Here is a 113,745-nt window from a genome sequence, read left to right as displayed (position 1 = left end):
CCACGTCCAGCCGCGCCAGCGCATCCGCCGTCGCCGCGATCGGCTCGGCGCGGGCGAGCGCCGCAGCGATCAGGTCCTCGAGATGCGACGCCTCCGCCGCCACCGCATGCGCGCCCGCCTGCGTCACCCGGCTCGCCACCTCGTGCAGCTCGGGCGCGTTGAAGCGCACCGCCCCTGCCATCGTCTGGCGATGCGTGAAGCCGCTGTCGGGCTTCATCAGCGCCTCGGCATTCTTCGCCGGCACCTCGACATGATAGCCAAGCACGTTGTTGTGCCGGATCTTCAGGCCGTTGATCCCGGTCTCGGTGCGATAGCGCGCCTCCAGCGCCGCAATCGCCTTGCGCCCGCCTGATCCTGCATCGCGCAGATCGTCGAGCGCGGCGTCATAGCCCTCCGCGATGAAGCCGCCGTTCGCCGCGTCGATCGGCGGCATCGGCACCAGCGCGCGCTTGAGGAGGTCGATCAGCTCACCATGCCCGCGCAACCGCGGTGTCAGCTGCGCCAGCAGGTCGCCGCCTGCCCCGTCCACCAGCTGCGCCTCGATCGATTGCAGCGTCTCCGCCAGCAACCATGCGCCGTCGAGCCCATCGCGCAGCTGCCCCAGGTCGCGCGGGCTGCCTCGCCCGGCCACCAGCCGCCCGATCGCACGGCCGATATCGGGCAGCGCGCGCAACCGCTCGCGCAGCCGGGCGCGCAGGTCGCCGTCCTCGTGGAACAGCGTGACCAACGCCAGCCGCGCCTCGATCGCAGTCCTGTCCATCAACGGCGCGCCGATATCCGCCGCCAGCAGTCGCGCCCCCGCCCCCGTTACCGTACGGTCCACCGCATCGAGCAAACTGCCCTTACGCGTGCCGCCGGCGGTGCAGGTCAGCTCCAGGCTCTCGCGCGTCGCCGCATCGATCGCCATCGTCTCGGCGCTGCGGCGGATCACCGGCGCACGTAGGAACGGCAGCGTCCCCTTCCCATTATGGTCGAGGTACGCGATCAGCCCGCCCGCCGCGGCGAGCATCGCGCGATCGAACTGGCCGAAGCCGTCGAGTGTCGCCACGCCGTGCAGGCGCTTCAGCCGCTCCTCGCCGCGCGCGCTGTCGAATTCGCCGCGCGGACGCCACACCGTCGCCGGCGCATCGCTCCCCTCGGCCGCCACCACTTCCGCCGCCGCCAGCCGCGCAAGCTCCGCGCCCAATGCCTGCGGCGAACAGGCGATCACCTCGAACCGGCCGGTCGATACGTCCGCCGCCGCGATCCCGACGCCGCCCGCCGCTTCGCCCACCGCGACGCACCAGTTCGCGGCGCGCGCATCCAGCAGCGCTTCCTCGGTCAACGTCCCCGCGGTGACGAAGCGGATGATCGCGCGGTTCACCAGCGCCTTCGATCCGCGTGCCTTGCGCGCCTCTTCCGGACTCTCTGTCTGCTCCGCGATGGCCACGCGGCGCCCGGCCTTGATCAGCCGCTGGAGATACGCCGTCGCCGCATGCACCGGCACGCCGCACATTGGAATCTTCTCGCCCGCATGTTCGCCGCGCGCCGTCAGCGCGATATCAAGCACCCCGCTCGCGATCCGCGCATCCTCGAAGAACAATTCGAAGAAGTCGCCCATGCGATAGAACAGCAGGCAATCGCCCGCTTCTTCCTTCAGCGCCAGATATTGCGCCATCATCGGCGTCGGAGCGGTGGGTTCGGCCATGATTTTCCGGGTGTCGAAACGGATGAGGTGCGGATGCGGGCAGACGGACGTAGCGCTGCCCGGCGGATCGCGCCTGTCTAGCCAGACATGCCGCCGCTGACGAGTGGCGCTTTGGCCGCAAGCATCGGGACGCGCGCTCGTTCGGCCGCTATTAAGGGCAAGCCGAAGGAGCCGCGCCATGACCTTTGCGACCGCCACCATCCCCTCGCCGACCGGCGATCTGACGCTGATCGCCAGCGACATCGGTCTCGCCGCGATCCTGTGGGATGACGATGCAGCGATGCAGGCGCGCTATTCGCCCCGCCGCGCGGATCCGGACCATCCCGTGATCGCCGCCGCCATCCGCCAGCTGGACGAATATTTCGCCGGCACGCGCACCACCTTCGATCTGCCGCTCGATCCGGTCGGCACCGGGTTCCAGCGCGACGTGTGGCGCGCGCTCCTCACCATCCCTTATGGCGAGACGCGCAGCTACGCCGACATCGCCCGCGCGATCGGCCGCCCCAGCGCCAGCCGCGCGGTCGGCGCCGCGAACGGCCGCAATCCGATCCCCATCGTCACGCCGTGCCACCGCGTGATCGGCAGCAACGGCGCGCTCACCGGCTTCGGCGGCGGGCTGCCGAACAAGCAATTGCTGCTCGCGCTCGAACGCGGGGAAACTGCGCTGCTCTGAGCCATCTCTTTCGACTGGCGCCGCTTTGACTCGCGCTTGGCCGCCCGGTCGGCCATCATCGCATCATGTCGGTCCTCGCGAAGGAAGTGATGCCAGCATGATGCGCCCTCTGCCTCACCCAGCACGCCTCTTGAGGTGCGACGCATGAGCGACGACACCGATCAGCCGATCCGCTGCAGCTGGGCGCAAGGCAATCCGCTGATGCGCGCCTATCACGACACCGAATGGGGCGTGCCGCAGCATGATCCGCGCATGCTGTGGGAAATGCTGATGCTCGAAGGCTTCCAGGCGGGCCTCTCGTGGCAGATCGTGCTCAACAAGCGCGAAGGGTTCCGCGCCGCCTTCGCCGGTTTCGATCCAACCGGGGTCGCCCGGTTCGATGCCGCCGATGTCGATCGCCTGATGGCCGATCCCGGCATCGTACGCGCCCGCGCCAAGATCGATGCGACGATCCGCGGCGCGCAGCTTTACGAGGCGATGGGCCCCGCCGCCTTCCACGATTTCTGCTGGGGCTTCACCGATGGCCAGCCGATCCTCGGCAGCGGCACGCAATGGCTCGCCACCACGCCTTTGTCGGAACGGATTTCGAAGGAGCTGAAGGCCCTTGGCTTCAAGTTCGTCGGCCCGACGATCGTCTATGCCTGGATGCAGGCGGTCGGCATCGTCAACGATCACCAGTCCGATTGCTTCCGCCGCTACGGCATGCCCGTAGTTGCATCGTAACGGTCTCTGCCTAAAGGTCCCCCGCGCCATTCCCCCCCGGAGCCCCAATGACCGACGAGACCAAGACCAACGTAGAATTTTCCGAGCGCGAGGCGCTGCTGTTCCATTCGGAAGGCCGCCCCGGCAAGATCGAGATCATCGCCTCCAAGCCGATGGCGACCCAGCGCGATCTCGCCCTGGCCTATTCCCCCGGCGTCGCGGTGCCGGTGAAGGCGATCGCCGACGATCCGGCCACTGCGTACGATTATACTGCGAAGGGCAATCTGGTCGCCGTCATCTCCAACGGCACCGCCATCCTCGGCATGGGCAATCTCGGCGCGCTCGCCTCGAAGCCCGTGATGGAAGGCAAGGCGGTGCTGTTCAAGCGCTTCGCCGACGTCGACTCGATCGATCTCGAGGTGAATACCGAGGACGTCGACGCCTTCATCAACTGCGTCGCGCTGCTCGAGCCGTCGTTCGGCGGCATCAACCTTGAGGACATCAAGGCGCCGGAATGCTTCATCATCGAGCAGACCCTTCGCGAACGCATGAACATCCCAGTGTTCCATGATGACCAGCACGGCACCGCGATCATCACCGCGGCCGGCCTCATCAACGCCTGCCTCGTCACTGGCCGCGCGCTCGGTGACATCAAGGTGGTGGTGAACGGCGCCGGCGCCGCCGCGATCGCCTGTACCGAACTGATCAAGGCGATGGGCGTCCGGCACGAGAACGTGCTGATCTGCGATCGCAAGGGCGTGATCTACCAGGGCCGCGACAATGTGAACCAGTGGCAGTCGGCGCATGCCGTGCCCAGTGAGGCGCGCACGCTGACGGAAGCGCTGGTCGGCGCGGACGTGTTCCTCGGCCTTTCCGCCGCCGGCGCGCTGAAGCCGGAAATGGTGAAGGACATGGCCAAGGCGCCGATCATCTTCGCCATGGCCAATCCGGAGCCCGAGATCCGCCCCGAACTGGCGCGCAGCGTCCGTCCAGATGCCATCATCGCCACCGGCCGCTCGGATTATCCGAACCAGGTCAACAACGTCCTCGGCTTCCCCTTCATCTTCCGCGGCGCGCTCGACGTGCGCGCCTCGGCGATCAACGATCAGATGAAGATCGCCGCGGCGCAGGCGATCGCCGAACTCGCGCGCGAGCGGGTGCCGGAGGAAGTCGCCGCGGCCTATGGCGTGCAGCATGTCTTCGGCCCGGATTACATCATTCCGGCGCCGTTCGACCCGCGCCTGATGGAGATCGTCCCCGCCGCCGTCGCCAAGGCGGCGATGGATTCGGGCGTCGCACGCCGCCCGATCCTCGACATGGAGGGCTATCGCCAGAGCCTGCGCGCGCGGCTCAATCCCACCACCTCGGTGCTCAGCCTCGCGTACGAGGGCGCCCGCGCACACCCGAAGCGCGTGCTATTCGCGGAGGGCGAGGAGGAAGTGGTGCTTCGCGCCGCCATCGCCTTCAAGGAGGGCGGCTATGGCATTCCGGTGCTGGTCGGCCGCGACGACGTGCCCGATCGCCTGCGCGCGCTCGGCATCGCCAATCCCGAGGAATATGAGCTGCACAACAGCCGCATCTCGCCGCTGGTGCCGCAGATGGTCGACTTCCTCTACGCCCGCCTCCAGCGGCGCGGTTACCTGCGCCGCGATTGCGAGCGGATGATCAACCAGGATCGCAACATCTTCGGCGCGGTGCTGCTGCAGCTCGGCCAGGCCGACGCGATGATCACCGGCATCACCCGCCCGTTCGCGCAGTCGATGCGCGAGGTGCGCCGCGTCGTCGATCCGGCGCCCGGCCGCACGCCGTTCGGCATCCACCTGATGGTCGGCCAGAGCCACACCGTGTTCATCGCCGACACGACGGTGAACGAACGGCCCAGCCCCGAACAGCTCGCCGACATCGCCGAGCAGACCGCCGCCGTCGCCCGCCGCATGGGCCACGAGCCGCGCGTCGCGTTCCTCAGCTACTCCACCTTCGGCAATCCCAAGGGCTCGTTCCTCGACAATGTGCGCGAGGCCATCACCGTGCTCGACGGGCGCAAGGTCGGTTTCGAATATGAAGGCGAGATGACGCCGGACGTCGCGCTCAATCCGAAGCAGCTGGCGAACTATCCTTTCGCGCGCCTTTCCGGCCCGGCGAACGTGCTGATCATGCCCGGCCTCCAGTCCGCGCATATCTCCGCGAAGCTGCTGCGCGAGCTTGGCGGCGACAGCGTGATCGGCCCGATGCTGGTCGGCATGGAAAAGCCGGTGCAGATCGCACCGATGACGTCGTCTGCCAGCGATCTGATGACGCTGGCTGTGCTCGCCGCCGGCGGTGTCGCGCGCTAAGCTGAAGTAAAGGCGGGCGCGGGAGCGATCCTGCGCCCGCCCTTATCGTGCGCGCGATCGTTACACCCCACGCAACCATTATCGCCGCCCAGCCATTACCCCCTTCGTCCAGAACAGCGAAGGAGGAAGCGATGCGGAGTGTTGCGTTGGCCGCAATTGGCGCAGCCGTGATGGTAACGGGCTGCACGGGAGACAATTACGGCCCACGTCGTGGTTACGGCGGCAGTTACGCCAATTACGACTATAACCGCCCCGATCCCAGCTACGGCGGCTATGAAGCGGATCGCTATTACCGCGACGACCGGCGTTATCGTGAGCGTCGCTTGTCGCCCAACGAGCGCATCTATGCCGGCCGCGACGGTCGTTACTATTGCCGCCGCGATGACGGCACGACCGGCCTGATCGTCGGCGGCATTGCCGGCGGCGTGCTCGGCACGGCCCTGAAGCCCGGCGGCTCGGGCATCCTCGGCGCGCTCCTTGGCGGCGCAGCCGGTTCGGCGCTCGGCCAGTCGGTCGACCGCAACAGCAACCGCAACGAGGTCGTCTGCCGGTGAGGTCTGCGGGTGCCGGGCAATCCGGCACCCCGGCTTCGCGCGCCATTTAACGCGATCGACTTAAAACCCCCTTCCCTCCGCGCGCGGGACGGGGCATCGTGCTTCGTGTGCGGCAAAGACCGCAAGCGGAGAGACGGATGACGAAGCGGATCGCAGTAATCGGTGCAGGCATGGGCGGGCTGTGCGCCGCCATCAAGGGGCGGGAGGCCGGCCACGCCGTCACCGTCTTCGAACATGCCGATTCGGTCGGCGGCACCTGGCGCGCCAATCGCTACCCCGGCGTTGCCTGCGATGTGCCAGCCATCCTCTACCAGTTCAGCTTCGCGCCCAATCCGAACTGGAGCCACCATTACGCGCGCGGCGCGGAGATCCACGATTACACCAAGGGCTTGGTCCATCAGTTCGGCCTCGCCGAGACGCTGCGCCTCAACGAGGGCGTGACGAAGGCCGTCTGGAACGAAGGCGACGGCACCTGGACGATCGAGACGGAGAAAGGCGCCAGCGAGACGTTCGACGCGATCGTCCCGGCGCTCGGCCAGCTCAGCCGCCCCTGCTTTCCCGACATCCCCGGCGTGCACGATTTCGCCGGCGCGAAATGGCACGCGGCGGAATGGGACGACAGCGTTGACCTGAAGGGCAAGCGCGTCGGCGTGATCGGCTCGGCGGCCAGCGCGGTGCAGCTCATCCCCGAAGTCGCCAAGGAGGCCGGCCACCTCGTCGTCTTCCAGCGCACCCCCAATTGGGTGGTGCCGCGCAACGATCATCACGTCACGCCAGAGGTGAAGGCGCTGATGGCCACCAACCTCGACATGGCGATGAAGCTCGGCGCGCAACAACGCGCGGCGATCTTCGACACGGCCGACAGCTATTTCTGGCAGGCGTTCAAGTGGACGCCCGAAGGCCGCGCCGCCTACACCCGCACCGCACTCGACCATCTCGAGGCGCAGGTGCCCGATCCCGAGCTGCGCGCAAAGCTCACCCCCGATTATCCGATCGGCTGCAAGCGCATCCTCATCACCGACGATTTCTACCCCGCGCTGAGGCGCGACAACGTCACGCTCGAAACCTCCGGGATCGAGGCGATCGAGGCCAATGGCGTGCGCACCAAGGACGGGTTCCACGAACTCGACGTGCTGATCTTCGCCACCGGCTTCGAGACGACGCAATGGGACTGGTCGATGGAGGTCGTCGGCGAGGAGGGCCGCACGCTCAAGGAGACGTGGAAGGACGGACCCGAGGCCTATCTCGGCATCATGGTCGCCGGCTTCCCCAACATGTTCATCCTCTACGGCCCGAACACGAACTTGGGCCACAATTCGATCAGCTTCATGATCGAGCAGCAGGTCGGCTACATGCTGCAGACTCTCGCCGCGCTGGAAGCCGAGCAGGCCAGGGCCGCCGGCGTCACCCCCGACGGCCAGCGCCGCTTCAACGAGCGCATCACGCAGCTATTGTCGAACACCGTCTGGGCCGATCCGCACTGTCGCAGCTGGTACAAGGCCGCCAACGGCCGCGTGTACCAGAACTGGGCCGGAGACTGCGCCAGCTACGCCGAGGAAACCGCCGTGATCGACCGCGAAGCCGTCGCGCTGCGCTGACCGGAAAAGCCCCTCCCCTCCGGGGGAGGGGTCGAAGCGGGGCATGCCAAACAACAGCTCCCCGCTAACCCGCCGTCATCCCGGACTTGATCCGGGATCCCGCTTACTTTTCCCGCCGGCGCGCGCGGCCGCGATGGCTAAGGCGCGGCCCAGCTCACCCGTCGCTGACGCGCTCGATATCCGCCCCCACTGCCGACAGCTTTTCCTCCAGCCGCTCGTAACCGCGGTCCAGGTGATAGACGCGGTTGACCGAGGTCTCGCCCTCTGCGGCCAGACCGGCCAGGATCAGGCTCATCGATGCGCGCAAATCCGTCGCCATCACCGGCGCGCCGACCAGCCTGTCGACGCCGCGCACCACCGCGGTCCGCCCGCTCACCGTGATGTCCGCGCCCATCCGCGCCAGCTCGGGCACGTGCATGTAGCGGTTCTCGAAGATCGTCTCGGTCAGCACGCTCGCGCCATCGGCCTTGCACAGCATCGCCATGAATTGCGCCTGCATGTCGGTGGCAAAGCCCGGAAAGGGGGCGGTGGTCAGTGTCAGCGGCTGGAGCGGCCCCTGCGCCGTCACGCGCACCGCGTTCTTCTTCAGCTCCACCACCACGCCCGCGTCGGCCAGCGCGGAAAGCGTCGCGCCCATGCTCTCGGGGTCGACGTTCACCAGTTCCAGGCTGCCGCCGGTGATCGCTGCCGCGCAGGCATAGCTGCCCGCCTCGATCCGGTCCGGCATCACGGCATAGGTGGCGCCGTGCAGGCGATCGACGCCCTCGATCTCCAGCGTCTCGGTGCCGATCCCCTCGATCTGCGCGCCCATCGCGACGAGGCACCGGCACAGGTCGACGATCTCGGGCTCGCGCGCGGCATTCTCGATCCGTGAGCTGCCCTTCGCGGTCACCGCCGCCATCACGACATTCTCGGTCGCGCCGACCGAGACGACCGGGAAGCGATAGCGCCCGCCCGAAAGGCGCCCGACGCCGTTCACCTTGGGTGCCCGCGCGGTGACATAGCCAGCGCTCATCTCCAGCTCGGCACCGATCGCCTCCAGCGCCTTCAGGTGAAGGTCGATCGGGCGATTGCCGATCGCGCAGCCGCCGGGCAGCGACACGCGCGCCTCGCCGGCCCGCGCCAGGATGGGCCCGAGCACCAGGATCGATGCGCGCATCTTGCGCACGATGTCATACGGCGCCTCGGTCGAGGTCAGCTGCCCCGCCCGGATCGTCATCACGCGGCCGAATTCGTCCGGCCGGGTGCCCTCGATCGCGGTCGACGCGCCCAGCTGGTTCAGCAGATGGCCGAACCCGTCAACATCGGCCAGCCGCGGCAGGTTGCGCAGCGTCAGCGGCTCGTCGGTCAGCAGCGCACACGGCATCAGGGTGAGCGCTGCATTCTTCGCGCCCGAAATCGGCAGCTTGCCCGACAGACGGTTGCCACCACGGATGAGGATACGGTCCATCGTGTGCCTCTAGCCGTGCGCTTCGCCCGCGCCAAGCGACGGCAGCGTAACGATGTTGATCGACTTTAATGCAGCCGCGCGCAATCGGTGACTAGCGTCCGCGCCTCAACCGGGGGGCCACCAACGCGTGCCAAGTAGCTGTTTCGCCGACCGTCTCGGCGAGTATATGTCTTTGTCAGAAGCGGAGCGGACGGCCCTTCAGGGGCTGGAGGATCGTGAGCGCGTGCTGCGGCGGGGCGCCACGCTGATCCGAGAGAATGACGTCTCGACCGATCTGTTCATCGTCAAGCAGGGCATGATGATGAGCTGCGTCATCCTGGATGACGGCAGCCGGCAGATCCTGCGCTTCCTGTTCCCCGGAGACATGATCGCGCTGTCGGCGCTGGCCTATGCCCGTGCGCCGGAAACGGTTACGGCGCTGGCCGAAAGCATCGTCTGCCCGTTCGAGCGGCCGGTGATGGCGCGGCTGGCGGCGCAGCAGCCGCGCTTGTTCGCGGCGATCGTCGCGATCAACCAGATGGAGCGGGTGGCGCTGACGGATCGCCTCGCCGGGCTCGGCCGCACCTCCGCCAAGGCGCGGGTCGCCTCGGTGCTGCTCGACGTGCGCAATCGCCTGCGCCGGATCGATCCGACGCTGGGCGACAGTTTCCCGCTCGGGCTGACCCAGGAGGAGATCGGTGACGCCACCGGGCTCACCGCCGTCCACGTCAACCGCATGCTGCGCCAGCTGGAGGATGAACAGCTGATCGCGCGCGGCTCCGGCCGGGTCACCTTCCTCGATGAGCGGCGGCTCGCGCGGGCGGCCAATTACGTCGATCGACGCGGCAACATCGATCTCACGTGGCTGCCGCCGCGCGCGCCTAGCGGTGCCCCGACGCGGAGCTAGCGCAGCCGCTCGACGAACTTGATGACATATTCGTAGGCGGCGCGATCCTCGGCCGCCAGCCGGGCATTCAGCGCCACGCCGTCACCCGTCACGGCGCGCGATTTCCACAGCGCAACCTGGTACGCCTTGCGCTCCGCGGCGCAGGATTGATCGGTCTGCAGCGCGATCGTCGCCGGCGTGCCGCTGCTCGCCAGCGCGACCTGCGCGTAATCCTCAAGGCAGGTGTACCAGGCCGCCCGCTCCGCTGCCGCCGGCACCTCCGCTTCTGGGCCGGCGAGCAGCAACATCGGCAACAGCAGCATCGCCGGCGCGGCGGTCAGGCGCTTACGCCTTTTCCAGCGTGCATTGCAGCGGGTGCTGGTTGGCGCGGGCGAAATCCATCACCTGCCCCACCTTGGTCTCCGCCACTTCGTAACTGAACACGCCGCACACCCCGACGCCCTTCTGGTGGACGTGAAGCATCACGCGCGTCGCTTCCTCGGCATTCATGCGGAAGAAGCGCTGCAGGCAAAGGACGACGAATTCCATCGGCGTGTAATCGTCGTTGAGCATCAACACGCGATAGGGGGTCGGCTGCTTGGTCTTCGCACGGGTGCGAGTCGCCACGCCGATACCGGTGCCCTCACCGCCATCTTCACGTCGTTCGGCCATGCTGATCGGGTAGGTCATTGTCACGCGCCAAAATATGGCAAGCTCACCGGCAAGGGCAAGGCCGCGGTTTGCGCTCGGGCCAAGAAAAAAGGGCGGCCGCCGTGCAGCAACCGCCCTTTCATCGCCTGTAATCAGGTGCGCGCGGTTACGCGGCGACCTTCATCTTCTCGGTCGCCAGCGCGACGCGGTTCGAGATCGGCTGCGCGATCTCACCCGCCAACTTCAGCGCCGCTTCGGTCGAGCGCGAGGTTTCCGCGACGAACGCATCGAAGGACGCGCGCGCGAAGTCGCTCTGCAGCTTGAACAGATCGGTCGGCGAGGTGACGCTCGCCATCGAGCGGAACGCGGCAGTCGCCTGCTCGTACGAGCTCTTGGCATAGGCAGCGGCATTCTGGCCCATCTGCTCGAAGCCCTTGGCGGCGATCTTCGAGGATTCCACCACCGCTTCGATATTGCCCTTGTTGAACGCGCCGATCTCCTGGATCGTCTCCACGCCCTTTTCCATCTGTGCCTTGGCACGCTCGTTCACCTCGGCGAACGCGGCCTTGGTCTTCTCCGTCATTGCTTCGATCGTCTCGACCATCTTGAATTCCTTCGCGCTGCGGGTCGCCGGCTCTGCGGCGTCATCATTGTCGACGGCCGCCGGCGATATGATCTCGTCCGTGTCCGTCCCGATCGGCTTCTTGAAGGCCGACTTCCTCGCCGGCGCCTTCAGCACCGGGGGCACAGGGCTGGGGCCGTTATCGGCCACCGCGGGTACGATTTCGTCGAGGCTGGTCGGCGTCGCAGAAGTGTCGGACATGCACACGGCTCCTTATGCTGCAACGCACAATAAGCCTTTTCGGGCAATGTTTCAATGTTATTTGTGCGGCGCAGCAAAGTATCGCGCGTTACTTCGCCGCTCACCGAGCGCGCACGTAACTTCCCGGCGCGTCCTCGATCGCAGCCAGCCGGCCGCCCCCCGGCACCCGCGCGCCCGTCGCCGGCACCGTTTCTCCGCCATGGCCGCGCAGCCATTTTAGCCAGTGCGGCCACCAGCTGCCCTTGGTCTCGGTTGCGCCCGCGACGAACTCGTCCAGCGACTGCACCGGCGCGCCATTGGTCCAGTACTGATATTTCTGCGCCGCCGGCGGGTTCACGACGCCGGCGATATGGCCCGATCCGGCGAGGAGGAAGGTGACCGGCCCGCGGAAATGCCGGGTGATCTCGAACACGCTTTCCGCCGGCGCGATATGATCCTCGCGCCCCGCCTGCACGAACGACGGCGTCTCCACCCGCGTCAGGTCCAGCGGCACGCCCTGCACGGCGATCGCACCGGGCGAGACGAGCAGATTGTCGCGATACAGGTCGCGCAGATACGCCATGTGCCATTTCACCGGCAGGTTGGTCGTGTCGCCATTCCAGTGCAGCAGGTCGAACGGCGCGTAATCGTTGCCGAGCAGGTAATTGTTGGTGACGTAGTTCCAGATGAGGTCGCGCCCGCGCAGCAGGTTGAACGTCGCCGCCATGTAGCGCCCGTCGAGGAACCCCTCGGGCGCCAGCGTCTCGACCAGCTTCATCTGATCGTCGTCGATGAAGTTCCTGAGGTCCCCGGCGCGTGCGAAATCGACCTGTGCGGTGAAGAAGGTCGCGCTCTTCACCTTGTCCGCCTCGCCCCTTGCGGCGAGCAGCGCCAGCGTCGCGGCCAGCGTCGTCCCCGCCACGCAATAGCCGATGGCGTGGACGGACGGCACGTCGAGCAGCTCGCGGATCACGTCCACCGCCTCCACCTGCGCGCCGACATAATCGTCCCATGTGACGTGGGCCAGCGACGCATCGGCCGATTTCCACGAGACCATGAACACGCTGATCCCCTGGTCCAGGCACCAGCGGATGAAGCTCTTCTCGGGCGTCAGGTCCAGGATGTAGAAACGGTTGATCCACGGCGGAAAGATGACGAGCGGGGTCGCCAGCACGTCCGGCGTGGTCGGCGTGTACTGGATCAGCTCGTACAGCGGCGTGCGGTGGATCACCTTGCCCGGCGTGGTCGCCAGGTTGCGGCCCACCTCGAATGCGTCGCCCGGCGTGTGGGTCAGCTGCCCGCGCGCCAGGTCCGCCAGCATGTGCTGCATGCCCTTCAGCAGGTTCTCGCCCCTGGTCTCGATCGTCTTGGCGATCACCTCGGGGTTGGTCAGCGCGAAGTTGCTCGGGCTCATCGCGTCGATGAAGCCGCGCGCCGCGAAGCGCAGCTGCGCCCGGCGCGCCTCGTCCACATCCTCGATCGCGTCGATCCCGCGCAGCATATGGTCTGCGATCATGAAATAGGATTGCCGGATCCAGTCGAACACCGGGTTCGCGCGCCACGCCTCGCCTCGGAAGCGCTTGTCCGCCGCCTGCGCCGCCGGCTCCTCGGGCCGGGGCGCGGCCGGATCGAGGAAGCGCTGCCACAGCGACAGGCTGTCGGCCCAGAAATCCTGCACCTGCTGCGCGAAGGGATTGGCCGCGGGCGTGGCGGGCGCCGCCTTCGCCATCGCCAGCCCCTGCTCCAGCATCATCTGCTGCGCACGGCCCATCACCCAAGTCCAGTGCTGGAGGTCCGCGAGGCTCGGCATCGCGCCCCCGCCGGCGCCCGCGCCCAGCGTCTCCGCCCATCCGGGCATGTCACGACGCTCTGGCTTCTCTGAACTCGGCGTCGCTGGCTCGTCGGTCATCGATCCCTCTCGCCGCACAGCATAGCGTGGCTATGGGCGAGCGATAGCCTCCCTGCTTTCGCTCCGGCACGGCAAGGTCTATGCCGCATGTCCCAGCAAGAGGGATTCCCATGTCCGAAGAATTCTACCGCATGAAGCGCCTGCCGCCCTACGTCATCGCCGAAGTCAACGCGATGCGGGCCGCGGCGCGCGCGGGCGGCGAGGACATCATCGATCTGGGCATGGGCAATCCCGATCTGCCGCCGCCGGCGCATGTCATCGACAAGCTGGTCGAAGTGGCGAAGAAGCCCGATGCGCACGGCTATTCCGCGTCGAAGGGCATTCCGGGCCTGCGCCGTGCCCAGGCCAATTATTACGGCCGCCGCTTCGGCGTCGATGTCGATCCCGAAACCGAGGTGGTCGTCACCATGGGCTCCAAGGAAGGGCTCGCCAGCCTCGCCACCGCGATCACCGCGCCGGGCGACGTGGTGCTCGCGCCCAACCCCAGCTACCCGATCCACACCTTCGGTTTCATCATCGCCGGCGCCACGATCCGCGCCGTGCCGACGACGCCGGACGAGCATTATTTCGACAGCCTCGAACGCGCGATGAACTTCACCGTGCCGCGCCCCAGCATCCTCGTCGTCAATTACCCGTCGAACCCGACGGCGGAGGCGGTGGATCTCGCCTTCTACGAGCGGCTCGTCGCCTGGGCGCGCGAGAACCAGGTGTGGATCATCTCCGACCTCGCTTATTCCGAGCTCTATTACGACGGCAACCCGACGCCCTCGATCATGCAGGTGAAGGGCGCGAAGGACGTCGCCATCGAGTTCACCTCCTTGTCGAAGACCTATTCGATGGCCGGCTGGCGCATCGGCTTCGCGGTCGGCAACAAGACGCTGATCGCTGCCATGACACGGGTGAAGTCGTATCTCGATTACGGCGCCTTCACGCCGATCCAGGCCGCTGCCTGCGCCGCGCTTAACGGCCCGCAGGATATCGTCGAGCAGAACCGCAAGCTCTATCACAAGCGCCGTGACGTGATGGTGGAAAGCTTCGCCCGCGCCGGGTGGGACATTCCCTCCCCGCGCGCCTCGATGTTCGCCTGGGCGCCGCTGCCGCCCGCGCTCGCGCATCTCGGCAGCCTCGAATTTTCGAAGCAACTGCTCACCCATGCCAAGGTCGCGGTCGCGCCCGGCGTCGGCTACGGCGAGAATGGCGAGGGCTTCGTGCGCATCGCGATGGTCGAGAACGAGCAGCGGCTGCGCCAGGCGGCGCGCAACGTGAAGCGCTACCTCGCCAGCATGGGCGTCAACACCCCGGCACGGAACGCCGTTTGAGCCACCCCGACGCGGCGCAATCCCGTCCGCCCGGCCCTGGTCCGGGTTCGACGCTCCTTCGCCCGATCGTAGCCATCAGGCGGCGGGCGGATGGACGCGTATAATCCGCTCTATTCGCTGGCCGGCGTCCTCGTCGGCCTGCTGGTCGGGCTGACGGGCGTCGGCGGCGGCTCCTTGATGACGCCGCTACTGGTGCTGGCGTTCGGTTTCCACCCGGCGACCGCGGTCGGCACCGATCTTCTCTACGCCTCGGCGACCAAGACGGTCGGCGGCGCGGTGCATGGCCTTCGCGGCACGGTGGACTGGGCGATCGTCCGCCGGCTCGCCATCGGCAGCCTCCCTGCCGCCGCGGTGACGCTGCTGGTGCTGAGCCGCGCCGGCACGCATGATTCCGATACCGGCGCGGCCATCACCGTCGTGCTCGGCATCGCCCTGGTCCTGACTGCGCTTGCCACCTTCTTCCGCGCCCGCATCGTCGCGCGCGTCGCGCCCGCCTTCCGCGGCATGAGCGGGCGGCGCCTCGTTGGTCTCACCATCCTGCTCGGCGCGATCCTCGGCGTGCTCGTCTCGCTCACCTCGGTCGGCGCCGGCGCACTCGGCATGACGGCGCTGCTGATCCTTTATCCCAAGGCGCCAGTGAACCGGCTGGTCGGGTCGGACATCGCCCATGCCGTGCCGCTCACCCTCATCGCCGGCATGGGCCATTGGTGGCTCGGCTCGGTCGATCCCATGCTGCTCGTCTCGCTGCTCGCCGGCTCCATCCCCGGCATCATCCTCGGCAGCATCATCGCCTCGCGCGTCACCGATCGGGTGCTCACCCCCATCCTCGCCACCACCCTCGCGATCGTCGGCCTGAAACTGATCTTCTGACGTCGCTCACGCGGCAGCAAGCTTGTCCCGCCGGGCGCCAGGCGCGATAGCGCGCGCCCACATCATTCAATCGATACGCAGGACCATCAAATGCCCCGCCCCGGCTTCGCCTTCTCCACCGCCTTCAAGGTGCGCTACGCGGAAATCGACGGCCAGCGCGTCGTCTTCAACTCGCGCTACCTCGAATATGCCGATGTCGCGGTCACCGAATACTGGGACTGGACCGGGATCGCCGACGCGCTGGGGGACACATGGCGCGAAATGGAATTCCACGTCCGCCGCGCCAACGTCGATTATCTGAAGCCGCTGATGTACGGCGATACGGTCGATGCCTCGGTGCGGATCGATCGCATCGGCACGTCCAGCATCACCAAGCGCTTCGAACTCGCCAACCAGCATGGTGAGCTCTGCAACGTGATCGAGCTCGTCAGCGTCAACGTCCATCTGCCCACCGGCCGCCCGGTGCCGATCGAGGGCGAGGTGCGCCAGTTCCTCGACGCGCTGATGGTGGCGCAGCCCGATCGCGTGGCGTAAGCTCGCCCCATGCTCGAAATGCGCCCCGATTGCGAACGCTGCGGCACTGATCTTCCGCCCGATGAGGGCGGTGCCTTCATCTGCTCGTTCGAATGCACCTTCTGCGCGGAATGCGCCGACGATCTCGACGAACGCTGCCCGAACTGCGGCGGCGAACTGGTCGATCGCCCAGCCCGCGTCGGCGCCGCGCTGAAGAAGCACCCCGCCTCCACCCAGCGCCACTTCAAGGGCTGAGCGTCGCCGTTCGCCCCGAACATGGTCTAAGGAGGGATCGGGGCCACCTTCGGACCGAAGGCTTGCGCCCGCCCCCCTGTCCTACGTCCCCCGATCGTGATCTAATCGCCCAGATGGCCACCGCCCTTCTTCCTGCCGCCCGGCTGCGCGCATCGCATCCGCAGACATCCGCGAATGTTGAGGGCGTTGGAAAAAAACGCGCCATCGCCTCAACTTCCTCAACATTCGTTTTTTGCAATCGTCGATGACGGCGCGGATTCTCATCGTCGCGGGCTCCGATTCCGGCGGCGGCGCCGGCATCCAGGCGGACATCCGCACCGTCACCATGCTGGGCAGCCATGCGATGACGGCGATCACCGCGATCACCGCGCAGAACACGCTTGGCGTTCAGGGCGTCCACCCGATCCCGGCCGCGATGGTCGCACAGCAGATGCGCGCCTGTATCGATGACATTGGCGTCGATGCGGTGAAGATCGGCATGATCGGCTCGGCGGAAACCGCCCATGCCGTGGCCGATGTGCTCGAGCAGCTGGCCGGCGTGCCGATCGTCTTCGATCCGGTGATGATCGCCACCTCGGGCTCGGTGCTGGCCGACGAAGCCACGATCGCCGCGTTCGACCGCCTGATGCGGCTTGCGACGGTGATTACGCCGAACGCACCCGAACTGGCGGCGCTCACTGGCCTGGCGGTCTCGTCGGAAGGTGATGCGCTGGTCGCGGGTCGGGAACTTGCCGCGACGAGCGGCGCGGCGGTGCTGGCGAAAGGTGGCCACCTCGCGCCGGATGTTACCGGTCAGGTGCTGCTGCCGGCCGGCGAACCGCAGGATCTGGTGGCTGACAATCTGATCCTGCCGGATGGTTTCGACATGGTCTGGACGGGCAGGCGCATCGAAACACGCCACACCCATGGCACCGGCTGCACGCTGGCAAGCGCCATCGCCGAGGGGCTCGCCCGCGGTCTCCCGCTGCCGCACGCGATCGCCCGCGCCCGCACCTTCGTCCGGATCGCGCTTCATGAAGCGCCGGGCGTCGGCACCGGCCACGGCCCGATGGGCCACCACAAGGTCCGCCTCGATTGTGATCTCGGCGGCGCCACGCCCAACCAGGTGACGCTCCCCGCGACCGACCACGCCGCCAGCCTCGCCTTCTACGCGGCGCTCGGGCTCACCCCGATCGTCGACAGCGCCGGGCGCTACGCCCGCTTCGAGAGCGCCGGCGGCACCACGCTCTCGATCGAGGCGACGGGGGAGATCGACGGCAAGCCGCTCGTCTTCCTCGAGGTCGCCGATCTCGACGCCGCCGTCGCTGCGGCGCGCAACGCCGGCATCACGGTTGCGGATCCGGTCGACCAGTCATGGGGCTGGCGCGAGGCGCGCCTCACCGATCCCGCCGGCAACGCGCTTTGTCTCTACACCGCTGGCGAGAACCGCCGCTTCCCGCCATGGCGGCTGGCATCATGCCCGGATTGAAGCACGAACGCCTGTATCTCGCCCCCGTCGTCGGCGTCGACGAGGCCGGCCGCGGTCCGCTCGCCGGCCCGGTCGTCGCCGCGGCGGTAATTCTCCCCGACAAGGGCGTGCCGCGCGGGATCGACGATTCGAAGAAGCTCCCCGCCACCGAACGCGCGCGGCTGTGCGGCCGGCTGAAGGATTGCGCCGTGGTCGGCATCGGGATCGTCGAGGCGGACGAGATCGATTCGCTCAACATCTACTGGGCGACGATGAAGGCGATGACGCTCGCGGTGGATCAGGTCGCCGCCACGCTCGGCTGCGCGCCGGGCCATGTGCTGGTCGACGGCAATCGCCTGCCGCGCTGGGGCTATGCCGCGACGCCGATCGTCGGCGGGGATGCGCTCAGCCGCTCGATCGCCGCCGCCTCGATCGTCGCCAAGCACACCCGCGACACGATCATGCTCGCCCATCACGAATCATATCCGCATTACGATTGGGCCTCGAACAAGGGCTATGGATGCCCCGCCCATCGCCGCGCTTTGGCCGAACACGGGCCCTCGCCGCTGCATCGGCGCAGTTTCGCACCGGTCGCGCAAACTGTTCTGCCACTGTGAGTCTTTCGCGCCACACCCCATAGTTTGAGTCAACCGACGGCGCCGGACTCTACATCTGGGGCGGTCCACCAAATGTTCCGCGTCGTTAACGCGATGGCAGCAAATCGCGTTAACCAATGCTCGCTTGACGCCGAGTCCACGCCGCGGCGACCATCGCGTGCGAAAAGGGGGAATCAATGGGGGTCATGGTTAAAACGCGGGTACGCAGTGCAAAGGCCGAGCCGGCAGCGGCTCCGGTCGCGCCGCTGCCGCTGGACGAGATCCTCATGGGGGATTGCATCGCGCACATGCGCGCGCTGCCGGCGAAGTCGGTCGACATGATCTTCGCCGATCCGCCCTACAATCTGCAGCTGGGAGGCGAGCTGTTCCGCCCCGACGGCAGCCACGTCGATGCCGTGACGGACGAATGGGACAAGTTCGATACCTTCGCCGCCTATGATGCGTTCACCCGCGCCTGGCTGGCCGAGGCGCACCGCATCCTCAAGGACGACGGCACGATCTGGGTGATCGGCAGCTATCACAACATCTTCCGCGTCGGCGTGGCGGTGCAGGATCTGGGCTATTGGATCCTCAACGACATCGTCTGGCGCAAGAACAACCCGATGCCCAATTTCCGCGGCACGCGGTTCACCAACGCGCACGAAACGCTCATCTGGGCGTCGAAGGGCGAGAAGGCGAAATACACCTTCAACTACCGCTCGATGAAGACGCTGAACGACGAAATCCAGATGCGCTCGGACTGGGAATTCCCGATCTGCGGCGGTCAGGAACGGCTGAAGGACGCCGCCGGCCACAAGGTGCACCCGACGCAGAAGCCCGAAGCGCTGCTGTACCGCATCCTCCTCGCCTGCACGAAGCCGGGCGACGTGGTGCTCGATCCGTTCTTCGGCACCGGCACCACCGGCGCGGTGGCCAAGCGCCTCGGCCGCCACTGGATCGGGATCGAGCGCGAGACGGATTACATCGACGCCGCTCGCCAGCGGATCACGGCCGCGCTGCCGCTCGACGAATCGGCGCTCACCACGATGCAGAGCCCGCGCCAGCAGCCCAAGGTCGCGTTCGGCGTGCTGGTGGAGAATGATTATCTCCCCGCCGGCAGCGTGGTGACCGATGCGAAGCGCCGCTTCCGCGCCACCGTCCGCGCCGACGGCAGCCTCGCCAGCGATTGCGGCGCGGCAGGCTCGATCCACAAGCTCGGCGCGACGCTGCAGGGCGCGCCGGCGTGCAACGGCTGGACGTTCTGGCATTACGAGGCGGACGGCGCGCTGAAGCCGATCGACGCGCTCCGCCAGACATACTTGCTGGCGACGCAGATCTAATTGCGTGCGGCGCGGGCCGCGCTGCGCCAAGGGGCCGATATGCACCTGCGCCCGATCCAGTTCGTCGACGCCCCCTTCGCCTATCCCGACGGGGCCGTCGCGCGCCTCGCCGGCGGCATGCAGTGGTTCGCCGCCTATGAGGTGATCGAGCACGGCGCCAGGCGCGTCGTGCCGGTCGCCGAGGTAGCCGCGCTCGGCGAGCGCGCCGCGCTGCTCCACGCCCGCATCACCGCCCCGCGCCCCGCCCTCGCGCTCGGCGAGCGTACCTTGCGCTTCGACCAGCCGCTCGTCGCCGGCATCCTCAACATGACGCCGGACAGCTTCTCCGACGGCGGCGCCACGCGCGACGATCCCGCCGCCGCCGCCACCGCCGGCATGATCATGGCCGAAAACGGCGCCGCGATGATCGACGTCGGCGGCGAATCGACCCGCCCCGGGGCTGCGCTCGTGTGGGAAGAGGATGAGGCGAAGCGCGTCACCCCTGTCATCGAGCGGCTGATCGCCGCCGGCGCGCTCGTCTCGATCGACACGCGCAAGGCGCTGGTCATGGATCGGGCGCTCGCCGCCGGCGCGCAGATCGTGAACGACGTGTCCGCATTGCTGTGGGACGAGCGTGCGGTCCAGGTAGTCGTGCGCGCCGGCTGCCCGGTGATCCTGATGCACTCGCCCGATCCCGCCAAGGGTCCGCACGGCGGCACCGGCTATCGCAACGTCGTCACCGAGGTGTTCGACTGGCTCGAGGCACGCGTCGAGGCGGTGGTCGCGGCCGGGGTCGATCGGTCGCACATCATCGTCGATCCGGGCATCGGGTTCGGCAAGTCGCTGCAGGACAATCTCGCGCTGATCAACGACCTCGCCATCTTCCACGGCCTCGGCTGCCCGATCATGCTCGGCGCCAGTCGCAAGCGCCTGATCGGCGCGCTGTCGAACGAGGCGCCGGTCGGCGAGCGGCTCGGCGGCTCGGTCGCGCTGGCGCTGAAGGGGGCGGAAGCCGGCGTCCAGCTCTTGCGCGTCCATGACGTCAGGGAAACGGTGCAGGCGCTGCGCGTGTGGCGCGGGCTGCGCGACCGGGCGTTCGTGGGATGACCGCCCTTCGCCCGGTGCGCGGCTGATGTGCGTCGTCGCCCTTGCGCTCGCCGCCGATCCGCGCTGGCCGCTGGTGGTGGTGGGCAACCGCGATGAGTTCCACGCCCGCCCCGCCGCCCCGCTGGCGCGATGGGATGACGCGCCGCACATCCTCGCCGGGCGCGATCTCATGTCCGGCGGCGGCTGGATCGGGGTGTCCGAGGAAGGCCGCTTCGCCGTGCTGACCAACGTCGCCGGCCATCCGCGTGGGCCCAATGCGCCCACCCGCGGCGCATTGGTGGCCGATTACCTGGGCGACGGCAGCCTGCCCGCCGACGACAGCCTCGCCGCATTCGGCGGGTTCAGCCTGATCACCAGCGACCGGCATGGCGCCCAGTTCCGCACCAACCAGCCGGCCCCGCTGCACCGCGCGCTCGAGCCCGGGCTGCACGGCATCTCGAACGGCCCGCTCGATCCGCCCTCGCCGCGCACCCGCACGCTCACCGCCGCGCTCGGCGAATGGCTGGACCACGCCCGCCCCGTGGAGGCGCTGCTCGCTCTCCTCGCGGACGAGGCGCCCGCCGTCCCCGGCGAGCGCCCCGTGTTCATCCGTGACAGCGTCTATGGCACCCGCTGCAGCACGGTCGTGGCCGTGGATGCCGCCGGCGCCGGCATCATCATCGAGCGCCGCTTCGGCCCCTCCGGCGTGCCGGAGGGGGAAACCAGCCTCAGCTTCCGCTGGCCGTAGCCTTCCCTTCCAGGCTGTGGCGGCGGCCATAAAGGAAGTAGATCGACAGGCCGACGAGGTTCCAGATCACGAAGCGAACCATCGTCGACGAGGGCAGGCTGAACAGCAGATAGAGGCAGCCGACGATCGCCAGCGTGCCTACCAGATAAGGCTGCGGACAGCGGAACAGGCGCGGCGCATCCGGCGCCCGCTTGCGCAGCACCATCAGGCACGCGCCAACCGCGATGAACGCCAGCAGCGTGCCGGCGTTGGCCAGCTCGGCGATTTCATCGAGCCGGAACAGGCCGGCGACGATCGCGATCGACGCACCCGTCACCAGCGTGATCAGCGTCGGCGCGCCGGTCCGCGGGCTGACGCTCGCCAGCCGACGCGGCAGCAGGCCGTCACGCGCCATGGTGAAGAACACGCGGCTCTGGCCGTACATCATCACAAGGATCACTGACGGCAGCGCGATGACCGCGGCCAGCGCGATCAGATAAGCCGCCATTGGCTTGTCCAGCGCACGCAGCACCAGCGCCAGCGGCTCGGGCGAATTGGCGAGGCTGAGGAACGGCAGCGCGCCGATCGCCGCCACCGCCACCAGCATGTAGATCAGCGTGCAGACCAGCATCGATCCGACGATGCCGATCGTCAGGTCGCGCCCCGGGTTCTTCGCTTCCTCGGCGGACGTCGCCACCGCGTCAAAGCCATAGAAGGCGAAGAACACGATCGCCGCCGCCGCCATCACGCCGCGCTTCTCGCCGCCGGTTTCCACCGAACCGAAGCCATAGGGCATGAACGGCGAGAGGTTGTCGGCGTTGAACGCCGGCAGCGCGAAGGCGATGAACACCGCCAGCGCGGTCAGCTTGATCACCACCAGCACGATGTTGAGCGTGGCGCTTTCCCGCGTACCGGCGATCAGCAGGCCCATGACGCTCAGTGCCACCAGCACCGCGGGCAGGTTCACGATCCCGCCAGCGTGCGGTCCGCTCAGCAAGGCGGCGGGCAAGACAACGCCGGCAGACTGGATCCACCCGACGAGATAGCCCGACCAGCCGACCGCCACGGTCGCGCAGGCCAGCGAATATTCCAGGATCAGGCTCCAGCCGACGATCCACGCCAGCGCCTCGCCAAGCGCGGCATAGCTGAACGTATAGGCGCTTCCCGCCGCCGGGATCATCGTCGCCAGTTCGGCATAGGCAAGCGCGGCGCAGGCGCAGACGGCGCCGGCGATCACGAAGGCCAGGATCACCGCCGGCCCGGCGCGCTCCGCGCCGACGCCGATCAGCGTGTAGATGCCGGTACCCACGATCGCGCCTACCCCCAGCGCGATCAGGTGCGGCCAGGACAAGGTCTTGGCGAGTGTCTGTCCCGCTTGATGCTGTGTGACAGACTCCAACGACTTACGCGGACCGAACATTCATTTCCCCCTTTGACGGCGGCGGACCGTGCCGTGTGATCGCGGATCAGGCAACACTGCTGTAGCATAAGGCCGCTTCCCGATTGCGGCCGATGCCCGCTGCGTGGCATAACAGTCGTTACGCAAGAACCGGGGAAGATCGCCATGTCCACCGCCGTCCTGCCGATGCCGAGTCGATTCTCGATCATCACCATCGCTGCTCCCGGGGTGGAAGCGCCCGCCTGGAACGCGCGGCTGCGCTGGCCCAGCTTCGGCGACGATCATGTCGCGCTCGATCATGAAGGCCGCCGGTCGATCTGGGCCGCGCAGCTCGATGCGGCGGTGATGCGGGCCGATCGCGCCGTGGTGCTGGTGGCGGAAGGGATCGGCTGTCACGCCGCTTCCTGGTGGGCACGCCTCACCCCGCGCAGCTATGTCTCGCGCGTGGCCGGCGCGCTGATGTTCGATCCCCCGGCGGAAGGCGCGCGCGATCGCGAGGCTTTCGCCTCGCCCGCCGTGGCCCTGCCCTTCCCCTCGCTGGTCCTGGCCGGGGAGCGCGCCACGCTGCCCGAAGGCGCGATCGACAGCTGGGGCAGCCGGCTGATCGACGGCCATCGTCAGCGCGAGGGGGATCTTCGCCCGTGGCGCAGCGCGCAGCGCCTGATCGAACGAGTCACCGCGCGGGTGATCGAGCGCGACGTCCAGCGCGTGCTCGCGCTTAACCCGGCCGCGCGGGACTGACATCGCTGGCGTCCGCTCTCTTCTGCGGGAAATGGACGCACGCGAAACGATCGAGACCGCACCTTCCTGTTGCCCTGCCCAGCGCCCCTCGCTAACCGCCGGAAATGGCGCTGGTCGGCATTATCATGGGCTCGACGTCCGATTGGGAAACCATGCGGCATGCAGCGGAGACGCTGGCCGCCCTCGACGTCGCTTACGAAACCCGCGTCGTATCGGCGCATCGCACCCCGCAACGGCTGTATGATTATGCCACCGGCGCGGCGGATCGCGGCCTGAAGGTGATCATCGCCGGCGCCGGCGGCGCCGCGCATCTGCCGGGCATGGCTGCCTCGATGACGCATCTGCCGGTGCTCGGCGTACCGGTCGAATCCAAGGCGCTGCAGGGCATGGATAGCCTGCTCTCGATCGTTCAGATGCCTGGCGGCATCCCGGTCGGCACGCTCGCCATCGGCAAGCCCGGCGCGATCAACGCCGGCCTCTTCGCCGCGTCGATCCTGGCAACCGGCGATGCTGCGCTGGCGGAGCGGCTCGTCGCCTGGCGCAAGGCGCAAACCGACAGCGTGGCGGAGTCGCCCGAATGACGCCGCTGCCCCCCGGCTCGACGATCGGCATCCTCGGTGGCGGCCAGCTGGGCCGGATGATCGCGACTGCCGCCGCCCAGCTCGGCTATCGCACCCATGTGCTGGCGCCGGACCGGGAAAGCGTTGCGGCGCAGACCGCCTCCTCGCTCACCCGCGCCGATTACCACAACCGCATCGTGCTCGCCGATTTCGCCGCGCAATGCGATGTCGTCACCTACGAGTTCGAGAATATCTCGGCCGGGCCGGTCGAATGGCTCGCTGATCGCGTGCCCGTCCATCCCTCTCCCGCCAGCCTGCGCGTGGCGCAGGATCGCCTCGCCGAAAAGCAGTTCGTTGCCGATGTCGGCGGCACGCCGGCGCGGTGGGCGGCGGTCGAATCGCGCGAGGCGCTCGACGCCGCCATTGCTGAAATCGGCACGCCCGCTGTGCTCAAGACGACGCGCATGGGCTATGACGGCAAGGGCCAGGTGCGGCTGCATTCGCCGGCCGATGCCGATGCCGCCTGGAGCGCGATCAACGGGCCCGCCGTGCTCGAGGCGTTCGTCGACTTCACCCATGAATTCTCGATCGTGCTGGTGCGCGATTGCGATGGGCGGATGGTCAGCTATCCGCCGCCGTGGAACGAGCATGAGGACGCGATCCTCGCCCGCTCCACCGTGCCCGCCCCGCCGCAGATCGCTTCGCTGTGGACCGAGGCTGCCGCGCTCACCGGCCGCATCGCCGATGCGCTCGGCCATGTCGGCGTGTTGACCTGCGAATATTTCGCCACGCCGAACGGCCCGATCTTCAACGAAATGGCGCCGCGGGTGCACAATTCCGGCCATTGGACGATCGAAGGTTCCGTTACCTCGCAGTTCGAGAACCATGTACGCGCCATTTGCGGCCTGCCGCTCGGCGATACGGCGCTTACCGGCACCGGCGTGGTGATGGAGAATCTCATCGGCGAACAGGCCGATCGCTGGGCCGACATCCTCGCCGAGCCGGGCGCGCATCTGCACCTCTACGGCAAGCGCGAGGTCCGCCCCGGCCGCAAGATGGGCCACGTCACCCGCATCCAGCGCGGCTAATCCCTGCCCGTAGGCGGTCCCCCGGGCCCAGACCCGGGGTCCCGCTTCTTCTGCGTGACGAGCGCGAACGCTCAGTCGATCATCGGCGCCATCCCCGGCTCGGCCTTCGCCATCGCGCGCTGATATGCCGGCCGCTCGGCAATCCGCTGGAGATACGCCCGCACATTGGGGAGTCCCGTCGGCGCCGCACCGCCAAAGGCGCGGGACGTCGTCAGCGTATAGACCATCATGATGTCCGCCAGGGTCAGGTTGCGGCCACCGAAGAACGGCACCTGCCCCAGCCGCCACTCCATCAGCTCGCGGCTGCGCTCGGCGCGCTGCCCGACGAAGCCCACCTTCGCCGGATCGCCGCCGCCAAGCGCGATCGCGGCCCCCATCATCTTGGTCGTCATGTAGGTCGCGTTCGACCAGTGAAACCAGAACAGGTGATCGGGATAGTCGGGATCATCCGGAGCCGGCGCGAGCCGCCCGTCGCCATAGCGCGTGTTGATGAACTCGCAGATCGCGGCGCTCTCGCCCAGCACCACGCCGTCCGCCTCTATAATCGGCGCGATGCCCATCGGGTGAAGCGCCTTGTAATCGTCCGGCGCCAGCCGGTTGTCGGCACGCCGATCGTATCGCTTCAGCTCGTAATCGAGGCCCAGTTCCTCGCACAGCCAGACGATTCGTTCCGATTGGGACAGGCCAAGGTGGTGAACGACGAGCATGGCCTTCCCTCCCGCGTGCGGCACGGATGGCCGCTGCCCGGCCAGTCATCGCCGAGCAAGCGGCGCTCCGCAAGCACCGCCGGCCGGTTAGTCGCGCCGCGACCCTGCGTTAGGCTGCTCGCCGACCTTCTCGTCGCCCAATTGGCCCGTGCCGTGGTAACCCTGCACGGATTGGCCGCCGGTGAAGTCGCCGGGCTTCTTGCCGGTATGCGGGTTGGGATAGGCGCCGCCCTGCGATTCGCCCTGCTTGTTCGGCGGCTCGGCATCGCTGGCGCTGGTCTTCCCGGCGCCCGCTGCGCCATCGGCCTGCATCGGCTCTTTCTCAGACATGTCGCGCTCCCGTGATTGTTGCACCCATCACCAACCATCGGCGCGCATGTTCGTGCCGTCGGTGCGCATCACCTGCCAATCGTCACCGGTATTCACCCATTTCCGACCGCGATTGACCGTCTTTCGCCGGCTCCTGCGGCCCGCCGTGCACGCGATCGAGGTAAAACCCGGCCAGCGTGTAATGCGCCTTCACCGCCTCCGGGCAGGACGCTTTCTGCGCCATCTCCAGCTCCTGCTCGGCCCGATCGTAATAATAATGCTGGTCGCTCATCACGGCACCGCTCCCGTCAACCGACTCATAAGGCTGACAAAGTTCACAGCAGAAATTCCGCCGCCGCTCACTCAACTGGGTTATGAAGCGCCAAGACACCGCGCATGCGCCGCAGTCATTTTGTCGCCGCTTCGTCGCGCCCCGCTCGCTCGACTCTGCGCGAAAGGTGCAAAAAGGCGGCTCATCACAGGAATTGAGGCCATGCGTGAAAGAGACAATGCCGAACGGCTGATGTGGCTGAACCTCGGGCTGCTCTTCGCAGTGTCGCTGGTCACACTTACCGGCGCCGTAGTGCTTTGAAGCCGGTGCCTGACTGCGACGGCATCCTTTGCGTTGCACTAACTTATTCTTTTTCCAAACGAATGCCGCATTCGCGCCACTAACGTGACCCAGCTTTTTCCATATTGAGCCGATCACGACGTGCAGCCAAACCTGTCTCGAGCAACGAACAAGCCGCGACCCGGGCCTGTAGCTGTACGGGCTACTGCTCGGCGGCCTTCCCCACTAACGCCCGCCGAGCGTTTTCCGGTCACCTGATCGCTCATGAGCGCTCCTTCCCTTGAAGGCCGGAGGGTGGAGATCTGGCGCGCCGGTGTCGCAGCACGCAGCAGCGAGGCCTACGCCAAGCCTTAGCCTCAGAGGTATGGCAGAGGTACAACTGCGTTCTTGATCCGCTTGTCCTGATCGCACTTTCCTCGTGTGGTTGGCGACGGTCGTCTGGCAGATGTTGCGCGGCGGTGATCCCTGCGGTTTCATCCTTGGCCCCTCGCTTTGAGGCACAAGTCTAGCGCGTCAGCCTGATGCGTCGCCGTCTACTCGCCGAGGTGTTGAACCTCGGCGATTTTCCAGCGCTTGCTGGAACCACGGAACCGCCTAACGTCCTGCGCTCCGCGAGCATCGGCCAAACGCTTCCTCCATAACGGACGTGATCCGGCGGCGGCTACGCCAAGATCATCGTAAAGCCACGTCCATCGGCATGATCGTCAGGGCCTGAGCCTGCAGTTCCATGCCTCGAATTCTTGAACGACGCGGGCAGGTGGATGCTACGAATGTTGGATACCGGTGGCGCAAGCACCGTCTGGGTGAGGCTGCCCTGCCCCGGCCCCCGCCGCGCCGCCGCATGAAGCGGCCATTGTGCTGATGATCGTCACTGTCCATCGCAAGCTCGCGCCGTTGGCACCGGCGTTCGGGCTCGGCGTGGGCATGCTTGCGCGGGTATCCGGGCAGGGCGTGGCGTTGATCGTCACTCTGGCGGCGGCGAGCTACCTCTCGCCCGAACAATTCGGCGTCTACGCGCTCGCCGCGGCGATGGTCACCATCATCCGCACGATGCTGTACGGCCCGACCTACCAATATGTGATGCAGACGCCGGAACTGCATCGCTACTCGAGCGAAACCCTCGTGCTGAAGGTGCTGACGGCGGCGGCCTGCTCCCTGGTGCCGATTGCGATCTTGTCTATCTGGCCGGAGCTGTTCGGCAGCCGTGACGTCCTCTGGTTGTTCCTGCTGATGGCGCCGTCGAACGTGTTGGGTGCGTTCGCCGCCTGGTCGGAAGCGCAACTGCTGCGCCGCGGGACGAGTATGGGATATTACACCTCCCTCGCGCTGGTCGAGATGTTCGGCGGCGCGGTAGCAGTCGCGATGTTCGCCGCCAGCTATGGTGTCATCGCGCTCGTCCCTATGGTCTATCTTCGCGCGGTCTTGCTGTTCGTCGCATTCAGCGCGCTCGCTCGTCCTGCCTTGTCCACCGGCTTCAGCGCGCCTCGCCTTGCGGAAGTGACGCGCTGGACGATGCCGCAATATGCGTCGTCCCTTACCGGGCTCTTCTCCAATTATGGCGCGGACTTCATCATCGGCGCCCTGCTCAGCCCAGCCGCCACCGGCATGTACCGCGCGGCCAGCCGCATCACCGCGGCCGTCTCTGATCTCTGCGCCCAGCCAATACGGCTCGTGGCGATCTCAAGTTTCGCGCGGCGGATCGCCGCGGGTCGGCCTGCGTCTGACGTTTGGCCAAAGATCGCTGCACTTTGCCTGTTCGTCGCGGTGCCGGCGCTGGGTGGTCTCGCTGCAGTTTGCGATTTGCTCCTGCCTACGTTGCTCGGGCCATCATGGGCCGGCCTCGCGACGATCGTTGCGATTCTCAGTCTGGGCCGGGTCGTGACCACGCTGTCCGGCGTGGCCACGCCATTCCTTGCGGCGGTCGGCCTGCATCGTCGGCTGCTGCCCGTCCAGCTCTCGGCTTCCGCCTGCCTTCTCGGTGGCTTGCTGGCGAGCGCAGATCACGGGATCGTCGCCGTGGCGGTCGTGGCAAGCGGTACCACGATGATCGCAGCGATCATCTACATTCTGATGGCCTATCGCGCTGCGCAAGGCGCTCGCTACCCTGCCGTCCGGCTTCTTCTGCTCTCCGCCGTGCCTGGCGTCGTTTCCACCGCGACTGCAGTGATTGTCTCGCGCTCCTCGATCGTCAGCGATGCGGCAACCTTGGGCGCCTTGTCGATCGCATCAGCTGTGATCGCCTGGTCTGTTTCGGTTGCGCTTTTGAAGGGGCGCCTCTCCCCGATCATGCACGTTCTGCGGGACGAGCGCGCCACGCCTCCACCGTCTGTCGGCCGTGCAGAGCCGCCCAGCGCCGACAATGCCGATTTCCACCGCGTGAGGCCCACCGCATGACGCTGTTCATCAACGGGAATAACTTGAACAACCCGTTCTGGGGTGTCTCGCGGGTGGCCTTCGAACTGGTTCGCTCGCTTGACCGAATCTTCGCCGAACCGGGCAAGATGAACCCGTTTGATGACGTTGTGTTGCTTGGCCGCACGCCCACCTCTCCGATCCCGTCTCTCAAGGCGATCCGCTACGAGCGTATCCGCGCGCCCAGTCTATATCTGTGGGAGAATGTTGCTCTGGCGCTGCGCACAAAAGGGCACCCGATCGTCGGCTTTCAGAATCGCAATCCGCTGTTCAAGCGCAATTGCGCCACGATGATCCACGGGCTGCAGGTCCTCACCCAGCCCTCCTCCTATTCCCTGCGTGCGCGGTGGGAAGGCCGGTTACTGCTGCCGATCATCGGGCGTCTGCACCGCACGATCCTCACCGTTTCGCGTTTTTCGGCGGACGAGATCGCCGCCCTCGGCGTTGCGAAGCGCGACAAGATCGATGTCGTCTACAATGGCATCGATCATTGCGAGGTTCGTTCAGGCGGTACAGCCAAGGCCGCCATCGATCCGCCGCTGCCGCCACGTGGCTACGTTCTTGCCCAAGCCAGCGTGAAACCGCACAAGAACATCGGCATTCTGCTTCAGGCCTTCGCTGATCCAGCTCTCGCTGATCTGACGCTCGTTTTGTTCGGCGGGGATGATCGCGCAGCCTTTGCGGCGGCAGGCCACTCCATTCCCTCGAACGTCGTGTTTGCCGGGCTAATCGGAGACAGCGCCCTTGCAGACCTTCTCCGCAACGCACTCTGCCTCGCCTTCCCATCTCTGACGGAAGGATTCGGGCTGCCGCCCCTGGAGGCTATGATGGCTGGAACTCCGGCGGTCGTCAGTGACCGCGGCGCCATCCCGGAGATATGCGGCGGAGGTGCCGCGATGATGTGCGACCCGACCGATGCTACCGCTTGGCGGGACGCGATTGCCGAACTTGCCCGCAACGAAGAACTTCGCGCACGCCATGTTGCGCTTGGCAAGGCGCGCGCCGAGACGTTCACTTGGGAGCGGGCCGGCCGCAGCCTGTACGACATCCTTGTCGCTCGTCATGGAGTTTGAGCGGCACAATTCCCCGCTACGGCATTGACCGGGCGCCGCGGCACACCTTCGCCGGCAGCGCTAGGTACTTTCCCCGAAGCACAGCCCCTGCCGCCGTGATAAATCCAGATCGTGGATCGGTCCGCTAAACGGGCTTCTTTAACGTGCGAGGGGTAAAGGTCGATGTTCGACTCGCTTGATGCCGTCATGCTCGCGCGGATCCAGTTTGCCTTCACTGTCAGCTTTCACTTTATCTTCCCTGCCTTCTCCATCGGCCTCGCGAGTTACTTGGCGGTGCTGGAAGGATTGTGGTTGCGGACCAGGCGGGAGGTGTACCTCGATCTGTTCCGCTTCTGGGTGAAGATCTTCGCCATCGCCTTTGCGATGGGTGTCGTCTCCGGCATCGTGATGTCCTATCAGTTCGGCACCAATTGGGCGGTCTTCTCGGACAAGGCCGGCCCCGTCATCGGGCCGCTGATGGCCTATGAGGTGCTTACCGCCTTCTTTCTCGAGGCAGGGTTCCTCGGCGTCATGCTGTTCGGGATGCAGAAGGTCGGCCGCACGCTGCATTTCTTCGCCACGCTGATGGTGGCGCTGGGTACGCTGATCTCCGCGATCTGGATCCTCAGCGTGAACAGCTGGATGCAGACCCCGGTGGGCTACGAGATGAATGCGGTCGGGCAGTTCGTGCCCGGGCCCGACTGGTTCACGATCATCTTCAATCCCAGCTTCCCCTATCGCCTGTTTCACACCACGCTCGCCGCCTATCTCACCACCGCCTTCGTGGTCGGCGGCGTCGGCGCGTGGCAATTGCTCAAGCAACGCGGCGGCCGGCTGATCGCGCTGCATGTGCGCACCGATCCCTCGGAATTGATCGCCGTGTCGCCGCGGTCGGAAGCGGCCGCGCGCAAGATGCTGTCGATGGCGATGTGGATGGCGACGATCGTCGCGCCGATCCAGATCATCGCCGGCGACATGCACGGCCTCAACACACTCCAACACCAGCCCGCCAAGGTGATGGCGATGGAAGGCCACTTCAAAAGCTACCCTGATGGCGCGCCCCTGATCCTCTTCGGCATTCCCAACTCGGCCGAGCAGCGGGTCGACTATGCTGTCGAGATACCCAGGGGCTCGTCGCTGATCCTGAAGCATGATCCCGATGCACCGCTTGCGGGGCTCGATACGGTGCCGCTCGATCGGCAGCCGCCCGTCGGCGTCGTCTTCTGGGCATTCCGCATCATGGTGACGATCGGCGTCGGGATGCTCGGGCTCGGCCTGTGGAGCCTATACGCGCGGTGGCGCCGCCGCCTGTACGACTGGCCATTGCTTCACCGGGCGGCAGTGATCATGGGGCCGTCCGGCTTCGTCGCGGTCATCGCCGGCTGGGTGACGACCGAGGTGGGGCGGCAGCCCTATACCATCTACGGCCTGCTCACGACGGCCCAAAGCGTGTCCCCGCTCGCGGCGCCCGCGGTGGCGTCATCGCTGATCGCCTTCATCATCGTCTATTTCGCGGTGTTCGGTTTCGGCACCTGGTACATCCTGCGCCTGATGAACAAGGGCGTCGAGGTTCACGAGCCCCGGCCCACCGAGGCATCCGGCCCGATCCGCACGGCGGGGATCACCCCGGGTCCGACCCAGCTGGCGGGGGCCTGAGCGATGGGCGTCAACGTCGACCTGACGATCGTCTGGGCGTTCATCATCGCCTTCGCCGTCTTCGCCTATGTGGTGATGGACGGGTTCGATCTGGGCATCGGCATCCTGTTCCCGACCTTCTCCGTGGGCGAGGAACGCGATCAGGCGATGAACGCGATCGCTCCGGTGTGGGACGGCAACGAAACGTGGCTGGTGCTTGGCGGCGGCGGCCTCTTCGCGGCCTTCCCGCTTGCCTATGGCGTGGTGATGACGGCGCTTTACCCGCCGATCATCGCGATGTTGCTGGGGCTCGTCTTCCGCGGCGTCGCGTTCGAGGCACGCTGGCGCGATCCGGCGCATCGCGCGGGGTGGGATTTCGCCTTCACCGCCGGATCGTTCGTGGCGGCCTTCTCGCAGGGCGTGATCCTCGGCGCATTGCTGCAGGGGGTGACGGTGTCGAACCGCGCCTATGCCGGCGAGTGGCTCGACTGGCTCAGCCCGTTCAGTCTCGTCACCGGCATCAGCGTCGTCTGCGGCTATGCGTTGCTCGGCGCCACATGGCTGATCTGGAAGACGGATGGGCGCACCCAGGCGCATGCCTGCCGCCTCGCCGGGCTCGCCTTCGGCGCGACGCTGGTCGCGATCGTCCTCGTCAGCCTGTCGACGCTGGGGCTCGATGCGGATTACCGCGAGAAGTGGCTCGGCACGCCGGCCATTTACGTGACATCGCAGGTGCCGCTGCTGAGCGCGATTGTCGCCTTTGCCTTTCACCGCTCGCTGAAGAAGCGGCGAGAGGTGCGGCCCTTCTTCCTGGCGCTCGCGCTTTTCCTGATGAGCTATATCGGGCTCGGGATCAGCATGTATCCCTATGTGGTGCCGGAAGCGCTCACCATCTGGGACGCCGCGGCGCCGGAGCGCAGCCAGGTCTTCATGCTGATCGGGGCAGGCGTACTGGTGCCGATCATCCTCGCCTACACCGCCTGGGCCTATTGGGTATTCCGCGGCAAGGTGGGGACGGAAGGATATCATTGATGCAGGAGGCGCCGCTCTGGCGGCGGCTCGGCTGGATGGCCCTGATCTGGGCCGCCAGCGTCGCCGCCGTCGGCGCGGTCGCCATGGTGATCCGCCTGTGGCTGAAGCCCTGAAGCTCAAGCCCTTGGCGCATCAGCCCACGCGCCGATCACCCGTCATTCGGTGCCCTGCAGCTCCCGTCGGAACGCATCCACCGACCAGTCGCGGCCGAGGAAATCGCGCGCCAGGACGTTCATCGATGCACTGCCGCCCGGCGCCAGCACACGCTCCCGGTAACGCAGCGCCGTCGCCCGGTCGCGGAGCCCGTTGCGACGGAACTCGCCGAACAGGTCGCTCGCCAGCGCCTTTGACCAGACATAGGTGTAATAGGACGCGCCATAGCCGATGACGTGGCCGAACGACGCATATTCATGCGTCCCCGGCGGGTTGGGCACAGGCCCATAGCGGTCGTAGGCCGTCGTGAAGACCCGCGACAGGTCGCCCCCCTGCTGCCCACCCGAATAGAGCTCCAGCGCCGCATTTGAATAGCCGAGCTGGCGGGTCCAGGTGGCGCCCTCTCCGAAGCGCCGGCCGGCGTTCATGTTCGCGACCAGCGTCGCCGGGATCGGCTCGCCCTTGTCATTGGTGGCGAAGCGGCGAAGCGTCTCGTAATCCCGCACCCATTCCTCGAGCAGGGCGGACGGCGCCTCGACCACGTCGCCTTCAAGCTCGACTGCGTTTTGCGCGGCGAAACGCTGCGCACCGGAAAAGATCCAGTGAATGAGATGACCGAACTCGTGGAGGAAAGTGACGACCTCCTGATGTTCCATCTGTCCCTTGGTGAACGGGGTCATCAGCACCGCGACGGGCAGCTGCCGATCAGCGACGCCGAAGCGGGCAAAGCCCAGCGCCGCGTGAGTGTACTTGCCCGGCCGCGGATGCATGTCGAGGAAGAAGCGGCCGATCACCTTGCCGTCCTGCACCATCTCGAACGCCTCGACGTCGGCATGCCACGTCGCCGTCTTCCAAGGGCGGATGTCGACGCCGAACAGGTCGCTGGTCAGCGCGAAGATGCCGGCCTGCACCTTGTCAAAAGCAAAGTAGGGGCGGATCTCCGCTGGATCGACGGCGTAATCCTCCTGCTTCACCAGCTGGCGCGCGTAGTTGACGCTCGACGCATCGAGCTGCTTGAGGCCGGGGTCGTCACGTTGCAGCCGCGCAAGCATTCGCGCGATCTCGGCCTCGGCGACCGGGCGCGCGACCGCGTCGATGTCCGCCATGAAGCGCTCTACCCGCGCCGGACTCCCCGCCATGCGCGACGACAGGTCAAGTGCGGCAAAGCTTGGATAGCCAAGCAGCGTTGCCAGTTTCGCGCGATTTTCGACCACCCGGCCCAGAACAGCCGCGTTGGCGGGATAAGCGCGGGTCTGGAAGGCCGTCATCACTCGCTTACGCAGTTCGGCGCTGCGCGCGTTGCTCAGCAGCGGGAACACCTCGGGATAGGTCATCCCGATCCGCACCATCCCATCCGCGCCGACGGGGTGCGCCGCAAGCCAAGCCGCGGGAAGGCCGTCGAGTTCCTCCGGCCGGGCGGTCACGGTGCGATTATCCTCCGCGATATTCTTCTCGAAAGTCGCGGAGTCGGCGATGATCCGGTTCTGGAGTTTCGTTACCTCGGCGCGCGTCGCCTCGTCCTTGTCCACCCCGGCGCGGCGATAATTGGCGAGCTGGCGCGCCAGCATCGGCTGCAGTTCTGCGGGCACGCCCCGCTTCTCCACTTGCTGCAGCCGCTCGTAGATCGGGCGAGACATGCTGATGTCCACCATGGCCGCGCCGGATCGCTGGACACAGTCCTGTCCCGCTTGCCGGATGGCGGCATCCGGATGGACGTTCATCAGGATCATCGCATCGGTATTGCCCGCGGTCATGCCGACCAGGTACAGGTCGTCATAGGCGCGCAGTAGCGCGATTGGCTCGCTGTCCAGCGGCATGCCCTCGAGCCGCGCACGCAATGCCGCCATCGCGCTGAGCCGGCGGTCGCACTGCGCCTTAACCTCGGCCGGGCTTGCCGGCGCCAGGAGCAGCGGGCCAATCGCCGCGTCGGCGCTGACGGCGCTTGCGGACGCTACGCTGGCAGCTGGTGCCTGCGCCAGGATCGGCGCGGCGCTGCCGGCGAGCAGCAACGCAAGCGCGCGCAATCGCACGATGGACATGATGGCATTCCCCCCTGATTCTCTTGGACCGGTTGCGCCGTTTGGCCCCCGGCCGAGATGATCCGGGAATGATCGCGGGCGGTTGCTGCCCCCAGCAGCCCCCGGCATCCGCGATCACCCTCCCCCCGGAAGACGCCCCCGTAGCGCCAATCACCGGCCAGTGCGCTGGAAGTTTTTACGTGTAATTTCTTGATGATCGCGCGCGCTCACCGCATGGCGGTCGGCAGAAACTAGATATGTGGTGCAGATGAGCGGCGACGACACGGCTTACGATCAGCAGTTTGGCGTTAAATACAGGCCTGCGGAAGCGATCCTGCGCCATCCGCGCTTTCCGCAGGCTCGCGCTACCTATGTCGACCGCGTCATGACATTGTATGGAGAGGATGCCTTCCTCAACAAGCTGCTGATGGAAGCCGTTCGGATCGTCATCTTCTCGGTCGCGATCTGCCTCGATGCTGCCTATCGCGAAGAAGATCGCGGGACCTGGCCGATCGTCGCCAATCTAAAGAAGGCTTTGGCGATGTTCGGCCTCGCCAGCCCACGCCGGATCGAGCAGGTGACGGCGCGGCTGGTGCAGACCGGATTCCTGGAAAGTCGGGTGTCCCCGATCGATCGACGGGCGCGGTTACTTGTCCCGACCGCCCGAATGATCGATCACGATTGCCAATGGCTGATGGCGCATTATGCGCCGCTCGCCGAGATGTTCGGGCCCGACGATTTCGCATTGCCACTGTCGGGTGACTTGCGCTTCCAGCAGGTACAGCGCCGGGTGGCGACCGATTTCTTCCCGCAGTCCGCCGCGGTGCTCCTGCGCAACCCGGACATGATGCTGTTCCTGGCCCGTGATGCAGGCGTCTTCGTGCTGGTCTCGCTCGTGCAGGACAGTCTCGAGCGCGGGACGACGGAGGTGCCGCTGTCACTCTCCACGCTGGGCACGCGCTTCGGCGTCTCGCGAACCCACGTGCGCCAGCTCCTCGGCACGGCCAGCGAACAAGGCCTCGTCACGGTCGATCCGTCCCGCCGCACGATCGGCCTAAGCCCCCGCCTGCTGGCGAGCCTCGACCGCTTTATCGCCGACAGCATGTCAAACCATGACCTGACCGGCGCGGCGGCACGAAAGGAGCTCGCGCTGGCGTGATGCCCGCGCCGGTCGCACGTGGCGCGTCTCAGCGGCGCTGGCCACCCTTCGTCAGGCGCTCGTGCTCGGCCAGCGCCGCTTCATAGGCCGCGCGTTGCTGGGCGAAGATCTCCTGGTCCCGGCGCGCCTTTGCCAGCGCTTCCTGATGCGCGGCCTGCGCCTGTTCGTACGCCCGCTGATCGGCGGCCTGCTTCTCGCGCATCGCCGCGATCTCGAGCGATTGCTGCGCGGCCGTCGCAAGCTGCGCCGCATTCGCCTGGCTCAGCGCCTCCGCCTCAGGGTCGGTGGCACCCGGCCACAGCGCGTCGGGAATTGCATCTGGGCAGGGGTTGCGCGCCGGATCGGTCGAGATCAGCGCCAGCCGTTCCGCCGCCTCCCGGCCGTAAGCGTCTGCCTCCTCCTTCGCCGCCATGCTCCTCTTGAGCGCGGCGGCGCTGCAGAACGCCCAGGTCTGGGTGTCCTTCTTGTCGCTCAGCGTCAGCGCCTGATAGCGCTCCGCCACCTTCAAATGCGGGCTGACGGCCGGGTTCGCCGGAGCGGCAGGCGCGCCCGCGTCCACCGTATCCGCTTCGCCCCCCAGCGCCACGTTCGGATCGATGGTTGCCATCGGCTTCGCTGCGCCGAGGGGCACGATTGGCGCCGCGCCGCCGCGGCGAACAAGCAGTGTCGGTTCATCGCCGCTGCCCTTCTTGATCGCGGAGACCGATGCGCGATCGCGATAGACCAGCTGATAGGTCGAGCCGGTGATCGGGCTTTGATATTCGTACGTGCCAGACCCCGCCTTCACATATACGCGTTCCTGGCCCGCCTCGTCGACGCGCAGATCATCACCCTGCGGCTGGATCACGATCGAATAGCCCGATTCCGGAATGGAATAGGTACCCGCCGGAATGCTCTGCGCGATCGCTGGCGCGGCGGCGATTACCGCCCCACTCACCGCCAAGATTGTCCGCCACATTGTTGCTGACCTCCCATCGATCCCCGTAGCGAGGGTCCGTCTAGGGGGCTTGTGTCGTGATCGCCAGCATCTGCGGCGATCTCGCGCTATCCGTTCTGGCGTCTCGCGCGATCATCCTGCGATCCGCGGGGCGCTGCGGTCGTCTCGCAGCCAGCCAACCCGTCTTCCGCCTCGTCGCCGCGACGAGTGTCGCGATCGATCACCAGCATCGGGCGTGGCAGCGGCTCCACTCCCGCGCCCGGGCCGCCGCGCTTGCCACTCAGCCCGCGCTGAGATTTTGCGCGCCGCAGATCCAGGTCGGCGACGTCCAGCAGCTCGGTCAGGTCCCGGCCGCCGTCGCGTGAAAGCGCTATCCCGATGCTGCCGCCGACGCGCACCGTCTGCCCCGCGACCGTCAGTTCCCGCGTGATCGCGGCGCGGATCCCCTCCTTCAACGCAGCGGCCAGTTCCGGACTGGCATCCGGCACCACCAGCACGAACTCGTCGCCGCCCAGCCGCGCCGCCTGCGCATCCGCCGGTGCTACGCCGCGCAGGCGCTCGGCGACGCCGATCAGCACGTCATCCCCGGCCCGGTGTCCCAGCGTGTCGTTGATGCTCTTGAACCAGTCGAGATCGACGTAGAACACGGCCAGTCCGGCGCCGCTGCGTCCCGGCTGCTCCTCCGCCCAGCGGGCAAGGCCGGCACGGTTGAGGAGCCCCGTCAGCGGATCATGCCGCGCCTGATGATCGTTCGCCATTTCTGCCCGCATCGTGCGCACCAGCTGCTGGTTGAGGTGGAACGCCGCCGAACTCATGCTGATGAGGTAGAAGGGGATCTGGAACATCACGAGCAGCAGGATCGGCTCGCCCGACAGGCCCGCCGCGACGGCGCACGGTCCCAGGCTCAGCCCGATCATCAGGCCAACTAGCCGCGGCGCCCCGAAATTGCGGAAACAGATCCCGCCTACCATCGCTGCGGCCGACAGGCACGCCAGGGAAGCGGCCACCCAGTCGCCGCTCGCCACGCACATGAAGGTGCCATATCCAACGCTCGCCGCCCACAGCACCGCCAGCAGGATGTAGAGATCGGTCGGCCCGCGCCGCCCTTCCGCGACGGCGCGGCGCCCCAGCAGCAGCACCGGCAGGCGAACCGCACCGAGCAGCAGTTCCAGCGCAAGCCACAGATAAGCCTCGAACGTCTGCATCCGGGCTGCGACCACTGCGGACACCGCGATGGTGTTGAGCACCCCGCCGGCAAAGATCGGCAACGTCGAATACAGGCTGTGCAGCAGCGTGCGGCGCATACCATCGGGGATGTCCTTGCCGGGCTCGACCAGCCAACGTGTCAATGACCACCGGGGCAGTTCACCCCCGGCACCCGATCGTGCTTGCATGTTTCCGTCCGCCGCGCTTGCACCCCCCCGGGGCGCAGTTCCTGCAAGGTTGTTAGGCCGGCGAATCTTAACGGCCGGTTTGTATTAAAACACTGCCTAAATTGGCTCTCCCCACAACTCCGGTGAAGCAACCAGGACGTTATTGCTCTTCTTTAGCGGTTTCAGCGGGTTAACGCCGCCCTCACTCGGGAGCAGCGGGCATCACACGTATACGCGCCGCCTGGCGCCTAGTTGGCCCCTTGACGCTGGTGCGGAATGGACGGGTGGGTCGCGTGATCGAACCCACGCGACATGAAACTGCTATTGGCGACCAGCAGAGGGTCGGCGCCTCACGGGTCACCTCCAGATCGCTCAGTGCGGGCACAAGCAGACGATCAGAGCGCCCCATCTGCCAAACCGCGGCCTATATCGCCCTGATGAAGAATGGGCAGGTCGACGCGGTGCTCGACCTGCCCAAGTGCCCCGGAGGAAACGTCAAAAGTTGAAGCGAACACCTGCCCGATAGATACGACCAAGGGTGTCATACAGCGCCGGGTTGACGTCGAGACCGGTGTTGGTCTGCGGCGAGGGTGTCGGATCGTTGTCGAACACGTTGTCGACCTTTCCGTAGATACTGATCCCCTCCGTGATCTTGAAAGCGGCGCCCAGATCCAGGTAGAATTCGCCCTTCATCTTGTTGAAGTTTACCGTGTTGTTGTTCCCGGTCGAAACGGGGCAGTTCGTCTGACAGACGACGTAGCTGTTGTTGAACACGCCGTCAGAGAACCAACGCTCCTGCACCGTCAGCGTCAGGCGGCCGGTGTCATAAGTCTGCGTGGCAAGCCACTTCCAGTGGGGTATCGCGCCGGTGTTGGCGCCGGCATCGTCTCGCCGCGCGACGCCGGCGATTCCCGCATCGACAATGAATTTGCGCACGTGTGTACCCAGCGCCCGGACGGTGAAGGAGCCCGGCAGGCCGAGCGGCTCCTTCCACTGGTAGCTCGCCTCCAGATTGAAGCCGCTCGTTTTCCAGGACGCCAGGTTGAACGGCTGGACGTTGACGAAATTGGTGCCCTGCGGCCCGTCGAGCTGGAAGCCTCCGCAAAACGCCTGGTTCCCCTCGAAGCAGAAGCGGACGATCTGGTCGGGCGTCAGCGTGGATACGACCCCGCTGAGCTTGATCTGGTAATAGTCCACCGACAGGCTGAGCCCGGGCAACCACGAAGGCCGCGCATAGACGATGCCAAGCTCGGTATCGCGCGCGGTTTCCGGACGCAGGTCGGTATTGCCGACGGTGTTCTGGAACACCTGCACGGCGATGTTGCGGAACGGATCGTTGAAGCTTGGCAGCGTGGTCACCGTTGGGGCGGCGAAAAGTTCCGACAGGTTCGGCGCGCGGACGTCGCGTGACGTGACGGCGCGGAGCGTCAGCCCATCGATCGGCGAGTTCCACGTACCGCCGATCTTCCACGCCCACACTGTGCCGGACGTGCTGTAGTCGGTGACCCGGGCGGCGCCGTTCAGGTTCGCGCGCCCCGCCGCGTCGCTGTCCCATAGCGGCAGGTCGACTTCGAGGAAGCCTTCAATGACGTCATATTTGCCGCGGCCGTTCTTGTAGTTGCCGGCTGCCCAGTTGCTGCCCTGCGCAGAATTCAGCAGCGGATCGGCCGGATAGAGGGCGTTGTTAGGGCTGACGGGGCTGACCCCGGCGCCGTAGGCATCACCCCGCACCCGGTAATACTCCCGGCGGTACTCACCACCGAACGCGACGGACACTGGACCGGCCCAAAGGCTGACTGGCTGGCCGGAAAAGTTGAGGCTCACGACATCCTGCTTCAAAGTCGTGCGCTGCAGGGGCCCGGCCTGCGGCATAATGTAGTCCAACGCCGCCTGGCTGGGGGTGAAGTTGCCGAAAATATTGATCGGCTGGCATCCGAGCGCCCGCGCCGCCGGATCTGCGCAGACGATCGCGCCGTTCAGTACCACTGCGTTGGTGGCGGCCACGTAGCGCGGCTGGAGCACGATGCGATCGACGTCGATTGCAACCTTGGTGGTGCCGTGCTGATAATAAGCGTCGTAATTCCAGTCTGATCCACCGAGGCCGAAACGGCCCCTTGCACCAACTACGAAACGATACTGGTCACGGTCCGTCTGGACGAGCTGGTTCGGAAGCTGGCCGTTGCTCGATCCGAAGTTGAAGGAGGTGATGTTGGCCGCGGCGCAGCGATCGCGGATCAGCTGCGGCAGGAACGGGTTCGCGCATTGAACCGTGAGGTTCGGCCGGTTGTACCCCGGGCTCGGCTGATTGCTGGTCCGGACCTGCGCAATGTTGACCGTGCCGTAGATCTCGTTGTTCGGAGCGAAGTCATAGCCGATCCGGGCATAGCCGTTGATGCGTTCGAGCTTGGACTTGAGCGATGCGCTCGATCCCGGCGCACCCGACAGGTCACCGCCCACGCAGAAGGAATTGCCCGGGAAGCAGTTCGACACGCGACCGTTGCCGAGCGGCTGCCCGCCCGATCCGTAGTTGAAGTTCACGGGCGTGCCGTTCGCATCAAAAGCGATGCCTTGCAGCGGGCCGTTGTTGATGAGGCCGTACTTGGCGTACTGGTACGGCTGAGCGAAGTCGGAATAGACGAACTGCGGCCCGGGTCCGGTGGTGATGCCGGTGTTGAGCAGGGTGGACGCGCGGTGCCAGTCGCGACTGCCGGCAAGGTCGATGCCGTAATTGCCCGGGCCGACCCCGCCCTCATGGTCGTATTCGCCGCTGACGATCAGGTGCAGGCGGTCCTCCAGCAGCGACGTGCCATAGGCCGCCTGGACCAGCGCCGTCTCGTCGTCACCGTAGGTGGTGATGCTGCCAAGCACATTTGCCCTGAAGCCCTCGAACCGCGTGTCGGTGATGAAATTGACCACGCCGCCGACCGCGTCCGAGCCGTAGGAGGCGGATGCACCGCCGTTGACGATATCGACGCGTTTCACGAGCAGCTGCGGGAACATGCTGATGTCCGGCACGCCGGTCACATTGGCGCCGACCACGCGCTGGCCATCGAGCAGGGTAAGCGTGCGGATCGGCTGAAGGCCCCGCAACGAGAAGGAGCTGAGGCCCTGCGTGCCGCTGGACGTGCTGAACGTGCCGGTCGAGGCCCCCGTCGAACCCTGCAGCGAGGGGAGCTGCTGGATGGTGTTGAAGATGTTCGGCTGCGCGTTGTTGGCGATCTGCTCCTCGCCGATAACGGTGGTCGGCGTCGGCGCGTTGAAGCCGTCCGCGATAATGCGGCTGCCAGTGACGATGATGTCGGATGTGTCTTGCGGCCGCTCCCGGGAGGCATCGGGCAGCGCGGCGCTCGGCATTTCCTGCGGCGCAGCGGTGAGGAGATTCGGCGTTGTCTGCGCGGCGGTGGGAGCATTCGCCGGCGTCTCTGCCCCGGTGGGGGCGTTTGGCGTTGTCTGAGCCACGGCGGGCATTGCGACGAGCGCGGCGGTCAACGCGACCAGGCTGGAAGCACCGCACAATCGGCGGCGATCAGGCGTGAAGCAGTGCATCCATCCCTCCCCATGTTCATTTGCTGTTCGGTACCTGACCCACACAGGCCGGACCGCTCAGATCAATGTACCGGATCGGTTTGGAGCAAACATCTACGACCATAGTCGCAGGGCCGGCGCGCTGGTTCACAGACGAGCCAAAGACAAGGCGTGATGGACAGGAATGTAGAGCGTGCGCTGACCTTCCCGCGCGGCCGGCCGGTCGCGGTCCTGCATATCACTCGAGGAGGGTGGAGACTTACTGGCGCTACCGCCTAGGGCATCAGCCGCTTGCGCCCTTGCGACAGGTGCCAGCGCATGGCGAGCGCTGCCCCATCGCCGTCCTGGGCGCGGATCGCGTCGACGATCGCATCATGCTCGTCCATCATCGCCTCGATCACCTGCGGCGGACGCGCGCGCGAGATGTCCACGCCCGCCCGCAGGATGCGCATGACTTCCTCCTGCAGCTGATCGAAGATCGCGACGAACGCGAGATTACCCGTCGCCTCCAGGATCGAGCGGTGGAGCAGCCAGTCCTCGTCATGCGCGGGCGCGCTGGACAGGAGCGCGACCCGCAGTTGCGCCAATCGTTGCTCGATCTGCTCCAGATCCCGCTGCGAGCGGCGATGCGCGGCGAGCCGCGCCCCCTCCGCCTCCACGACGAAGCGCACCTCATAGGTGCCGAGCGTCGCAGCCAGGCCTTCCAGCGGCACGTGCGTGCCGAGGCGCTCCGACGGCCGCCGCTTGACATAGGAACCGGCGCCGCGCCGCGCTTCGGTGATGCCATCAGCGGCCAGCCGTACGAGTGCCTCTCGCACAATGGTGCGCGACATGCCGAACATCTCCGCCAGGCGCGCTTCCGACGGCAGGCGGTCGCCGGGCGTCAGGTTCTCGTTGTTGATGATGCCGACGATCGCCGTGTAGGCGCGGTCCGCCAGTCTACCTTCTTGCACGGACGCTTGCCCTCATCGTTGCCTGTACGCGTCGACACCTCAGACGAGGTAGCTGAGCCCCACCACCATGACGAGTCCGGCGACCGAAATCACCGTCTCCAGCAAGGACCAGGTGCGGAAGGTGTCGGCGGTGCTGCGCCGAAAGCGCCTATGCGCACTGCGACGCGAAAGGCTGCGGCACCTTCGTGCGGGCAAGCAAATACCCGTTTGAGAACGCCATAACGGACGTGACCACTGGGCAGGAGGTGCGCGAGCGCGAGTTTGCGAAGCTGGATGTGCCGCCGGCTACATCGCGGCCCGCGGCTCTGCCCGAAGTGCCGGACACACCGGGCGTGACGAAGCTCGCCGACGGGTTCTACTCAGTCGCGGGGGGTGCGGTCGACGCACAAGGCAAGCTCTACTTCATCGACCGGTTTCATCAGCGGATTCACGGCTGGTCGCCATCGGAAGGGCTCACCACCGTCAGCCAGGCGACGCTCGATCCGGTAAACCTGACGGTGGACCGATCGGGCCGCCTGCTGGTGCTCTCCGCCGCCGGTCGTGATGGCACGGTCTATAGTGTCGACCCGAAGGCGCCCGATGATATTCGCACTATCCCCGCCACCGGTCCACGCCCTGGCAGCGCGATCGCGCTTCCTGTCAACGTCTGGGCGAACGGCGAGTTTGCCGATCGCATCGATCAGACGACCTACGAATACCCGCCCCTCTCCCACTTCTTCACCAGCAAGATGGGCGAGGCAAAGCGCGAGGCCTATGTTTCGCCCGACGGATCGACCGCCATTCCGGCGTTCCGCGTCTGGAACCAGGGGCCGGACGACCATCAGGGCTGGCGCTGGTCAGACACGCTCGACAGTTACGGGCTGGTCACAGCCCGCCCGGGCGAGCGCGTGTACCTGACCAACGCGTCGGAGAACCTGACCTACAGCGGCAAGGTGGCGGCAAGTGGCGCACTCACCGACCTGCGCGTCGTCGCCCCGCGCGGCGGCGAGAGCGTGGCGCGTGATCCCGCCGGCAACCTTTACGTCGCGAACGGGCAGGTTTGGGTCTACGACAAAAATGGTCGCGAAGTGCGCCGCATCGACGTGCCCGAGCGGCCATTACAATTGTTGATCGGCGGCCCCGGGGGGCGCACCCTTTTCATCCTGGCCCACCACGCGCTTTACTCGGTCGCGATCTGAGCCGACCGTGCGTCTCTGTCGAGACGATCCATCGCGTGGACAGATGCTACACGACCGTCACATAGCCAAAAAGGTGAGAAGCGCCGCACCTGCGTGCGGCAGATGGTCTTCGGCACCGGCTCAACGATGAGATTGTTCTCGCCGGCTTGAAGACCAGCCTCGAAGACCTCACCCGCAGAGCGAGGGCTCCGCGCATCGCGCTACGCCTGATCTCGATCGGGGAGTGGTGCCGCTTACAGGACTCGAACCTGTGACCCCCGCATTACGAATGCGATGCTCTACCAGCTGAGCTAAAGCGGCCCGTGCGTGCCCCGGAAGGGCTCGTCGAGGCGCGGCGCCTAGCAGGGGGTTGCGCTCGACGCAAGCCCGCTGTGCCTTTACGTCGCCTTTACCACATAAGGCCCACATTAGGCGTGGGACACAATCGTCCAAGGGGCAGTACGCATGGATATCCGCGGCTTCGATCGAGCGCATGGCGAACGCGAGAGTGATCCGACCGAGGGCGGCGTCGGAGAGGCGACGGTGCCGGTCGGCGCGGACGAGCGGCGCATGCACGTGCGCGCCTATAACCATTGGGTGTCGCTGCTGGGCGGGCGCGCGTTCCCGCCGATCGAGGCGCTCGATCCGGCGCGGATCGCCGATTTCGGCCCGCACAGCGTGCTGCTCGATTTCACCGGCAATGCCGAGGATCCCGCGATCAGCTTCCTTGGCGAGGCACTGCGCGAGGAATGCGCGCTCGACCACGCCATCTCGCATATCTCCGAAGTGCCGGCCCGCTCGCTCCTGTCGCGGCTGACGGATCATTGCCACCAGATCATCGCCAATCGCGCGCCGATCGGCTTCGAGGCGGAATTCGTCGGCACCCGCGGCCACAACACCATGTACCGCGGCATCCTGCTGCCCTTCTCGTCCGACGGTGCGACGATCGACTTCATCTACGGCGTCATCAACTGGAAGGAGATCGTGGGCGAGGCGGAGCAGGCGCAGCTCGCCGAGGAACTTGCCGCCGCCGTGCGCAGCGCGCCGAAGATCGAGCCGCCAGCTGCGGTCTGGGCCGATGGCCCCAGCGCCGCGTTCGGCGGTGAGGACGAAACGTCGTTCGCCACCGACGCGGAGGGCGACGACCGCGCGCCGCTCGCCACCCTGTCGCTCGACGTCGCGGCAGCGCCGGGGGACATCGTGGTGCTCGTCGCCCGGGCCGGCGAGAATGGCCGCTTCGACGTGCTCGGTGCCGTTACCGATGATCCTGCCCTGATCGATCGGGCCGCTGCCCGTATCGGCTGACACACCAGTCGTTACATTCGTTACAAGGCTTGAGCCCGGCGGCGGGGCGGCGCATAGCCTGCCGCCATGTCGAAAGCATCGATGACGGCGCTGACCAAGGCGCTTGCCGACCGGCTCACCAAAGGGGCTCTGCCGGGCGAACTGGACGGCTTCGGCCCTGCGGAGCAGGCTGAAGCCGCTGCCTTCCTGGCCGCGGCGGCGGAGCGGCGTGCTGCCGGCACCGTCGCCATTGCGCTCGATCCGCTGCCGGGTGACGGCCCGTCGCGGCGCATGCGGCTGGCGATCGTCAACGACGACATGCCCTTCCTCGTCGATTCGATCGCAGGGGTGATCGGCGCGCACGACATTGCGATCGATCGGATCATCCATCCCGTGTTGCCCGTCACCCGCGATGCCGATGGCGTGCTGCAAGGTGTCGGCGACGCTGGCGTGCGCGAATCGATGATCTACATCGAAACCGAGCGCGCCGATGCGCGTGACCGGCGCGACCTGCTTGACGATCTCGCCTCGTGCCTCGCCGACGTTCGCGTCGCCGTCGAGGACTGGCGGCGCATGCAGGCGACGCTGGCCGCGGACGCCGGCATGATCGAGGATACCGGCGGGGACCCGGAAGGCGCCTCGCTGATGCGCTGGTTCCTCGACCGGCACTTCACCCTGCTCGGCCACGAACGCTGGATGGCGGATGCCGGCGGCGAGACCGGCCGGATCGTCGGCGAGCAGCTCGGCATCGCCCGCAACGCGCACGAGCCGCCGCTGTTGGCCGACCGCTCACGCCACCTCGCGATCAATTATTTCGCCGCCGGCAAGGCTGCGCCGCTGCTCCTCAAGTCGAGCCTGATCTCGCCGGTCCATCGCCGCGTGCCGATCGATCTCGTCGTGGTGCCGATCCGGCAGGGCAGCACGATCGCCGGCCTGTCGATCCATGCGGGCCTGTGGACCTCCGCCGCGTTGAACGCCCCGCCGCGCAGCGTCCCCGTGCTGCGCCAGCGGCTGGCCGACATGGAGGCCAAGTTCGGCTTCGACCCGGCCGGCCACACCGGCAAGGCGCTGACCCATGCGATGGCCGCGCTGCCGCACGACCTCGTCACCGCGGTCGATGCCGCATCGGTGGAAACGCTCGCGCTCACCGCGATGAGCCTTGCCGATCGCCCGCGGCCCAAGCTCGTCCTGCTGCGCTCGGCGCTCGGGCGGCACCTCTTCGCCTTCGTCTGGCTCCCGCGCGACGATCTCACCACCGCGCGCCGCGTGGCGATCGGCGAGATGCTGGCCGAGGCGGCGAACGGCGGCGTCCTCAACTGGTCGATCGCGCTCGAAGACGGCACCGTCGCGATGATCCGCTTCACGATCGATCTTCGCCAGTCGGGGGTCATGCCCGATACCGCGGCGCTCGACGCGCGGCTGGAAAAGATGGTGCGCGGCTGGGAACGCGACGTAGAGGCGGCACTGGCCGATCGCATCGCGCCGGCCCGCGCCGCCCGCCTCGCGCTGCGCTGGGCCGCGGCCTTCCCGCCCAATTACCGCAACGTCAGCACCGCCGAGGAAGCGGCCGAAGACGTGCTGCGCATCGCCGACCTCTCCGGGCCGGAGGATCGCGCGGTCCACCTCTATCCGCCCGCGGAGGGCGATGATCAGCGGCTCAAGATCTACAAGTCGAACGGCGCGCTTGCGCTGTCCGAAGCGGTGCCGGTGCTGGAGAATTTCGGCTACCGCGTGATCGGCGAACTGCCCACCCGCCTGCGCGAGGACAGTGACGCTTTCGTCCACGATTTCATCGTCCAGCCGCAGGGCGATGTGTCGCAGATCGATCGCCACGTGCTCGAAGGCGCGATCGCCGCCGTGCTGCGCGGCGAGGCGGAGAATGACGCCTTCAACCGGCTGATGATCACCGCCGGCCTCGCGCCGGCCGCCGTGCTCCTCTATCGCGCCTGGTTCCGCTACCTGCGCCAGGCGGGGCTTTCATACGGCCTTGGCACCGTGGTCGATGCGCTGAGCCGCGCACCGATGCTCGCCAAGGCACTGATCGATCGCTTCACCTTTGCGCATGATCCCAAGGCCAGCGGCGATACCGATGCGGTCGATGCCGCCATCGCCGCCGGGCTCGATGCGATCGTCGCAATCGATGACGATCGGATCCTGCGCGCCTTCAAGGCCGTCATCAACGCTACCTTGCGCACCAATGCCTTCGCCCCCGCCGGCCAGGAAGCGCTGGCGTTCAAGCTCGATTCCAGCCGCATCCCCGGCCTTCCCGCCCCGCTGCCATGGCGCGAGGTGTGGGTGTACAGCCCGCGCGTCGAGGGCATCCACCTGCGCGCCGGCCCGGTCGCGCGCGGCGGCCTGCGCTGGTCTGACCGGCGCGACGACTTCCGCACCGAGATCCTCGGCCTGATGAAGGCGCAGCGGGTGAAGAACGCGGTCATCGTGCCGACCGGCGCGAAGGGCGGCTTCTACCCCAAGCAGCTGCCCAATCCCGCCACGGATCGCGAGGCCTGGTTCGCGGAAGGGACGGAAAGCTACCGCATCTTCATCCGCACGCTCTTGTCGATCACCGACAACATCGTTGCCGGCACGGTCGTCCATCCCGAGGGCGTGCGCGTCCACGACGGCGAGGATCCCTATTTCGTCGTCGCTGCGGACAAGGGCACCGCTACGTTCAGTGACGTCGCCAATGCGATCGCGCTCGAACGCGGCTTCTGGCTGGGTGATGCCTTCGCCAGCGGCGGCAGCCAGGGCTATGATCACAAGGCGATGGGCATCACGGCGCGCGGCGCCTGGATCTCGGTGCAGCGCCACTTCGCCGAACGCGGCATCGACGTGCAGCAGGACGTGATCCGCGTCGTCGGTTGCGGCGACATGTCGGGCGACGTGTTCGGCAACGGCATGCTTCTTTCGAAGACGCTGAAGATCGTCGCCGCCTTCGATCACCGGCACATCTTCCTCGATCCCGATCCCGATCCCGCGGCGAGCTGGACGGAGCGCGCACGGCTGTTCAGCCTCCCGCGGTCGAGCTGGGACGATTATGACAAGGCGCTGATCTCGGCCGGCGGCGGCGTCTTCCCGCGCAGCGCCAAGACGATCCGCCTGACGCCCGAGGTAAAGGCCGCGCTCGGCATCACGCTCGACGAGATGGAGCCGACCGCTCTCATTTCCGCGATCCTGAGGGCGCCGGTCGATCTCGTCTGGTTCGGCGGCATCGGCACCTATGTGAAGGCCGCGAGCGAGAACAACGCTGCCGTCGGCGATCCCGCCAACGATCGCCTGCGCGTCAATGGCGAGGACGTGCGCGCCATCGCGATCGGGGAAGGCGCCAACCTCGGCGTCACGCAGGCCGGCCGCATCGCCTTCGCTGCCAAGGGTGGACGCATCAATACGGACTTCATCGACAATTCGGCCGGCGTCGATTGTTCGGACAATGAAGTGAACATCAAGATCGCGCTCAACCGCGAAATGGCCGAAGGCCGGCTGGCGTTCGACGATCGCAATGCGCTGCTCGGCGCGATGACGGACGATGTCGCGCATCTGGTGCTGGAGGATAACCGCCTCCAGACGCTGGCGCTGTCCATCGCGGAGCGAGCCGGCGCCCGCGGCGTGCCGAGCTATGTGCGGGCGATCGAGATCTTCGAGGCGACCGGTCGGCTCGATCGCCAGGTCGAGGGGCTTGCCTCGAACGAGGATTTGCTGCGGCGCGCCGGCGAAGGGCGTGGCCTTACCCGGCCGGAGCTCGCCGTGCTGCTCTCCACCGCGAAGCTCGCGCTGCAGGATGCGATCGAGCAGGCCGGCCTCGGCGCCGATCCGCTGCTTGAGCCCGATCTGCTCGCCGCCTTCCCGCCGGCGATGCGTGAAGGCTACGCCGGTGCGATCGAGCACCATCAGCTGCGTAGCGAGATCGTCGCGACGAAGCTCGCCAACCGCATCGTCAACCGCACCGGCCTGCTCGATCCGTTCGAACTGGCGGAGGAGGAAGGCGCCGCGCTTGGCGACGTCGCGGCGATGTTCGTGGTCGCGGAAAAAATGTTCCGCCTCGACGCCTTGTGGCGCGACATCGAGACCACCGCCATGTCGGAGGAGGGCCGCCTCGCGCTGTTCGAAGGCGTCGCGCGTGCCGTCCGCTCGCAGGTGTCGGATCTGCTGCGCGTCGTTCCCTCCGGCACGATGCCGAGCGCGGTGCTCGAACGGCTCGGCAAGGGGGTCGGCAAGCTCGAGACGCAGGCCAGCGACTTGCTGCTGCAGGAAGCGCGCGATGCCAGCGCCCGGATGGCCACCCGCCTCACCCGCGCCGGCGCGCCCGAATCGTTGGTCGCGCGCGTGGTCCGCCTCCACGAGATCGACGGCGCGATCGGCCTGGTCGATCTCAGCGCCCGGCTGAAGAGCGACGAGACTCATCTCACCCGCGCCTACACCCGGCTCGGCGAAGCGCTCGGGCTCGACTGGGCACAGGCAGCCGCAGCGCGCCTCGCCCCGTCCGATCCGTGGGAGCGGCTGCTGATCGCCGGGCTGGTGCGCGATTTCGAGCAGATGCGGCTCGATTTCCTCGCCCGCGAAGGGGCGCGCGATCCCGATGCGGCCGTGGACGCGTGGCTTGGCGACAATGCCGCGCGCGTGGCGCAGTTCACCGCCGTTGTCGGCCGCGCCCGCCAGTCCGCCGCGCCGACCGCCGCGATGCTGGCCCAGCTTGCCAGCCAGGCGCGGATGCTGCTCGGCCGCTAAGGCCCGGCGTCGGCGATCAAGGGATGCCCCGGCCTCGCGCCGGGGCCCCGTTCGGTTCCGGCTTAGTCGCCGCTTGGCCCCAGCGCCGGGTCGAGATCGCGCGGGCGCACGAAGCGGGTCAGCGTGCCGTGGTTCGGCGCCAGCGACGCCCAGTCGTCGATATCGAAACTCAGTTCGGCGAGGGTGGCGGTGGGGTATTTCTCCTCCGCCGCTGCGATCATGTCGGGCTCGCCGCCCTGCGTCAGCATCAGCACGAAATCCTCGAGCCCCGGATTGTGGCCGATCATCAGCAGCCGCCCGGCATCCGCCGGCGTCTCGCGCGCCACGTCCAGCAGCGTCGCTGCGGAGGCAAGGTAGAGCCGTTTGTCCCAGGCGGGCTCGATCGCCGCGCCATAGCCGGCGGCAAGATCCGCCACCGTCTCCATCACCCGCTGCGCGGGGGAGGCAACGATATGGTCGAACCCCAGCCCCAGGCGCTTGAGGTGACGGCCCATCGCCTGCGCGGCCTTGCGGCCCTTGGCATTCAGCGGGCGATCGAAGTCACGGGCGACAGCGTCGTCCCAGCCCGATTTGGCGTGGCGCAGCAGCGTCACCGTCTTCAAGGAAGCACTCCGTCATGTGGCGGGAGCCGCCTCATGCCTTAACGCAGCGCCGGAAGAAAGCCGGGAAGCGACTCGCGCGATCGCCTCGTCCAGCGGCACGCGCGCGATCGGCACGCCTGCGGGGAAGGCATCCAGCAGCCGCGAGGGCGTGGCGGCGGACAGCAGCACGAAGACGCCGCGATCCTCGGCCGATCGGATCAGGCGCCCGAACGCCTGCGCCATCCGCGCGCGCACGATCCGATCATCATAGGCGCTGCCGCCGCCCGCCAGCCGCCGCGCCGCGTGAAGCACGGTCGGCTTCGGCCAGGGCACGCCCTCCATCACCACCAGCCGCAGCGAATGGCCCGGCACGTCCACCCCGTCGCGCAGCGCATCCGTGCCCAGCAGCGAAGTGTGCGGATCATCGCGGAAGATATCCACCAATGTGCCCGTGTCGATCGGGTCGACATGCTGCGCCATCAGCGGCAGCCCGCCACGCGCCAGCCGGTCCGCGATTCGCGCATGCACCCCGCGCAGCCGCCGGATCGCGGTGAACAGCCCCAGCGTGCCGCCGCCCGCCGCCTCGATCAGCCGCGCATAGGCATTGCTCAGCGCCGGCACGTCGCCGCGCTTCACGTCGGTCACCACCAGCACTTCGGCTCGGCTCGCATAATCAAACGGGCTCTTCGCCTCGAACCGTGCCGGCGCGCGCATCAGATGCGCCGCGCCCACCCGCGTCTCGGCCGTCTCCCAGTCGCCCCCGGCAGTCAGCGTCGCCGAGGTGACGAGCGCGCCATGCGCCGGCTTCAGCACGATCTCGGCGAAAGGCCGTGTCGGGTCCAGCCAGTGGCGATGCAGCCCGATGTCGAACTCGCGCCCCTCCACCCGGTCCACCGCCAGCCAGTCGACGAAGTCCGGGTTCGCCGGCCCGCCGACGCGCGCGATCAGCGACAGCCACGATGCCACCGTTTCCGCGCGCCAGCCGAGCGAAGCGATCGCGCCTTCCACCCGCGCCCGCGCCTGCCCGTCGAGCCAGTCCGGCGCATCGGTCAACACCGCCTCCAGCCTTTTGCCGAGTGCCACCAGCGGCCGGTACAGCGAATCCAGTGCTACCGCCGCCGGCGCGGCGGCCTCGATCAGCTCCGCCGACGGTTCGGCCAGCTCGGTCTCCAGCGCATAGCCGGCATCCTCCGCCCCCTCGGCGCGCGCATAGGTAAGGCCGCGCACGCTCGCCAGCAGCGTCTCGATCGGCCCGAACGGTGCGCCTTCGCCCAGCCGCTGCAGCCATCCGTCCGCCGCCAGCGCCTGCGCCGCCTTCACCGCATCCGCGATCGCCTGCGCGCCGGCCTCGTCATAGCTCGCGACGTCCGACAATCGCGCCGCCAGCCCGCGCCGCCGCCCGCGGCTCCCCGCCTCCGGGCCGATGATCCAGCGGCGGAGCTCGATCGTCTCCTGTCCGGTCAGCGCGGTGGCGAACATCGAATCCGCCGCATCGAACAGGTGATGCCCCTCGTCGAACACGTAGCGGGTCGGCCGGGTCGCGGTTTCGCGCCCACGCGCAGCATTCACCATCACCAGCGCGTGGTTGGCGATCACGATATCCGCCTCCGCCGATGCCCGGGCCGCGCGTTCGATGAAGCATTTCCGGTAATGCGGGCAGCCGGCATAGACGCATTCGCCGCGCCGATCGGTCAGCGCGGTCGATCCGTTGCGCCGGAACAGCGTGGTCAGCCACCCCGGCAGGTCCCCGCCCACCATGTCGCCGTCCGCGCTATAGGCCGCCCAGCGCGCGACGAGCTGCGCCAGCACCGCGGCCCGGCCCGCAAAGCCGCCCTGCAGCGCATCCTCCAGGTTGAGGAGGCACAGGTAGTTCTCCCGCCCCTTGCGGGTGACCACCTTGGCGCGCCGCACCGTTTCGTCGGGATAAACCCGCCGCGTCTCGTGCCCCAGCTGCCGCTGCAGCGCCTTGGTATAGGTCGACACCCACACCGCGCCCCCGGCGGCATGGGACCAGAGGCTCGCGGGCGCCAGATAACCCAGCGTCTTGCCGATCCCGGTTCCCGCCTCGGCCAGCACCACGTTCGGCGTCTCGCGCGTCGTGCGCGGCGCGAAGGCACCCGCCACCGCCGCCGCATAAGCCCGCTGCCCCGGCCGCGTCTCCGCCCCCTCGCCCACCAGCCTTGCGAGCGCCTGCTGCGTCGCATCCGCATCGATCGCCACCGTACGCGGCGCCGGGCGCGGTGCGCCTTCCTCCCATTCCGGCAGGCGCGAGAACAGCCAGCGCTCGTTCGTCGCCGGCTTGCGGATCCGGTCTGCCAGCAGCGGCGCCCACGCCCAGCGCAGCCGGAACAGCGATTGCGCCGCGGTCCATGCCCCTTCCCGCTCCGGCCAGTCGCCTTGCGGGATCGCCAGCAGCCGCTCCGCCGCCTCGATCAGGAAGGGCGCGATGCCCGCATCGTCCGACGGCAGGTCAAGCCCCGTCACCGCCGCCAGCCCCTTTGGCGTCGGCACCATGAAGCGCGCGGGCCGCAGGAACGCGAACAGCTCCAGGAGGTCCAGCCCCGACAGATCGGCATAGCCCAGCCGCTGCCCGACGAGCGGCGCGTTCATCACGATCATCGGCGTATCGGCCGCCGCGCGGATCGCCTCGCCGCGCGACACGGCACGCACCTCGCCGCCTTGCGCGATCCAGATGCCGGTGTGGCTGGCATGAAGGGCCGGATAGGGAAACGCGCTCACCCCGCGACTCGTAGAACATACCAGCAACGCGCGCCACCCGCTTCGCGCCATCGCCATGCCCCTGCGCGCCGCCGCGATCCGCCCCGTCTTCCTCCTCCGCCATGGACAAACCGAACGCGAAGGCTGGATTCCCCCGGCCCCCTGTGCTTAAGGCCGCCGTGACTTCTGTTATGGTGAGGCGCGCCGGTCCATGAACATCCACGAATATCAGGCCAAGGAACTGCTCGCGAAGTTCGGGGTCCCCGTTCCCGCAGGCTATGCGGCGCTCAGCGTCGAAGAAGCGGTGGAGGCTTCCAAGAAGCTTCCCGGGCCGCTCTACGTCGTCAAGGCGCAGATTCACGCCGGCGGCCGCGGCAAGGGCAAGTTCAAGGAACTTCCGCCCGAGGCAAAGGGCGGCGTCCGCCTGGCCAAGACCGAAGACGAGGTCCGCACCGCCGCGACCGAGATGCTCGGCAACACGCTGGTGACGATCCAGACCGGTGAGGCCGGCAAGCAGGTCAACCGCCTGTACGTGACGGACGGCGTCGACATCGCGAAGGAATTCTACCTCGCACTGCTCGTCGATCGCGCCACCGGCCGCGTCGCGTTCGTCGTCTCGACCGAAGGCGGCATGGACATCGAAACCGTCGCGCACGACACGCCCGAGAAGATCCACACCTTCTCGGTCGATCCGGCCACCGGTTTCCAGCCCCATCACGGCCGCGCCGTGGCGCATGCGCTCGGCCTCACGGGCGATCTCGCCAAGCAGGCGCAGAGCCTCGCGGGCAAGGTGTACGACGCCTTCCTCGGCACCGATGCCTCGCAGATCGAGATCAACCCGCTTGCCGTCACGGACGACAACAAGCTGATGGTGCTCGACGCCAAGGTCGGCTTCGACGGCAACGCCATGTTCCGTCACAAGGACCTGATGGAACTGCGCGACGAGACGGAGGAAGATCCCGCCGAGCTCGAAGCGTCGAAGTACGACCTCGCCTACATCAAGCTCGATGGCGACATCGGCTGCATGGTGAACGGCGCCGGCCTCGCCATGGCGACGATGGACATCATCAAGCTGAACGGCATGTTCCCGGCGAACTTCCTCGACGTCGGCGGCGGCGCCTCGAAGGAGAAGGTCACCGCGGCGTTCAAGATCATCCTCGCCGATCCGAACGTGAAGGGCATTCTCGTCAACATCTTCGGCGGGATCATGAAGTGCGACATCATCGCCGAGGGCATCGTTGCCGCGGCGAAGGAAGTGAACCTCTCGGTGCCGCTGGTCGTGCGCCTCGAGGGCACGAACGTCGACAAGGGCAAGGAAATCCTCGCCAATTCCGGCCTCGCCATCGTTCCTGCGAACGACCTCGGCGATGCCGCCAAGAAGATCGTCGCCGAGGTAAAGAAGGCGGCGTAACGAAGTCGAACCCGCGCCTCCATCGTCATGCCGGTTTCGGCCGGCATCTCCCCGACATGGAGCGCGACCTAACCGGGAGACCCCGGCGTCGACCGGGGTGACGATTGGAGAGTGGAATGAAGGTTCTGGTGCCGGTCAAGCGCGTGCTTGACTATAACGTGAAGCCCCGCGTGAAGGCGGACGGGACGGGGGTCGATCTGGCCAACGTCAAGATGAGCATGAACCCGTTCGACGAGATCGCGGTCGAGGAAGCCATCCGCCTGAAGGAAAAGGGCGTGGCGACCGAGATCGTGGTCGTGTCGATCGGTGAGGCGAAGGCGCAGGAAACGCTGCGTACTGCGCTCGCCATGGGTGCGGATCGCGCGATCCTCGTCACCTCGGACGACAAGGTCGAGCCGCTCGCCGTCGCGAAGATCCTGAAGGCGATCGCCGACGAGGAACAGCCGCAGCTCATCATCCTGGGCAAGCAGGCGATCGACGACGACAACAACCAGACCGGCCAGATGCTCGCCGGCCTGCTCGGCTGGGGCCAGGGCACGTTCGCCTCGAAGGTCGAAGTGGCGGGCGAGACCGTCAAGGTCACGCGCGAAGTCGATGGCGGTCTCGAAACCGACAACTTCAAGTTGCCGGCGATCGTCACCACCGATCTTCGCCTGAACGAGCCGCGCTACGCCTCGCTGCCGAACATCATGAAGGCTAAGTCGAAGCCGCTCGCGACCAAGACCGCCGCCGATTACGGCGTCGACACCACGCCGCGCGTCAAGACGCTCAAGGTCGTCGAGCCGGGCAAGCGCCAGGCTGGCGTCAAGGTCGCCGATGTCGACGAGCTGGTGATGAAGCTCAAGGCGATGGGCGTCGCGAAGTAAGCGCACCGCCGGTCACTGATCCCGTCCCGGGCGCCGCGCGGACGCGGCCCCGACGGGGAGAGGAAAGAGGTTCAAGATGAAGACTCTGGTTTGGGTCGAGCACGACGGTTCGACCGTCAAGGATGCCACGCTCGCCGCGGTGACCGCCGCGTCGAAGCTGGGCGAAGTACACCTGCTGGTCGCCGGCAAGGGCGTTGACGGCGTGGCGCAGGAAGCCGCAAAGATCGCCGGCGTCGGCAAGGTCCACGTGGCTGACGACGATGCCTTCGCGCACGCGCTGGCCGAAAACGTCGCGCCGTTGGTCGTCGAGCTGATGGGCCATCACGACGCGTTCGTCGCGCCGGCCACCACCTCGGCGAAGAACATCGCGCCGCGCGTTGCCGCGCTGCTCGACGTGATGCAGATCTCCGAGATCCTGTCGGTCGAGAGCGAGGACACCTTCACCCGTCCGATCTACGCCGGCAACGCGATCGCGACCGTGCAGAGCTCGGATGCGAAGAAGGTGATCACCGTCCGCACCACCGCCTTCGACAAGGCGGCGGCAGAAGGCGGCTCGGCGGCAGTCGAGGCCGTTGCCTCGACCGGGGACAAGGGCCTCTCGACCTACGAAAGCTCGGAAATCGCCAAGAGCGCGCGTCCGGAGCTTGCCAGCGCGAAGATCATCGTCTCGGGCGGCCGCGCGCTGCAGAACGGCGAGAACTTCCGCTCGCTGATCGAGCCGCTGGCCGACAAGCTCGGCGCCGGCGTCGGCGCCAGCCGCGCCGCGGTCGATGCCGGCTTCGTGCCGAACGACTATCAGGTCGGCCAGACCGGCAAGATCGTCGCCCCGGAAGTCTATATCGCGGTCGGCATCTCCGGCGCGATCCAGCATCTTGCGGGCATGAAGGACTCCAAGACCATCATCGCCATCAACAAGGACGAAGACGCCCCGATCTTCCAGGTCGCGGACATCGGCCTCGTCGGCGACCTGTTCAAGGTCGTGCCGGAGCTCACCGAGAAGCTCTGATCCATGCCGCAGCCGTCTGCTGCCATCTCCGAGCGAAGCGAGGGGATGGCGCGGCACGGCGGCGCGCAGGATTTGACGTTCGAATCAGATGGGGCGGCGCTCTACCGGGGCGCCGCCCTTTCTATTCTAAGCCAGCTTTGCCGCTGGGCAGATGAACAAGTTCGCGGCCAAGCGGGACTTCGCCTCAGAGACGATCCGGCTCTCCGCGCCGTCGTCGATGCCGACGGCATCCGGACGGTGGCGGCGCGGCATCTTCCGCCATCGGCCCGCTCCGTCATTCCGGTCCGCGCCATTCTGTTCGACAAGAGCCCCGTGACCAACTGGTCTCTCGGGTGGCACCAGGATCGCACCATCGTTGTCCGTGAGCGGCACGAGATGGCGGGCTTCGGCCCGTGGAGCCGCAAACATGGCTTGCAGCACGTAGAGCCTCCCTTCACCATCATCGAACAGATGGTGACGTTGCGGATCCATTTGGATGACGTGCCTGCCACCAACGCCCCTTTGATTATCGCTCCTGGCTCACACCGGGTCGGAAGGGTGCCGGAAGATCAGATCATAGCGGCCGTTGAAGCTCACGGACGTCGCACGTGCGAAGCCGAAGCCGGCGATATTTGGGTGTACGCCACCCCGATCCTCCACGCCTCTGATGCATCCTCAGGTGCTGGCCGCCGGCGCGTGCTTCAAGTTGATTTCGCCGGCACCGATCTCCCTCTGCCGCTGGAATGGAGGGGCATCTAGTAACGGCGCTGAGGTGCCGCGACTTACCTCACCCCGCTCGAACCGGCCCTGTCGACCCGCGCGCGATCAGCCGCGCCGGCACTTCCACCGGGCCGTCGTCCACATCGCCGTCGCGCGCCGCGATCAGCGCCTCGACTGCCAGTGCCGTAACCTCGGCGATCGGCTGCGCGATCGCGGTCAGCTGCGGCTGATGGAACCGCACCACCGGCGTATCGTCGAAGCTCACCACCGAAACGTCACCCGGCACCTCGAGGCCGCGCCGCCGCACCTCGGCAATGGTCGCCAGCGCCATCTGGTCGCTGCTCGCGACAATCGCAGTTACAGGGTCGGCAAGGTCGAGCAGCCCAGCCGCTGCGGTCCCCCCGGAGGCGTAGCTGAAGTCACCCGTCGCCATCAGCCCGTTGCTGGAGAGGCCCGCCGCCTGCATCGCCCAGCGCCATCCCTCGATGCGCCAGCCGCTCAGCTCATAATCCGCCGGCCCGGCGATGAAGCCGATCCGCCGATGACCAAGCCCGACGAGGTGCATCGTGGCGTCGCGCGCCGCGATCTCGTCGCCCATGGTGAAGCGAAAGCCCGCCCCGTCCTTCAGCGATCCGATCCGCGCAAAGGCGATGCCCGATCGCTCCAGCAGCCCGGTGATCAGCGGATTGTGCGAATGCGGCGGGGTCAGGATCACGCCGTCCGGCTGAAGCGCGGCGATCGCGGCGGAAAGCTCGCGCTCGATATGGTCGCTATGCGTGTCGACCAGCTCGAAGATCAGGCGATAGCCGTGCTCGGCGCATTTCAGCATGCCGCCCAGCAGCATCTGGTCGACCCAGTCGGATCCCTCGCGCTTGCGCCAGTCCGCGATGGTGCGCTCGCGGTCGTTCAGCGCCAGGATCAGATATGATCGCGAGCCGCCCATCCGCTGCGCCGCGATCGACGGTACGTAGCCGAGCTTCGCGATCGACGCCTGCACGCGCTGCATCATCTCGGGCCGGACGTTCGGCTCCTTGTTGATGACGCGGCTCACCGTCTGCAACGAGACGCCCGCATCCGCGGCAACATGCTTGATCGTGACTGCCTGCCGTCGCCGCCCCATCTGTGACGCTCAGGCGGCTTGCTGGCGTGCGCCGGCGCAATAGCGCGCGACATAATCGGCATGCGGCGGCAGCGTCGCCACGGTGCGTGTCACCTGGTCGCGCAATGTCGCGAGCAGCCGGGCGAGTTCCTCGTCGGTCAGCTTGGCGGCGATCGGGTGCCAGCTGCGCGGCATGATCCCCTGCCCCATCATCACCTGCACCCAGCTGTTCTCCGCGAACAGTTCCTCGTTGCGGCGGAAGACGCGGCCCGTATCGCGGAACAGCTCGATCTTCTGCTCCAGGCTGTCGGGGATCGGCATCGCCGCGCATTGCCGCCAGAAGGCGCTGTCGCGGCGATCGGTGGCCTTGTAGTGCAGGATCAGGAAGTCGCGGATCTGCACCATGTCGGTCAGCTGCTGATCGTTGAACTCGGCGATGTCGCGCGGGCTGATCGGCCCCGCGGGCAGCATCCGGATCAGCCGGATCACGGCGCGCTGGATCAGGTGGATGCTGGTCGATTCCAGCGGCTCCATGAACCCGCCCGACAGGCCGATCGCGATGCAGTTGCGATGCCATTGCTTGCGCCGCGCGCCGGTGACGAAGCGCAGGTGATTGGGCTCGCTCAGCACCTCGCCCTCGACATTGCCCAGCAGCCGCTCCAGCGCCGCCTCGCGCGAAAGGTACCGGCTGCACCACACGATGCCGTTGCCCACCCGATGCTGCAGCGGGATGCGCCATTGCCACCCCGCATCATGCGCCATCGCGCGCGTATAGGGCACCGCCGGCGCCACGCTCGCGGTCTGCAGCGCAATTGCGGAATCGCACGGCAACCAGTGTGTCCAGTCGTCGAACCCGGCGTGCAGCGCGCCCTCGATCAGCAGCGCGCGAAAACCGGTGCAGTCGAGGAACAGGTCCCCCGTCACGCGCGTGCCGCCGTCCAATGTCAGCGCTGCGATGTCACCGCTTTCGCCGTCAAGCTCGACCGATGCGATCCGCCCCTCGATCCGCGTCGTGCCATGCTGCTCCGCCATCGTGCGCAGGAAGCGCGCATAGAGGCCGGAATCGAGCTGATAGGCATAGTTGATCCGATCATCGGGCAGATGCGCGAACTTGCCCTGCATCGCCGCGATCAGCTCCAGGCAATAATCGTCGTACGGCTGCTCGTGCCCCTTCTCGCGCCCGTGCAGCCAGAAATGCTGGAAGCCGGCGGACCAGTGATCCTTGCCGGTCAAGCCGAAGGAATGGAAATAGCGGTCCGTCCCGTCGCGCCAGCCGTCGAACAGGATGCCCAGCTTGAAGGTGGCGTTGGTCGCCGCCATGAACTCGGCCTCGTTGATCCCGAGCAGCCGGTTGTAGCCGACGAGCGGCGGGATCGTGCTTTCGCCGACGCCCACCGTGCCGATCGCCTCCGATTCGACCAGGGTGACCTCGGCCGCCCGGCCGAGCGTGCGCGAGATCGCGGCGGCGGCCATCCAGCCGGCGGTGCCGCCACCGGCGATCACGATTCGGCGCGGGGGCATGTCGGTCATCGGCTCAGCTGTCGCAGGAGGAACGCGCGGATCCGCGCCGCGCTGTCGGGGGTCAGGGGATCGAGCACGCTGCGCGCCCCTTCCGGGATATGCGCCCGCGCCGCGTCGGGATCGCCGAACACATAATGATCGAACATGTCGCGCCAGTGCGCGCGCTCGTCTGCCGGCAAGTCGCGGATCGCCATCAGCGCGTGGTTCAGCGCATCCTGCGGCTGCCCCAGCCAGCGCGGCGTGTCGCGCCACCAATAGTTCACCAGCACGTTGAACGGCGCCAGCCCCTCCACATGGTGCCACCACATCGACGGGATGTAGAGCGCGTCGCCCGGCTCCAGCTCAACGACCTGCGCATGGCGCAGCGCCTCGCGGAACCCGGGATAGCGGGCAAAGTCGGGCGCATGGAAGTCGACCATGCTGACGGCGCGCCCCGCTGGCGTATTGTCGATCGGCCCAAGGTACAGGTTGCGGAACTGCTCGCGCGGGAACAGCGTGAAGCGCCGCCGGCCCACCGCCACACACGCCAGGTTGCGCGGGAAATCGTTATGCGCCGCGATCCGCGTGCGCGTGCCGATCCAGATGCTGGCGAGCGGTTCGCGCGCGCCAAGGTCGACGGTATTCGCCTCGGCCAGCCCCGTGAAATAATCGTGCATGTCGATCGAGGCGAGGTAGATCGGCGGCGCGTCCGGCTGCGCTTCGATCGCGTCGATCTGGCGGAAGATGTCGGGCAGCTTCGCCTTGGCGACGCGGAAGTTCATCCGCATCGCCTCGTCGTAGAACAGCCGCCCGTCGCTGCCCGGCGCGCCGACCGAGACGGTGAAGGGCGCATCGCGCCGCCGCCGCAGCAGATAGTCGCGCGCCGCCTGGCCGGATTCGAGCCCTGCCTGCACCAGCGGCCAGTCCCGCACCAGCCCGCGCACCACGAACGGAGTCTCCGCGCCGGTTAGCGCGGCGTCCAGCGTCGTGCCGGCGACGCTGCGCTCGTCGACCAGCCGCAGGTCCGCGAAGATCCCCGCGTCGCCTTCAGCCATGCGCCCGCTGCCGGTTCTTGCGCGCGACGAGATCATGCAGGTTGCCGAGCGAGGCGAGCGCCATGAAGATCGGCATCAGATGCCCGTCGCGGTGAAGCGCCGCCACCGCCTCGCCATCCAGCGCGCGCAGCTTCTCCTCGTCGATCACATGGAAGCCGACCAGCCGGTTGGTCGAGCCGTCGGCCAGCGTGATCTCCAGCGTCAGCGGCTCGAGCAGGTCGTGGCGGCGCAGCGCGGCGAAGAAGTCAGCGGATTCGCGGTAGCCCGCATCCAGCGCGCCGAGCTTCTCGGCCATCGCTTCAAGGAACAGCGTCGGCCGCCCCTCCGGCTCGAACAGCCGCACGCCCTCGTCGTTCGACAGGCGCGGGCTGGCGAGGTCGACATGCACCTGCCGCTGCCCCTCGCCATCCGCGCCGCCGATCAGGAACGGCTGCACCTCGATCGCCAGCGGCAGATACCCCGCGTCCCACCGATCCCCGTTGAGAAACAGATTCTCCCCCGCCTCGAAGCCGAACATGGCGAGCGCGGTGAAGCCGTCGCGCTCCGCGTTCAGGCGGAACAGGATCGGGTAATGCTGCTGCACGTCGCGAAACTCGCGCGGCATGGCGAGGCTGTTCATCACCGCGTCGCCCAGCTCCGGCCCGCGGTCGGTGCGCACGCGCAGCTCGCGGTGCGCCTCGACGGTGAGGATGGCGTGGCTGGTGGTCATGCGGTCGCCTTATGGCCTGATGGTGCGCGCAGCTGGTCTAGATAGGCGCGGTTGGTGGGAAGGCTGGCGGTGAGCGCGCGGGCGCGCTGCGCGTTCTGCCGCAGCGACGCCGCCGCTGCATCGCGCCCGTCGATGCGCACTGGCCCCGCCGCCGGCGCCGCGCCGCCCATGCCGTAGAGCACGTACTGATAGCTCGCCGCCGGGAAGATCTCGTCCACCATCGCGAAATCGCGCGCGCTCGGCGGCTGGTCGCGCCAGATCGCCAGCAGGTCGCTGAGATGCTGCGGCACCGTCAGGGAATCGCGGTTCGCGCGCCAATATTCCTCGGTCCGCTCGCTCAGCACGTAATGCAGCTTGAGGAAATCGACGATCCGGTCCCAGCGATAGCGGAACAGTTCGTTGAAGCGCCGCGCATGTCGCTCCATCGCGCCGCGCGTCCGCGGGAAATTATCGAGCAGCGCTTCCAGCCCAAGCTCGATCGTCACGATCGCCGATGCTTCCAGCGGCTCGAGGAAACCGGCGGACAGCCCGATCGCCAGGCAATTGCGTTCCCAGAAACGCGCCCGGTGCCCGGATCGGAACGTCAGCCGCCGCGGGCTCAGTGCCGCGATGTCGACGCCGGGCGCCGTGCGCTGCAGATAGGCGCGCAGCGTTTCGGCCGCGGCATCGTCGCTCAAATGCGCGGACGAATAGACGCAGCCGACGCCTCGCCGTGTCGGCAGCCCGATGTCCCAGATCCAGCCCGCCTCGTGCGCCGTCGCATTGGTGGTCGAGGCGATCGCGCTGTCCGGCGCCACCGGCACCTGGATCGCGAGTGCACGATCGTTGAATAGTTCATGCCCCCGATCGAGAAAGGCCGCGCGATAGGTACCGCCGATCAGCAGCGCGGCATGGCCGGTGCAGTCGATGAACAGGTCGCCCGCCACCTCGCCGCTCTCGCGCAGCCGCACGCTGGCAATGTCGCCATCCTCATGCTGCGCCACCGATACGACATGGTCGCGCACATGGCGCACGCCCAGCCGCTGGGTCGCATGGCGCTGCAGCAGCGCGGCGAGCTTCACCGCATCGAGGTGATAGGCGTAGTTCAGCGCGCCGGCGTAATCCGGCATCGCGCGCTGCCGCGGCGCGAGATCGAGCGCGCAGACCCGCGCCTGCGGCGTCACCGCATCGGCGAAGCGCGGCTCCGCCCCCGCCCGCCACGCCGCCACCAGCGCGCGTGGATCACCCTCGGCGGGCATCGAAAAGGGATGGAGATACGCGTCGTCCGGCGCTCCCGTGCGCCAGCCGATGAAGCGCGAGCCTTGCTTGAACGAGGCATCGCAGGCGATGAGGAATTCGGCTTCCGGAATGCCGATGCGCGACAGCGTCCGCCGGATCGTCGGCCAGGTGCCTTCGCCCACCCCGATCGTCGGCACGTCGGGGGATTCGATCAGCGTCACCGACAATGGCACGGCGGCGTCGGGATCGGCGCGGGCCGCGATCGTGGCAGCGGCCAGCCACCCGGCGGTGCCCCCGCCCACGATCACGATATTGGCGACCTGCCTGTCCACTTGCCTGTCCATTTCCCAGCCGCCGCAACTTGCCGCCGCTGGCCGAAAATAGCCACCCTTCCCCGGGGGGAAGGGCGGCCAGTCGGGGGAACGTCAGAAGGTGAAGCGAACGCCTGCCGAGTAGCGGGCGAAGCCCGGCTGCGAGAAGGTCACCATCCGCTCGGAACGGCGATGCCCGCGCCGCGACGATCCGGTCAGGTTGATCGCTTCGCCGAACACCGCCAGGCCCTTGCGAAACTCGTAGCTCACGCTCGCGTCCACCTGACCATAAGCTTCGATGTACGTCGGGTCGAAGCCGTTGCTGGTGTTCTGGAACCCGTCGCGCCAGTTGTACGCGACGCGTGCCTGCAGGCCGTATTTGTCGAAGAACAGCACGGCGTTGGCGCTGTCGCTCAGGCCGACCAGCGCGAACTGCTCGGTGATCGGGTTCAGCGCGTTGTTGAACTTCGCGTCGCCGTTGACGATCGTATAGTTCAGGATCGTGCCGAAGCCGGTGTCCCAGAAGCGATGCTGGAGCGCGAACTCCCAGCCGTCGATCTTTGCCGTGCGATCGTTGTTGAACGGCTGGTCGATCTGGAAGTTGAACAGATCGTCCTCGGGCAGGCCGAAGATGTTGCCGGTCAGATACGTCACGCCGCCCGCTTCCGTCACGCCGGTCACCTGTGAGGAGCCGGGGAAGTTGCGCAGGATATAGTCGCGGATCTGGATCAGGTCGCTCGTGCCGAGCGCCGCTGCCGCCGCGCGGGCACGCGGGCCCGATGCCGGATTGCGCAGGTCGGCGAACGAACGGTCGATCTGCGTGCGGCTGATGAAGTTCTCCACGTTCTTGTGGAAATAGCCGACCGAGAAATAGCTTTCCGGCTGGTAATACCATTCAGCCGACAGATCGATGTTCTTCGACTTGTACGGCAGCAGGTTGGGATTGCCGTTGGTGCCGGTGCCGCCGCCGATGCGCGGGTTGGACGCCAGCTCCAGCCCGCCCTGAAGGCTGGCGTAATCGGCGCGGGTGATGGTGTGGCTGTACGATGCGCGCAGCTTCACATTGTCGATCGGCTCCATGTCGAAGTCGATCGAGGGCAGCCAGTTCTGGTAATTGCCCTTGGAGGTGAGGAACGCCGGATCGGGCGCATAGGTCAGCGCGAACTCGTTGGCCGCGGTCCAGCGCGTGCCGATCGGCACCTGCACCAGCGCCTGCGAGCTGACGTCCGTGTGGTCGTAGCGAACGCCAGCGACGAGGTGCGCCGGACCGGCCAGGAGGTCGAACCGCGTGTTGACCTGGAGGTAGGGCGAGATCGTCTTCTCGCGCAGGCGGCGATCGGTCGTGAAGTTCGCCAGGCACGTGCCCTGCTGCGCCGTGCCCACCTGCGGATTGCCGCAGATGTTGTACCGCGAACGCAGCAGATCGGCCATCTGCTCGAAGTTGAAGCCAAGGATCTGCTGCGGGATCGCCGGATCCTTCGCGCCCGGCACGCCCTTGAACTTGTCCGGCAGGCTGATCAGCTCGAACAAATCGTCCGGCGTCGCTGCCGCGCCCGCTGCCGGGCCGGCCGGATCGATGCCGCCCCAGGTCTCGTTCTGGATGAAGCCGTACGCCGACCGCACCTGGTTATCGACATAGGAGAAGCCGAAGTCGATGCTGTCCAGGAACGCGCCGTCGTGGTCGTACCGGCCCTTGATCTGGAACTGGTTGATCTCGTCACGGAAATACGCGTTGCGGAACGCATTGCCGGTCGGCGTCACGATCGAACGATCGAGCGGGTTGATGCCCGGCAGCATCTCGTAGGAGATGATCGGCAGGTCGTTGCGGAAGTCGATCGTCTGCCGGCCGACGCCGAACACCGCGCTGCCGATGCTCGTGCTGGTGCCGTAATCGTTGGTCGGCTTGGATTCCGCGGTCGAGTGATGCGCGTCGAACGACACGGTCACGCCGCCCGGCGCTTCCCAGTTCAGGTTGAAGCCGAGCGACTTGTTCTCGGAAACGTTCGCCGCCAGCGACGCGCTGTACGACAGGTCCTTACCCGGGCCGAACGCCTCGCTGTAGAACACCGGGCCGGCGACCGGGCCGTCGGTCCACTCGCTCGATACGTCGCCGAAGTTGAACCACACGCCGACGCTGTTGTTGCGCACTTCCACCTTGTTGCGCGAATAGGTGAAGTCGGCGGTCGCGGTCAGCGTGTCGGTCGGCCGGATCTGCAGCACCGCCTGGCCGTTGATTCGCTCGCGATCGATGTCGCGCACGTTGTACGAGGCGTCCTGCGGGATCTCGTAGACGTCGTTGCCCTCGGGGCGGTTGATCTGCTGGCCGTTGGTAGGCAGCGTGCCCCAGTTGTTCTCGGAACCGATGAAGCCGTCGCGGAAGCCGACCAGCGCTTCGTTCGCGCTCGCCTTGCGGCGCTGGTAGATGCCGTTGACCATGATGCCGACGCGGTCGTCGGCAAAGGTGGTCGAGAAGATGCCGGACACTTCCGGCGTGATCTGGTTCTTGCCGTTCTGCGAGGTGTCGAGCACGCCGCGCGCGGAGATGCTGCCGCGCATGCCCGGCCTGTCCAGCGGGCGCGGGGTGCGGATATTGATCGTAGAACCGATGCCGCCCGACGGCACGGCCGCGCGGCCGGTCTTGTACACCTCGACGCCCGCGATGCCTTCGGAGGCGAGGTTGGCGAAGTCGAACGAGCGCGACGCGGGCGCGCTGGCGCCGTCGCCCAGCGACGACGTCGGCATCTGGCGGCCGTTCAGCGTGACGAGGTTATATTCCGGGCCAAAGCCGCGGACGGTGACGAACTGGCCCTCGCCGTTCGACCGGTCGATCGACACGCCGGTGATACGCTGCAGCGATTCGGCGAGGTTCGTGTCCGGGAACTTGCCGATATCCTCGGCCGAGATCGCGTCGACGACGCCCTGCGCGTCGCGCTTGATGTCGATCGTCGCGCGCAGCGAGGCGCGGATACCGGTGACGACGATGTCTTCTTCACCCTCACCCGGCGCGGCAGGGGCTGCCTGCGGGGTTTCGGACGGGCCCGGGTTGCCGACGGTGGCTGCTGCATCCTGTGCCAGCGCGATCCCCGGTGCGGTCGCCAGAGCGACTGCAGAAGCACCGATCACGAATCGCGAAAACGAGCGAGCCTTGAAGCTCCCCATGAAAACCCTCCCCTGTACGTCCCTGTACGTACGCCAATGAGCCCGCTCGAAAGCAGGATGTGAACGTTCACTGCTCCCGCGTCCGGCTCACTGTCAAGCGCTTGTCAAAAAACTTGTGAACGTTCCCAGTTTATGTTGTGGGCGCGCAACATGTGGCCGTGGTGGCAGCAGGGGAGGGGTTCGATGGTCGGCAACAAGCACGCTTTACTGGGGGCGTCGGCACTGATCCTGGGCGCAACTGCGCCGCTCGCCGCGCAGAACGCAGCCGCACCGGCGCCGTCTGTCTCCGCCGCTGCCGCAACTTCGGCCGCCGCCGCACGGGCGCGTGCGGATGCGATCGTCGCGCGCATGACGCTCGATGAGAAGATCGCCCTCCTCCACACCCTCTTCCCGCCGATGGCCGCGGGCAAGACCACGAACGAGCTCATTCCCTCCGCCGGCCATGTCGACGGCATTCCCCGCCTCGGCGTGCCGCTGGTGCGCGAAAGCGACGCGTCGCTCGGCGTCGCCAACCAGGTCGAGCAGCGCAAGGGCGACGTCGCCACCGCGCTTCCTTCCAGCCTCGCCACCGCCGCCAGCTTCTCGCCCCAGATCGCCCGCGCGGGCGGCGCGATGATCGGCTCGGAAGCGCGCGCCAAGCGCTTCAACGTCCTCCTCGCCGGCGGCGTGAACTTGACGCGCGATCCCTGGAACGGCCGCAACTTCGAATATCTCGGCGAGGATCCGCTCCTCTCCGGCGAGCTCGGCGGCGCGCACATCGCCGGCGTCCAGTCGAACCGCATCGTCTCGACGGTGAAGCATTATGCGCTCAATGCGCAGGAAACCGGCCGCAACATCCTCGATGCGCGGATCGACGAGGCGAGCCTGCGGATGAGCGATCTCCTCGCCTTCCAGATCGCGATCGAGAAGGGCCGGCCCGGCTCCGTCATGTGCGCCTACAACAAGGTGAACGGCGACTGGGCGTGCGAAAATGATTTCCTGCTCAACAAGGTGCTGAAGCAGGACTGGGCCTATCCCGGCTGGGTGATGAGCGACTGGGGCGGCGTCCATTCCACCGTCAAGGCGGCCAATGCCGGGCTCGACCAGCAATCGGGCCAGGAGCTTGACCGCGCGATCTATTTCGGCGCCCCGCTGAAGGAAGCGGTGGAGAAGGGCCAGGTTTCGGAGAAGCGCATTGACGACATGGTCGCGCGCTATCTCACCGGCCTCATCGCGACCGGCACGTTCGACACGCCCATGCCCGCCGCCGCGCAGACCCCGCCCTACGCCCGCAACGCCGAGGTGGCGCAGCGCACCGCGGAGGCCGGCATCGTCCTCCTGAAGAACGAGGGCAATCTGCTCCCGATCGCCAAGACCGCGCGCAAGATCGTCGTCATCGGCGGCGCGGCGGATCTCGGCGTCCTGTCGGGCGGCGGCTCCAGCCAGGTGCGCTCGGTCGGCGGCGCGCCGATCGAGATCCCGCTGGCGGACGGCCCGGCGGCCTCGTTCGTGCGCATCACCTATCACGCCTCCTCGCCGCTCGCCGCGCTGCGCAAGGCGCTGCCGAACGCGCAGATCACCTTCCTCGACGGGCGCAACCTCAACGCCACCACCGAAGCCGCCAAGGCTGCGGACCTCGCCATCGTCTTCGCCACGCAATGGACGACCGAGGCGGAGGACGTGCCCAACATCAAGCTGCCCAACCACCAGGACGCGCTGATCGCGGCCGTCGCCGCCGCGCAGCCGAAGACCGTGGCGGTGCTCGAAACCGGCGGCCCGGTGCTGATGCCGTGGCTCGACAAGGTGCCCGCCGTGCTCGAGGCCTGGTATCCCGGCCAGCGCGGCGGCGAGGCGATCGCCGCGATCCTGACCGGCGCGGTCAACCCCTCGGGTCGCCTGCCGATCACCTTCCCCGCCTCCGCCGGACAGCCGCCGCGCATCGCGCCCGTCGGCCTTGACCTCTTCAACGCGGCCGAGCTCGCCGCCGCCGCCAACACCGCGGCCGGCACGCCGCCGCCGGTCAGCTTCCCGGTCGATTACCAGGAGGGCGCCGACGTCGGCTATCGCTGGTACGAGAAGAAGGGGCTGAAGCCGCTGTTCCCGTTCGGCCACGGGCTCAGCTACACCAGCTTCGCCTATCGCAACCCGGTCGTCACCGGCGGCGACCGGCTGAGCGTGACGGTCGAGGTCGCCAATGTCGGCCGCCGCGCCGGGGCGGACGTGCCGCAGCTCTATGTCACGCGCGAAGGCAGCGGCGCCCCGATGCGCCTCGCCGCCTTCCAGCGCGTCGAGCTGAAGCCGGGCGAAACGCGCCGCGTCACGCTGGTCGCGGAGCCGCGCGTCGTCGCCGATTATGACGTGAAGCTCCCCGGCTGGCGCATCGCCGGCGGCACCTATCGCGTCGCGATCGCCCGTGACGCCACGGACCGCAGCCTCACCTTCACGACGCAGCTGGCGCCCCGCACCATGAAGCCCTGACGAGCCGCCCGGAACGGAGGCCCGCGCCGCCTCACATGCGGTAGCGCGCCTCCAGCAGGTCAAGCTCGCGGATGATCTTCTGCGAAACGCTGCTGCCGATCTGCCGCGCGCGCGCCATGGCGAAGATCGCGTCCCGCTCCGCCTTCAGCCCGACGAGGCGGAACTCGCGCTCCAGCCGGTCCTGCAGCCGCGCCTCGGCCGATGCCTTCGCGCCCTGGCTGCGGCTCTCGATCCGGTCGCGGTAAAGGTCCATCACCCGGCTGCCGGCATTGGCGTAGAAGTCGGCGTCGCCGCGCTGCTCCGCCAGCTCGTGCTGCGCCCGCTCGATCTCCCGGATCGCGGCATTGGCGGCGGCGACCCGCGCCACATCCTCCTCCGCCTGGAACGAAGGCTCGGCCGGCATGGTCAGCCCGTTCAGCAGCAGCGGCAACGCGATGCTGGCGATCAGCAGCGATACGATGATCACCCCGGCCGCCAAGAAGATCGCGAGGTCCCGCGCCGGAAAGGGTGATCCGTCCGCCATCGCCAGCGGCAGCGTCAGCACACCCGCCAGCGTGATCGCCCCGCGCACCCCCGCGAAGGACATCGCCGCGATCAGCCGCCAGTCGGTCGATTTCGCGATCGGTCCCGGAGCGCCTTCCTCGCTCCGCCGCTTGCGCAGCAGCGTCAGGCGAAACGACAGCCACACCCAGGCGAAGCGAAGCGCCGCCAGCCCGGCGACGATCGCCAGCACATAGGCGCCCAGCCACAGCGGATCGGAATGGCCGGTCACCTTCACCGTCTCGTGCGCCCGCCCGGCGATCGCCGGCAGCTGCTCGCCCAGCAGCACGAAGATGATGCCGTTCAGCGCGAACTGGATCGTGTCCCACACCGAATTGCGCCGCACCCGCGTGCTCGCCATCGCCTGCCGCGAGATCTCGGCGTAGGTCATCGTCACGCCCGCCGCCACCGCCGCCAGGATGCCGGAGGCGTGGAGATGCTCGGCCAGCAAATACGATCCGAACGGGATCAGCAGGCTGACGAGGATCTGCGAGCCGGCTTCCTCACCGAACCGCCGCGATACCCAGGCCTTGGCCCGCGTCACCGCCAGCGTCAGCGCCACGCCCACGGCAAGGCCCGCGCCCGCCACCCACAGGAAGTTGATCGCTGCGCCAGTCAGCGAGAAGGCGCCGGTCAGCGCCGCGGCGACCGCGAAGCGCAGGCAGACGAGGCCCGACGCATCGTTCAGCAGCGATTCCCCTTCGAGGATGTGCATCATCCGGCGCGGGATCGGCACGCGCGCCGCGATCGCGGACACCGCGATCGGATCGGTCGGGGAAACAACCGCCGCCAGCGCGAAGGCCACTGCCAGCGGCATCGCCGGGATCATCCAGTTGATGAAGAAGCCCATGCCCACGACGGTGAGCAGCACGAGGCCGAGCGCCAGCTCGACCACCGTCGACAGGTCCTTGAGCAGCTCGTCCTTCGGGATGCGCCAGCCATCTAGGAACAACAGCGGCGGCAGGAACAGCAGCAGGAACAGTTCGGGGATCAGCTCCACCCGGTAGGATGTCGAAAGCCCGATGATCGCGCCCAGCATGATCTGCACCAGCGGAGTGGGCAGCGCGAACGGCAGCATTCGCGAAATCGCGCCGCTGACGACCACCGCCAGCAGCAGGATGAGGATGATCGATACTGATTCCAAACAAGAATTCCGCTGCTGGGGTGCGGGGCTCTTGTAGGGAAGCAAAAGGGGCAGGCGCAACCGGCCACGGCCGGCGCCCCGCCCCGGTCGGTCAGATGCGGATCACGCCGCCGCCACCAGCGTCGCGCCGAACTGTTCGCGCAGCTCGCGCCGCAGGAACTTGCCGCTCGCATTGCGCGGCAACGGCTGGTCCAGGAACCAGATGTACCGCGGCACCTTGTGCTTCGCCATGCTGACGGCGCAGTGCGATCGCAGCGCTTCCTCGTCCAGCCGCTCGCCCGCCTTCAGCACGATGGCGACGCCCACTTCCTCGCCCAGCCGGTCGTCGGCCACGCCGAACACGCAGCATTCCGCCACCGCGGCGTGGCGATAGATGGTCGCCTCCACTTCGGCGCAATAGACGTTCTCGCCGCCGCGCAGCACCATGTCCTTCTTGCGATCGACGATGAAGATGAACCCGTCCTCGTCGATCCGCGCCACGTCGCCGGTGTGCAGCCAGCCGTCGGTGATCGTCGCGGCGGTCGCCTCGGGCCGGTTGATGTAGCCCTTGATGACGCACGATCCGCGCACCCACAGCTCGCCCACTTCGCCCGGCGCCACGGTGTTGCCGTCATCGTCGACGCATTTCGCCTCGAAGTTCGGCATCGGCGGCCCGGCGCTTGCCGGCTTGTCGACGAAGAAGTCGCCGCTGATCGACGTGATGATCCCGCACGTCTCGGTCATGCCATAGCCGGTGCTTGGCCGCGCCGTGCTCACCTGGTTCTCGATCTTGTCGACGAGGTCGGGCGGCAATTGCGCGCCGCCGCCGGCCAGCGCCAGCAGGCTCGATGTGTCGGTCCGCTCGAAATCCGGATGGCTGATCAGTTCGCGTGCCATCACCGGCACGCCGCTCATCGATGTCACGCGCTCCTGCGCGATCAGCCGCAGCGCCTCGCCTGCGTCCCAGCGGTACATCAGCACCAGCGTGCCGCCCGCCGCGGTGGTGGCATAGGCACCGCAATTGTTGGCGGTGACGTGGAACAGCGGCGTCGTGATCAGCGTCACCGGCACCGGCGGCGTCTCAGGCGGCGCCACGCCCGTCGCCTGCTGCACGGCAAGCGCGGTCGATGCCCCGGCATACATCAGGTTGAACAGGTTGGAGACGCAGCCGCGGTGCGTCAGCTGCGCGCCCTTCGGATGCCCGGTCGTCCCCGATGTGTAGAAGATGCACGCATCCGCATCGGGATCGATCGAAACGTCCGGCATCGCTCCGCCATGGGCGATCACCTCGGCCCAGGGGATGACGTCCGCCGCACCCGCCGGCGTGCGCACGCCGATCACCTTCATGCCCGCCGCCATCTCGGGCCGTTCGCACAGCCGCTCCAGCCGCTCGCCGTCGACGAACAGCGCCTTGGGCCGCGAATCGTCCAGCGCGTAGGCCATTTCCTCGCTGGTCCACCACGCGTTCATGCCGACCAGCGCGATGCCGGACGACACGCACGCCCAATAGATCAGCATCCATTCGGGATAGTTGCGCATCGACACGGCGACGCGGTCGCCCGGCGCCACGCCCTGTGCCGCCAGCCAGGCGGCGACGGCATTCACCTGCTGATGCGCCTCGGCATAGCTCAGCCGCTCATTCTCATAGACCAGATACGGCCGCTCGGCGAAGACGACGGTGGACAGCCACACGTCGCGCACGCTGCCGGGCGCGTTCTTGTAGGTCCGGATGCGATTGCCCAGAACCTCCGCCTCGACCACTTCGAAGGCGCCGCCGGGGCCCGTCAATTCGGCGCGTGCCGCAACAAGCTGCGCGTAATGCATGCCTCTACCAATCTTTTATTATAAGTTGGTACTGGCATAAGCATTAAAGTCGCCCGGGCAAACCCCCTGGGCTCCCCCGGGCGGCCGGAACGGTCAACTGCGGCCCTTGTTGGTGAAGGCAGCGATCCGGCTCTGCATGTCGGGGCCGACGCCTTCATTCTCCAGCACTTCCCACTGCAGCCCCGCATCCAGCGACCAGCCGTCGCTCACGTCCAGCAGGCGCTTGTTGGCGGCATGGCTGAATGTCGAATTGGCAGCGATCCGGCCCGCGAGCGACGCGATCTCGGCATCGAACTGGGCAAGCGGCACCACCGTCTCGGTGAGGCCAATGCGCAGCGCCTCGGCCGCGTCGATCATGTCCGCGGTGAACATCAGCCGCTTTGCGGTGGCGACGCCCACGCGGCGCGGCAGCCGCTGGCTCATGCCCCAGATCGGCGTCAGCGCCCATTTGGCGTGCGTGTCGCCGAAACGCGCGCTGTCCGCCGCAATGATGAAGTCGCACGCCAGCGCCACTTCCAGCGCGCCGGTGTAGCAATGGCCGTGCACCGCCGCGATCACCGGCATCGGCAGCTTCTCCAGCATCCGCAGCGTCTCGCTGTGCCATCCGCGCGACGGCACTTCCTCGCCGCTCGCGATGTCGGCCAGGTCATGCCCTGCCGAAAAGCACTTTCCCGCGCCGCGCAGCACCACGCAGCCCACGTCCTTCTCGCGCCGCAGGTCCATGACGTGCGCACGAAGCTCGCGGAAAACCCCCACCGTCAGCGCGTTGAGCTTGTCCGGCCGGTTGATCGTCAGCAGCACCCAGCCATCGCGATCCTCGCGCAGTACAAGCTCACCCATCATCCGCTCCTGATCTGTTCTTTGCCCAACCATAGGGGGCGCTGGCCGGGCCGGAAAGCTCAGGCCGCCTTAACCGCCGCGGCGAGCGCCATGTAGCGCACGACATGATCGTCGCTGGTGCCGAACAGCCCCTCGATCACCGTGGCGCGCTTGAAATAGTGCCCCACCGCGAGTTCGTCGGTCATGCCCATGCCGCCGTGCAGCTGCACCCCGTTCTGCCCGACGAAGCGGCACGCCTCGCCCACCAGCGCCTTCGCCCCCGATGCCGCCCGCGCGCGCTCGTCCGCCGGCGCATTAAGCTTCATCGTCGCCAGATAGGTCGCGGATGTCGCCATCTCGATCTTCATGAACATGTCGACCATGCGGTGCTGCAGCGCCTGGAAGCCGGCGATCGACTGGCCGAACTGCCGCCGCTCGCGGGTATAGGCGATCGTGTCGCTCAGGATCCGGCGCATCACGCCAAGCGCCTCCGCGCACAGCGCCGCGATCGTCGCATCCGCCGCCGCCTCGATCGCCGGCAGCGCGCCGCCCTCCTCGCCCAGCAGGTCCGCCGCGCCAACGCGCACGTTCGTCAGCCGAACGTCGCCCGCGCGCCGGCCGTCGATGGTGCGATAGGGATGCAACATCACGCCCGGTGCGTCTGGCGAAACCGCGAACAATGACGTGCCGGACGGTGTCGCCGCGCTGACCAGGAACATCGATGCCCATTGCGCCGCCATCACGGTCGATTTCGCACCATCGATGCGCCAATCATCACCATCACGCACCGCGCGCGTACCGTCTGCGTACGAGAAAAACCGGGTTTTCGGCTCGCTTCCGGCGAAAACCACCGTCTCCCCGCCGCCCTGAATTGCCTTCAGCAGCGCCCCTGCCCGCTCACCTCCAACCTGCCGCAGCAGCGCCGCGGCGGTCACCACCGTCTCCAGGAACGGCTCCGTCACCAGCGCCGCGCCCAGCTCCTCCATCACCACGAGCAGGTCGAACGGGTCCGGCGCCTCGGCCAGTGCAAACAGCCCCAGCCGCTCGCCAAAATCCGCCCAAAGTCCTGCATTCCGGCCACTTTCCGACGCCACCGCCGCCTGGCGCGCCGCGAAATCATGATGGTCGCGCAGGTAGTTGCCGAGCGACGCGCGCAGCTGTTCCTGTTCCGGCGTGAAGGAAAAATCCATCGTGGCGTGATCCCGTGAAGGCGTTATCGGCGCAGCGCAGCCGGTCAGACGATCTGATGTTCCTCGACCCAGAACAGCGGAGAATTGGGGAGGTCGATGAACTTGCCCTCATCCTCCAGAAGCGCTCGCCCCGCGTCCCGCCCCTCCTTCGTCTCGCCCGCCGCGATCACGTCCTCGACGCTGTCGAAGTGGAGCTCCGCCACCCCGTCGTAGGGCGGCACTACCGTGCCGCGGGCATTGACCGGACTGGCGAGGCGCGGATCATCGATGCTGTGGCTCTGCACGTATTTGCGGATACGCAGCACCTCCGCGAACCCGGCTACCAACGGCGCATGATGACCACGCCAATAAGCCTGGAAGTCCTCTCGCGACATCTCAGGGCGGCGGCGCAGGCAGAAGATCAGCTTGATCATCACAGACCTCTCACGACAGCGCTGCATTGGCGCGGTCCAGCGCGCGCCACACGATCGTCTTCTGGATCTCGGTCGCGCCGCCGTAGATCGTCTGCGCGCGCTCGAAGAGATAGGATGCGGTGCGCGGCACGGCGAAGGGCAGAGCCTCCGGCGCCACGTCCTGCCAGCCCGCAAGGCTCCGATCCGCCACCACTGCCCGGTCCCTGCCGGCAAGCTCCACCCACAATTCGGTGATCTCCTGCGCCAGCTCCGTACAGGCGATCTTCAGCGCCGATACGGCCGCTGGCGCCGCGTCACCGCACAGCACGCGCAGCACCGAGATTTCCACTGCGCCAAGCTTCATCTCGGCGAGCGCCATCCGCCGGGCGAACAGCGGCTCCTCTGCCATGGTGGCTGCGAACGCCCCCGGCAGGGTCGCCGCGACACGGCGCAGTTCGGCCAGATCGGCGCGCTTTCGCCCGATATGCGCGTAGGAAACACGCTCCGCCGCAAGCAGCACATTGGCATAATGCCACCCCTTCCCCGCCTCGCCGATCATGTTGCGGGCGGGCACGCGCACCTGATCGAACTCCACCCGGTTCAGCTCGTGCGAGCCGTCAATCGTGATGATCGGATGCACGGTGATCCCCGGCGTGCGCATATCGGCGCAGATCATCGAGATCCCGTCCTGCTTGCGCTCGCATTTCTCGGTGCGCACCAGACAGAAGATCCAGTCCGCCCAATGTGCGCCCGACGTCCAGATCTTCGTGCCGTCGAGGATGTAATCGTCACCATCACGCACCGCGCTCATCCGCAGTGAGGCGAGGTCCGATCCCGATTCCGGCTCGGAATAGCCCTGCGCCCACATCGCGCGCGATTCCAGGATGTCAGGCAGCCAGTGCTTCTGCTGCTCGGGCGTGCCGAAGGCGCAGATGATCGGGCCAATGTAGATCACCGCCATCGGGATGATCGACGGCGCGCCGGCCAGCTCCAGCTCCTGCTCGAACAGATAGCGCTGCACCGGCGTCCAGCCAGGGCCCCCATGTTCCGCCGGCCAGCCGACACCCAGCCAGCCCTTGGCGTTCAGCGCCTGTTGCGAGCGAATATGATCGTCGCGACCAAGCTTCCGCCCGGCGCGCAGCAGGGCGAGGATGTCCTGCGGATATTCTTCGGCGAAGAAACGGCGGACGTCGGCGGCGAAAGCCTCCTCGGCGGGCGAGAGGGAAAGATCCATGCCGTAGCGTCACCTTCATTGGCCGCCGCGTCAACTGACAGCTTGACCGGATCATCCTCCGGTTCAATGTCCGGCCGGAGCCGCAACGCTATGGCATGGCGAAACCGCAGCATAAGCCTGGAGAGAAACATGGCGGAACAAGGCGCAACCGGCCGGTGCAATTGCGGCGCGGTCACGTGGCGGATCGACGGCGCGCCGCTCGCCGTCGCGGCCTGCCACTGCACCAATTGCCGCGCACAATCGGGCGCCGCCTTTTCCGTCAATATCGTCGCTGCGGCACCCGCAGTGGCGATCGAGGGCCCGATCAAGGCTTACGAGGACAAGGCAACGACCAGCGGCAAGCCGGTGCTGCGCGAGTTCTGCGCAGACTGCGGCTCCCCGATCCGCTCGGTCATCACGGCCAACCCGGCGATCGTCGCGATCAAGGCTGGCACCGCCGACAATGCCGGTGCCTTCACCCCGACGATCCACGTCTGGACGGATTCGAAGCTGCCGTGGGTGGAGATCCCGGCCGACGTGCCGAGCTTCGCGCGCGACGTGGGGTGAAGCGCTAGCCTCCTCGCAGCCGGCTCTTTTCGCGCGTTTGCCTGACCCGCGCGTAACACGTACAATCCCCGCTCAACGAAGGGAACGACCAGCCATGAACCTCCTCCTGACCGCAACGCCCCGCCTTGCCGCCAGGAAAGTTCATGCCCGTGCCGATCTCCCTCTCTACTGCCGCACTCTGCTGGTCCACGCCTGACGGGCGACCAGTCCTCCGTGACCTCGATCTAAGCTTCGTCCCCGAACGCACCGGCATCGTCGGGCGAAACGGCACCGGCAAGAGCACGCTGCTGAAGCTGCTTGCCGGCGAGATCGCGCCGGCCGCCGGCCGGGTAATCGCGAATGGCACCATCGCCCGCCTGCGACAGTCGAACGACATCGGCGGCGGCGAGACGATCGCCGACCTCATGGGCATCCGCGACAGCCTCGCCGCGATGAACCGCGGCCTCAGTGGCGCGGCGAGCGCGGACGAGCTTGCCGAGATCGACTGGACGATCGAGGCTCGTGCGGCCGAAGCACTCGCGGAGTGCGGCCTAGAGGCACCGCTCGAAACCCGCCTCGCAAGCCTCTCCGGCGGGCAGCGGACGCGCGCCGCTTTGGCAGGCGCGATATTTGCCGCGCCCGATTTCCTGCTGCTCGACGAGCCGACCAACGATCTCGACGCCGATGGCCGCGCGGCCGTCCGCACCCTGCTCCACAAGTGGCGCGGTGGTGCGATCGTTGTCAGCCACGACCGTGCGCTGCTGGAGGAGATGGACGCGATCGTCGAACTCACCTCGCTTGGCGCCAGCCGCTACGGCGGCAACTGGAGCGCCTATCGCGCGCGCAAGGCGCTCGAGCAGGAAGCAGCAGAGCATGACGCGCTCGTCGCCGAGCGACACCTCGCCGCGGTGAAACGCCAGGCACAGCACAGCGCCGAGCGCCAGCAACGCCGCGATTCAGCAGGCAGCCGCCAGGCGGCGCGCGGCGGCATGCCGCTAATCCTGCTCGGCAAGCGTCGTGATCGCGCGGAGAAAAGCGGCGGCGACACTGCGCGCCTCGCCGAGCGCCAGATCACCGCGGCGCAGCGCGACGCGGCAGATGCTGCCAGCCGCCTGGAGCGCGTGGTGCCGCTGGCCGTCTCGCTGGCCCCGACGGGCCTTGCCCCTTCCCAGCGCGTACTCGATGCGAGCGACCTTGCCTTCAGCTATGAGCCCGGCTCACCGGTGCTGAGCGGTATATCGTTTTCGATCGTCGGGCCGGAGCGCATCGCGCTCACGGGCGCAAACGGCACCGGCAAGTCGACCCTGCTGGCGCTCATCGCTGGCCGATTGCTGCCGACCGCCGGCGAAGTGACCCGGCATGTGCCGTTCGCGATGTTCGACCAACAGGTGAGCCTGCTCGATCCTCAGGCAACGATCGCGGCGAACTTCGCGCGGCTCAATCCGGGCATCGGCAACAACGCCTGCCGCGCCTCCCTCGCACGCTTCGGCTTTCGCGCCGAGGCTGCGGACCAGGAGGTGGGCTCGTTGAGCGGCGGGCAGCGCCTGCGTGCGGGCCTCTCCTGCGTCCTTGGCGGGCCGACGCTGCCCCCGCTGCTGCTGCTCGACGAGCCAACCAACCACCTCGACATGGAATCGATCGCCGCCGTGGAAGGCGGGCTCAACGCGTATGACGGCGCGCTGCTCGTGGTGAGCCATGACGAGGCGTTTCTGGACGCAATCGGGCTGACGCGCCGGATCGCGCTATAGCACCCTGCCGCCACGCCCTTGGGCGGACGTGGCGGTAAGGCGTGGCCGTCAGGCCGGCATGCGGTGCATGGCACAAAGCTTGTTGCCGTCCGGATCGCGCAGATAGGCGAGGTACAGATTGCCTGCCGCGCCCGAGCGCACGCCCGGCGCATCCTCGATCGCGGTGCCGCCAGCCTCGACACCAGCCTTGTGCCACGCATCAGCCTGCTCCGGTCCGTCCATCGCGAAACCGATCGTGCCGCCGTTGGCATGGGTCGCAGGCTGGCCGTCGATCGGCTTGGTGACCAGGAACAGGCCGCCATTGTGCATGTAGATCAACCTGCCGCGATCGTCCTCGATCGCCGGGCGCCCACCGACCGACGCGAACAGCGCGTCATAGAATTTCTTCGATCGGCCGATGTCGTTCGACCCGACCATCATGTGACTGAACATTGATCCTCTCCCCTAGAGCGAATTACCGGGCGTTGCCCGGCCGCGCGCTTTCTGGGGCAGCCGGCTCGCCGCGACAAGCTTCAGGAATTGAGAAAAGGCGCCGCTATCCCGGGCCGTACGCGCAGCAGGCGTCCCGTTGCGCGATCGATCAGCGCCCAGGTCGTAATGCCCTCCACTAGCACGCGTCCGTCGTCAGCGGTGAAGCAGAAATGCCGGTCGAAGCGCGCGCCGCGCGGCGGCTCAGGCACCCAGGTCTCGCCCAGGGCGGTGGCCCCGGCTGGCAGGTTGCCGCGATAGTCGATCTCGTGCCGCGTCACGACCCAGATGTATTCGGCGCGATGCTCCGCCGGCGCCACCGTCTCCCAATGCGCCACCGCCAGTTCCTGCACCCAGCGCACCCAGACGGCGTTGTTGACGTGGCCGAGCTCGTCGATGTCGTCGGGCGCCGCCGTGAAGGTCTTGGTGAAGCTCATCGTCCCTTCCACCAACGCACGAGCTGGAAGATCGCGAAGCCGCCCGCGAGCACCGCCACGCCGGCCAACAACGTCTGGCGGCTGGGTTGGAGCCGTCCCGCCATCTCGGTCACCGCCTCGCCGAACCAATAGCCCAGCGCGGTGAAGACCCCAGCCCAAAGTGCCGCCGCCGCGGCATTCACGGCGACGAAGGTAGCCGTCGGCACCTTGCTGGTGCCGATCGCGATCGGGCTGACGGTGCGAAAACCATAGAGGAAGCGGAAGGCGAAGATGAAGCCGACCGGATAGCGCTCCAGCAGCTGCAACGCCTTGGCAAAGGCGCGCTGCTTCATCCAGCGCTGCACCATCGGCCGATCGCGATACCGGCGGCCCGCGGCGAAGAAGAACTGATCGGCGAGGAAGGAGCCGATGGCGGCGGCCAGGAACACCGCCGGCCAGGAGGCAAGCCCCTGATGCGCGATCAGCCCGCCCGCGATCACCGCGGTTTCCCCTTCCAGCACAACCCCGGCGAACACCGCTGCCACCCCCCAGCGCGCGACGATCGCCTCGATCGTCATGCGCTCGCCGCCCGCATCGACAGTCGGGCGCGAACGACGGCAACGGTACCATCAGGCGTCCGGGGCTGGCCGCTGCTCACTCCTCCACGCCCAGCTGCCACAGCACGAACGCATGTTCCTCTGCGGCCTCGCGCAGGCTCTCGAACCGGCCCGATTTGCCGCCATGGCCAGCGCCCATGTTGGTCTTGAGCAACAGGATATTATCGTCGGTCTTGGTCGCGCGCAGCTTCGCCGCCCATTTTGCCGGCTCCCAATAAGTGACGCGGGGGTCGTTGAGGCCGCCGGAGATGAACAAAGGCGGGTACGCCTGCGGGCGCACATTGTCATAGGGGCTGTAGCTGCGGATCAGCTCGAACGCGGCGGGATCGGTGATCGGATTGCCCCATTCGGGCCATTCACCCGGCGTCAGCGGCAGGCTTTCGTCCATCATCGTGTTGAGCACGTCGACGAACGGCACGTCCGCGATCACCGCGCCCCACAATTCGGGATCGGAATTCACCACCGCCCCCATCAGCTCGCCGCCAGCGGAACGGCCGGCGATCGCGATCTTCCCCTCGCTCGTCCAGCCGCCGGCAATCAGGCCGCGCGCCACGTCGACGAAGTCGTTGAACGTGTTGGTGCGCTTCTCGAGCTTGCCGTCATGATACCATTGCTGGCCGAGATCGTCGCCGCCGCGGATATGCGCGATGGCATAGGCGAAGCCGCGATCGAGCAGCGACAGCCGCCCCGTCGAGAAGCCAGGGGGGATGGCATGGCCGTAGGCGCCATAGGCATAAAGGAACAGCGGCCGGCTGCCGTCCTTCGGAAAGTCCGCCGGATAGACGATCGAAACCGGCACGTCGGTGCCGTCGCGCGCGGTGATATGCAGCCGCTCGGTGCGATACTTGTCCGCATCATAGCCCGACGGGATCTCCTGCACCTTCAGCGTCGTCAGCGTGCCCGTCGCGGTGTCATAGTCATAGACGGTGCCGGGCGTGACCATCGACTCATAGCCGAGACGAAGCACCGTCTGGTCATGCTCGGGATTGTCGCCGAGGCCGGCGGCATAGCTCGCCTCCGGGAAGGTGATCCGCTTTCCCTCGGTCGGCGCGTCGTAGCGGTGGACCGCCACCTGATCGAGCCCGTCCTCGCGCCCTTCCACGACGAAGAAGTCACGGTAGCACTCGACGCCCGTCATGTAGAAATGCTTCGACGGTGCGATCAGCTCGCGCCACTCGCCCGGCGCGCTGATCGGCGCGGTGACGAGCCGCCACATCGGATCCACGTCATTGGTGTGGATGAACAGCGTGTCGCCATGGGTGTCGACGTCATATTCCCGGCCGGGCTTGCGCGGCGCAACCAGGATCGGCGCCGCCAGCGGATCGGCGGCGGGCAGCAGCCGCACCTCGCTCGTCACGTGATCGCCGGTCGCGATCACGATCCAGCGCCGGTCGCTCGTCTCCGCCACCGCGACGCGGTAGCCCTCGTCATCCTCATGGTAGAGCTCGACATCCTCGGCCGGGTCAGTGCCCAGCCGGTGCAGCCGCGCATTGTCCGTCCGCCACTCCTTGTTGGCGAGGCCATAAAGGAAGCCGCTGTCATCCGCGGTCCACACGATGTCGGACAGCATCCCGGGGATCGTGTCGGGAAGCAACTCGCCGGTCCCCAGATCCTTGACATGGATGGTGAAGCGTTCCGATCCATTGTCGTCGATCGCATAGGCAAGCTTCATGCCGTCGTTCGACACGGCGAAAGCGCCCAGCCGGAAATATTCCTTGCCCTCGGCCAGCGCCGGCTCGTCGAGCAACAGCTCGTCCGGGCCGCCCGCGACGGGCTTGCGCCACCATTTGCGATACTGGCCGCCGGTTTCGTACGCTGTCCAGTACAGCCAGTCGCCGTCCTTCTGCGGCACCGAGGATTCGTCCTCCTTGATGCGCGCCTTCATCTCTTCGTACAGCCGGTCGACCAGCGGCCGGTGCGGCGCCATCGCGGCCTCGAAATAAGCGTTCTCCGCCTCGAGATAGGCGAGCACGTCCTTGTCACTAACGTCGGGGTAATTTGGATCCTTCAGCCAAGCCCACGGATCGGCGATAGTCGTGCCATGGGTGGTGAACTCGTGCGGGCGGGTAGCGGCGATCGGTGCGGGCGGAAGCGTCATTTCCCCTTTGTGGCGATGACGAGCAGCGATGTCGACCGGCGACGATTGCAGGAATTGCAATTTGGCGGAATCGTTTTGCACTTGCGGAACATCATGCTGCGATGCACAAGGATCGGGCCTTTCAGGCATCCTCTCCTAAAAACTTTCATGGCCGATCCCTCACGGGGTCGGCCCTTTTTTTGCGCTCGGCCGGCCGGAACGAGTCGCTTGCCCGTGCGCTCAACGTCGGCGATGGCGAGTCTGACCATCTTCAGGGGGAAATAAGCGCATGGCCGGTGGCTTGGTCGCGTTGCTTGATGACATTGCGGCGCTCGCGAAGCTGGCGACTGCCAGTCTCGATGACGTCGCTGGCGCTTCCGCCAAGGCCGGGTCCAAAGCAGTTGGCGTGGTGATCGACGATACCGCGGTCACGCCGCGCTACGTCACCGGCCTGTCGCCGGCACGCGAACTGCCGATTATCTGGAAGATCGCGCTCGGCTCGCTGCGCAACAAGCTCATCTTCCTGCTGCCTGCGGCCCTCGTCCTCTCCGCATTTGCGCCCTGGGCGATTACCCCGATCCTGATGGCAGGCGGCGCGTTCCTCTGTTTCGAAGGCGCAGAAAAGATCATCGAAGCGGTGTCGGGCGAGCACCATGGCGAGGAAGCGTGCGAGATCAGCGATCCCAAGCTGCTTGAGGATCGCCAGGTCGCCGGCGCAATCCGTACTGATCTCATTCTCTCCGGCGAGATCATGGCGATCGCGCTTGCGGAGCTTTCCGACCAATCGATCCTCAACCAGGCAATTGCGCTGGCGCTCGTCGGCATCGCCATCACCGTTGGTGTCTATGGCGTCGTCGCGCTGATCGTGAAGATGGACGACATCGGCTTGGCGCTGGCCAAGCGTGACAATGCAGGAACGCAGGCGGTCGGCCGCGGGCTGGTCGCCGCCATGCCCAAGGTGCTGAGCGCGCTCGGCATCATCGGCACCGCCGCCATGCTATGGGTGGGCGGGCAGATCATCGTCCACGGCCTGCACGAATTTCACCTGACGCCGGTGCCCACGTGGATCGAGCACGCCAGCGAATTGGCGTCGCACGCCCTGCCCTCGATCGGCGGCATTGCTTCCTGGATAGTGAATGCCGGCCTGTCCGCGGTCCTCGGCATTATCGTCGGCGGCATCATCGCCGGGCTGATGCACCTCAAGCCGAAGAAGCATTGAGCGCCGGCGGCGCGGCAGCCGTGCGCTGTCGTTACGCCGCGCTGCGGGTCAGACTAAGGAACACGTCCTCCAAGTCCGCCTCGCGAGTCGAAACGTCGACGATCCCAAAGCCGGCGCCCTGCACCGCTGCCAGCACCTCGCCGGCGTTCACCTGATCCTTGGAATAGGTGATCGACAGCGTGCGATCGCCCTTCAGCGCGATCTTCTGGAAGCACGCCGCCTCCGGTAGCGCCGTCACGTCACGCTCGACGGTCACGTCCACCACCTTTTCCTGCGCCCTGCTCAGCAGCTGGCGCGTCGGCTCGTTGGCGACGACCGTGCCGTGATTGATGATCGCGATCCGGTCGCACAGTTCCTCGGCTTCCTCGAGATAGTGCGTCGTCAGCACCACCGTGACGCCGCCCGCGTTCAATTCGCGGACATAGGCCCACAATTGCTGGCGAAGCTCGATGTCGACGCCCGCGGTCGGTTCGTCGAGCACCAGCACCGGCGGCGAATGAACCATCGCCTTCGCCACCATCAGCCGCCGTTTCATGCCGCCCGAGAGCGTCCGGGCATAAGCTTTCGCCTTGTCCTCCAGATGCACGGCACGCAGCAACTCCATCGATCGGCGCTGCGCCTTGGGAATCCCGTAGAGCCCCGCCTGGATCTCCAGCGTTTCGACGGGCGTGAAGAAGGGATCGAACAGGATCTCCTGATTGACGATGCCGATCGACGCCTTGGCATTGCGCGGATGGGCATCGATGTCGAAGCCCCAGATCGAGGCCGATCCGCTGGTCTTGTTCACCAGCCCCGCCAGGATGTTGATCAGCGTCGACTTACCGGCGCCGTTCGGCCCCAGCAGGCCGAATATCGTCCCCTGCGGCACATCGAAGCTGACGCCGTCGAGCGCGCGCTTGCCGCCCTCATAGGTCTTGCACAAGTCACGGATGGCGATCGCGGCGTCGGTCATGCCGGCTGGGTTAGGCCTGCCGGCGCGTGAAATCCATGGGGCGATTGATCGTGATCCGCGGCCTTGCTAACGCGGGCCCATGTTGCCGCCGCCCGAAGTCACCCGCGTCTCGCACCACCGCGTTGCTTGCGACGGCGCTCATGCCGGCTTGCCCGCCGCGCTCGGCCACCCGCGCGTATGGCTGGAGATCGACGAGACCGGCTATGTCGATTGCGGTTACTGCGATCGCCGCTTCGTGCTGATCGGCGGCCCGGCCGACGGCGCGGACCAGTCCCAGCTTCCCGATCACGGCGACGGCGCAGGCCGCTAAGACCGCAGCGCGCGGCGAAGCCAGCGTGCAGCGAACATTTGCCATCGCCGCGCGACGCCCTACATTCCGGGGATGACCGCGACCGATCCCCGCTCGTTTCTTTACCGCGACACGCTGGACCCTGAAGCTGCCAAGGCGCTCACCGCCAGCGCGCTCGGCAAGGCCGATGATGGCGAACTGTACCTCCAGTACCGCAAGTCCGAAGCATTCGGCTTCGACGATGGCCGGCTGAAGACCGCGAGCTACGACACGCATTCCGGCTTCGGCCTGCGTGCCGTGTCGGGCGAGATGACTGCCTTCGCCCACGCCAGCGAATTGTCGGAAGCCGCGATCAAGCGCGCGGCAGAGACGATGCAGCTGATCGATCCTTCGAGCGGCCCCAAGGCTGGCCCGCCGACCGGCACTAATCAGCGGCTCTATACCGACGGCGATCCGCTCGATCTCGTGCCTTTCGCCGACAAGGTAAACCTGTGCCAGACGATCGACGCCGCCGCCCGTGCACGCGATCCGCGCGTGGCGCAGGTTTCGGTCAGCCTCTCGGGCTCGTGGAGCGTGGTCGAGGTCGTCCGCCCCGACGGCTTCGTCGCGACCGACGTTCGCCCGCTGGTGCGCCTTAACGTTTCGATCGTGGTGGAGCAGAACGGCCGCCGCGAAACGGGCACCTTCGGCATCGGTGGCCGCTACCTCTACGAATCGCTGTTTGACGAGGCGACGTGGAATCGCGCGATCGACGAGGCCTTGGCACAGGCGCTGGTCAACCTCGATTCCGTGGCGGCACCCGCCGGCGAGTTCACCGTGCTGTTCGGGCCGGGCTGGCCGGGCGTGTTGCTGCACGAGGCGATCGGCCACGGCCTGGAAGGCGATTTCAACCGCAAGGGCACCAGCGCCTTCTCCGGCCGCATCGGCGAGCAGGTCGCCGCGCGCGGCGTGACGGTGGTGGACGATGGCTCGATCCGCGATCGCCGCGGTTCGCTGACGATCGACGACGAGGGCACGCCGACGCGCGAAACGATCCTCATCGAGGATGGCTTCCTCAAAGGCTACATGCAGGATCGTCTCAACGCCCGCCTGATGGGCGTCGAGCCGACCGGCAACGGGCGCCGCGAGTCGTTCGCCCACGCGCCCATGCCGCGCATGACCAACACCTTCATGAAGGCCGGCAACGACGATCCCGCCGAATTGCTCAGCCGCGTCAAGAACGGCATTTTTGCCAAATCCTTCGGCGGCGGCCAGGTCGATATCGTGTCGGGCAAGTTCGTCTTCTCCTGCACCGAGGCGTACAAGGTGGAGAACGGCAAGATCGGCGCGCCGATCAAGGGCGCGACGCTGATCGGCGACGGCCCGACCGTGCTCACCAAGGTGCTTGGCGTCGGCAACGACTTCGCGCTCGACGAGGGCGTCGGCATGTGTGGCAAGGGCGGGCAGAGCGTGCCCGCCGGCGTTGGCCAGCCCACGCTGCTGGTCGGCGGACTGACGGTGGGCGGCACCGCCGCCTGACGTCAGAAGCCGATGATCAAGAGGTCTAGCGCGCCCTTGACGTCGAATTCACGCTCGGAAACCGAGGCGATGGTTTCAACAATTGCCAGCCGATCGATCGCGCCAGCTAGCTGCGTGATCATCGCATAGTCGCGTCCATTGATCCGGAAGGTCGGGTTCAACCGATCGATTGGCTGTGCGTCCGTATGCCTCAATGGCGCTACGAAACGAGTCGGCAGCGCACTGAGCAAATTCGACTGACAATCCACCACAAGCCCGCCGCCGCGTACGCGATAGACATCGAACTGCGCCATCAGCGAATACGAAGCTCGGTCAGGGGATCTCCCTCACGCGCATACCATTCGGCGAACTCGGCGATCGCCGTCTCATTCTCCTCCTTCCAGCGGCGTTCCCGCTCGGCTTGGATCTCGGCGCGCAACGCAGCCTCGGTAACACGCGAGAGATTGATGCCAGCGGCGCGCGCTGCAGCAACGACGCCCTCGTCCACCGACAAGTTCACCGATTTGCGCTTGCCGGTGACGAGGGGATCATGCTTCATGCGCAAAGTTTATGCGCACTGCGACAGCGCGTCAACGAACGGAGCGTTCCCCATGGCCGAGTTCTTCCCCGCCCTCACTGAAGCGCATCGTACGTTCGTTGAGCGTCAGCCGGTGTTCTTCGTCGCCACTGCGGCGGAAGGAACGCGGATCAACCTCAGCCCCAAGGGCATGGACAGCTTCCGCGTGCTCGACGATCGCACCGTCGCGTACCTCGACGTGGTCGGTTCGGGGAACGAGACCAATGCGCACCTGCTCGCGGACGGGCGTATCACCATCATGTTCTGCGCCTTTGATCAGCCGGCGTTGATCTTCCGCATCTATGGCCGCGGGCGGGCCGTACTGCCGCAGGACCCCGAGTGGGGCGCACTTCACGCGCATTTCACCGCCTTGCCCGGCACGCGCCAGATCTTCGTCGTCGCCATCGATCAGGTGCAAACGTCGTGTGGCTGGGGCGTGCCGCAGATGACGCTCGATCGCCCGCGGGACACGCTCAACAAGTATAATGCGAAGTACAGCGACGAGGAGCGGCTGGATTACTGGCGCTCGGCCGAGGGCAAGAGCATCGACGGCCTGCCGACCCGCCTGCCGGACGCGCTGCCGGGTGCTGCGGTCTAGTCTTCGCTCCCGGCCGGACCAATCGAGCAAGCAATTCGTTCAACAACCATGAGCCTCGTCGAAGTCGGCCGCTACGATCGTAACCTTGCCAATATCATCGTTGGCCGCCTGGAAAGCGAAGGCATAGCCGCACTTGCCTTCGATGGCGGCGCGTCGATTGCCGATGGCAGCTGGCTGCTCATTCCCGTGCGGGTGATGGTCGACGAAGACGATGTCGCTCGTGCGCAGACGGTGATCAATGCTGCCTGATTCTTGAGCAGAACACCGCATCTGCACAAAAACTAACGCGCCTTCATCAACGTTTCGGCTCTGTTACCGTCTGGTTGCACTTGGCACGACGGTTGCGAGGGGTGCCCCCGGGTAACGGGAAAGGGGGCGCGATGAAACTGGTCATAGCCATCATCAAGCCGTTCAAGCTCGACGAGGTGAGGGAAGCGCTCACCACGATCGGGGTGGCGGGGATGACGGTCACCGAGGTCAAGGGGTTCGGCCGGCAGAAGGGCCAGACCGAAATCTACCGCGGGGCCGAATACAGCACCAACATGGTGCCCAAGATCAAGATCGAGGTCGTTTGCGCCGCCAACCTGGCGGACCGGGTCGTGGAGGCGATCCAGTCATCGGCGAATACCGGCGCGATCGGCGACGGCAAGATCTTCGTCCTCGATGTCGGTCAGGCGGTGCGCATCCGCACCGGTGAAACCGACGACACGGCGCTCTGAGGGGGGATGAGCATGAAGCAAGCATTGAAGATTGCCGGCGCCCTGGGCCTCGGCGCCGCGGCGTTGGCCGCGCTGCCCGCCTGGGCTCAGGCGCCCGCCGCCGCGCCCGTTCCGAACAAGGGCGACACTGCCTGGATGATGGTGGCGACCGTCCTCGTCATGACGATGATCGTGCCGGGTCTCGCGCTGTTCTACGGCGGCCTCGTTCGCACCAAGAACATGCTGTCGGTGCTCACTCAGGTCATCGCGGTAGCCAGCTTCGCCATGATCATCTGGGTGATCTACGGCTACACCATGGCCTTTGGTGACGGCGGCAACGCCTTTATCGCCGGGTTCAACAAGCTGTTCCTCGCCGGCGTCACGCCGGATTCGACTGCCGCCACCTTCACCGATGGCGTCGTCATTCCCGAATATGTCTTTATCGCGTTCCAGATGACGTTCGCGGCGATCACCGTCAGCCTGGTCATCGGCGGTCTTGTCGAACGCATGAAGTTCTCCGGCCTCATGGTCTTCGCCCTCGTGTGGCTGACGATCGTCTATTTCCCGATCGCCCATATGGTGTGGGCGGGCAACGGCCTGCTCTTCAACTGGGAGCCGGCCGCGCTCGATTTCGCCGGTGGCACGGTCGTCCACATCAACGCCGGCATCTCGGCTCTGGTGGGCGCGATCATCATCGGGCCGCGCCTCGGGTACAAGAAGGACATCATGGCCCCGCACTCGCTGGTCATGACGCTGATCGGCACGGGCCTCCTCTGGGTGGGCTGGTTCGGCTTTAATGCGGGCTCCGCGCTGGAAGCCAATGGCTCGGCCGCTCTTGCCATGATCAACACCTTCGTCGCGACTGCTGCTGGCGTCCTGTTCTGGATGCTGACCGAGCGGATGCTGGGCCACAAGGCCTCGCTGCTCGGCGCCTGCTCTGGTGCCATCGCGGGCCTGGTGGCGGTGACACCGGCGGCCGGCAATTCCGGCCCGTTCGGCGCGATCCTGCTCGGCGCGATCGCCGCGATCATCTGCGCCTATTTCGTCGTCGCGGTGAAGCCCAAGCTCAACCTCGACGATTCTCTTGACGCTTTCGGCATCCACGGCATCGGCGGCATCGTCGGGTCGATCGGCACCGCCTTCACCATGCTGCCGGGCCTCGGCGGCCCGGGCGCTGCTGACTATGCCCTCGGCCCGCAGCTGGTGACCCAGGTGGTCGCGGTCGCAATCTCGGTTGCCTGGGCAGGTGTTGGCTCGGGGATCGCCTTTACCGTTGCCAAGGCAGTGACCGGGCTGCGCGTCAGCGAAGAGGTGGAGCGCGAAGGCCTCGACCTCGGCGAGCATGGCGAGCGCGCCTACAATTATTGACGAGATTGGGGGCCAGCTGCGGCCGGTTCCCCAAACGATGTTCCTCCTGCGGACGCCACTTGGGCCCGGTACTCGTACCGGGCCTTTTTTTGTCGGCGAGTGCACACGCGCGCAGAATCAGCGCGCGCGGCGACGATCAATCCGTCCGATGAGGATCAGGAAAGCGCCGCCATAACGGCGCGGCGCTTAATGGCCGTAGCGTTTGATGCCCTGCAGCCGCAGCTTGCGGCGCTTCCGCCGGACCAGCGTGACGCCGATCCAGGGAACCAGGGTGACGATCGTCAGCCCGATCAAACCATAGGCAATGAGTTCGCGTGTCGTATCCAAAACGAGCTTCCGTCCTATCGGGGTGCGGTGAAAGAGCTCATCGCACTCATCGAGGTTCCCCGACAATGACGGCTGATCAGCGATTGCGCGCTCCTGCCGTCACTCTCCCCGGGGAGCCATGACACAAAATCTGTTGAGCGCCTAACGCGTTGCAGCCGAGATCATGGTTAACCCTGCAGGCTGACGCGGCCGCCGGCGTGGCGTTCCAGCCGACCGCCTAGCTCCAGTTCCAGAAGCACCATCTGCGCGATCGGTGCCGACACGCCGGATTGGCGGATGACCTCGTCGATCGAGACCGCCACCGGGCCTAAGAGGTTGGTGACCAGGCGCCGGGCGCTGTCGTCCGCATCGGCCGCCGGCTCAGCCTCGAAGAAAGTGGGCGGCGATCGCACCAGCCGCGCATCCAACGGGCGGATCTGTTCGATCACGTCTGCCGCCTTCTGGATCAGGGTGGCGCCCTCCCGGATCAGCAGATTGCATCCTTGCGCGCGCGGATCGAGCGGGCTGCCGGGCACCGCCATCACCTCGCGCCCCGCCTCGTTCGCCAGCCGCGCCGTGATCAGCGAGCCGGACTTGGGCGCCGCCTCCACCACCAGCGTTCCCTGCGCCCATCCGGCGATGATCCGGTTGCGATACGGGAAGTGCCGCGCGCGCGGTTCCGTCCCCGGCGCCATCTCCGCCACGAGCAGCGCCTCCTCGCCAATCCGCCGCTGCAGCTCGGCGTTCTCGGGCGGATAGATGACGTCGATGCCGCCTGCGATCACCGCCACGGTCGCGCTGCCGGCACCGACATGCGCGGCCGTATCGATCCCGCGCGCGAGGCCCGAGACGACCGTCACGCCTTCCGCCGCCAGGTCATAGGCGATGCCGCGCGCAAAGCGGCACGCCGCGGCCGAGGCATTTCGCGCGCCGACGATTGCGACCGGCGGGCGCTCGGCCGGCGGCAGGGTGCCCCTCACCGTCAACACTGCCGGGGCGTCATCGAGCTCGGCCAGCAACCTCGGATATGCCGCATCGTCAAGAAACAGGTGGCGGGCACCCAGCCGCGCGACGGTCTCGACCTCCCGGCTGATCACCGCCGGATCGGCCAGTGCAATCATCCGTCCGCCGCCGCGCCGCGCCAGATCCGGAACCGCCGCGATGGCACGGCGTGCATCGCCGAAGCGGCGCAGCAATTGTCGATAGGTGACCGGGCCAATGCCCGGCGTTCGGATCAGCCGAAGCCGATCGAGGCCATCCTCGGCGCGATCCGCATCAGCCACGCTTCGCGCCAATGCGCGGCTCAGCCCCTTCGATCAGCCGCCCGATATTGGCGCGATGGTTCCAGATCACGAGCAGCGCCAGCGCGAACAGCAGCGGCACGAGATCGAACCGCCCCAGCACCGCGGCGCCCACGGGCGCGCTCGCCGCCGCCGTCATCCCGGCGACCGAGGAGATACGCAGCAGCGCAAGCATCCCGATCCACACCACGGCGAACACCAGGCCCAGCGGCGGATGCAGCGCCAGCACGATGCCCATGAAGGTCGCCACGCCCTTTCCGCCGCGGAAGCGCAGCCAGATCGGATAGCAGTGGCCGATGAACGCGCCAGCCGCCGCCAGCTGCTCGTTGTCCGGCAATATGGCCGATGCGATCACCACCGCCGCCCAGCCCTTGGCCAGATCGAGCAGCAGCGTCGCCGCCGCCAGCCCCTTCCGACCGGTCCGCAGCACGTTGGTCGCGCCGATGTTGCCGGAACCGATCTGGCGCAGGTCTCCCGCGCCGCCGAATCTGGTTAACAGCACGCCGAACGGGATGGAGCCGAGCAGATAGCCAAGCAGAACGGCCGCAACGGGCGGCATCCAGACGATCTCGGTGTTCAGGTACGATCCCTCCCGATGCTCATGACGATAGCTCAACGATCATCACGTTTCTACTGACCTGTATCAAACCGGATGCGGCGGCTAATGCGCGCTTCATGTCCGATCCGCGCCCCATCCTGTTCTTCGATTCGGGCGTCGGCGGCCTGTCGATCGCCGCCCCGGCCCGTTCGGCCGTGCCCGATGCGCGGTTCGTCTATGTCGCTGACAGCGCCGGCTTTCCTTATGGCATCCGCAGCGAAATGGAAATCGCCGGCCGGGTGCCCGCGCTCCTCGGCCGGCTCGCCGAGCGTTATGATCCGCGGCTGATCGTGATCGCGTGCAACACCGCCTCCACCATCGCGCTCGGGGCGGTGCGGGCGGCGCTCGACCTGCCGATTGTCGGCACCGTGCCTGCGATCAAGCCCGCGGCGGAAGCAAGCCGCAGCCGCACCATCGGCGTGCTCGGCACTGCCGCCACCGTCCGCCAGGCCTATGTCGACGATCTCGCGAGTCGCTTCGCCGCCGATTGCCGCGTCATTCGTTACGGCTCGGCGGAACTCGTCACCCTTGCCGAGGCGAAGCTTCGCGGTGACGCCATTTCGCCGGGCGAGGTTCGTACCGCGATCGCGCCGATGCTGGCGGCACCGGGCGCCGACGAGATCGATACGATGGTGCTCGCCTGCACTCACTTCCCGCTCCTCACCGACGAGCTTGCCCGGGCCGTCGACCGCCCGATCACCTTCGTGGACGGCGGCCCCGGCATTGCGCGGCGCATCGCCTATCTGACGCGCGGGCAGACATTCGCACGCTCCCAGCCGGACCTCGCGGTGTTTACCGGAGACATCGCCCCCGGCCTCGAACGCGCGCTCGCCAGCTATGGCTTCGACCGGCTCGAACGGCTCTGATCACCCGCCCGCGCAGCGGGAACCGCAGCCGCGGATCTGAGTTAGCGCCCCGGCCGATCACTCAAAAAGCCCGAATCCGCTGGAAACCGCGGGTCGGGAAGAGTAAGCGCGCCCCATGTCCATCGACGCTCTTTCGGCCAAGCCGGTCGATTACACCCGCGCCTTTTCGCAGGCGATCGACCGTCTCCACGCCGAAGGCCGCTACCGCGTCTTCATCGATATCCTGCGCAACAAGGGTCATTACCCCAGCGCGCGCTGCTTCGCCGGCCACAATGGCCCGAAGCCGATCACCGTCTGGTGCTCGAACGATTATCTCGCGATGGGCCAGCACCCCAAGGTGATCGCGGCGATGGAAGAGGCGCTGCACGACGTCGGCGCCGGCTCCGGCGGCACGCGCAACATCGGCGGCAACACGCATTACCATGTCGACCTGGAGGCTGAACTCGCCGACCTGCACGGCAAGGAAGGCGCACTGCTGTTCACGTCGGGCTATGTCTCGAACGAGGCGACGCTGGCGACGCTCGCCAAGGTGCTGCCGGGATGCATCATCTATTCGGACGAACTGAATCACGCCTCGATGATCGCTGGCATCCGCAACGCGGGCTGCGAGAAGCGCGTGTTCCGCCACAATGATCTGGCGCATCTCGAGGAACTGCTCGCCGCGGACGATCCTGCGACGCCCAAGCTGATCGCGTTTGAGAGCGTCTATTCGATGGAGGGCGACGTCGCCCCGATCGCGGCGATCTGCGACCTTGCCGACAAGTACAATGCGCTGACCTATCTCGACGAGGTTCACGCGGTCGGCATGTACGGCGCGCGCGGCGGCGGCATCTCGGAGCGTGACGAGGTCGCGCACCGGCTGACCATCATCGAAGGCACGCTGGGCAAGGCCTTCGGCGTGATGGGCGGCTATATCGCCGCGGACAAGACGATCATCGACGTCATCCGCAGCTATGCCCCCGGCTTCATCTTCACCACCTCGCTCTCGCCCGTGTTGGTCGCCGGCGTGCTAGCAAGCGTGCGCCACCTCAAGAGCTCCTCGGTCGAGCGCGAGGGCCAGCAGGCTGCTGCCCGCCGGCTGAAGGCGATGATGACCGAGGCCGGGCTGCCGGTGATGGTGGGGGACACGCACATCGTGCCGGTGATGGTCGGCGATCCGGTGAAGGCGAAGAAGATCAGCGACGTGCTGCTCGCCGAATACGGCATCTACGTTCAGCCGATCAATTACCCGACCGTGCCGCGCGGCACTGAACGGCTGCGCTTCACGCCCGGCCCGGCGCACAGCGAAGCGATGATGCAGGAACTGACCGACGCCCTGGTCGAGATCTGGGATCGCCTGGAGCTGCGCAAGGCCGCGTAAGCGCTTTTCCGCGTGCGGAGAGCGCGGCGCTCCCCCATACTCCCAGCATCCACCGTGCCGCGCACTCAGCCGCCGCGGGTCAAGCCCAACCATGGATGCTGAAACGAGTTCAGCATGACGAAAGGGGAGGCGCCGAGCGCCATTCCGCTTCGACAATCCGAACTCGAACCGGCTAGAGCGCTCCGCTCGTGAGTTCGAACAAGGGAAGACAATCATGCAGGCAGTCGGCATCATCGGCGCAGGGCAGATGGGTGCGGGGATCGCACAGGTTTCCGCCCAGGCCGGCTATCGCGTGCTTTTGACCGACGTCGACAAGGCACGCGCGGAAGCGGGCAAGGCCGGCATCGCCCGGCAGCTCGATCGAGCGGTCGAGAAGGGCAAGATCGATCCGCAGGCACGTGATCAGGCGCTGGCGCGGATCGAACCGATCGAGGGCGTCCAGGGCATGTCATCCTGCAGCCTCGTCATCGAAGCGGCGACCGAGCGCGAGGAGGTGAAGCGCGCGATCTTCGCGCAGGCCGGCACGGTGCTCGGCCATCAGGCGATCCTCGCCTCCAACACCTCGTCGATCCCGATCACCCGGCTGGCGCAGGCCTCGCCCGATCCGGCGCGCTTCATCGGCGTGCATTTCTTCAATCCGGTGCCCGTCATGGGCCTGATCGAGGTGATCCGCGGCCTCGCTACCGCCGACGAGACGGTGAAGACGGTCGAGACCTATGCCACCGCCCTCGGCAAGGCGGTGGTCCACGCCAATGACGCGCCGGGTTTCATCGTCAATCGCATCCTGATGCCGATGCTGAACGAGGCCTGCTTCGCACTGGGCGAGGGCGTCGCGACGGTCCGCGACATCGACCTTGCCTGCCAATTGGGCCTCAACCACCCGATGGGGCCGCTGACGCTGGCCGACTTCATCGGGCTCGACACCTGCCTCGAAATCACCCGCGTATTATTCGAGACCACGGGCGATCCCAAGTTCCGCCCCGCCCCGCTGCTGGTGAAATACGTCGAGGCCGGTTGGTACGGGAAGAAAACCAAGCGCGGCTTCTACGACTATAGCGGCGACACGCCCTTCCCGACCCGCTGACATCCACGATAAAGCCCCTCTCCGTCAGGAGAGGGGTTCGGGTGAAGCCTGCCCTCCAATCGAGCCTTCAGCGCCCCTCACAATGTCCTGAGCGCCCGCGCAGGCCGCAGCGCCATCAACGGCAGCGAACCGGCAAGCCCGATCCCCAGCGTCAGCAACGCCCCGCCGCTCAATGTCGCCAGCACCCGGGTCCAATCGGGCGCCCAACCGAAATCGAACACCTGCACGATCACGAACCACGCCGCCGTCATCCCCAGCAGCAACGAAACCAGCGCAAGGATCGCGGCCAGCAGACCATATTCCAGCGCCTGCGTGCCGAGCACCTGCCAGCGCGTCGCCCCGAGCGTCTTCAGGATCACGCTGTCATAAGCGCGTGACTGGCGCGACGCGGCGATCGCGCCCACCAGCACCGCGATCCCCGCCAGGATCGCGATCGAGGCTGCAGCCACGATCGCTTGCGCCATCTGGTCGAGGATCGAGCTCACCTGCCCGATCACCTCACTCACCGCGATCACCGATGCGCCCGGAAAGGCGCCAAGCAGCGCCCGCGTGACCGGCCCCTCGCTCGCCTTGTCCATGGTGATCGTCGCCGTCACGCTGTGCGGCGCCGCGGCCAGCGTGTTGGGGGAGAACACCATGATGTAGTTGAAGCCCATCGTGTCCCAGTTGATCTTGCGCAGCGAAGCGATCCGCGCCTCGGTCTCGCGCCCCAGCACGCTCACTGTCAGCGTGTCTCCGACACCGATGTTCAGCACCTTCGCCGCCTCAGCATCCAGCGAGACGAGCGGCGGGCCGGCATAATCCTTCGGCCACCATTGGCCGGCGACCAGATCGCTCCCCTCTGGCAGCACGTCGCTATAGGTCGCCCCGCGCTCACGGCCGAGGAACCACGCGCCTTCGGGCACTTCCTTCAGATCGGCCACCCGCTGCTTGCCATAGGCGACGATCGTTGCGCGCAATGCGGGCACGACATTCAGCGCGGCGCCAGGCGCGGTTTCGTCCACCAAAGCGCGGAAGCGCTGCGCATCCGCAGAGGGCACGTCGAGGACGAACAGGTTCGGCGCCTTCTTCGGCACCGTCCGCTCGATCTCAGCCGCAAGGCTGGTCTGGATGCCCGCCAGCGTTACGAACAGGGTCAGCGCCAGCCCAAGCGCCACCACCAGCGCGCTCGTCTGCGCCCCCGGGCGATGGAGATTGCCGAGCGCAAGGCGGAACAGCGGGCGACGCGGGCGCGGCAAGCGCCGCGCGAGCCGCGAGACACCCCAGCCGAGCGCGAGCAGCAGCAGAAGCACCCCGGCGACTGCGCCGAGCACGGCCGCCGAGAACAACGGCTCGCGCGACGTGCCCAATGCCACCGCGATCAGAGCGGCTGCCGCCCCTGCCACCCACAGGGCCGTCCGCCGGTCGATCGTCAGCCGCGGATCGACCAGCGCCCTGAAGATCGCTGCCGCTGGCTGGGTCCGCGCACGCGCCAGCGGCGGCAGCGTGAAGGCCAGCGCGATCAGCACGCCGTAGATCGCGCTCGTCGCCAGCGGCAGGGGATGGATCGCGAAGCCGGGGCGCACCGGCAGCACGTCCCCCAGCGCCGCGACGATCCCCGGCGGCACCAGCGCACCGACGATCAACCCGAGCGTGATTGCCAGCGCGCCGACCGCCGCGATCTGCAGCAGGTAGATCCGCGCAATATCGCCACCGCTGGCGCCAAGCACCTTCAGCGTCGCGATCGCACTGCGCTTCTGCGCTATATAGGAGGAGACGCCGTTGCTGACGCCGATCCCCGCAATTACCAGCGCGGCAAGCCCGATCAGCGACAGGAACTGCCCCATCCGCTCGAAGAAGCGATTGGCGCCGGGCGCCGCACGCGTGTGATCCTTCAACGACCAGCCAAGCGGCGCATTGGCTTTCTCCAGTTGCTCCCGGAGCGCAGGCGCATCGCTCCCGGCGGGCAGCCGTACGCGATACTTGCTGTCGTAGAGACTGCCGGGCTGGATCAGTCCGGTGCGCCGCAACCCTTCCATCGAAACGATCGCGACTGGCCCGAGCGTGAAGCCTTCACCCACGCGATCGGGCTCGTCGCCGATGATGCCGGAGACCGTGAAATCCGCCTCGCCATAACGCAGGCGCGCGCCCGGCCCGATCGCGAGCCGATCCGCCAGCGCTTCTCCGATCACCACCTTGTCGGGATCTAGCGGCGCATAACGGCCCTGCTTCAGCGTCAGCGTGCCGTACAAGGGATAGGCGCGATCAACGCCCTTCAACTCGGTCAGCACCGCCTCGCGCGCATTGCCGCGCTGCCCGCCCAGCGCGCGCGCCATGGCCCGCAGCCGGATCGTCTCGCTCACGATGCCCAGCCGGCGCAGCTCAGCGATGCGCGGCCCGATCTCGCGCTGCATCATCGCGATCTCGATGTCACCACCCAGCAAGGTGCGGCCGCGCGCCGCCAGCTCCTGCGTGATAGACGCCGTCAGGCTGCCGATGGCGGCCAACGTCGCCACGCCCAGGAACAGGCAGACGAACAGCAGCCTTAGCCCACGGAACCCGGCATGAAGATCGCGCCGCGCGATACGCCATGCCGCGCCCCAGCGTAGCGCGTTCAAGCGCGCCGCTCCCCGATGATCCGCCCGTCACGCATCTCGATCACCCGCTCGCATCGCTCGGCGAGCGCCGGGTCGTGCGTGATGATCAGCAGCGTCGCCCCGGCCGCGCGCTGGCGATCGAACAACAGCTTGATCACCGACGCGCCGGTGCTTGCGTCGAGATTGCCGGTCGGCTCGTCGGCGAACAGGATCGCGGGACGGGGTGCTACGGCGCGTGCAATCGCCACCCGTTGCTGCTCACCGCCGGACAGTTGTGCCGGATAATGATCCATTCGGTGGCCAAGGCCTACCGCTTCCAGCTCGGCTGCAGCACGGGTAAACGGGTCGTCGGCGCCGTCCAGCTCCAGCGGAACGGCGACATTCTCCAGCGCCGTCATCGTCGGCAGCAGGTGAAAAGCCTGCAGCACGATGCCGATCCGCCCCCGTCGGGCCTTCGCCAGCCCGTCCTCGTCGAGGCTGCCGAAATCCACCCCGCCGACGCTCACGCTCCCGCCGCTCGCCCGCTCCAACCCGGAAAGCACCGCCATCAGCGACGATTTGCCCGATCCCGATGCGCCCAGGATCGCGAGGCTCTCGCCCGCAACAATGTCGAGATCGACGCCTTTCAGCACGGAGACTGGCGCCGAGCGGCTCCCCAGCATCAGCGTGACATCGCGCGCGCGGACCGCGATAGAAGCGTCCGGTGAAGACATGAGAGGGGACGCTCCTTGAAGATGGCGACGCAACATGTGGTAGCAGCGCTCGCGCTTGTCCACCTAGGGGCGGGTTGCAGCCAACCCACAGACGACGCGTCCGTCACGCTTAACAGCGCCAATGCGACAGCAAGCGCGCCCGCCACGCGGGCTGCGGAAACGGGCGAGACCAAGCTGGTCGTGGCATTCGGCGACAGCCTCTACGCCGGCTACAATCTGGCGCCCGGTGAAGGCTTTGCACCGGTGCTGGAACGCGCATTGAAGGGCCGCGGCATTGCAGCGCAGGTCGTTAACGCCGGCGTCTCCGGCGACACCAGCGCAGGCGGGCGTGGGCGCTTGGCCTTCGTGCTCGACGGTCTGTCGCGCAAACCGGACCTCGTGATCGTCGGCCTCGGCGCGAACGACATGCTGCGCGGCCTCGAGCCTTCGCGCACGCGCGAGAACCTCGAGGCGATCCTCGCGGAGTTGAAGAAGCGCGGAATACCCGTGATGCTGACCGGCATGGTCGCGGCGCCCAACATGGGCGCGGACTATGCGGCGAGCTTCAACGGCATCTATCCTGATCTGGCGAAGAAATATGGCGCGCCGCTTTATCCCTTCTTCCTCGATGGCGTGATCACCAACCAGTCGTTGCTGCTGGGAGACGGCATCCACCCCAATCCGCAGGGTGTGAAGACAGTCGTGGCCAAGGTCGAACCCATGGTTTCCGCCGCACTCGAATAACGCAGCCGCTCAGGCGGCGGGCGGCTCCCACAATTCGATCGCATTGCCTTCGGGATCGTGGATCCGCGCGAAGCGGCCGGTCTCCACCGAATCCCACTCCGGCCGCGTCTCCACGCCGATCGCGCTTGCCTCAAGCTGCGCGATCATCCCGGCCAGATCCCGCACCCGAAGGTTGATCATGAAGGCCTTGTCGGCGGGGAAGTAATCGGTGCTCGCTTTGAACGGCGCGAACACCATCGGGCCGCCCTGCACCTGCCAATACCATTCGTCAGCCGCGCCTTCCCCGGTCGCGTCACAGCCCGCACCGACGCCCAGATGCTGGCGGTACCATTCTGATAGCGCATCGGGATCCTGCGCGCGGAAGAACAACCCGCCCATTCCCATCACCGGCATCCGGTCCTCCTTCTGGCGTCAGGCAGCCAACTCCAGCGCGCGCCCGGCCGCCGCATCCAGCAGCCGCTTTTCCAGCGCCTTCAGCCGCGGCCCGGCGGCGATCTTATCACCCGTCAGGTCGGTGATGTAGAAGGTATCGACCGCGCGCTCACCGTAGGTCGCGACATGCGCCGAATGGATCGTCACCTTCGACTGGAACAGCGCATGGGCCAGCTGGTTGAGCAGCGCCGGGCGATCGCGCGCATTCACCTCCACCACGGTGAACCGGTTGGACGCCTTGTTGTCGACCAGTACGTTGGGCTCGATCCGGAAGGCGTCGGCGCGGGTGCGCGGCAGCGGTTTCGCCTTCAGCCGCTCGACCAGCTGGCCGCGATTGGCGAGTGCATCCTCGATCGCGGCACGCAGCCGGCCGAGCTGCTCCTCCTCGTCGAACGGGCGCCCATAGGGATCCTGCACGAGGAAGTTGTCCAACGCCATGCCGTCCCGCGTGGTGTGGATCCGCGCATCGATGATGTTGCCGCCGGCAACATGGATGGCGCCGGCGATGCGATAGAAGATGCCGGGATGGTCGGCGGCATAGACGGTTACCAGCGTCGCGCCGCGCTGCGCATAGACCTGCGCATCGATCCGCAGCTGCGCATCGCCAGCGCGCGTGATGAAGCGGGCGTTGTGCGCCAGCACATCATCCGGTTCGGCGATCCAATAGGCTTCCGGGAAACGGCGGACATAGCGGGCGAGCGTCTCCTCATCCCATTCCATCGCAGCGGCGAGGTTCGCCTGCTTGGCCGCGATCCGCTCGCTCCTCCCCTTCTGCTTGTGGCCAAGGCGAAGCACTTCCTCCGCCGCTTCGAACAGATCGCCGAGCAGCTGCCGCTTCCACCCGTTCCATGTGCCCGGCCCCACCGCGCGAATATCGACGATCGTCAGCACCAGCAGCAGGCGGAGCCGCTCGGGCGATTGCACGATGGCGGTGAAATCGAGGACCGTCTTGAAGTCGGAAAGGTCGCGCTTGAACGCCGTCGCCGACATCAGCAGGTGGTACCGGATAAGCCAGGCCACCGTCTCCGTCTCTGCCGGGGTCAGGCCGAACCGCGGGCAAAGCCGCTCCGCTACCGCCGCACCGAGCACCGAATGATCGCCGCCGCGCCCCTTGGCGATGTCGTGCAGCAGCACCGCGACATACAGCACCCGGCGCGACAGGATCTGGCCCAGGATCGCGGTGGCGAGCGGATGGTCCGCCATCAATTCGCCGCGCTCGATACGCGACAACAGGCCGATCGCCCGGATCGTGTGCTCATCGACCGTATAATGGTGGTACATGTCGAACTGCATCTGCGCGACGACGCGGCCGAAATCGGGCACGAAGCGACCGAAAACGCCCGTCTCGTTCATCCAGCGCAGCACCAGCTCCGGATCGCGCGGGCTGGTGAGCACGTCGAGGAACAGCGCGTTGGCGCGCGGGTCGGTGCGCACCTCGTCGACCAGCTTGGCATCACGCGTTGCCGCGCGCGCGGCGAGCGGATGGATCTCGACACAGTGAAGGTCCGCCAGCTGGAAGATCTCGATCAGCCGCACGGGATCTTCCGCGAAGAAATTGTCGTGCGGCAGCGCTAGGCGGCCGCGATCGAGCACGAAGCCGTTGAGCTTGGTCGGCCGCCGCCGCAGTCGCGGCAGGCCGAAGCGGCGCCCGCGGGCTGCAAATTGTTCGTCGAGATGCGCCAGGAAGACGCCGGTCAGCGCGCCGACCGTCTTCGCCTGCAGGAAGTAATATTGCATGAATCGCTCAACCGCCGCCTTCCCGGGACGGTCGGAAAAGCGCATCCGCTCCGCGATCTCGCGCTGCATGTCGAAGGTCAGCCGGTCCTCCGCCCGCCCTGCGGCGAGATGCAGGTGGCAGCGGACCGCCCAAAGAAAATTGTCGGCGCGGTGGAACAGCCGATACTCGGACGCGGTGAACAGCCCCACGGTGACGAGTTGCCCGGCGCGCTCCACGTCATAAACGTACTTCCCGATCCAGAAGAGCGCGTGGAGATCGCGCAGACCGCCCTTCCCTTCCTTCACGTTGGGCTCGACGACATAGCGCGTGTCGCCCATCTTCAGGTGCCGTGCATTCCGCTCAGCCAATTTGTCGGCGATGAACTGGCGCTCGGTCCCTTGCGTCACCTCCGCCTTGAAGCGGGCCATCGCCTCTTCGTACAGCGCCGCATCTCCCCAGACGAGCCGGCCTTCCAGAAGCGCGGTGCGGATCGTCACGTCTGCCTTCGCCTGGCGCACCATCTCGTCAAGCGAGCGCGATGAATGGCCGACCTTCAGGCCGAGGTCCCACAAGGCGTAAAGCGTCGATTCGATGACCTGCTCGGCCCAGGGCGTCTGCTTCCAGGGAGTCAGGAACCCGATGTCGACGTCCGAGAACGGCGCCATCTCGCCCCGTCCGTATCCGCCCACCGCGACCAGCACGAGCCGCTCGCCGCCGGTCGGGTTGCTGAGCGGGTAAAGCCGCCGGGTCACCAGATCGAGCAGGATGTGCAGCAGCTGATCGACCAGGAAGGCCTGCGCATTCGCTGCCTCCAACCCGCGCGACGGCCGCTCCGCAAGTCGCCGCGCGATCTCATTGCGGCCTGCATCCAGCGCGTCCTTCAGCATCGCGGTCGCGGTGCGGCGGAGCAGTGCCGGATCGTCGATCTCCAGCGCGGCGATGGCCTCGGCAAGAGCGCGCCGATCGACGATCGCGCGGCGGTTCGGCAGGTTTTCGAAACGCGAGCTCATGGCCTTGCGGTACGGCAAAGCGCAGTCACTTGGAATGCGCGGTTTCGTTCCTATATCGGAACGATCGTCAGCAGTTCCGCTCCGTAGGCGCTGGCGGCTGAGAGACTTGCGTGCTCCCGCTTACGCCACGGGAGCCACGATCATCGATCTCAATCAACTTCTCGCGCGGCACCAAGTGTCGCTGATCCGAACGGCGCACGCCGCTACTCCTGAGGCGCGGCGTGTCAACGCCGGGCTGACACGCGGCTACGCCGCACAGATCGCAGGGCTGCAGGCTTCGTCTGGTGCTACCAACCCGCTGCGGGAGATTGCGTTTTGAGCGCCGAAACGACCGACATCGCTACGTCTGCCGAAGCAGCACCGATCGAGCCGACAGAAGACCGGAAGCCGATGCTGCGGCGCCGGCAATTCCGCCCCGCCGCCGTTAAGTCGAAACTGTCCGCCGATGAAGCGGATCGCCAGGGTCGCGCCGTCCGCCTCGCCTTCGAAGTGCTCGGCCGGGATGCGGCGCGCGCTTTTCTCAACGAGCCGCACGATACGCTTGGCGGCCGACCGCTAGACATTGCAACGCAAAGCGCCGACGGCATGCTGGCTGTGGAAGACGCGATCAACCGGCACGCTGCGGCCTGACTGGGCACCGCCGGCAGACCTCGTCAGTACATGTGCTGCCCACCGTTGATCGAGAGCGTCGAGCCCGTGATGAACCCGCCCTCTTCGGAGCATAGGAAGGCTACGCCCCGCGCGATCTCGTGTGCCTGGCCGAGGCGTCCGACGGGGATCTTGGCGACGATCTTGTCGAGCACCTCCGGCGGCACTGCGGCGACCATGTCGGTATCGACGTAGCCCGGCGCGATCGCATTCACCGTCACGCCGGCGCGCGCGCCTTCCTGTGACAGGGCCTTGGTGAAGCCGTGGATGCCGCTCTTGGCTGCCGCGTAGTTCACCTGGCCGTATTGGCCCGCCTGGCCGTTGATCGAACCGATGTTGACGATCCGGCCCCAGCCACGCTCGCGCATGCCGGGGAACACTGCCTTCGCCATGTTGAAACAGCCGCCAAGGTTTGTGTCGATCACGTCCTTCCACATCTGGTACGTCATCTTCATGATCGTGCCGTCACGGGTGATGCCCGCATTGTTCACCAGCACGTCGACGGGGCCAAGCTCGGCCACGACCCGGGCGACCCCCGCCTGGCAGGCGTCGAAATCGGCGACATCCCATTTATAGGCCTTGATTCCGGTGCGGCTGGTGAAATCCGCTGCGCGCTCATCGTTGCCGCAATAATTGGCGGCGACGACCATGCCCATGTCCTCAAGCGCAAGGCTGACGGCCTCGCCGATTCCGCGCGTGCCGCCTGTGACGATCGCCACCCGTGCCATTGTCGCCCTCCCTCGATGAACCCGGCGAGGCTACGGAAGACGCACCCAGCCTTCAAGTTCCCGTGCGATTACCGTGCGCAACAAAGTGATGCCTTCCGGGCTGTCGTTGAGACACGGCAGATAGGCAAAGTCGGTACCGCCCGCCTCGAGGAACGTCTCGCGGCCGCGAATGGCGAGCTCCTCCAGCGTCTCGAGGCAGTCGGCGGAAAAACCAGGCGCGACGATGGCGACCTTGCGCAGGCCCTTCCCCGGCAGGGCGGCAAGAACCGTGTCCGTCGCCGGCTCCAGCCATTTGGCGCGGCCAAAGCGGGACTGGAAGGTGATCGCCACCTCGCGACCCAGCGCTTCGCCGAGCAACCGCGCAGTCTTCTGGCACTGGCAGTGATAGGGATCGCCAAGCTGCAGTGTGCGCAGTGGCATGCCGTGAAAGCTTGCGATCAGCGCGTCGGGGACGAAGTCGAGCGTCGCGATGCCTCCCTCCACCGACGTCTTCAGTGCGTTGATGTAAGCGGGATCGTCGTGATAGGGTGGCAGCGTGCGGATCGCCGGCTGCCAGCGCATCATCGCCAGCTTCGCGAATGCTCGGTCGTTCGCGGTTGCCGTCGTGGCAGCGGAATATTGCGGATAGAGCGGCGCCAACAGGATGCGCTCGCAGCCTGCGTCCTTTAGCGCCTGCACCCGGTCGCCGATCGCCGGGCGTCCATAGCGCATGGCGTAATCCACCATGACGTTCGGCCCGAACGCCCCCTCCAGCGCCTTTGCCTGTGCACGCGTAATCGCCGCCAGCGGGGAGCCGTCCTCGCGCCACACCTGCGAATAGGCGTGGGCGGATTTCTTCGGCCGCGTCGTCAGCACCGCGCCGCGCAGGATCGGCTGCCAGATGAACTTCGGGATCTCCACCACCCGCGGGTCGGACAAGAACTCCGCCAGGTACCGCCGCACCGCCGGCGGATCAGGCGCGTCAGGTGTGCCGAGATTGATCAGCAGCACGCCGATACGGGGCTTCGGGATAACGGGATGATCGGCAGGCTTGGTCATGACGTCCCAAACGGAAGGTGGCGAAGCCGGTTGCCCGTCGCAGCGAACAAGGCGTTGGCGATGGCGGGCGCAACGACGGGCACGGCAAGATCGCTGACGCCGCCAGGGTCCGCCGTGCTGGGGATAAGCTCCACGCTGATCTCCGGCGTGTCGACGAGGCGCGGCAGCCGCAGGTCGCCCAATCGCCGCTGCGCAGCGATTCCGGCGGTGAACTCGGGCGCCGCACCAGTCGCAAGGGCAACGCCGAAGACGATCCCGCCCTCGATCTGCTGGCGAACGATGTCAGGATTGATCGCTCGCCCGCAATCGACAGCGGCGACGATCCGGTCGACCCGCGGCCGTCCGGCACCGTCGAACTGCGCCTCGGCAAGCAGCGCGATCACGCTTCCCGCCATGGCATGGCAGGCCAGCCCCTGCGCGCTTCCCGCTCGGCCGCCGTCCCACCCCCCCAGCGACGCTGCAGTGGTAAGGCAGCGGACAAGCCTCGCATCATGGCCGAGCATACCAATCCGGAACGACATCGGCTCCGCGCCTGCGCGCCGCGCGAGTTCGTCGATGAAGCTTTCGGTGAAGAAGACGTTAGCCCGGTCTGCGCCGCCCCGAAGGTGACCAACCGGAAGACCAATCGTGGCGGGGTGATGATCCACCGCCATTGCGGGCAACCGATACGGCGGCACCGCGCCGGACATGGCATAGTGATCAGCCGCGGTTGGCAGCAGCGAGGCCGCGCTCATCAGCGGGTCCGCGGGCACCAGTCTTGCTGCCAGGGCCGCCCCGGTCGCTGGCGTCGCGACTTTCGCCTGCCAACCAAGGATCCGCCCGTCTCCGGATAGCCGCGCGATCATACGTGCCTTGGCTGGCGCGCCGAATCGATCGTGCACGATCGCCTCCCGCCGGGACCAGGTCAGCTGCACCGGGCGCTTCAGGGTCACGGCTAGGATAGCCGCTTGCTCCCCCGCGTCGACCTCCAGCGCCTGGCCAAACGACCCTCCTGCCAGCATCGGGTGGATCGTCACGTCGCGCTCCCGCACGCCGATCGCGCGCGCGGCGGCCGCGCGCGCCGCGGTCGGCGCCTGCGTCGGGATCCACAATTCCAGTCGGTCGCCATGCCACCAGGCGGTCGCCGTCGGTGGCTCAAGCGCGGCATGAACCCCAAGCCCAACGGCATAATCCGCCTGCCCCAGACTGCCGCGGAGTGCTTCCTCGACGTTCCCCGATGCGGCGTGCCTCAATCCTTCGGCGTTCAAGGCTGCGTCCAGCGCGCTTGTGATGGTACGATCATCGGTCAGCGCGCCGCGCGTCTCGAAGCGCGGTGCTAGCGCCGCGATCGCCTGGTTCGCTGCCCACCAATTGTTGGCCACCGCCGCGATCCAGCGAGGGTTCTCGATCACTGCCACCACGCCGCGAACACGATCGGCTGCCGCCTTGTCAGCACGCACCAACCGGCTCGCGCCGCCAGCCGGTCCCTGCGCGATGCTGGCGAAGACCATGTCGGGCAGCCGCACGTCGGCCGCGAAATTGGCCGAGCCGTCGACCTTGGCCGGCGCGTCGAGACGCGGCAGATCGCGCCCACTCAGCCGCCCCTCGTCGCCAACACGTAGCGGCAGGTCCGTCGGCAAGTCGCCCGCTGCGGCTTCCGACGCCAGCTCACCGAAGCGCAAGCGGCGCTCGCCCGCAACAACGAAGCCGTCGCGCGTTTCGCACTCTTCCCAATCGATTCCCCAGCGCGCCGCCGCTGCCTTCGCGAGCAGCACCCGCGCTGCGGCGCCAGCTTCCCGCAGGCTCGCCTCGAACATGCGGATGGCGGTGGATCCCGCGGTCAGCATCATTGCCGATCGCACCCAATGCTCGCGGCGCATCGCGCCGGGCACCCGGCCGAGGCCGAACAGCGCCTGCGCCGCCAGCGGGTTGGCGTAGATCGGGCTCGGCAGCGCCGCCTCGACGCCAATGGTGCGCCAGTCGGCGCCGAGCTCATCCGCCAGGATCTGCGGCAAGGTGGTATAGACGCCCTGGCCATGCTCTGTCTGCGGCACGGCGACCGTGATCTGTCCGCTGTCCGCGATCTTGAGCCAACCGCCCAGCGGCGTCTCATGCAGCCCAGGGGCCAGGTCGACCACGTAGTGCCGTGGCCATGCCGCCCAGGCCACGGCCAATCCCAGCCCGGCACCCCCGGCCACCAGAAATGAGCGGCGTGAAACCATCGCCGCGGGCTTAGCCATGGATCAGGCCGCCGTCACTTTATTGGTATCGATTACACCAATCGCCCCCGTCGCTCGCCGATTGGCGCCGACGGGAACTGAAAGGCTGCGATCAGATCGCTGCGGCGAGGGCGCGGTACTTCTTGCGCAGCGATACCTTGTCGATCTTCTCGGTGCCAAGGCGCGGCAGCGGATCGTCCGACAGCCAGATCTTCGCCGGCACCTTGAAGGCGGCGATGTGCTGGTGAAGGAAGGCGATCAGATCATCCTCGGCGACGGCGCCGCGCTGGCGCAGATAGACCACCGCGCCCGGCACCTCGCCATATTTCTCGTCCGGCAGGCCGAACACGGCCGCCTCGGCAACATCGGGATGATGGTAGAAAGCGGCTTCCACTTCCTGGCAGCTGATATTCTCGCCGCCACGGATGATGATGTCCTTCTTGCGATCGACGATGAAGAGATAGCCGTCCTCATCGAGATAGCCGATGTCACCGGTGCGGAAGTAACCGTCGGCCGTGAAGCAGTCGGCCGTCGCTTCCGGCTTGCCCCAATATTCCTGGAAGTTCGCGACCGAGCGGATCGCGACTTCGCCGCGCTCGCCCCGGGGCACCGGCTTGCCCGCATCGTCGAGGATCGCGAGATCGACCAGCGGCATCGATGCGCGACCGGCCGAGTTCGGCTTGGCGATATAGTTCGTCCGCCAGTTACCCGTGCCGATGCCGTTCGTCTCGGTCAGGCCATAGCCGATCAGCGGCGCACCCTCCATTTCCTGGTCGATGCGCTTGACGTGCTCCACCGGGCGCGGTGCGCCGCCCGCGGCGATGTCCGCCATGGTGGAGAGGTCGTACTTGGAGCGGTTCGGATGCGTCAGCATCTCGAAGCTCATCAGCGGCACGCCGACGAAATAGGTGATCTTCTCCTTCTCGATGAGGCGCATCGCCTCCTCGGCGTCCCACTTCGGCATCAGCACCAGCTTGCGGCCGATGGCGAAGGACTGGAGCATCACAGGCACTTCGGCAGTGACGTGGAACAGCGGCACGTTGAGCAGCGTCGACGGTTGGAGCCCGCTTGCCTGCCCTTCCTGCGCCGCGATCGCGAGCATCATCATCGCCGACGCGAGATAGTTGAATACGCCCTGCATCACCTGCCGATGGGTCGAAAGCGCGCCCTTCGACTGGCCGGTCGAGCCCGAGGTGAACAGGATCGTCGCGTTGTCGTCAGGGCCCACTTCCGGCAGTTCGGCCTCACCGCCGGAACGCAGGATCGTCTCCAGCGCGGTGTCCAGCGGCTGAAGATCGTCGAACTCCACCACCTTGGCGCGCAGGCCGTCGATCGCGGCCAGCCGCTTGCAGCGCGGCGGATCGGCGAAGACCAGGGTGCAGCCGACGTCCTCGACGCCAGCCTGCAGCTCTTCCGCCTGCCACCAGCCGTTCAGCAGCGTCGCCACGCCGCCTGCCATCAGCACGCCCATGTAGATGACGATCCACGACGGCGAGTTGCGTGCCGCGATGCCGACGCGGTCACCCTTCTTCACGCCGAACCCGCTCACCAGCGCCATCGCGACCTGGGTCGCCTTGGCATGCACGTCGCCGAACGTCAGCCGCTCGTCGCCCGCAACCAGGAACTCGGTGTCCTTAAACTGCGCGCAATAATGCGCGAAATAGGCGTTCAGCGTCGGCGGAGCGGCAGCGATGATCGGCAGCTTCTGCCCGAACCGTTCGACTGATCCGAGCGCAAGCGGGCCGCCTTCCGCCGTCATCGCGGCCATGATTGCGTCCATCTTGAGATCGAGCTCGGTCTTCATTCAGTCTCTCCGCTACGCTTTCGTCTGGGCTTGGTGTTGATCGCCCGCCCCTTTATGGAGGCAGGACGCCAGAGGGGAAAGCCTTGATCCTGCCATTGCTTGCCGCCGCCGGTGGCCACATCCGGTTCGCGGACCTGGGGCTCCACCCAGATGTCTTCTCGATCGGCTTCTTCACGCTTCGCTGGTACAGCCTTGCCTATATCGCGGGCATCGTCGTCGGCTGGTGGTATCTGCTGAAGCTGCTCGATCAGCCCGGCGCACCGATGGCCCGGCGCCATGCCGACGATCTCGTATTCTACGCGACGCTCGGCATCATCCTTGGCGGACGAATCGGCTATGTGCTGTTCTACGCCCCGGAAATGATCCTCCATCCGCTGCGCATCCTGCGTTTGTGGGATGGCGGCATGAGCTTCCACGGCGGGGTGATCGGCACCAGCCTCGCGATCATCCTGTTCGCACGCAAGAATGGGCTGAACTGGCTGCGAATCCACGATTACGTCGCCTGTGTCGTGCCTTTCGGCCTGTTCTTCGGCCGACTGGCGAACTTCGTGAACGGCGAATTGTGGGGGAAGCCAACGGACGTGGCATGGGGCATCGTGTTCGAGCGCACCGTGCCCGCGGGCTTTGCCGAGCCTGCTCGCCATCCCAGTCAGCTGTACGAAGCGGGGCTGGAAGGCATCGTGCTGTTCGCGATCCTCTGGTATTTCTTCTGGCGCACCAAGGCGCGGTACGAGCCGGGCAAGCTCGTCGGCATCTTCCTCGTCGGCTATGGCCTGGCGCGCTTCTTCGTCGAATTCTTCCGCGAACCGGATTCGCAATTCGCCGGCACCTTCTTCGCCACCACGATTCACATGGGGCAGATCCTGTGTCTGCCGATGATCGCTGGCGGACTGTACCTCATCGCGACGGCGAAGGCGCGGCGGCAGCGGGTGGAGCCGATCGCTGGGCCTGAAAGCGTCGCCTGAGCGGCGCCCCGCTTGCGGCGCGCGCGCGGCAGGGGCATGCCGCGCGTGATGACAGAGCAGCCATCACACCCCCCCGCCGACAGCACTGAGGGCAGCCTTCCCGATCGCTTGGCGCGCGCGATCACGCTTGGCGGGCCGATCCCGGTCAGCCAGTATATGGCCGCCGCGAACGCGCATTATTACGCGACCCGCGACCCGCTGGGCGCCGGCGGCGACTTCACCACCGCCCCGGAGATCAGCCAGATGTTTGGCGAGCTGATCGGCCTGTGGGCGGCGGACCTGTGGGATCGCACCGGCCGCCCCGAGATCCATTGGGTGGAACTCGGACCCGGCCGGGGGACACTGACTGCCGACGCGCTCCGTGCCGCCGCCAAGGCGGGGTTGCGTCCGCCGGTCCATTTTGTCGAGACGAGCCCGGTGCTGCGCGGCGAACAGGCCAAGCGGGTGGCGGACGCCACATGGCACGACGATGTCGAGGATCTCCCGACAGATCGCCCGCTGATCGTCATCGCAAACGAATTCTTTGACGCACTCCCTATCCGCCAGCTCATCCGCGGCCGCGCGGGCTGGCACGAACGGATCGTCGCCTGCCAGGACACGCTGTTCCTGCCGATCGCGGGCGCGCAAGTACCAGACAGCATCATCCCTCCCCATCTCGTCGAGGCGCCGATCGGCGCGATCATCGAGACGTCGCCCGCCAGCGTCGGGATCACGCGTGTCCTCGCGGCCCGGATCGTGGCGCAGGGCGGCGCCTTGCTCGCGATCGATTATGGCTACGAGGGTCCAGCGCTCGGAGAGACGTTGCAGGCAGTGCGCCATCATGGCTTTGCCAATCCGTTCGAGGAACCGGGGGAGCGGGATCTCACGGCGCACGTCGATTTCGCAACGCTTGGCCTGGTTGGCACCGCAAGCGGGGCGAAGGTGTCCGGCCCTGTCGGTCAGGGCGCGTTCCTCACCGCGCTTGGGATCGACGCCCGCGCCGCCGCACTCGGGCCGAAGGTGGCGCCCGATCGCGACCGGCTGGTCAATGACATGGGCACGCTATTCAAGGTTCTGGCGACGCGCCACCCGGAATGGCCCGAACCAGCAGGATTCGCATGATCGACTATCGCAATGCGGTCAGCACGGACGGCGCCGCCCTTGACGCCATGGCGCGCCGCGTATGGCTGGCAACCTTCGCCCATTCCGCACCCAAGGCGGACATCGATGCTTATGTTGCGAACGCTTATGGCGAAAAAGGCCTGCTCCGCCGCCACCTCGCCGATCCCGCCTATGACTTTCAGATCGCGTTGAAACAGGGGGCAGTGGTTGGCTATTGCAAGCTTGGCCCGACCTTCTTCGATGGAGAGATCCCGACGGACGAGACGGTCCATCTCCACCAGCTCTATGTCGATCCGGCGGAGCATGGCAGCGGCGTGGCCGCCACGCTGCTCGGATGGGCCGCTGATACGGCCCGCCGCCGAGGTGCCACGGCACTGGTCCTGACGGTGTGGGAGGAGAATCTGCGCGCCCGCGCCTTCTACGAGAAGCATGGCTTCATCCATGTCGGCGACTATGCCTTCAAGACCGGCAGCCAGATCGATCGCGACATGATCATGCGGCTTGCGCTGTGAGCGGCGCGGTTCAACCGATCCGCGCGGCGGCGCTGTCGGGCGTGCCGCATGGCTTCCTGGGGCGGCAGGGCGGCGTGTCACAGGGCGCGATGGCTGGCCTCAACGTCGGCATCGGCTCGGAAGATGATCCCGCCGCCGTCGAAGAAAACCGGCGCCGCGCGACTGAGGCCGTCTTGCCGGGCGGCGCACTCGTCACCTGCTATCAGATCCACTCTGCGGATTGTGTCACCGTGTCCGCCCCGCTGGCGGAGCGCCCACGCGCCGACGCGCTGGTCACCAACCGTCCCGGCCTGGCGCTCGGCGTGCTCACGGCCGATTGTGCGCCGGTGCTTCTGGCGGATGCGGAGGCAGGCGTGGTCGGCGCCGCCCATGCCGGATGGAAGGGCGCGATCGGCGGGGTCACCGACGCGACGATCGCCGCAATGGAGGCGCTGGGGGCGCGGCGCGACCGGATCGCGGCCGCAATCGGCCCATGCATCGCGCGCACCAGCTACGAAGTGGACGCCGCCTTTCGCCGGCGTTTCGAGGAAGACGATCCTTCCAACGAGCGGTTCTTCGCCGATGCGCGCGATGGCCACGCTCAGTTCGATCTCGAAGGATACGTGATGCAGCGCCTGGCGCTCGCCGGGGTGCGCCGGATCGAGGCGCTCGGCTTCGACACCTATGCCGACGAAGCTCGCTTCTACAGCTACCGCCGCGCGACCCACCGCGGCGAGCCGGGATACGGCCGACAGATCGCCATCATCGGCCTCCTCTGAACGGCCTCGCCAGCCCCGCTGAGTTGACCAAGGACTGACAAGAAAACGCCACCCCGAAGCAGCTTCGGGGTGGCGAAGTCGTGTCCCTATTGCTGTGCCACCGGGGGCGCCGCGCGGCACCCCCTTGCGCTGCCGATCAGAAGCGCTTGCGCAGCGTGATGCCGTAAGTACGCGGATCGCCGAGGAACGCCTCGAACAGCTGGTTCGACGGCGAGGTGCCCAGGCGGATCGTCTGCGCGACGCTGCCAGCACCCTGGAACGGCGAGTTGAACGCGACCTGCTGGTAGTTCACGTCGAACAGGTTCTGCACCCAGCCTTCGATCGCCCAGTTCTGGTCCGGCCCGCGCAGGCCGACGCGTGCGTTGGCGAGGAAGAAGCCATCCTGGCGCTTCTCGTAGAACAGGTCCGAACCGGTGTTGTAGTCACTGGTCATGCGGCCATCGACATAGAACAGCGCGGTCAGGCCCGAGCTGCCGATGTCCGGCGTCCAGCTGACCGAGCCCGTCACGACGTTACGCGGCGCGTTCGACATCTGGCTGCCGGCGAGCAGGAAGAGCGCCGGATCCAGCGCCTCACCCGATGCCGAGCCGACGAGGTCGCGTCGGAACTTGGTGTCGGCCAGCGTGTAGCCAAGGTTCACCGCGAAGTTGCGTGCCGGGTAGAAGCCCAGTTCCAGCTCGACGCCCTGGCTGCGCACGCCCGGCTTCACGTCGCCGTTGCAGACGCCGGTCAGTGCCGAACCGTCCTGGTCCGCACCGTTCAGGCTGTTGGCGCACGAACCGATGTTCTGCACGACATAGTTGGTGCCGTTGAACGTGTTCAGCTGGAAGTTCTCGAAGTCCGAACGGAAGACCGTCAGGTTGGCGGTGAACTTGCGGGTCGAATACTTGATACCCGCTTCGTAGCTGTTCACCAGCTCCGGATCGAAGCGCAGGTTGGTCACATCGCTCGAGCGGCGCGGGGTCAGCGCGCTGCCCAGGTCCGAACGATCGAGGTTGTAGCCGCCCGCCTTGTAGCCGCGCGAGTAGCTCGCATAGACCATCAGGTCGCGCGTCGGCTTCCACGACACCACGCCCGTGCCCGTGAACTCGCTCTCGCTGAACCCGTCACGCAGGTCGAGGCCATTCAGCGCCACCGACGAGTTGCCGGTGCAGCCCAGCGTGATGATGCCACCGGCAAGCGCTGCGGTCGCCGGGCTGGCGAGGAGCGGGCCAAGGCTCTGCTGCAGCTGCGGGCAGACCGTGTTGGTGTTGTCGAAATTGGCGTGGAAGTCCTTCGCCTCATGCGTCCAGCGCAGGCCGGCGGTGATCGACAGCGTGTCGGTCAGCTTGAAGATGTTATGCGTGAAGAACGCATAATTCTCGCTGTCTTGGTAGTAACGCGCGTTACGATCGCCCAGGTTGTTCAGCGTCGACAGCGTGCGCAGGCCATTGATCAGCGCCGGGCCAACGCCAGGGGCTGCAGCGAAGGCACCGTTAATCGTCGCCGTGCCGAGCGGGCTGAGGCAGCCCGGCGCGGTCGGATCGCGCAGCGCTGCCGCCGGGCTGACTGAAGCAACGATGCGGCACGATGCGAACGCGCCATACTGCGAACCGAACTGCAGGTTGTCGCCAACCACCAGATCCTCGTTCGAGTAGTAGCCGCCGACGAGCCAGTCGAGGCGATCCTCGAACAGCGAGCCCTGCAGGCGCACTTCCTGGGTGAAGGTGTGGAACTGGCGGAACGCACGGCCGTCGTCGGCGCGATAGCCGATGTCGACATTGCCATAGTCGATATCGGACGCATTGCCCGACTTGTATTCGCGGTAGGCGGTGATCGACGTCAGCGCGACATTGCCGAAGTTATAGTCGATCTGCATCGACCCGCCGTAATCCTTCGTCACGTTGGAATAGGCGCGGCCAAGCGTGTTGGCGATCTTGCGGTTGTACGGATCACCTGCGCTCGGCAGCACGCCGCCCAGGCTGCGCAGGATGTCGACGATACGGTTGCCGTTCGGGTTGGTCGTATAGTCGCCCGGGAAGCCCGGCGTCGGATCCAGCTTCTCGCTGGTGTCGACGTACACGGCGCCGCAGCACTTCTCGTCGCGCCAGGTGTAGTCACCCAGCAGGCGGACGGTCAGGTCGCTGGTCGGTTCGAACAGCAGCTGGCCCCGCACGAACCAGCGATTGCGATCGTTGTAATCCGTGTTGTTGACGACATCG

At 67.0% G+C, this 113,745-nt stretch carries 98 protein-coding genes and 1 tRNA gene (2 of these 99 cut by a window edge); 50 read left to right on the top strand and 49 right to left on the bottom strand.

The window, feature by feature from the left end; all coding sequences use genetic code 11:
* Positions 1–1,660: the 5' portion of a DNA mismatch repair protein MutS gene (gene mutS, locus ACH0CP_RS05870; RefSeq protein ID WP_406875884.1), read on the bottom strand. 935 nt of this gene lie to the left of the window's left edge; only the first 1,660 of its 2,595 coding nucleotides appear in the window; its start codon is at positions 1,658–1,660; the stop codon falls past the left edge of the window.
* Positions 1,661–1,865: 205 nt separating this feature from the next.
* Here mutS and ACH0CP_RS05865 point away from each other — a divergent pair, with 205 nt between their 5' ends.
* From ACH0CP_RS05865 to ACH0CP_RS05845, 5 genes are all read left to right on the top strand, one after another.
* Positions 1,866–2,360 carry a methylated-DNA--[protein]-cysteine S-methyltransferase gene (locus ACH0CP_RS05865; protein WP_294441853.1) on the top strand — a complete coding sequence of 165 codons (495 nt, stop codon included), beginning with the start codon at positions 1,866–1,868 and terminating at the stop codon, positions 2,358–2,360.
* Positions 2,361–2,504: 144 nt separating this feature from the next.
* Positions 2,505–3,083: a DNA-3-methyladenine glycosylase I gene (locus ACH0CP_RS05860; RefSeq protein WP_294441854.1), complete on the top strand. Its 579-nt coding sequence runs from the start codon at positions 2,505–2,507 to the stop codon at positions 3,081–3,083.
* A gap of 47 nt (positions 3,084–3,130) precedes the next feature.
* Entirely contained in the window at positions 3,131–5,395 is a 2,265-nt protein-coding gene (locus tag ACH0CP_RS05855) for an NADP-dependent malic enzyme (RefSeq protein WP_294441855.1), read from the top strand.
* Between the two features lie 131 nt (positions 5,396–5,526).
* A complete protein-coding gene (locus ACH0CP_RS05850) occupies positions 5,527–5,949 on the top strand; it encodes a glycine zipper 2TM domain-containing protein (protein WP_294441856.1) in 423 nt (140 codons plus the stop codon).
* A 137-nt stretch (positions 5,950–6,086) separates the two neighbouring features.
* On the top strand, positions 6,087–7,547 hold the full coding sequence (locus ACH0CP_RS05845; protein ID WP_406875821.1) for a flavin-containing monooxygenase: 1,461 nt from the start codon (positions 6,087–6,089) through the stop codon (positions 7,545–7,547).
* 154 nt (positions 7,548–7,701) lie between these two features.
* On the opposite strand, the gene murA is transcribed toward ACH0CP_RS05845, so the two are convergent.
* Positions 7,702–8,997 carry a UDP-N-acetylglucosamine 1-carboxyvinyltransferase gene (gene murA, locus ACH0CP_RS05840; RefSeq protein WP_406888336.1) on the bottom strand — a complete coding sequence of 432 codons (1,296 nt, stop codon included), beginning with the start codon at positions 8,995–8,997 and terminating at the stop codon, positions 7,702–7,704.
* A 166-nt stretch (positions 8,998–9,163) separates the two neighbouring features.
* Between murA and ACH0CP_RS05835 the strand changes: the two genes are divergently transcribed.
* Positions 9,164–9,883 (top strand): Crp/Fnr family transcriptional regulator, encoded by a 720-nt coding sequence (locus ACH0CP_RS05835; protein WP_294441859.1) that lies wholly within the window; start codon positions 9,164–9,166, stop codon positions 9,881–9,883.
* On the opposite strand, the gene ACH0CP_RS05830 is transcribed toward ACH0CP_RS05835, so the two are convergent.
* The 4 genes from ACH0CP_RS05830 to ACH0CP_RS05815 form a co-directional block, all read right to left on the bottom strand.
* Positions 9,880–10,185, bottom strand: coding sequence for a hypothetical protein (locus ACH0CP_RS05830; RefSeq protein WP_406888338.1), 306 nt, complete (start codon positions 10,183–10,185; stop codon positions 9,880–9,882). The two genes, ACH0CP_RS05835 and ACH0CP_RS05830, sit on opposite strands and share 4 nt — an antisense overlap.
* 22 nt (positions 10,186–10,207) lie before the next feature.
* Complete coding sequence (gene clpS, locus ACH0CP_RS05825) at positions 10,208–10,534, bottom strand: ATP-dependent Clp protease adapter ClpS (RefSeq protein WP_294441930.1); 327 nt, start codon at positions 10,532–10,534, stop codon at positions 10,208–10,210.
* Between the two features lie 145 nt (positions 10,535–10,679).
* A complete protein-coding gene (locus ACH0CP_RS05820; protein ID WP_294441861.1) occupies positions 10,680–11,336 on the bottom strand; it encodes a phasin family protein in 657 nt (218 codons plus the stop codon).
* A gap of 100 nt (positions 11,337–11,436) precedes the next feature.
* The gene (locus ACH0CP_RS05815; RefSeq protein ID WP_406888402.1) at positions 11,437–13,173 is read right to left on the bottom strand and encodes a PHA/PHB synthase family protein; all 1,737 of its coding nucleotides are present in this window, start codon (positions 13,171–13,173) and stop codon (positions 11,437–11,439) included.
* A 161-nt stretch (positions 13,174–13,334) separates the two neighbouring features.
* Here ACH0CP_RS05815 and ACH0CP_RS05810 point away from each other — a divergent pair, with 161 nt between their 5' ends.
* The 9 genes from ACH0CP_RS05810 to ACH0CP_RS05770 all read left to right on the top strand — a co-directional run bounded on the left by ACH0CP_RS05810 (position 13,335) and on the right by ACH0CP_RS05770 (position 21,377).
* Entirely contained in the window at positions 13,335–14,543 is a 1,209-nt protein-coding gene (locus ACH0CP_RS05810; protein WP_294441862.1) for an LL-diaminopimelate aminotransferase, read from the top strand.
* Between the two features lie 90 nt (positions 14,544–14,633).
* Entirely contained in the window at positions 14,634–15,413 is a 780-nt protein-coding gene (locus ACH0CP_RS05805) for a sulfite exporter TauE/SafE family protein (protein WP_294441863.1), read from the top strand.
* Between the two features lie 90 nt (positions 15,414–15,503).
* Positions 15,504–15,947, top strand: a complete 444-nt coding sequence (locus ACH0CP_RS05800; protein WP_294441864.1) for a thioesterase family protein — start codon at positions 15,504–15,506, stop codon at positions 15,945–15,947.
* 9 nt (positions 15,948–15,956) lie between these two features.
* The gene (locus ACH0CP_RS05795) at positions 15,957–16,181 is read left to right on the top strand and encodes a DUF1272 domain-containing protein (protein ID WP_294441865.1); all 225 of its coding nucleotides are present in this window, start codon (positions 15,957–15,959) and stop codon (positions 16,179–16,181) included.
* A gap of 244 nt (positions 16,182–16,425) precedes the next feature.
* On the top strand, positions 16,426–17,649 hold the full coding sequence (gene thiD, locus ACH0CP_RS05790) for a bifunctional hydroxymethylpyrimidine kinase/phosphomethylpyrimidine kinase (RefSeq protein ID WP_294441866.1): 1,224 nt from the start codon (positions 16,426–16,428) through the stop codon (positions 17,647–17,649).
* Positions 17,637–18,245: a ribonuclease HII gene (locus tag ACH0CP_RS05785; protein ID WP_294441867.1), complete on the top strand. Its 609-nt coding sequence runs from the start codon at positions 17,637–17,639 to the stop codon at positions 18,243–18,245. The genes thiD and ACH0CP_RS05785 overlap by 13 nt, the downstream gene beginning before the upstream one ends.
* Before the next feature lie 176 nt (positions 18,246–18,421).
* The gene (locus ACH0CP_RS05780; protein WP_406875822.1) at positions 18,422–19,564 is read left to right on the top strand and encodes a site-specific DNA-methyltransferase; all 1,143 of its coding nucleotides are present in this window, start codon (positions 18,422–18,424) and stop codon (positions 19,562–19,564) included.
* A gap of 39 nt (positions 19,565–19,603) precedes the next feature.
* Complete coding sequence (folP, locus tag ACH0CP_RS05775) at positions 19,604–20,650, top strand: dihydropteroate synthase (protein ID WP_294441868.1); 1,047 nt, start codon at positions 19,604–19,606, stop codon at positions 20,648–20,650.
* Between the two features lie 25 nt (positions 20,651–20,675).
* The gene (locus tag ACH0CP_RS05770) at positions 20,676–21,377 is read left to right on the top strand and encodes an NRDE family protein (RefSeq protein WP_294441869.1); all 702 of its coding nucleotides are present in this window, start codon (positions 20,676–20,678) and stop codon (positions 21,375–21,377) included.
* Here ACH0CP_RS05770 and ACH0CP_RS05765 read toward each other — a convergent pair.
* Positions 21,358–22,776 (bottom strand): amino acid permease, encoded by a 1,419-nt coding sequence (locus tag ACH0CP_RS05765; protein ID WP_294441870.1) that lies wholly within the window; start codon positions 22,774–22,776, stop codon positions 21,358–21,360. The two genes, ACH0CP_RS05770 and ACH0CP_RS05765, sit on opposite strands and share 20 nt — an antisense overlap.
* Positions 22,777–22,920: 144 nt before the next feature.
* Between ACH0CP_RS05765 and ACH0CP_RS05760 the strand changes: the two genes are divergently transcribed.
* The 3 genes from ACH0CP_RS05760 to ACH0CP_RS05750 all read left to right on the top strand — a co-directional run bounded on the left by ACH0CP_RS05760 (position 22,921) and on the right by ACH0CP_RS05750 (position 25,144).
* Entirely contained in the window at positions 22,921–23,496 is a 576-nt protein-coding gene (locus ACH0CP_RS05760) for an alpha/beta hydrolase (protein WP_294441871.1), read from the top strand.
* A gap of 104 nt (positions 23,497–23,600) precedes the next feature.
* Positions 23,601–24,077, top strand: a complete 477-nt coding sequence (gene purE / locus ACH0CP_RS05755; RefSeq protein ID WP_294441872.1) for a 5-(carboxyamino)imidazole ribonucleotide mutase — start codon at positions 23,601–23,603, stop codon at positions 24,075–24,077.
* Entirely contained in the window at positions 24,074–25,144 is a 1,071-nt protein-coding gene (locus tag ACH0CP_RS05750) for a 5-(carboxyamino)imidazole ribonucleotide synthase (RefSeq protein ID WP_294441873.1), read from the top strand. Before purE ends, ACH0CP_RS05750 begins: the two co-directional genes overlap by 4 nt.
* Before the next feature lie 71 nt (positions 25,145–25,215).
* On the opposite strand, the gene ACH0CP_RS05745 is transcribed toward ACH0CP_RS05750, so the two are convergent.
* From ACH0CP_RS05745 to ACH0CP_RS05735, 3 genes are all read right to left on the bottom strand, one after another.
* On the bottom strand, positions 25,216–25,851 hold the full coding sequence (locus ACH0CP_RS05745) for a glutathione S-transferase family protein (RefSeq protein WP_294441874.1): 636 nt from the start codon (positions 25,849–25,851) through the stop codon (positions 25,216–25,218).
* Positions 25,852–25,938: 87 nt separating this feature from the next.
* Positions 25,939–26,181, bottom strand: a complete 243-nt coding sequence (locus tag ACH0CP_RS05740) for a hypothetical protein (RefSeq protein WP_294441875.1) — start codon at positions 26,179–26,181, stop codon at positions 25,939–25,941.
* Between the two features lie 82 nt (positions 26,182–26,263).
* Positions 26,264–26,452 carry a hypothetical protein gene (locus ACH0CP_RS05735; RefSeq protein WP_294441876.1) on the bottom strand — a complete coding sequence of 63 codons (189 nt, stop codon included), beginning with the start codon at positions 26,450–26,452 and terminating at the stop codon, positions 26,264–26,266.
* 1,140 nt (positions 26,453–27,592) lie between these two features.
* Here ACH0CP_RS05735 and ACH0CP_RS05730 point away from each other — a divergent pair.
* From ACH0CP_RS05730 to ACH0CP_RS05710, 5 genes are all read left to right on the top strand, one after another.
* The gene (locus ACH0CP_RS05730; protein ID WP_294441877.1) at positions 27,593–29,125 is read left to right on the top strand and encodes an oligosaccharide flippase family protein; all 1,533 of its coding nucleotides are present in this window, start codon (positions 27,593–27,595) and stop codon (positions 29,123–29,125) included.
* Complete coding sequence (locus ACH0CP_RS05725; protein ID WP_294441878.1) at positions 29,122–30,216, top strand: glycosyltransferase family 1 protein; 1,095 nt, start codon at positions 29,122–29,124, stop codon at positions 30,214–30,216. The genes ACH0CP_RS05730 and ACH0CP_RS05725 overlap by 4 nt, the downstream gene beginning before the upstream one ends.
* A 162-nt stretch (positions 30,217–30,378) precedes the next feature.
* Complete coding sequence (locus ACH0CP_RS05720; RefSeq protein ID WP_294441879.1) at positions 30,379–31,851, top strand: cytochrome ubiquinol oxidase subunit I; 1,473 nt, start codon at positions 30,379–30,381, stop codon at positions 31,849–31,851.
* A 3-nt stretch (positions 31,852–31,854) separates the two neighbouring features.
* The gene (cydB, locus tag ACH0CP_RS05715) at positions 31,855–32,862 is read left to right on the top strand and encodes a cytochrome d ubiquinol oxidase subunit II (protein WP_294441880.1); all 1,008 of its coding nucleotides are present in this window, start codon (positions 31,855–31,857) and stop codon (positions 32,860–32,862) included.
* Positions 32,862–32,975, top strand: coding sequence for a DUF2474 family protein (locus ACH0CP_RS05710; RefSeq protein WP_294441881.1), 114 nt, complete (start codon positions 32,862–32,864; stop codon positions 32,973–32,975). Before cydB ends, ACH0CP_RS05710 begins: the two co-directional genes overlap by 1 nt.
* A gap of 42 nt (positions 32,976–33,017) precedes the next feature.
* Here the strand turns inward: ACH0CP_RS05710 and ACH0CP_RS05705 are convergent, their stop codons facing one another.
* A complete protein-coding gene (locus tag ACH0CP_RS05705) occupies positions 33,018–35,054 on the bottom strand; it encodes a M3 family metallopeptidase (RefSeq protein WP_294441882.1) in 2,037 nt (678 codons plus the stop codon).
* A gap of 247 nt (positions 35,055–35,301) precedes the next feature.
* Here ACH0CP_RS05705 and ACH0CP_RS05700 point away from each other — a divergent pair, with 247 nt between their 5' ends.
* Entirely contained in the window at positions 35,302–36,192 is an 891-nt protein-coding gene (locus ACH0CP_RS05700; protein ID WP_406888341.1) for a hypothetical protein, read from the top strand.
* 28 nt (positions 36,193–36,220) lie between these two features.
* Here the strand turns inward: ACH0CP_RS05700 and ACH0CP_RS05695 are convergent, their stop codons facing one another.
* The 4 genes from ACH0CP_RS05695 to ACH0CP_RS05680 all read right to left on the bottom strand — a co-directional run bounded on the left by ACH0CP_RS05695 (position 36,221) and on the right by ACH0CP_RS05680 (position 42,980).
* Positions 36,221–37,150 (bottom strand): hypothetical protein, encoded by a 930-nt coding sequence (locus ACH0CP_RS05695; protein WP_294441884.1) that lies wholly within the window; start codon positions 37,148–37,150, stop codon positions 36,221–36,223.
* Positions 37,151–37,236: 86 nt separating this feature from the next.
* Positions 37,237–38,478 (bottom strand): diguanylate cyclase, encoded by a 1,242-nt coding sequence (locus ACH0CP_RS05690; RefSeq protein ID WP_294441885.1) that lies wholly within the window; start codon positions 38,476–38,478, stop codon positions 37,237–37,239.
* Between the two features lie 519 nt (positions 38,479–38,997).
* Complete coding sequence (locus ACH0CP_RS05685; RefSeq protein WP_406875823.1) at positions 38,998–42,048, bottom strand: TonB-dependent receptor plug domain-containing protein; 3,051 nt, start codon at positions 42,046–42,048, stop codon at positions 38,998–39,000.
* A gap of 254 nt (positions 42,049–42,302) precedes the next feature.
* On the bottom strand, positions 42,303–42,980 hold the full coding sequence (locus ACH0CP_RS05680; RefSeq protein ID WP_294441886.1) for a FadR/GntR family transcriptional regulator: 678 nt from the start codon (positions 42,978–42,980) through the stop codon (positions 42,303–42,305).
* A gap of 227 nt (positions 42,981–43,207) precedes the next feature.
* Between ACH0CP_RS05680 and ACH0CP_RS05675 the strand changes: the two genes are divergently transcribed.
* Positions 43,208–44,158 (top strand): SMP-30/gluconolactonase/LRE family protein, encoded by a 951-nt coding sequence (locus tag ACH0CP_RS05675; protein WP_406888343.1) that lies wholly within the window; start codon positions 43,208–43,210, stop codon positions 44,156–44,158.
* 224 nt (positions 44,159–44,382) lie between these two features.
* Here ACH0CP_RS05675 and ACH0CP_RS05670 read toward each other — a convergent pair.
* Positions 44,383–44,458: transfer RNA gene (locus ACH0CP_RS05670), tRNA-Thr, on the bottom strand.
* A gap of 144 nt (positions 44,459–44,602) precedes the next feature.
* Between ACH0CP_RS05670 and ACH0CP_RS05665 the strand changes: the two genes are divergently transcribed.
* Positions 44,603–45,442, top strand: a complete 840-nt coding sequence (locus ACH0CP_RS05665; RefSeq protein WP_406875825.1) for a hypothetical protein — start codon at positions 44,603–44,605, stop codon at positions 45,440–45,442.
* Between the two features lie 66 nt (positions 45,443–45,508).
* Positions 45,509–50,146 (top strand): NAD-glutamate dehydrogenase domain-containing protein, encoded by a 4,638-nt coding sequence (locus ACH0CP_RS05660; protein ID WP_294441889.1) that lies wholly within the window; start codon positions 45,509–45,511, stop codon positions 50,144–50,146.
* A 62-nt stretch (positions 50,147–50,208) separates the two neighbouring features.
* Here the strand turns inward: ACH0CP_RS05660 and ACH0CP_RS05655 are convergent, their stop codons facing one another.
* A complete protein-coding gene (locus ACH0CP_RS05655; RefSeq protein ID WP_294441891.1) occupies positions 50,209–50,748 on the bottom strand; it encodes a histidine phosphatase family protein in 540 nt (179 codons plus the stop codon).
* Positions 50,749–50,760: 12 nt separating this feature from the next.
* A complete protein-coding gene (locus tag ACH0CP_RS05650; RefSeq protein ID WP_406875885.1) occupies positions 50,761–53,517 on the bottom strand; it encodes a helicase C-terminal domain-containing protein in 2,757 nt (918 codons plus the stop codon).
* Between the two features lie 139 nt (positions 53,518–53,656).
* Here ACH0CP_RS05650 and sucC point away from each other — a divergent pair, with 139 nt between their 5' ends.
* The 4 genes from sucC (at position 53,657) to ACH0CP_RS05630 (ending at position 57,466) form a co-directional block, all read left to right on the top strand.
* Positions 53,657–54,856, top strand: coding sequence for an ADP-forming succinate--CoA ligase subunit beta (gene sucC, locus ACH0CP_RS05645; protein WP_294441893.1), 1,200 nt, complete (start codon positions 53,657–53,659; stop codon positions 54,854–54,856).
* Between the two features lie 116 nt (positions 54,857–54,972).
* Positions 54,973–55,722: an electron transfer flavoprotein subunit beta/FixA family protein gene (locus tag ACH0CP_RS05640; protein WP_294441894.1), complete on the top strand. Its 750-nt coding sequence runs from the start codon at positions 54,973–54,975 to the stop codon at positions 55,720–55,722.
* 76 nt (positions 55,723–55,798) lie between these two features.
* Positions 55,799–56,728, top strand: a complete 930-nt coding sequence (locus ACH0CP_RS05635) for an electron transfer flavoprotein subunit alpha/FixB family protein (protein ID WP_294441895.1) — start codon at positions 55,799–55,801, stop codon at positions 56,726–56,728.
* A gap of 3 nt (positions 56,729–56,731) precedes the next feature.
* Positions 56,732–57,466 (top strand): phytanoyl-CoA dioxygenase family protein, encoded by a 735-nt coding sequence (locus ACH0CP_RS05630; RefSeq protein ID WP_294441896.1) that lies wholly within the window; start codon positions 56,732–56,734, stop codon positions 57,464–57,466.
* Positions 57,467–57,494: 28 nt separating this feature from the next.
* Here the strand turns inward: ACH0CP_RS05630 and ACH0CP_RS05625 are convergent, their stop codons facing one another.
* From ACH0CP_RS05625 to ACH0CP_RS05600, 6 genes are all read right to left on the bottom strand, one after another.
* Positions 57,495–58,547 (bottom strand): LacI family DNA-binding transcriptional regulator, encoded by a 1,053-nt coding sequence (locus ACH0CP_RS05625; RefSeq protein WP_294441897.1) that lies wholly within the window; start codon positions 58,545–58,547, stop codon positions 57,495–57,497.
* A 9-nt stretch (positions 58,548–58,556) separates the two neighbouring features.
* On the bottom strand, positions 58,557–60,056 hold the full coding sequence (locus tag ACH0CP_RS05620) for a tryptophan halogenase family protein (RefSeq protein WP_294441898.1): 1,500 nt from the start codon (positions 60,054–60,056) through the stop codon (positions 58,557–58,559).
* A complete protein-coding gene (locus tag ACH0CP_RS05615; protein ID WP_294441899.1) occupies positions 60,053–61,081 on the bottom strand; it encodes a cupin-like domain-containing protein in 1,029 nt (342 codons plus the stop codon). The genes ACH0CP_RS05620 and ACH0CP_RS05615 overlap by 4 nt, the downstream gene beginning before the upstream one ends.
* The gene (locus ACH0CP_RS05610; RefSeq protein WP_294441900.1) at positions 61,074–61,790 is read right to left on the bottom strand and encodes a SapC family protein; all 717 of its coding nucleotides are present in this window, start codon (positions 61,788–61,790) and stop codon (positions 61,074–61,076) included. Before ACH0CP_RS05610 ends, ACH0CP_RS05615 begins: the two co-directional genes overlap by 8 nt.
* Complete coding sequence (locus ACH0CP_RS05605) at positions 61,787–63,352, bottom strand: tryptophan halogenase family protein (RefSeq protein WP_294441901.1); 1,566 nt, start codon at positions 63,350–63,352, stop codon at positions 61,787–61,789. The genes ACH0CP_RS05610 and ACH0CP_RS05605 overlap by 4 nt, the downstream gene beginning before the upstream one ends.
* Positions 63,353–63,433: 81 nt before the next feature.
* Entirely contained in the window at positions 63,434–66,478 is a 3,045-nt protein-coding gene (locus tag ACH0CP_RS05600; RefSeq protein ID WP_294441902.1) for a TonB-dependent receptor, read from the bottom strand.
* A 183-nt stretch (positions 66,479–66,661) separates the two neighbouring features.
* On the opposite strand from ACH0CP_RS05600, the gene ACH0CP_RS05595 reads away from it, so the two are divergent.
* Positions 66,662–68,935: a beta-glucosidase gene (locus ACH0CP_RS05595; RefSeq protein WP_294441903.1), complete on the top strand. Its 2,274-nt coding sequence runs from the start codon at positions 66,662–66,664 to the stop codon at positions 68,933–68,935.
* A 31-nt stretch (positions 68,936–68,966) separates the two neighbouring features.
* On the opposite strand, the gene ACH0CP_RS05590 is transcribed toward ACH0CP_RS05595, so the two are convergent.
* The 6 genes from ACH0CP_RS05590 to ACH0CP_RS05565 all read right to left on the bottom strand — a co-directional run bounded on the left by ACH0CP_RS05590 (position 68,967) and on the right by ACH0CP_RS05565 (position 76,057).
* Positions 68,967–70,619, bottom strand: a complete 1,653-nt coding sequence (locus ACH0CP_RS05590; RefSeq protein WP_294441904.1) for a Na+/H+ antiporter — start codon at positions 70,617–70,619, stop codon at positions 68,967–68,969.
* 102 nt (positions 70,620–70,721) lie between these two features.
* Complete coding sequence (locus ACH0CP_RS05585; RefSeq protein WP_294441905.1) at positions 70,722–72,422, bottom strand: class I adenylate-forming enzyme family protein; 1,701 nt, start codon at positions 72,420–72,422, stop codon at positions 70,722–70,724.
* A gap of 93 nt (positions 72,423–72,515) precedes the next feature.
* Positions 72,516–73,262: an enoyl-CoA hydratase/isomerase family protein gene (locus ACH0CP_RS05580; RefSeq protein WP_294441906.1), complete on the bottom strand. Its 747-nt coding sequence runs from the start codon at positions 73,260–73,262 to the stop codon at positions 72,516–72,518.
* 59 nt (positions 73,263–73,321) lie between these two features.
* On the bottom strand, positions 73,322–74,431 hold the full coding sequence (locus tag ACH0CP_RS05575; RefSeq protein ID WP_294441907.1) for an acyl-CoA dehydrogenase family protein: 1,110 nt from the start codon (positions 74,429–74,431) through the stop codon (positions 73,322–73,324).
* Positions 74,432–74,475: 44 nt separating this feature from the next.
* Positions 74,476–74,844 carry an EthD domain-containing protein gene (locus ACH0CP_RS05570; RefSeq protein WP_294441908.1) on the bottom strand — a complete coding sequence of 123 codons (369 nt, stop codon included), beginning with the start codon at positions 74,842–74,844 and terminating at the stop codon, positions 74,476–74,478.
* A 10-nt stretch (positions 74,845–74,854) separates the two neighbouring features.
* Entirely contained in the window at positions 74,855–76,057 is a 1,203-nt protein-coding gene (locus tag ACH0CP_RS05565; protein ID WP_294441909.1) for an acyl-CoA dehydrogenase family protein, read from the bottom strand.
* Positions 76,058–76,186: 129 nt separating this feature from the next.
* Here ACH0CP_RS05565 and ACH0CP_RS05560 point away from each other — a divergent pair, with 129 nt between their 5' ends.
* On the top strand, positions 76,187–76,603 hold the full coding sequence (locus ACH0CP_RS05560; protein WP_294441910.1) for a GFA family protein: 417 nt from the start codon (positions 76,187–76,189) through the stop codon (positions 76,601–76,603).
* Between the two features lie 143 nt (positions 76,604–76,746).
* Positions 76,747–78,330 (top strand): ABC-F family ATP-binding cassette domain-containing protein, encoded by a 1,584-nt coding sequence (locus ACH0CP_RS05555; protein WP_294441911.1) that lies wholly within the window; start codon positions 76,747–76,749, stop codon positions 78,328–78,330.
* A 48-nt stretch (positions 78,331–78,378) separates the two neighbouring features.
* Here the strand turns inward: ACH0CP_RS05555 and ACH0CP_RS05550 are convergent, their stop codons facing one another.
* From ACH0CP_RS05550 to ACH0CP_RS05535, 4 genes are all read right to left on the bottom strand, one after another.
* Complete coding sequence (locus ACH0CP_RS05550) at positions 78,379–78,762, bottom strand: VOC family protein (RefSeq protein ID WP_294441912.1); 384 nt, start codon at positions 78,760–78,762, stop codon at positions 78,379–78,381.
* Between the two features lie 80 nt (positions 78,763–78,842).
* Positions 78,843–79,235, bottom strand: a complete 393-nt coding sequence (locus tag ACH0CP_RS05545) for a thioesterase family protein (protein ID WP_294441913.1) — start codon at positions 79,233–79,235, stop codon at positions 78,843–78,845.
* The gene (locus tag ACH0CP_RS05540; protein ID WP_294441914.1) at positions 79,232–79,792 is read right to left on the bottom strand and encodes a DedA family protein; all 561 of its coding nucleotides are present in this window, start codon (positions 79,790–79,792) and stop codon (positions 79,232–79,234) included. Before ACH0CP_RS05540 ends, ACH0CP_RS05545 begins: the two co-directional genes overlap by 4 nt.
* A gap of 76 nt (positions 79,793–79,868) precedes the next feature.
* Positions 79,869–81,929, bottom strand: coding sequence for a S9 family peptidase (locus ACH0CP_RS05535; protein ID WP_406888345.1), 2,061 nt, complete (start codon positions 81,927–81,929; stop codon positions 79,869–79,871).
* 268 nt (positions 81,930–82,197) lie between these two features.
* Between ACH0CP_RS05535 and ACH0CP_RS05530 the strand changes: the two genes are divergently transcribed.
* On the top strand, positions 82,198–83,127 hold the full coding sequence (locus ACH0CP_RS05530) for a DUF808 domain-containing protein (protein WP_406875828.1): 930 nt from the start codon (positions 82,198–82,200) through the stop codon (positions 83,125–83,127).
* A 31-nt stretch (positions 83,128–83,158) separates the two neighbouring features.
* On the opposite strand, the gene ACH0CP_RS05525 is transcribed toward ACH0CP_RS05530, so the two are convergent.
* Positions 83,159–84,079 (bottom strand): ABC transporter ATP-binding protein, encoded by a 921-nt coding sequence (locus tag ACH0CP_RS05525; protein ID WP_406875829.1) that lies wholly within the window; start codon positions 84,077–84,079, stop codon positions 83,159–83,161.
* 79 nt (positions 84,080–84,158) lie between these two features.
* Here ACH0CP_RS05525 and ACH0CP_RS05520 point away from each other — a divergent pair, with 79 nt between their 5' ends.
* Both ACH0CP_RS05520 and tldD read left to right on the top strand, forming a co-directional pair.
* On the top strand, positions 84,159–84,389 hold the full coding sequence (locus tag ACH0CP_RS05520; protein WP_294441918.1) for a zinc-finger domain-containing protein: 231 nt from the start codon (positions 84,159–84,161) through the stop codon (positions 84,387–84,389).
* A 72-nt stretch (positions 84,390–84,461) separates the two neighbouring features.
* On the top strand, positions 84,462–85,886 hold the full coding sequence (gene tldD, locus ACH0CP_RS05515; RefSeq protein WP_406888347.1) for a metalloprotease TldD: 1,425 nt from the start codon (positions 84,462–84,464) through the stop codon (positions 85,884–85,886).
* Between the two features lie 2 nt (positions 85,887–85,888).
* Here the strand turns inward: tldD and ACH0CP_RS05510 are convergent, their stop codons facing one another.
* Entirely contained in the window at positions 85,889–86,179 is a 291-nt protein-coding gene (locus tag ACH0CP_RS05510; RefSeq protein ID WP_294441920.1) for a CcdB family protein, read from the bottom strand.
* Positions 86,179–86,424, bottom strand: a complete 246-nt coding sequence (locus tag ACH0CP_RS05505; RefSeq protein WP_294441921.1) for a type II toxin-antitoxin system CcdA family antitoxin — start codon at positions 86,422–86,424, stop codon at positions 86,179–86,181. Before ACH0CP_RS05505 ends, ACH0CP_RS05510 begins: the two co-directional genes overlap by 1 nt.
* Positions 86,425–86,476: 52 nt before the next feature.
* Between ACH0CP_RS05505 and ACH0CP_RS05500 the strand changes: the two genes are divergently transcribed.
* The 4 genes from ACH0CP_RS05500 (at position 86,477) to ACH0CP_RS05485 (ending at position 89,106) form a co-directional block, all read left to right on the top strand.
* Complete coding sequence (locus tag ACH0CP_RS05500) at positions 86,477–87,040, top strand: pyridoxamine 5'-phosphate oxidase family protein (protein ID WP_294441922.1); 564 nt, start codon at positions 86,477–86,479, stop codon at positions 87,038–87,040.
* A 48-nt stretch (positions 87,041–87,088) separates the two neighbouring features.
* Complete coding sequence (locus tag ACH0CP_RS05495; protein WP_294441923.1) at positions 87,089–87,289, top strand: DUF2007 domain-containing protein; 201 nt, start codon at positions 87,089–87,091, stop codon at positions 87,287–87,289.
* A gap of 131 nt (positions 87,290–87,420) precedes the next feature.
* The gene (locus tag ACH0CP_RS05490; protein WP_066781918.1) at positions 87,421–87,759 is read left to right on the top strand and encodes a P-II family nitrogen regulator; all 339 of its coding nucleotides are present in this window, start codon (positions 87,421–87,423) and stop codon (positions 87,757–87,759) included.
* A 12-nt stretch (positions 87,760–87,771) separates the two neighbouring features.
* On the top strand, positions 87,772–89,106 hold the full coding sequence (locus ACH0CP_RS05485; protein ID WP_294441924.1) for an ammonium transporter: 1,335 nt from the start codon (positions 87,772–87,774) through the stop codon (positions 89,104–89,106).
* Between the two features lie 186 nt (positions 89,107–89,292).
* Here the strand turns inward: ACH0CP_RS05485 and ACH0CP_RS05480 are convergent, their stop codons facing one another.
* The 3 genes from ACH0CP_RS05480 to plsY all read right to left on the bottom strand — a co-directional run bounded on the left by ACH0CP_RS05480 (position 89,293) and on the right by plsY (position 91,272).
* The gene (locus ACH0CP_RS05480) at positions 89,293–89,433 is read right to left on the bottom strand and encodes a hypothetical protein (RefSeq protein WP_294441925.1); all 141 of its coding nucleotides are present in this window, start codon (positions 89,431–89,433) and stop codon (positions 89,293–89,295) included.
* Positions 89,434–89,600: 167 nt separating this feature from the next.
* Positions 89,601–90,695: a DNA-processing protein DprA gene (gene dprA, locus ACH0CP_RS05475; protein WP_294441926.1), complete on the bottom strand. Its 1,095-nt coding sequence runs from the start codon at positions 90,693–90,695 to the stop codon at positions 89,601–89,603.
* Entirely contained in the window at positions 90,688–91,272 is a 585-nt protein-coding gene (gene plsY / locus ACH0CP_RS05470) for a glycerol-3-phosphate 1-O-acyltransferase PlsY (RefSeq protein ID WP_294441935.1), read from the bottom strand. Before plsY ends, dprA begins: the two co-directional genes overlap by 8 nt.
* 116 nt (positions 91,273–91,388) lie before the next feature.
* Between plsY and murI the strand changes: the two genes are divergently transcribed.
* From murI to ACH0CP_RS05455, 3 genes are all read left to right on the top strand, one after another.
* Positions 91,389–92,177, top strand: coding sequence for a glutamate racemase (gene murI / locus ACH0CP_RS05465; protein ID WP_294441927.1), 789 nt, complete (start codon positions 91,389–91,391; stop codon positions 92,175–92,177).
* A gap of 115 nt (positions 92,178–92,292) precedes the next feature.
* A complete protein-coding gene (gene hemA / locus ACH0CP_RS05460; RefSeq protein ID WP_294444237.1) occupies positions 92,293–93,537 on the top strand; it encodes a 5-aminolevulinate synthase in 1,245 nt (414 codons plus the stop codon).
* Positions 93,538–93,751: 214 nt separating this feature from the next.
* Complete coding sequence (locus ACH0CP_RS05455) at positions 93,752–94,621, top strand: 3-hydroxybutyryl-CoA dehydrogenase (RefSeq protein WP_294444220.1); 870 nt, start codon at positions 93,752–93,754, stop codon at positions 94,619–94,621.
* 77 nt (positions 94,622–94,698) lie between these two features.
* Here the strand turns inward: ACH0CP_RS05455 and ACH0CP_RS05450 are convergent, their stop codons facing one another.
* Positions 94,699–97,218: an ABC transporter permease gene (locus ACH0CP_RS05450; RefSeq protein ID WP_406888350.1), complete on the bottom strand. Its 2,520-nt coding sequence runs from the start codon at positions 97,216–97,218 to the stop codon at positions 94,699–94,701.
* On the bottom strand, positions 97,215–97,910 hold the full coding sequence (locus ACH0CP_RS05445) for an ABC transporter ATP-binding protein (protein ID WP_294444222.1): 696 nt from the start codon (positions 97,908–97,910) through the stop codon (positions 97,215–97,217). Before ACH0CP_RS05445 ends, ACH0CP_RS05450 begins: the two co-directional genes overlap by 4 nt.
* A gap of 21 nt (positions 97,911–97,931) precedes the next feature.
* Here ACH0CP_RS05445 and ACH0CP_RS05440 point away from each other — a divergent pair, with 21 nt between their 5' ends.
* The gene (locus tag ACH0CP_RS05440; RefSeq protein ID WP_294444223.1) at positions 97,932–98,633 is read left to right on the top strand and encodes an arylesterase; all 702 of its coding nucleotides are present in this window, start codon (positions 97,932–97,934) and stop codon (positions 98,631–98,633) included.
* Positions 98,634–98,642: 9 nt separating this feature from the next.
* Here the strand turns inward: ACH0CP_RS05440 and ACH0CP_RS05435 are convergent, their stop codons facing one another.
* The gene (locus ACH0CP_RS05435; RefSeq protein WP_294444224.1) at positions 98,643–99,026 is read right to left on the bottom strand and encodes a VOC family protein; all 384 of its coding nucleotides are present in this window, start codon (positions 99,024–99,026) and stop codon (positions 98,643–98,645) included.
* An 18-nt stretch (positions 99,027–99,044) separates the two neighbouring features.
* Positions 99,045–101,792: a [protein-PII] uridylyltransferase gene (locus ACH0CP_RS05430; protein ID WP_294444225.1), complete on the bottom strand. Its 2,748-nt coding sequence runs from the start codon at positions 101,790–101,792 to the stop codon at positions 99,045–99,047.
* A 315-nt stretch (positions 101,793–102,107) separates the two neighbouring features.
* On the opposite strand from ACH0CP_RS05430, the gene ACH0CP_RS05425 reads away from it, so the two are divergent.
* Positions 102,108–102,422 carry an antitoxin Xre/MbcA/ParS toxin-binding domain-containing protein gene (locus ACH0CP_RS05425; RefSeq protein WP_294444226.1) on the top strand — a complete coding sequence of 105 codons (315 nt, stop codon included), beginning with the start codon at positions 102,108–102,110 and terminating at the stop codon, positions 102,420–102,422.
* A 23-nt stretch (positions 102,423–102,445) separates the two neighbouring features.
* On the opposite strand, the gene phbB is transcribed toward ACH0CP_RS05425, so the two are convergent.
* From phbB to ACH0CP_RS05405, 4 genes are all read right to left on the bottom strand, one after another.
* Positions 102,446–103,168 (bottom strand): acetoacetyl-CoA reductase, encoded by a 723-nt coding sequence (phbB, locus tag ACH0CP_RS05420; protein WP_294444227.1) that lies wholly within the window; start codon positions 103,166–103,168, stop codon positions 102,446–102,448.
* A 30-nt stretch (positions 103,169–103,198) separates the two neighbouring features.
* On the bottom strand, positions 103,199–104,206 hold the full coding sequence (hemH, locus tag ACH0CP_RS05415) for a ferrochelatase (protein ID WP_294444228.1): 1,008 nt from the start codon (positions 104,204–104,206) through the stop codon (positions 103,199–103,201).
* Positions 104,203–106,425 carry a xanthine dehydrogenase family protein molybdopterin-binding subunit gene (locus tag ACH0CP_RS05410; protein ID WP_294444229.1) on the bottom strand — a complete coding sequence of 741 codons (2,223 nt, stop codon included), beginning with the start codon at positions 106,423–106,425 and terminating at the stop codon, positions 104,203–104,205. The genes hemH and ACH0CP_RS05410 overlap by 4 nt, the downstream gene beginning before the upstream one ends.
* Positions 106,426–106,516: 91 nt before the next feature.
* The gene (locus tag ACH0CP_RS05405) at positions 106,517–108,208 is read right to left on the bottom strand and encodes a class I adenylate-forming enzyme family protein (protein WP_294444230.1); all 1,692 of its coding nucleotides are present in this window, start codon (positions 108,206–108,208) and stop codon (positions 106,517–106,519) included.
* Between the two features lie 83 nt (positions 108,209–108,291).
* Here ACH0CP_RS05405 and lgt point away from each other — a divergent pair, with 83 nt between their 5' ends.
* The 4 genes from lgt to pgeF are packed head-to-tail and all read left to right on the top strand — an operon-like array spanning position 108,292 to position 111,544.
* On the top strand, positions 108,292–109,173 hold the full coding sequence (gene lgt, locus ACH0CP_RS05400) for a prolipoprotein diacylglyceryl transferase (RefSeq protein WP_294444231.1): 882 nt from the start codon (positions 108,292–108,294) through the stop codon (positions 109,171–109,173).
* 48 nt (positions 109,174–109,221) lie between these two features.
* A complete protein-coding gene (locus tag ACH0CP_RS05395; RefSeq protein ID WP_294444232.1) occupies positions 109,222–110,274 on the top strand; it encodes a class I SAM-dependent methyltransferase in 1,053 nt (350 codons plus the stop codon).
* Positions 110,271–110,786, top strand: coding sequence for a GNAT family N-acetyltransferase (locus tag ACH0CP_RS05390; protein ID WP_294444233.1), 516 nt, complete (start codon positions 110,271–110,273; stop codon positions 110,784–110,786). Before ACH0CP_RS05395 ends, ACH0CP_RS05390 begins: the two co-directional genes overlap by 4 nt.
* Positions 110,783–111,544 (top strand): peptidoglycan editing factor PgeF, encoded by a 762-nt coding sequence (gene pgeF / locus ACH0CP_RS05385; RefSeq protein WP_294444234.1) that lies wholly within the window; start codon positions 110,783–110,785, stop codon positions 111,542–111,544. Before ACH0CP_RS05390 ends, pgeF begins: the two co-directional genes overlap by 4 nt.
* A 136-nt stretch (positions 111,545–111,680) precedes the next feature.
* Here pgeF and ACH0CP_RS05380 read toward each other — a convergent pair whose 3' ends face one another.
* Positions 111,681–113,745, bottom strand: partial view of a TonB-dependent receptor gene (locus ACH0CP_RS05380; protein WP_294444235.1) — the 3' portion only. 701 nt of this gene lie beyond the right edge of the window; only the last 2,065 of its 2,766 coding nucleotides appear in the window; its start codon lies off the right edge, out of view; the stop codon is at positions 111,681–111,683.

The sequence above is a fragment of the Sphingomonas sp. 179-I 2A4 NHS genome (assembly GCF_045369135.1).
Classification (GTDB): Bacteria; Pseudomonadota; Alphaproteobacteria; order Sphingomonadales; family Sphingomonadaceae; genus Sphingomonas.
The sequence above is the reverse complement of the archived record's forward strand: the minus strand, read 5'-3'. Positions and strand labels throughout refer to the sequence as shown.

What these genes read in the sequence shown, in the direction of transcription:
- ACH0CP_RS05440 (WP_294444223.1), top strand. Translation starts at nt 97,932, where the DNA reads ATGGCGACGCAACATGTGGTAGCAGCGCTCGCGCTTGTCCACCTAGGG.
- ACH0CP_RS05510 (WP_294441920.1), bottom strand. Translation starts at nt 86,179, where the DNA reads ATGGCGCAGTTCGATGTCTATCGCGTACGCGGCGGCGGGCTTGTGGTG.
- ACH0CP_RS05520 (WP_294441918.1), top strand. Translation starts at nt 84,159, where the DNA reads ATGTTGCCGCCGCCCGAAGTCACCCGCGTCTCGCACCACCGCGTTGCT.
- folP (WP_294441868.1), top strand. Translation starts at nt 19,604, where the DNA reads ATGCACCTGCGCCCGATCCAGTTCGTCGACGCCCCCTTCGCCTATCCC.
- ACH0CP_RS05795 (WP_294441865.1), top strand. Translation starts at nt 15,957, where the DNA reads ATGCTCGAAATGCGCCCCGATTGCGAACGCTGCGGCACTGATCTTCCG.
- ACH0CP_RS05540 (WP_294441914.1), bottom strand. Translation starts at nt 79,792, where the DNA reads ATGACGATCGAGGCGATCGTCGCGCGCTGGGGGGTGGCAGCGGTGTTC.
- ACH0CP_RS05405 (WP_294444230.1), bottom strand. Translation starts at nt 108,208, where the DNA reads ATGAAGACCGAGCTCGATCTCAAGATGGACGCAATCATGGCCGCGATG.
- murA (WP_406888336.1), bottom strand. Translation starts at nt 8,997, where the DNA reads ATGGACCGTATCCTCATCCGTGGTGGCAACCGTCTGTCGGGCAAGCTG.
- sucC (WP_294441893.1), top strand. Translation starts at nt 53,657, where the DNA reads ATGAACATCCACGAATATCAGGCCAAGGAACTGCTCGCGAAGTTCGGG.
- ACH0CP_RS05745 (WP_294441874.1), bottom strand. Translation starts at nt 25,851, where the DNA reads ATGCTCGTCGTTCACCACCTTGGCCTGTCCCAATCGGAACGAATCGTC.
- ACH0CP_RS05430 (WP_294444225.1), bottom strand. Translation starts at nt 101,792, where the DNA reads ATGAGCTCGCGTTTCGAAAACCTGCCGAACCGCCGCGCGATCGTCGAT.
- ACH0CP_RS05860 (WP_294441854.1), top strand. Translation starts at nt 2,505, where the DNA reads ATGAGCGACGACACCGATCAGCCGATCCGCTGCAGCTGGGCGCAAGGC.
- ACH0CP_RS05685 (WP_406875823.1), bottom strand. Translation starts at nt 42,048, where the DNA reads ATGCACTGCTTCACGCCTGATCGCCGCCGATTGTGCGGTGCTTCCAGC.
- ACH0CP_RS05770 (WP_294441869.1), top strand. Translation starts at nt 20,676, where the DNA reads ATGTGCGTCGTCGCCCTTGCGCTCGCCGCCGATCCGCGCTGGCCGCTG.
- ACH0CP_RS05705 (WP_294441882.1), bottom strand. Translation starts at nt 35,054, where the DNA reads ATGTCCATCGTGCGATTGCGCGCGCTTGCGTTGCTGCTCGCCGGCAGC.
- ACH0CP_RS05575 (WP_294441907.1), bottom strand. Translation starts at nt 74,431, where the DNA reads ATGGATTTTTCCTTCACGCCGGAACAGGAACAGCTGCGCGCGTCGCTC.
- ACH0CP_RS05605 (WP_294441901.1), bottom strand. Translation starts at nt 63,352, where the DNA reads ATGGACAGGCAAGTGGACAGGCAGGTCGCCAATATCGTGATCGTGGGC.
- ACH0CP_RS05650 (WP_406875885.1), bottom strand. Translation starts at nt 53,517, where the DNA reads ATGGCGCGAAGCGGGTGGCGCGCGTTGCTGGTATGTTCTACGAGTCGC.
- clpS (WP_294441930.1), bottom strand. Translation starts at nt 10,534, where the DNA reads ATGGCCGAACGACGTGAAGATGGCGGTGAGGGCACCGGTATCGGCGTG.
- ACH0CP_RS05865 (WP_294441853.1), top strand. Translation starts at nt 1,866, where the DNA reads ATGACCTTTGCGACCGCCACCATCCCCTCGCCGACCGGCGATCTGACG.
- ACH0CP_RS05570 (WP_294441908.1), bottom strand. Translation starts at nt 74,844, where the DNA reads ATGATCAAGCTGATCTTCTGCCTGCGCCGCCGCCCTGAGATGTCGCGA.
- ACH0CP_RS05395 (WP_294444232.1), top strand. Translation starts at nt 109,222, where the DNA reads ATGACAGAGCAGCCATCACACCCCCCCGCCGACAGCACTGAGGGCAGC.
- ACH0CP_RS05660 (WP_294441889.1), top strand. Translation starts at nt 45,509, where the DNA reads ATGTCGAAAGCATCGATGACGGCGCTGACCAAGGCGCTTGCCGACCGG.
- ACH0CP_RS05835 (WP_294441859.1), top strand. Translation starts at nt 9,164, where the DNA reads ATGTCTTTGTCAGAAGCGGAGCGGACGGCCCTTCAGGGGCTGGAGGAT.
- ACH0CP_RS05490 (WP_066781918.1), top strand. Translation starts at nt 87,421, where the DNA reads ATGAAACTGGTCATAGCCATCATCAAGCCGTTCAAGCTCGACGAGGTG.
- ACH0CP_RS05545 (WP_294441913.1), bottom strand. Translation starts at nt 79,235, where the DNA reads ATGAGCTTCACCAAGACCTTCACGGCGGCGCCCGACGACATCGACGAG.
- ACH0CP_RS05710 (WP_294441881.1), top strand. Translation starts at nt 32,862, where the DNA reads ATGCAGGAGGCGCCGCTCTGGCGGCGGCTCGGCTGGATGGCCCTGATC.
- hemA (WP_294444237.1), top strand. Translation starts at nt 92,293, where the DNA reads ATGTCCATCGACGCTCTTTCGGCCAAGCCGGTCGATTACACCCGCGCC.
- ACH0CP_RS05435 (WP_294444224.1), bottom strand. Translation starts at nt 99,026, where the DNA reads ATGCCGGTGATGGGAATGGGCGGGTTGTTCTTCCGCGCGCAGGATCCC.
- ACH0CP_RS05735 (WP_294441876.1), bottom strand. Translation starts at nt 26,452, where the DNA reads ATGAGCGACCAGCATTATTATTACGATCGGGCCGAGCAGGAGCTGGAG.
- ACH0CP_RS05800 (WP_294441864.1), top strand. Translation starts at nt 15,504, where the DNA reads ATGCCCCGCCCCGGCTTCGCCTTCTCCACCGCCTTCAAGGTGCGCTAC.
- ACH0CP_RS05625 (WP_294441897.1), bottom strand. Translation starts at nt 58,547, where the DNA reads ATGGGGCGGCGACGGCAGGCAGTCACGATCAAGCATGTTGCCGCGGAT.
- ACH0CP_RS05740 (WP_294441875.1), bottom strand. Translation starts at nt 26,181, where the DNA reads ATGTCTGAGAAAGAGCCGATGCAGGCCGATGGCGCAGCGGGCGCCGGG.
- ACH0CP_RS05530 (WP_406875828.1), top strand. Translation starts at nt 82,198, where the DNA reads ATGGCCGGTGGCTTGGTCGCGTTGCTTGATGACATTGCGGCGCTCGCG.
- ACH0CP_RS05535 (WP_406888345.1), bottom strand. Translation starts at nt 81,929, where the DNA reads ATGACGCTTCCGCCCGCACCGATCGCCGCTACCCGCCCGCACGAGTTC.
- ACH0CP_RS05495 (WP_294441923.1), top strand. Translation starts at nt 87,089, where the DNA reads ATGAGCCTCGTCGAAGTCGGCCGCTACGATCGTAACCTTGCCAATATC.
- murI (WP_294441927.1), top strand. Translation starts at nt 91,389, where the DNA reads ATGTCCGATCCGCGCCCCATCCTGTTCTTCGATTCGGGCGTCGGCGGC.
- purE (WP_294441872.1), top strand. Translation starts at nt 23,601, where the DNA reads ATGGCGCTGGTCGGCATTATCATGGGCTCGACGTCCGATTGGGAAACC.
- ACH0CP_RS05785 (WP_294441867.1), top strand. Translation starts at nt 17,637, where the DNA reads ATGCCCGGATTGAAGCACGAACGCCTGTATCTCGCCCCCGTCGTCGGC.
- hemH (WP_294444228.1), bottom strand. Translation starts at nt 104,206, where the DNA reads ATGACCAAGCCTGCCGATCATCCCGTTATCCCGAAGCCCCGTATCGGC.
- ACH0CP_RS05445 (WP_294444222.1), bottom strand. Translation starts at nt 97,910, where the DNA reads ATGTCTTCACCGGACGCTTCTATCGCGGTCCGCGCGCGCGATGTCACG.
- ACH0CP_RS05455 (WP_294444220.1), top strand. Translation starts at nt 93,752, where the DNA reads ATGCAGGCAGTCGGCATCATCGGCGCAGGGCAGATGGGTGCGGGGATC.
- plsY (WP_294441935.1), bottom strand. Translation starts at nt 91,272, where the DNA reads ATGCCGCCCGTTGCGGCCGTTCTGCTTGGCTATCTGCTCGGCTCCATC.
- ACH0CP_RS05595 (WP_294441903.1), top strand. Translation starts at nt 66,662, where the DNA reads ATGGTCGGCAACAAGCACGCTTTACTGGGGGCGTCGGCACTGATCCTG.
- ACH0CP_RS05805 (WP_294441863.1), top strand. Translation starts at nt 14,634, where the DNA reads ATGGACGCGTATAATCCGCTCTATTCGCTGGCCGGCGTCCTCGTCGGC.
- ACH0CP_RS05810 (WP_294441862.1), top strand. Translation starts at nt 13,335, where the DNA reads ATGTCCGAAGAATTCTACCGCATGAAGCGCCTGCCGCCCTACGTCATC.
- cydB (WP_294441880.1), top strand. Translation starts at nt 31,855, where the DNA reads ATGGGCGTCAACGTCGACCTGACGATCGTCTGGGCGTTCATCATCGCC.
- ACH0CP_RS05630 (WP_294441896.1), top strand. Translation starts at nt 56,732, where the DNA reads ATGCCGCAGCCGTCTGCTGCCATCTCCGAGCGAAGCGAGGGGATGGCG.
- ACH0CP_RS05565 (WP_294441909.1), bottom strand. Translation starts at nt 76,057, where the DNA reads ATGGATCTTTCCCTCTCGCCCGCCGAGGAGGCTTTCGCCGCCGACGTC.
- ACH0CP_RS05410 (WP_294444229.1), bottom strand. Translation starts at nt 106,425, where the DNA reads ATGGCTAAGCCCGCGGCGATGGTTTCACGCCGCTCATTTCTGGTGGCC.
- ACH0CP_RS05635 (WP_294441895.1), top strand. Translation starts at nt 55,799, where the DNA reads ATGAAGACTCTGGTTTGGGTCGAGCACGACGGTTCGACCGTCAAGGAT.
- ACH0CP_RS05750 (WP_294441873.1), top strand. Translation starts at nt 24,074, where the DNA reads ATGACGCCGCTGCCCCCCGGCTCGACGATCGGCATCCTCGGTGGCGGC.
- thiD (WP_294441866.1), top strand. Translation starts at nt 16,426, where the DNA reads ATGACGGCGCGGATTCTCATCGTCGCGGGCTCCGATTCCGGCGGCGGC.
- ACH0CP_RS05610 (WP_294441900.1), bottom strand. Translation starts at nt 61,790, where the DNA reads ATGACCACCAGCCACGCCATCCTCACCGTCGAGGCGCACCGCGAGCTG.
- ACH0CP_RS05830 (WP_406888338.1), bottom strand. Translation starts at nt 10,185, where the DNA reads ATGCTGCTGTTGCCGATGTTGCTGCTCGCCGGCCCAGAAGCGGAGGTG.
- ACH0CP_RS05700 (WP_406888341.1), top strand. Translation starts at nt 35,302, where the DNA reads ATGAGCGGCGACGACACGGCTTACGATCAGCAGTTTGGCGTTAAATAC.
- ACH0CP_RS05560 (WP_294441910.1), top strand. Translation starts at nt 76,187, where the DNA reads ATGGCGGAACAAGGCGCAACCGGCCGGTGCAATTGCGGCGCGGTCACG.
- ACH0CP_RS05620 (WP_294441898.1), bottom strand. Translation starts at nt 60,056, where the DNA reads ATGACCGACATGCCCCCGCGCCGAATCGTGATCGCCGGTGGCGGCACC.
- ACH0CP_RS05765 (WP_294441870.1), bottom strand. Translation starts at nt 22,776, where the DNA reads ATGTTCGGTCCGCGTAAGTCGTTGGAGTCTGTCACACAGCATCAAGCG.
- ACH0CP_RS05505 (WP_294441921.1), bottom strand. Translation starts at nt 86,424, where the DNA reads ATGAAGCATGATCCCCTCGTCACCGGCAAGCGCAAATCGGTGAACTTG.
- ACH0CP_RS05845 (WP_406875821.1), top strand. Translation starts at nt 6,087, where the DNA reads ATGACGAAGCGGATCGCAGTAATCGGTGCAGGCATGGGCGGGCTGTGC.
- ACH0CP_RS05500 (WP_294441922.1), top strand. Translation starts at nt 86,477, where the DNA reads ATGGCCGAGTTCTTCCCCGCCCTCACTGAAGCGCATCGTACGTTCGTT.
- ACH0CP_RS05730 (WP_294441877.1), top strand. Translation starts at nt 27,593, where the DNA reads ATGATCGTCACTGTCCATCGCAAGCTCGCGCCGTTGGCACCGGCGTTC.
- ACH0CP_RS05780 (WP_406875822.1), top strand. Translation starts at nt 18,422, where the DNA reads ATGGGGGTCATGGTTAAAACGCGGGTACGCAGTGCAAAGGCCGAGCCG.
- ACH0CP_RS05695 (WP_294441884.1), bottom strand. Translation starts at nt 37,150, where the DNA reads ATGTGGCGGACAATCTTGGCGGTGAGTGGGGCGGTAATCGCCGCCGCG.
- ACH0CP_RS05580 (WP_294441906.1), bottom strand. Translation starts at nt 73,262, where the DNA reads ATGGGTGAGCTTGTACTGCGCGAGGATCGCGATGGCTGGGTGCTGCTG.
- ACH0CP_RS05665 (WP_406875825.1), top strand. Translation starts at nt 44,603, where the DNA reads ATGGATATCCGCGGCTTCGATCGAGCGCATGGCGAACGCGAGAGTGAT.
- ACH0CP_RS05525 (WP_406875829.1), bottom strand. Translation starts at nt 84,079, where the DNA reads ATGACCGACGCCGCGATCGCCATCCGTGACTTGTGCAAGACCTATGAG.
- ACH0CP_RS05855 (WP_294441855.1), top strand. Translation starts at nt 3,131, where the DNA reads ATGACCGACGAGACCAAGACCAACGTAGAATTTTCCGAGCGCGAGGCG.
- ACH0CP_RS05720 (WP_294441879.1), top strand. Translation starts at nt 30,379, where the DNA reads ATGTTCGACTCGCTTGATGCCGTCATGCTCGCGCGGATCCAGTTTGCC.
- ACH0CP_RS05555 (WP_294441911.1), top strand. Translation starts at nt 76,747, where the DNA reads ATGCCCGTGCCGATCTCCCTCTCTACTGCCGCACTCTGCTGGTCCACG.
- ACH0CP_RS05760 (WP_294441871.1), top strand. Translation starts at nt 22,921, where the DNA reads ATGTCCACCGCCGTCCTGCCGATGCCGAGTCGATTCTCGATCATCACC.
- ACH0CP_RS05585 (WP_294441905.1), bottom strand. Translation starts at nt 72,422, where the DNA reads ATGCATTACGCGCAGCTTGTTGCGGCACGCGCCGAATTGACGGGCCCC.
- ACH0CP_RS05850 (WP_294441856.1), top strand. Translation starts at nt 5,527, where the DNA reads ATGCGGAGTGTTGCGTTGGCCGCAATTGGCGCAGCCGTGATGGTAACG.
- ACH0CP_RS05390 (WP_294444233.1), top strand. Translation starts at nt 110,271, where the DNA reads ATGATCGACTATCGCAATGCGGTCAGCACGGACGGCGCCGCCCTTGAC.
- ACH0CP_RS05820 (WP_294441861.1), bottom strand. Translation starts at nt 11,336, where the DNA reads ATGTCCGACACTTCTGCGACGCCGACCAGCCTCGACGAAATCGTACCC.
- phbB (WP_294444227.1), bottom strand. Translation starts at nt 103,168, where the DNA reads ATGGCACGGGTGGCGATCGTCACAGGCGGCACGCGCGGAATCGGCGAG.
- ACH0CP_RS05550 (WP_294441912.1), bottom strand. Translation starts at nt 78,762, where the DNA reads ATGTTCAGTCACATGATGGTCGGGTCGAACGACATCGGCCGATCGAAG.
- ACH0CP_RS05600 (WP_294441902.1), bottom strand. Translation starts at nt 66,478, where the DNA reads ATGGGGAGCTTCAAGGCTCGCTCGTTTTCGCGATTCGTGATCGGTGCT.
- ACH0CP_RS05640 (WP_294441894.1), top strand. Translation starts at nt 54,973, where the DNA reads ATGAAGGTTCTGGTGCCGGTCAAGCGCGTGCTTGACTATAACGTGAAG.
- ACH0CP_RS05615 (WP_294441899.1), bottom strand. Translation starts at nt 61,081, where the DNA reads ATGGCTGAAGGCGACGCGGGGATCTTCGCGGACCTGCGGCTGGTCGAC.
- ACH0CP_RS05815 (WP_406888402.1), bottom strand. Translation starts at nt 13,173, where the DNA reads ATGCCCGGATGGGCGGAGACGCTGGGCGCGGGCGCCGGCGGGGGCGCG.
- ACH0CP_RS05725 (WP_294441878.1), top strand. Translation starts at nt 29,122, where the DNA reads ATGACGCTGTTCATCAACGGGAATAACTTGAACAACCCGTTCTGGGGT.
- tldD (WP_406888347.1), top strand. Translation starts at nt 84,462, where the DNA reads ATGACCGCGACCGATCCCCGCTCGTTTCTTTACCGCGACACGCTGGAC.
- ACH0CP_RS05485 (WP_294441924.1), top strand. Translation starts at nt 87,772, where the DNA reads ATGAAGCAAGCATTGAAGATTGCCGGCGCCCTGGGCCTCGGCGCCGCG.